109 protein-coding genes and 2 pseudogenes (2 of these 111 only partly in view) are annotated in these 107,484 nt (G+C 71.1%); 41 read left to right on the forward strand and 70 right to left on the reverse strand.

What is annotated here, in order from left to right; genetic code table 11:
- Positions 1–426: the 5' portion of a tRNA (guanosine(18)-2'-O)-methyltransferase TrmH gene (gene trmH, locus LMH63_RS14210; RefSeq protein ID WP_109680264.1), read on the reverse strand. Its footprint begins 225 nt before the window's first position; only the first 426 of its 651 coding nucleotides appear in the window; it begins with the start codon at positions 424–426; the stop codon falls past the left edge of the window.
- A gap of 102 nt (positions 427–528) precedes the next feature.
- On the opposite strand from trmH, the gene LMH63_RS14215 reads away from it, so the two are divergent.
- Positions 529–1,362, forward strand: a complete 834-nt coding sequence (locus LMH63_RS14215; RefSeq protein WP_109680265.1) for an SDR family oxidoreductase — start codon at positions 529–531, stop codon at positions 1,360–1,362.
- Positions 1,363–1,611: 249 nt separating this feature from the next.
- On the opposite strand, the gene LMH63_RS14220 is transcribed toward LMH63_RS14215, so the two are convergent.
- From LMH63_RS14220 to LMH63_RS14235, 4 genes are all read right to left on the reverse strand, one after another.
- Entirely contained in the window at positions 1,612–1,971 is a 360-nt protein-coding gene (locus LMH63_RS14220; RefSeq protein ID WP_109680266.1) for a sirohydrochlorin chelatase, read from the reverse strand.
- A gap of 9 nt (positions 1,972–1,980) precedes the next feature.
- Positions 1,981–2,322 (reverse strand): c-type cytochrome, encoded by a 342-nt coding sequence (locus LMH63_RS14225; RefSeq protein ID WP_109680267.1) that lies wholly within the window; start codon positions 2,320–2,322, stop codon positions 1,981–1,983.
- 14 nt (positions 2,323–2,336) lie between these two features.
- The gene (locus LMH63_RS14230; RefSeq protein ID WP_109680268.1) at positions 2,337–2,669 is read right to left on the reverse strand and encodes a c-type cytochrome; all 333 of its coding nucleotides are present in this window, start codon (positions 2,667–2,669) and stop codon (positions 2,337–2,339) included.
- 167 nt (positions 2,670–2,836) lie between these two features.
- Positions 2,837–3,127, reverse strand: a complete 291-nt coding sequence (locus LMH63_RS14235; protein ID WP_109680269.1) for an acylphosphatase — start codon at positions 3,125–3,127, stop codon at positions 2,837–2,839.
- A 175-nt stretch (positions 3,128–3,302) separates the two neighbouring features.
- Between LMH63_RS14235 and wrbA the strand changes: the two genes are divergently transcribed.
- Positions 3,303–3,914, forward strand: a complete 612-nt coding sequence (gene wrbA, locus LMH63_RS14240) for an NAD(P)H:quinone oxidoreductase (RefSeq protein WP_109680270.1) — start codon at positions 3,303–3,305, stop codon at positions 3,912–3,914.
- Positions 3,911–4,285, forward strand: coding sequence for a DUF2069 domain-containing protein (locus LMH63_RS14245; protein ID WP_109680271.1), 375 nt, complete (start codon positions 3,911–3,913; stop codon positions 4,283–4,285). The genes wrbA and LMH63_RS14245 overlap by 4 nt, the downstream gene beginning before the upstream one ends.
- Here the strand turns inward: LMH63_RS14245 and hda are convergent.
- Together hda and LMH63_RS14255 are read right to left on the reverse strand one after the other, a co-directional pair.
- The gene (gene hda / locus LMH63_RS14250) at positions 4,279–5,019 is read right to left on the reverse strand and encodes a DnaA regulatory inactivator Hda (RefSeq protein WP_109680272.1); all 741 of its coding nucleotides are present in this window, start codon (positions 5,017–5,019) and stop codon (positions 4,279–4,281) included. The genes LMH63_RS14245 and hda overlap by 7 nt on opposite strands.
- Entirely contained in the window at positions 5,016–6,116 is a 1,101-nt protein-coding gene (locus tag LMH63_RS14255) for a DUF2066 domain-containing protein (RefSeq protein ID WP_109680273.1), read from the reverse strand. Before LMH63_RS14255 ends, hda begins: the two co-directional genes overlap by 4 nt.
- 97 nt (positions 6,117–6,213) lie before the next feature.
- On the opposite strand from LMH63_RS14255, the gene purM reads away from it, so the two are divergent.
- From purM to LMH63_RS14270, 3 genes are read left to right on the forward strand one after another with little or no spacing between them, the layout of a single operon-like run.
- Complete coding sequence (gene purM / locus LMH63_RS14260) at positions 6,214–7,272, forward strand: phosphoribosylformylglycinamidine cyclo-ligase (protein ID WP_109680274.1); 1,059 nt, start codon at positions 6,214–6,216, stop codon at positions 7,270–7,272.
- Complete coding sequence (gene purN, locus LMH63_RS14265; protein WP_109680275.1) at positions 7,269–7,931, forward strand: phosphoribosylglycinamide formyltransferase; 663 nt, start codon at positions 7,269–7,271, stop codon at positions 7,929–7,931. The genes purM and purN overlap by 4 nt, the downstream gene beginning before the upstream one ends.
- Positions 7,932–7,953: 22 nt before the next feature.
- Complete coding sequence (locus LMH63_RS14270; RefSeq protein ID WP_229332603.1) at positions 7,954–8,760, forward strand: DUF3108 domain-containing protein; 807 nt, start codon at positions 7,954–7,956, stop codon at positions 8,758–8,760.
- A gap of 313 nt (positions 8,761–9,073) precedes the next feature.
- Here LMH63_RS14270 and dcd read toward each other — a convergent pair whose 3' ends face one another.
- Both dcd and apbC read right to left on the reverse strand, forming a co-directional pair.
- A complete protein-coding gene (gene dcd, locus LMH63_RS14275) occupies positions 9,074–9,637 on the reverse strand; it encodes a dCTP deaminase (protein ID WP_109680277.1) in 564 nt (187 codons plus the stop codon).
- Positions 9,638–9,881: 244 nt separating this feature from the next.
- Positions 9,882–10,976, reverse strand: a complete 1,095-nt coding sequence (gene apbC / locus LMH63_RS14280) for an iron-sulfur cluster carrier protein ApbC (protein WP_109680278.1) — start codon at positions 10,974–10,976, stop codon at positions 9,882–9,884.
- Between the two features lie 159 nt (positions 10,977–11,135).
- Between apbC and LMH63_RS14285 the strand changes: the two genes are divergently transcribed.
- Genes LMH63_RS14285 through LMH63_RS14295 form a run of 3 tightly spaced genes read left to right on the forward strand, consistent with a single transcriptional unit; the run spans position 11,136 to position 14,454 of the window.
- A complete protein-coding gene (locus LMH63_RS14285; RefSeq protein WP_109680279.1) occupies positions 11,136–11,789 on the forward strand; it encodes a glutathione S-transferase in 654 nt (217 codons plus the stop codon).
- Entirely contained in the window at positions 11,786–12,967 is a 1,182-nt protein-coding gene (locus tag LMH63_RS14290; RefSeq protein WP_109680280.1) for a GNAT family N-acetyltransferase/peptidase C39 family protein, read from the forward strand. Before LMH63_RS14285 ends, LMH63_RS14290 begins: the two co-directional genes overlap by 4 nt.
- Entirely contained in the window at positions 12,964–14,454 is a 1,491-nt protein-coding gene (locus tag LMH63_RS14295) for a RimK family ATP-grasp domain-containing protein (protein ID WP_109680281.1), read from the forward strand. The genes LMH63_RS14290 and LMH63_RS14295 overlap by 4 nt, the downstream gene beginning before the upstream one ends.
- A 100-nt stretch (positions 14,455–14,554) precedes the next feature.
- Here the strand turns inward: LMH63_RS14295 and aspS are convergent, their stop codons facing one another.
- Both aspS and LMH63_RS14305 read right to left on the reverse strand, forming a co-directional pair.
- A complete protein-coding gene (gene aspS / locus LMH63_RS14300; protein ID WP_109680282.1) occupies positions 14,555–16,333 on the reverse strand; it encodes an aspartate--tRNA ligase in 1,779 nt (592 codons plus the stop codon).
- Between the two features lie 287 nt (positions 16,334–16,620).
- Positions 16,621–16,950 (reverse strand): FmdB family zinc ribbon protein, encoded by a 330-nt coding sequence (locus tag LMH63_RS14305; protein ID WP_109680283.1) that lies wholly within the window; start codon positions 16,948–16,950, stop codon positions 16,621–16,623.
- A 229-nt stretch (positions 16,951–17,179) separates the two neighbouring features.
- Here LMH63_RS14305 and LMH63_RS14310 point away from each other — a divergent pair, with 229 nt between their 5' ends.
- The 3 genes from LMH63_RS14310 (at position 17,180) to LMH63_RS14320 (ending at position 20,503) form a co-directional block, all read left to right on the forward strand.
- Complete coding sequence (locus LMH63_RS14310; RefSeq protein ID WP_229332604.1) at positions 17,180–17,869, forward strand: DUF1614 domain-containing protein; 690 nt, start codon at positions 17,180–17,182, stop codon at positions 17,867–17,869.
- Positions 17,870–17,966: 97 nt separating this feature from the next.
- A complete protein-coding gene (locus LMH63_RS14315) occupies positions 17,967–19,160 on the forward strand; it encodes a M24 family metallopeptidase (RefSeq protein WP_109679779.1) in 1,194 nt (397 codons plus the stop codon).
- A 506-nt stretch (positions 19,161–19,666) separates the two neighbouring features.
- The gene (locus LMH63_RS14320; protein WP_109679780.1) at positions 19,667–20,503 is read left to right on the forward strand and encodes an SDR family NAD(P)-dependent oxidoreductase; all 837 of its coding nucleotides are present in this window, start codon (positions 19,667–19,669) and stop codon (positions 20,501–20,503) included.
- A gap of 512 nt (positions 20,504–21,015) precedes the next feature.
- Here the strand turns inward: LMH63_RS14320 and hemN are convergent.
- Positions 21,016–22,404, reverse strand: a complete 1,389-nt coding sequence (hemN, locus tag LMH63_RS14325) for an oxygen-independent coproporphyrinogen III oxidase (protein WP_109679781.1) — start codon at positions 22,402–22,404, stop codon at positions 21,016–21,018.
- A 370-nt stretch (positions 22,405–22,774) separates the two neighbouring features.
- On the opposite strand from hemN, the gene LMH63_RS14330 reads away from it, so the two are divergent.
- Positions 22,775–23,188 (forward strand): YbaN family protein, encoded by a 414-nt coding sequence (locus LMH63_RS14330; protein ID WP_109679782.1) that lies wholly within the window; start codon positions 22,775–22,777, stop codon positions 23,186–23,188.
- A 59-nt stretch (positions 23,189–23,247) separates the two neighbouring features.
- On the opposite strand, the gene LMH63_RS14335 is transcribed toward LMH63_RS14330, so the two are convergent.
- The 9 genes from LMH63_RS14335 to ppa form a co-directional block, all read right to left on the reverse strand.
- The gene (locus LMH63_RS14335) at positions 23,248–23,625 is read right to left on the reverse strand and encodes an MAPEG family protein (protein ID WP_109679783.1); all 378 of its coding nucleotides are present in this window, start codon (positions 23,623–23,625) and stop codon (positions 23,248–23,250) included.
- 189 nt (positions 23,626–23,814) lie between these two features.
- Positions 23,815–25,092: a phosphoribosylamine--glycine ligase gene (gene purD / locus LMH63_RS14340; RefSeq protein WP_109679784.1), complete on the reverse strand. Its 1,278-nt coding sequence runs from the start codon at positions 25,090–25,092 to the stop codon at positions 23,815–23,817.
- A gap of 55 nt (positions 25,093–25,147) precedes the next feature.
- On the reverse strand, positions 25,148–26,728 hold the full coding sequence (gene purH / locus LMH63_RS14345; RefSeq protein WP_109679785.1) for a bifunctional phosphoribosylaminoimidazolecarboxamide formyltransferase/IMP cyclohydrolase: 1,581 nt from the start codon (positions 26,726–26,728) through the stop codon (positions 25,148–25,150).
- 75 nt (positions 26,729–26,803) lie between these two features.
- Positions 26,804–27,106 (reverse strand): DNA-binding transcriptional regulator Fis, encoded by a 303-nt coding sequence (fis, locus tag LMH63_RS14350; protein WP_109679819.1) that lies wholly within the window; start codon positions 27,104–27,106, stop codon positions 26,804–26,806.
- 146 nt (positions 27,107–27,252) lie between these two features.
- A complete protein-coding gene (locus LMH63_RS14355) occupies positions 27,253–28,143 on the reverse strand; it encodes a zinc-ribbon and DUF3426 domain-containing protein (RefSeq protein ID WP_109679786.1) in 891 nt (296 codons plus the stop codon).
- Positions 28,140–29,027, reverse strand: a complete 888-nt coding sequence (gene prmA / locus LMH63_RS14360) for a 50S ribosomal protein L11 methyltransferase (protein WP_109679787.1) — start codon at positions 29,025–29,027, stop codon at positions 28,140–28,142. Before prmA ends, LMH63_RS14355 begins: the two co-directional genes overlap by 4 nt.
- Positions 29,028–29,097: 70 nt before the next feature.
- Complete coding sequence (locus tag LMH63_RS14365) at positions 29,098–29,421, reverse strand: hypothetical protein (protein ID WP_109679788.1); 324 nt, start codon at positions 29,419–29,421, stop codon at positions 29,098–29,100.
- 298 nt (positions 29,422–29,719) lie between these two features.
- On the reverse strand, positions 29,720–30,289 hold the full coding sequence (locus tag LMH63_RS14370; protein WP_109679789.1) for a cob(I)yrinic acid a,c-diamide adenosyltransferase: 570 nt from the start codon (positions 30,287–30,289) through the stop codon (positions 29,720–29,722).
- 123 nt (positions 30,290–30,412) lie between these two features.
- Complete coding sequence (ppa, locus tag LMH63_RS14375; protein ID WP_109679790.1) at positions 30,413–30,943, reverse strand: inorganic diphosphatase; 531 nt, start codon at positions 30,941–30,943, stop codon at positions 30,413–30,415.
- 191 nt (positions 30,944–31,134) lie between these two features.
- On the opposite strand from ppa, the gene LMH63_RS14380 reads away from it, so the two are divergent.
- The 6 genes and pseudogenes from LMH63_RS14380 (at position 31,135) to nth (ending at position 36,548) form a co-directional block, all read left to right on the forward strand.
- Positions 31,135–31,644 carry a GNAT family N-acetyltransferase gene (locus LMH63_RS14380; RefSeq protein ID WP_109679791.1) on the forward strand — a complete coding sequence of 170 codons (510 nt, stop codon included), beginning with the start codon at positions 31,135–31,137 and terminating at the stop codon, positions 31,642–31,644.
- A complete protein-coding gene (locus LMH63_RS14385) occupies positions 31,641–32,165 on the forward strand; it encodes a shikimate kinase (protein ID WP_109679792.1) in 525 nt (174 codons plus the stop codon). Before LMH63_RS14380 ends, LMH63_RS14385 begins: the two co-directional genes overlap by 4 nt.
- Before the next feature lie 187 nt (positions 32,166–32,352).
- On the forward strand, positions 32,353–33,135 hold the full coding sequence (locus LMH63_RS14390; protein ID WP_109679793.1) for a TIGR01458 family HAD-type hydrolase: 783 nt from the start codon (positions 32,353–32,355) through the stop codon (positions 33,133–33,135).
- A gap of 77 nt (positions 33,136–33,212) precedes the next feature.
- The gene (gene metG, locus LMH63_RS14395) at positions 33,213–35,243 is read left to right on the forward strand and encodes a methionine--tRNA ligase (protein WP_109679794.1); all 2,031 of its coding nucleotides are present in this window, start codon (positions 33,213–33,215) and stop codon (positions 35,241–35,243) included.
- Between the two features lie 28 nt (positions 35,244–35,271).
- A pseudogene (locus LMH63_RS19545) lies at positions 35,272–35,676 on the forward strand (RnfABCDGE type electron transport complex subunit B); the annotation flags it as partial.
- Between the two features lie 227 nt (positions 35,677–35,903).
- On the forward strand, positions 35,904–36,548 hold the full coding sequence (nth, locus tag LMH63_RS14405) for an endonuclease III (protein WP_109679796.1): 645 nt from the start codon (positions 35,904–35,906) through the stop codon (positions 36,546–36,548).
- Positions 36,549–36,591: 43 nt separating this feature from the next.
- Here the strand turns inward: nth and LMH63_RS14410 are convergent, their stop codons facing one another.
- The 9 genes from LMH63_RS14410 to LMH63_RS14450 form a co-directional block, all read right to left on the reverse strand.
- Positions 36,592–37,242 (reverse strand): periplasmic heavy metal sensor, encoded by a 651-nt coding sequence (locus tag LMH63_RS14410; protein WP_109679797.1) that lies wholly within the window; start codon positions 37,240–37,242, stop codon positions 36,592–36,594.
- A gap of 68 nt (positions 37,243–37,310) precedes the next feature.
- Entirely contained in the window at positions 37,311–38,447 is a 1,137-nt protein-coding gene (locus LMH63_RS14415) for a metal ABC transporter permease (RefSeq protein WP_109679798.1), read from the reverse strand.
- Positions 38,447–39,592: a metal ABC transporter permease gene (locus LMH63_RS14420; protein ID WP_109679799.1), complete on the reverse strand. Its 1,146-nt coding sequence runs from the start codon at positions 39,590–39,592 to the stop codon at positions 38,447–38,449. Before LMH63_RS14420 ends, LMH63_RS14415 begins: the two co-directional genes overlap by 1 nt.
- Positions 39,589–40,407, reverse strand: a complete 819-nt coding sequence (locus LMH63_RS14425) for a metal ABC transporter ATP-binding protein (RefSeq protein ID WP_109679800.1) — start codon at positions 40,405–40,407, stop codon at positions 39,589–39,591. The genes LMH63_RS14420 and LMH63_RS14425 overlap by 4 nt, the downstream gene beginning before the upstream one ends.
- A 28-nt stretch (positions 40,408–40,435) precedes the next feature.
- The gene (locus tag LMH63_RS14430) at positions 40,436–41,332 is read right to left on the reverse strand and encodes a metal ABC transporter solute-binding protein, Zn/Mn family (protein ID WP_229332605.1); all 897 of its coding nucleotides are present in this window, start codon (positions 41,330–41,332) and stop codon (positions 40,436–40,438) included.
- A 312-nt stretch (positions 41,333–41,644) separates the two neighbouring features.
- Positions 41,645–41,980: an aldehyde dehydrogenase gene (locus LMH63_RS14435; protein WP_146205267.1), complete on the reverse strand. Its 336-nt coding sequence runs from the start codon at positions 41,978–41,980 to the stop codon at positions 41,645–41,647.
- A complete protein-coding gene (locus tag LMH63_RS14440) occupies positions 41,977–43,293 on the reverse strand; it encodes a sulfite oxidase (RefSeq protein ID WP_109679803.1) in 1,317 nt (438 codons plus the stop codon). Before LMH63_RS14440 ends, LMH63_RS14435 begins: the two co-directional genes overlap by 4 nt.
- Before the next feature lie 110 nt (positions 43,294–43,403).
- Positions 43,404–44,141 (reverse strand): hypothetical protein, encoded by a 738-nt coding sequence (locus LMH63_RS14445; protein ID WP_109679804.1) that lies wholly within the window; start codon positions 44,139–44,141, stop codon positions 43,404–43,406.
- Entirely contained in the window at positions 44,138–44,647 is a 510-nt protein-coding gene (locus tag LMH63_RS14450; RefSeq protein ID WP_109679805.1) for an RNA polymerase sigma factor, read from the reverse strand. Before LMH63_RS14450 ends, LMH63_RS14445 begins: the two co-directional genes overlap by 4 nt.
- Positions 44,648–44,829: 182 nt before the next feature.
- On the opposite strand from LMH63_RS14450, the gene LMH63_RS14455 reads away from it, so the two are divergent.
- Positions 44,830–46,407: an alkaline phosphatase D family protein gene (locus LMH63_RS14455; protein ID WP_109679806.1), complete on the forward strand. Its 1,578-nt coding sequence runs from the start codon at positions 44,830–44,832 to the stop codon at positions 46,405–46,407.
- 89 nt (positions 46,408–46,496) lie between these two features.
- Positions 46,497–46,839 (forward strand): annotated as a pseudogene (locus tag LMH63_RS14460) (HTH domain-containing protein); the annotation flags it as partial.
- A gap of 6 nt (positions 46,840–46,845) precedes the next feature.
- Here the strand turns inward: LMH63_RS14460 and LMH63_RS14465 are convergent.
- Complete coding sequence (locus tag LMH63_RS14465; protein ID WP_109679807.1) at positions 46,846–47,733, reverse strand: LysR family transcriptional regulator; 888 nt, start codon at positions 47,731–47,733, stop codon at positions 46,846–46,848.
- Between the two features lie 94 nt (positions 47,734–47,827).
- On the opposite strand from LMH63_RS14465, the gene LMH63_RS14470 reads away from it, so the two are divergent.
- The gene (locus LMH63_RS14470) at positions 47,828–48,442 is read left to right on the forward strand and encodes a LysE family translocator (protein ID WP_109679808.1); all 615 of its coding nucleotides are present in this window, start codon (positions 47,828–47,830) and stop codon (positions 48,440–48,442) included.
- A gap of 208 nt (positions 48,443–48,650) precedes the next feature.
- Here the strand turns inward: LMH63_RS14470 and LMH63_RS14475 are convergent, their stop codons facing one another.
- Together LMH63_RS14475 and LMH63_RS14480 are read right to left on the reverse strand one after the other, a co-directional pair.
- On the reverse strand, positions 48,651–50,117 hold the full coding sequence (locus LMH63_RS14475; protein WP_109679809.1) for an AMP nucleosidase: 1,467 nt from the start codon (positions 50,115–50,117) through the stop codon (positions 48,651–48,653).
- 75 nt (positions 50,118–50,192) lie between these two features.
- On the reverse strand, positions 50,193–51,407 hold the full coding sequence (locus LMH63_RS14480) for an argininosuccinate synthase (RefSeq protein ID WP_109679810.1): 1,215 nt from the start codon (positions 51,405–51,407) through the stop codon (positions 50,193–50,195).
- 282 nt (positions 51,408–51,689) lie between these two features.
- On the opposite strand from LMH63_RS14480, the gene pyrC reads away from it, so the two are divergent.
- From pyrC to LMH63_RS14495, 3 genes are all read left to right on the forward strand, one after another.
- Complete coding sequence (gene pyrC / locus LMH63_RS14485; protein ID WP_109679811.1) at positions 51,690–52,739, forward strand: dihydroorotase; 1,050 nt, start codon at positions 51,690–51,692, stop codon at positions 52,737–52,739.
- Positions 52,740–52,773: 34 nt separating this feature from the next.
- Positions 52,774–53,424, forward strand: a complete 651-nt coding sequence (gene rnt / locus LMH63_RS14490; RefSeq protein ID WP_199225732.1) for a ribonuclease T — start codon at positions 52,774–52,776, stop codon at positions 53,422–53,424.
- 312 nt (positions 53,425–53,736) lie between these two features.
- Positions 53,737–53,982 carry an EF-hand domain-containing protein gene (locus LMH63_RS14495; protein ID WP_109679812.1) on the forward strand — a complete coding sequence of 82 codons (246 nt, stop codon included), beginning with the start codon at positions 53,737–53,739 and terminating at the stop codon, positions 53,980–53,982.
- 99 nt (positions 53,983–54,081) lie between these two features.
- Here LMH63_RS14495 and grxD read toward each other — a convergent pair whose 3' ends face one another.
- Positions 54,082–54,408, reverse strand: a complete 327-nt coding sequence (grxD, locus tag LMH63_RS14500) for a Grx4 family monothiol glutaredoxin (protein ID WP_109679813.1) — start codon at positions 54,406–54,408, stop codon at positions 54,082–54,084.
- 160 nt (positions 54,409–54,568) lie between these two features.
- Here grxD and LMH63_RS14505 point away from each other — a divergent pair, with 160 nt between their 5' ends.
- The 4 genes from LMH63_RS14505 to LMH63_RS14520 all read left to right on the forward strand — a co-directional run bounded on the left by LMH63_RS14505 (position 54,569) and on the right by LMH63_RS14520 (position 58,307).
- Positions 54,569–55,858: a DEAD/DEAH box helicase gene (locus LMH63_RS14505; protein WP_109679814.1), complete on the forward strand. Its 1,290-nt coding sequence runs from the start codon at positions 54,569–54,571 to the stop codon at positions 55,856–55,858.
- Between the two features lie 11 nt (positions 55,859–55,869).
- Positions 55,870–56,301 carry an acyl-CoA thioesterase gene (locus tag LMH63_RS14510; RefSeq protein WP_229332606.1) on the forward strand — a complete coding sequence of 144 codons (432 nt, stop codon included), beginning with the start codon at positions 55,870–55,872 and terminating at the stop codon, positions 56,299–56,301.
- Positions 56,298–56,942: an acyl carrier protein phosphodiesterase gene (locus LMH63_RS14515; RefSeq protein WP_109679815.1), complete on the forward strand. Its 645-nt coding sequence runs from the start codon at positions 56,298–56,300 to the stop codon at positions 56,940–56,942. The genes LMH63_RS14510 and LMH63_RS14515 overlap by 4 nt, the downstream gene beginning before the upstream one ends.
- 75 nt (positions 56,943–57,017) lie before the next feature.
- On the forward strand, positions 57,018–58,307 hold the full coding sequence (locus LMH63_RS14520) for a hypothetical protein (protein WP_109679816.1): 1,290 nt from the start codon (positions 57,018–57,020) through the stop codon (positions 58,305–58,307).
- A gap of 40 nt (positions 58,308–58,347) precedes the next feature.
- Here LMH63_RS14520 and LMH63_RS14525 read toward each other — a convergent pair whose 3' ends face one another.
- Positions 58,348–58,800, reverse strand: a complete 453-nt coding sequence (locus LMH63_RS14525) for a PaaI family thioesterase (protein ID WP_109679817.1) — start codon at positions 58,798–58,800, stop codon at positions 58,348–58,350.
- Positions 58,797–59,261 (reverse strand): PaaI family thioesterase, encoded by a 465-nt coding sequence (locus LMH63_RS14530; protein WP_109679818.1) that lies wholly within the window; start codon positions 59,259–59,261, stop codon positions 58,797–58,799. The genes LMH63_RS14525 and LMH63_RS14530 overlap by 4 nt, the downstream gene beginning before the upstream one ends.
- A 405-nt stretch (positions 59,262–59,666) precedes the next feature.
- On the opposite strand from LMH63_RS14530, the gene LMH63_RS14535 reads away from it, so the two are divergent.
- Entirely contained in the window at positions 59,667–60,602 is a 936-nt protein-coding gene (locus LMH63_RS14535) for a DMT family transporter (RefSeq protein ID WP_109679362.1), read from the forward strand.
- Positions 60,603–60,687: 85 nt separating this feature from the next.
- The gene (locus LMH63_RS14540) at positions 60,688–61,341 is read left to right on the forward strand and encodes a hypothetical protein (RefSeq protein ID WP_109679361.1); all 654 of its coding nucleotides are present in this window, start codon (positions 60,688–60,690) and stop codon (positions 61,339–61,341) included.
- Positions 61,342–61,489: 148 nt separating this feature from the next.
- Here LMH63_RS14540 and tamB read toward each other — a convergent pair whose 3' ends face one another.
- The 3 genes from tamB to LMH63_RS14555 all read right to left on the reverse strand — a co-directional run bounded on the left by tamB (position 61,490) and on the right by LMH63_RS14555 (position 67,465).
- Positions 61,490–65,263 carry an autotransporter assembly complex protein TamB gene (gene tamB, locus LMH63_RS14545; protein ID WP_146205234.1) on the reverse strand — a complete coding sequence of 1,258 codons (3,774 nt, stop codon included), beginning with the start codon at positions 65,261–65,263 and terminating at the stop codon, positions 61,490–61,492.
- Positions 65,260–66,993 carry an autotransporter assembly complex protein TamA gene (tamA, locus tag LMH63_RS14550; protein ID WP_109679359.1) on the reverse strand — a complete coding sequence of 578 codons (1,734 nt, stop codon included), beginning with the start codon at positions 66,991–66,993 and terminating at the stop codon, positions 65,260–65,262. The genes tamB and tamA overlap by 4 nt, the downstream gene beginning before the upstream one ends.
- A gap of 79 nt (positions 66,994–67,072) precedes the next feature.
- Positions 67,073–67,465 carry a TraR/DksA family transcriptional regulator gene (locus LMH63_RS14555; protein ID WP_109679358.1) on the reverse strand — a complete coding sequence of 131 codons (393 nt, stop codon included), beginning with the start codon at positions 67,463–67,465 and terminating at the stop codon, positions 67,073–67,075.
- A gap of 112 nt (positions 67,466–67,577) precedes the next feature.
- Between LMH63_RS14555 and LMH63_RS14560 the strand changes: the two genes are divergently transcribed.
- A complete protein-coding gene (locus LMH63_RS14560; protein WP_109679357.1) occupies positions 67,578–69,122 on the forward strand; it encodes a bifunctional GNAT family N-acetyltransferase/carbon-nitrogen hydrolase family protein in 1,545 nt (514 codons plus the stop codon).
- A gap of 122 nt (positions 69,123–69,244) precedes the next feature.
- On the opposite strand, the gene LMH63_RS14565 is transcribed toward LMH63_RS14560, so the two are convergent.
- Positions 69,245–70,447 carry a pyridoxal phosphate-dependent aminotransferase gene (locus tag LMH63_RS14565; RefSeq protein WP_109679356.1) on the reverse strand — a complete coding sequence of 401 codons (1,203 nt, stop codon included), beginning with the start codon at positions 70,445–70,447 and terminating at the stop codon, positions 69,245–69,247.
- Between the two features lie 196 nt (positions 70,448–70,643).
- On the opposite strand from LMH63_RS14565, the gene LMH63_RS14570 reads away from it, so the two are divergent.
- Together LMH63_RS14570 and LMH63_RS14575 are read left to right on the forward strand one after the other, a co-directional pair.
- Positions 70,644–71,624: a D-2-hydroxyacid dehydrogenase gene (locus LMH63_RS14570; RefSeq protein WP_109679355.1), complete on the forward strand. Its 981-nt coding sequence runs from the start codon at positions 70,644–70,646 to the stop codon at positions 71,622–71,624.
- A gap of 63 nt (positions 71,625–71,687) precedes the next feature.
- Positions 71,688–73,127: an NAD-dependent succinate-semialdehyde dehydrogenase gene (locus LMH63_RS14575; RefSeq protein ID WP_109679354.1), complete on the forward strand. Its 1,440-nt coding sequence runs from the start codon at positions 71,688–71,690 to the stop codon at positions 73,125–73,127.
- 552 nt (positions 73,128–73,679) lie between these two features.
- Here LMH63_RS14575 and LMH63_RS14580 read toward each other — a convergent pair.
- Complete coding sequence (locus tag LMH63_RS14580; protein WP_229332607.1) at positions 73,680–74,948, reverse strand: MFS transporter; 1,269 nt, start codon at positions 74,946–74,948, stop codon at positions 73,680–73,682.
- Positions 74,949–75,062: 114 nt separating this feature from the next.
- Between LMH63_RS14580 and LMH63_RS14585 the strand changes: the two genes are divergently transcribed.
- Both LMH63_RS14585 and sufT read left to right on the forward strand, forming a co-directional pair.
- Positions 75,063–75,974, forward strand: coding sequence for a histone deacetylase family protein (locus LMH63_RS14585; protein ID WP_109679353.1), 912 nt, complete (start codon positions 75,063–75,065; stop codon positions 75,972–75,974).
- A gap of 50 nt (positions 75,975–76,024) precedes the next feature.
- Positions 76,025–76,576 (forward strand): putative Fe-S cluster assembly protein SufT, encoded by a 552-nt coding sequence (gene sufT, locus LMH63_RS14590; RefSeq protein WP_109679352.1) that lies wholly within the window; start codon positions 76,025–76,027, stop codon positions 76,574–76,576.
- 15 nt (positions 76,577–76,591) lie between these two features.
- On the opposite strand, the gene fnr is transcribed toward sufT, so the two are convergent.
- The 11 genes from fnr to glyA all read right to left on the reverse strand — a co-directional run bounded on the left by fnr (position 76,592) and on the right by glyA (position 85,485).
- On the reverse strand, positions 76,592–77,368 hold the full coding sequence (gene fnr / locus LMH63_RS14595; RefSeq protein ID WP_109679351.1) for a fumarate/nitrate reduction transcriptional regulator Fnr: 777 nt from the start codon (positions 77,366–77,368) through the stop codon (positions 76,592–76,594).
- Between the two features lie 343 nt (positions 77,369–77,711).
- Positions 77,712–78,179 (reverse strand): phosphatidylglycerophosphatase A family protein, encoded by a 468-nt coding sequence (locus LMH63_RS14600; RefSeq protein ID WP_109679350.1) that lies wholly within the window; start codon positions 78,177–78,179, stop codon positions 77,712–77,714.
- The gene (thiL, locus tag LMH63_RS14605; RefSeq protein ID WP_109679349.1) at positions 78,176–79,141 is read right to left on the reverse strand and encodes a thiamine-phosphate kinase; all 966 of its coding nucleotides are present in this window, start codon (positions 79,139–79,141) and stop codon (positions 78,176–78,178) included. Before thiL ends, LMH63_RS14600 begins: the two co-directional genes overlap by 4 nt.
- 8 nt (positions 79,142–79,149) lie before the next feature.
- On the reverse strand, positions 79,150–79,614 hold the full coding sequence (gene nusB / locus LMH63_RS14610; protein ID WP_229332608.1) for a transcription antitermination factor NusB: 465 nt from the start codon (positions 79,612–79,614) through the stop codon (positions 79,150–79,152).
- A gap of 8 nt (positions 79,615–79,622) precedes the next feature.
- A complete protein-coding gene (gene ribH / locus LMH63_RS14615) occupies positions 79,623–80,084 on the reverse strand; it encodes a 6,7-dimethyl-8-ribityllumazine synthase (RefSeq protein WP_109679348.1) in 462 nt (153 codons plus the stop codon).
- Positions 80,085–80,186: 102 nt separating this feature from the next.
- A complete protein-coding gene (locus LMH63_RS19550) occupies positions 80,187–80,546 on the reverse strand; it encodes a four helix bundle protein (protein ID WP_109679347.1) in 360 nt (119 codons plus the stop codon).
- An 89-nt stretch (positions 80,547–80,635) separates the two neighbouring features.
- Entirely contained in the window at positions 80,636–81,778 is a 1,143-nt protein-coding gene (gene ribBA, locus LMH63_RS14620; RefSeq protein WP_109679346.1) for a bifunctional 3,4-dihydroxy-2-butanone-4-phosphate synthase/GTP cyclohydrolase II, read from the reverse strand.
- 124 nt (positions 81,779–81,902) lie between these two features.
- On the reverse strand, positions 81,903–82,580 hold the full coding sequence (locus LMH63_RS14625) for a riboflavin synthase (RefSeq protein ID WP_109679345.1): 678 nt from the start codon (positions 82,578–82,580) through the stop codon (positions 81,903–81,905).
- A complete protein-coding gene (gene ribD, locus LMH63_RS14630) occupies positions 82,581–83,663 on the reverse strand; it encodes a bifunctional diaminohydroxyphosphoribosylaminopyrimidine deaminase/5-amino-6-(5-phosphoribosylamino)uracil reductase RibD (RefSeq protein ID WP_109679367.1) in 1,083 nt (360 codons plus the stop codon).
- Positions 83,664–83,692: 29 nt separating this feature from the next.
- A complete protein-coding gene (gene nrdR, locus LMH63_RS14635; protein WP_109679344.1) occupies positions 83,693–84,208 on the reverse strand; it encodes a transcriptional regulator NrdR in 516 nt (171 codons plus the stop codon).
- A gap of 17 nt (positions 84,209–84,225) precedes the next feature.
- Positions 84,226–85,485: a serine hydroxymethyltransferase gene (glyA, locus tag LMH63_RS14640; protein ID WP_109679343.1), complete on the reverse strand. Its 1,260-nt coding sequence runs from the start codon at positions 85,483–85,485 to the stop codon at positions 84,226–84,228.
- Positions 85,486–85,680: 195 nt separating this feature from the next.
- On the opposite strand from glyA, the gene LMH63_RS14645 reads away from it, so the two are divergent.
- Together LMH63_RS14645 and rimK are read left to right on the forward strand one after the other, a co-directional pair.
- Positions 85,681–86,169 (forward strand): ATP-dependent zinc protease family protein, encoded by a 489-nt coding sequence (locus LMH63_RS14645; RefSeq protein WP_109679342.1) that lies wholly within the window; start codon positions 85,681–85,683, stop codon positions 86,167–86,169.
- Between the two features lie 24 nt (positions 86,170–86,193).
- Positions 86,194–87,111: a 30S ribosomal protein S6--L-glutamate ligase gene (gene rimK / locus LMH63_RS14650; RefSeq protein WP_373317862.1), complete on the forward strand. Its 918-nt coding sequence runs from the start codon at positions 86,194–86,196 to the stop codon at positions 87,109–87,111.
- A gap of 196 nt (positions 87,112–87,307) precedes the next feature.
- On the opposite strand, the gene LMH63_RS14655 is transcribed toward rimK, so the two are convergent.
- The 5 genes from LMH63_RS14655 to LMH63_RS14675 all read right to left on the reverse strand — a co-directional run bounded on the left by LMH63_RS14655 (position 87,308) and on the right by LMH63_RS14675 (position 92,801).
- Positions 87,308–89,248 carry a molybdopterin biosynthesis protein gene (locus LMH63_RS14655; RefSeq protein WP_109679341.1) on the reverse strand — a complete coding sequence of 647 codons (1,941 nt, stop codon included), beginning with the start codon at positions 89,246–89,248 and terminating at the stop codon, positions 87,308–87,310.
- The gene (locus LMH63_RS14660) at positions 89,241–90,362 is read right to left on the reverse strand and encodes a MoeA family protein (protein ID WP_109679340.1); all 1,122 of its coding nucleotides are present in this window, start codon (positions 90,360–90,362) and stop codon (positions 89,241–89,243) included. The genes LMH63_RS14655 and LMH63_RS14660 overlap by 8 nt, the downstream gene beginning before the upstream one ends.
- Before the next feature lie 165 nt (positions 90,363–90,527).
- A complete protein-coding gene (locus tag LMH63_RS14665; protein ID WP_229332609.1) occupies positions 90,528–91,346 on the reverse strand; it encodes an ABC transporter substrate-binding protein in 819 nt (272 codons plus the stop codon).
- Positions 91,328–92,113, reverse strand: coding sequence for an ATP-binding cassette domain-containing protein (locus LMH63_RS14670; RefSeq protein ID WP_109679339.1), 786 nt, complete (start codon positions 92,111–92,113; stop codon positions 91,328–91,330). Before LMH63_RS14670 ends, LMH63_RS14665 begins: the two co-directional genes overlap by 19 nt.
- Positions 92,106–92,801, reverse strand: a complete 696-nt coding sequence (locus tag LMH63_RS14675; RefSeq protein WP_229332610.1) for an ABC transporter permease — start codon at positions 92,799–92,801, stop codon at positions 92,106–92,108. Before LMH63_RS14675 ends, LMH63_RS14670 begins: the two co-directional genes overlap by 8 nt.
- Before the next feature lie 171 nt (positions 92,802–92,972).
- Between LMH63_RS14675 and LMH63_RS14680 the strand changes: the two genes are divergently transcribed.
- Positions 92,973–93,839, forward strand: coding sequence for a substrate-binding domain-containing protein (locus LMH63_RS14680; RefSeq protein WP_229332611.1), 867 nt, complete (start codon positions 92,973–92,975; stop codon positions 93,837–93,839).
- Between the two features lie 461 nt (positions 93,840–94,300).
- Positions 94,301–95,968, forward strand: coding sequence for an energy-dependent translational throttle protein EttA (ettA, locus tag LMH63_RS14685; RefSeq protein ID WP_109679337.1), 1,668 nt, complete (start codon positions 94,301–94,303; stop codon positions 95,966–95,968).
- A 380-nt stretch (positions 95,969–96,348) separates the two neighbouring features.
- Here the strand turns inward: ettA and LMH63_RS14690 are convergent, their stop codons facing one another.
- Together LMH63_RS14690 and LMH63_RS14695 are read right to left on the reverse strand one after the other, a co-directional pair.
- The gene (locus LMH63_RS14690; RefSeq protein ID WP_109679336.1) at positions 96,349–97,284 is read right to left on the reverse strand and encodes an ABC transporter substrate-binding protein; all 936 of its coding nucleotides are present in this window, start codon (positions 97,282–97,284) and stop codon (positions 96,349–96,351) included.
- A gap of 90 nt (positions 97,285–97,374) precedes the next feature.
- On the reverse strand, positions 97,375–98,580 hold the full coding sequence (locus LMH63_RS14695) for a TauD/TfdA family dioxygenase (protein ID WP_109679335.1): 1,206 nt from the start codon (positions 98,578–98,580) through the stop codon (positions 97,375–97,377).
- Positions 98,581–98,706: 126 nt separating this feature from the next.
- Between LMH63_RS14695 and LMH63_RS14700 the strand changes: the two genes are divergently transcribed.
- On the forward strand, positions 98,707–99,582 hold the full coding sequence (locus LMH63_RS14700; RefSeq protein WP_109679334.1) for a LysR substrate-binding domain-containing protein: 876 nt from the start codon (positions 98,707–98,709) through the stop codon (positions 99,580–99,582).
- A gap of 106 nt (positions 99,583–99,688) precedes the next feature.
- Here LMH63_RS14700 and LMH63_RS14705 read toward each other — a convergent pair whose 3' ends face one another.
- From LMH63_RS14705 to rplO, 11 genes are all read right to left on the reverse strand, one after another.
- Entirely contained in the window at positions 99,689–100,669 is a 981-nt protein-coding gene (locus tag LMH63_RS14705; RefSeq protein WP_109679333.1) for a malate dehydrogenase, read from the reverse strand.
- A gap of 314 nt (positions 100,670–100,983) precedes the next feature.
- Complete coding sequence (locus LMH63_RS14710; RefSeq protein ID WP_109679332.1) at positions 100,984–101,238, reverse strand: DUF6489 family protein; 255 nt, start codon at positions 101,236–101,238, stop codon at positions 100,984–100,986.
- Between the two features lie 361 nt (positions 101,239–101,599).
- On the reverse strand, positions 101,600–102,307 hold the full coding sequence (locus LMH63_RS14715; RefSeq protein ID WP_109679331.1) for an SAM hydrolase/SAM-dependent halogenase family protein: 708 nt from the start codon (positions 102,305–102,307) through the stop codon (positions 101,600–101,602).
- A 312-nt stretch (positions 102,308–102,619) separates the two neighbouring features.
- Positions 102,620–103,024: a 50S ribosomal protein L17 gene (gene rplQ / locus LMH63_RS14720; RefSeq protein ID WP_109679330.1), complete on the reverse strand. Its 405-nt coding sequence runs from the start codon at positions 103,022–103,024 to the stop codon at positions 102,620–102,622.
- 14 nt (positions 103,025–103,038) lie between these two features.
- Positions 103,039–104,037: a DNA-directed RNA polymerase subunit alpha gene (locus tag LMH63_RS14725; protein ID WP_109679329.1), complete on the reverse strand. Its 999-nt coding sequence runs from the start codon at positions 104,035–104,037 to the stop codon at positions 103,039–103,041.
- A gap of 90 nt (positions 104,038–104,127) precedes the next feature.
- Positions 104,128–104,748, reverse strand: a complete 621-nt coding sequence (rpsD, locus tag LMH63_RS14730) for a 30S ribosomal protein S4 (protein WP_109679328.1) — start codon at positions 104,746–104,748, stop codon at positions 104,128–104,130.
- A 16-nt stretch (positions 104,749–104,764) separates the two neighbouring features.
- Positions 104,765–105,154, reverse strand: a complete 390-nt coding sequence (gene rpsK / locus LMH63_RS14735) for a 30S ribosomal protein S11 (protein ID WP_109679327.1) — start codon at positions 105,152–105,154, stop codon at positions 104,765–104,767.
- A gap of 40 nt (positions 105,155–105,194) precedes the next feature.
- The gene (rpsM, locus tag LMH63_RS14740) at positions 105,195–105,551 is read right to left on the reverse strand and encodes a 30S ribosomal protein S13 (protein WP_109679326.1); all 357 of its coding nucleotides are present in this window, start codon (positions 105,549–105,551) and stop codon (positions 105,195–105,197) included.
- Positions 105,552–105,645: 94 nt separating this feature from the next.
- Positions 105,646–105,762, reverse strand: a complete 117-nt coding sequence (gene rpmJ, locus LMH63_RS14745) for a 50S ribosomal protein L36 (RefSeq protein ID WP_109679325.1) — start codon at positions 105,760–105,762, stop codon at positions 105,646–105,648.
- A gap of 181 nt (positions 105,763–105,943) precedes the next feature.
- Positions 105,944–107,287 carry a preprotein translocase subunit SecY gene (secY, locus tag LMH63_RS14750; RefSeq protein WP_373317863.1) on the reverse strand — a complete coding sequence of 448 codons (1,344 nt, stop codon included), beginning with the start codon at positions 107,285–107,287 and terminating at the stop codon, positions 105,944–105,946.
- Position 107,288: 1 nt separating this feature from the next.
- Positions 107,289–107,484 carry the 3' portion of a 50S ribosomal protein L15 gene (gene rplO / locus LMH63_RS14755; protein ID WP_109679324.1) on the reverse strand. It continues 239 nt past the right edge of the window, so 196 of the gene's 435 nt are visible here — the last part of the coding sequence; the start codon falls outside the window, past its right edge; it ends in the stop codon at positions 107,289–107,291.

Below are 107,484 nucleotides of genomic sequence, written 5' to 3' on the forward strand. Positions count from 1 at the left end.
GGCCATGGGAATGCTGATATGGGCATCCGCGGCGGCCGCACCTGCCTGGCTCACGCCCCAGAGCTCGGCCCCCATGAGCACGGCGCAGGGGCGGGTGTAGTCGACGCTGCGGAAGTCGACGGCCCGCTCCGAGAGATGGGCGGCATACACCTGCAGCCCCTCGCCCTGCAGCGAGCTCACCGCCGGGCCGACCGCCTCGTGGGTGCGCATCCGCACCCACTGGCCGGCCCCCGCCGAGGTCTGGCGATGCACCGCCAGCCGGTCGCCAGGCCAGACCGCGTGCGCCTGATAGACGCCGACGGCGTCACAGGTGCGCAGGATGGCGCTCACGTTGTGCGGCTTGTGGACGCCGTCCAGCAGCACCCGCAGGTCCGGCTGGCGGCGGTCCAGCGTCGCCCGGAAGCGGGCGAGGCGTTCGGCGGTCATGGATTCCCTCGGCAGTTCGCTGCCGGCCCTGGGTACGGCCCGGCGGGGCCGTTATTGTAGGGGGCGGACCCAACGCCACAACCCGACACGGAGTCCAGCACCATGGCGCGCATCCTCATTGCCGGCTGCGGCCGCATCGGCACCCGCCTCGGCCTCAGCCTCGCCGACCAGGGCCATGCGGTGACCGGCCTGCGACGGCGCCCCGAGCCGCTACCCGCCCCCCTCGAGACCCGGCGGGCCGATCTCGGTAACCCTGCCCGCCTGCGCGAGGCCCTGGCGGATCTCGCCGCGGAGCGCGTCTACTACATCGCGCCCCCTGACCAGTTCGCCGACGAGACCTACCGGCAGGCCTTCGTCGTCGGTCTGGAGAATCTGCTGGGCGCCCTCCCGGAGCCGCCCGGCCGGCTGGTATTCGTCTCCAGCACCGGGGTCTACGGCCAGAACGACGGCGAATGGGTGGACGAGACCAGCGCCACGGAACCCGCCAGCTTCTCCGGCCGGCGCCTGCTGGAGGCGGAGGCCCTGGTGCACGACGGCGCCCGGGAGCCGGTGGTGGTGCGCTTCGGCGGCATCTACGGCGCCGGCCGCGAACGGATGCTGGAGAAAGTTCGCCGCGGCGAGCCCTGCAACGACGACCCGCCCCGCTACACCAACCGTATCCACGAGGACGACTGCGTCGACGTCCTCGCCCACCTGGGCGCCCTGCCGGAGCCCGCGCCGGTGTACCTCGGCGTGGACAGCGCTCCATGCACCCAGTGCGAGCTCATGGACTGGCTCGCCGGGCGCCTCGGCCTGCCGCGCCCGCCCCGCGGTGGCGAGACGCCGGTCCGCGGAGGCAACAAGCGGTGCCGCAACGAACGCCTGCTGGCCAGCGGCTATCGCCTTCAGTTCCCGACCTACCGCGAGGGCTACAGCGCCATGCTGCGGGCGAATTGAGCGACGGCGCGCGGCGCGTAACGAAATCGCGGACAGTGGCAAGGCGTTCGGCCGTGCGGGTGGTGGTGGGAGCGGCCGGGACCGTAGGCGAGAGGGACCTCGCCTACGAGCTTACAGGGATGTATTCACAGCGTGTCCCGGCCGCTCCCACCGCCACCCGCACCCAGCACCGCCGGTGCTCACGCCGCGGCGCCGCGGGGCCTTTCCAGGCCACACGCAAACCGGCCCCAACACGATCCATCGAAAGCTTCAGGGAACGATCTCGAGCAGCGCGCGGGCGAGGGCGGGCTGGGCGCCCAGGTAGCGCTCGAGGCGCAGGGTGAGGCCGGGATGGCGGGCGCGGGCGGCCTCGATGGCGCGGGGAAGGTCCCGGACCACCACCGAGTCGGCCAGCAACACGTAGGGCAGGCAGATCAGCTCGGTGACGCCGGCAGCCACTTCGCGGTCGATGGCGGCTGCCGGGTCGGGCGCCTCGTACGCCAGGAAGGCACAGGCGATGCGGTCATAGCGCCCGTCCAGGCCCGGCGCCAGCGTGGCGCTAAGCTCGCGGAGCTCGTCGTTGACACGCGCCTCGGGGCTGCCCGGCGCGATCAGCAGCAGGCTGCGCACCGCCCGGGCTCAGTTCCGCTCCAGCGTGTGGACCGCCGCGTCCTGGCTCGCGTAGAAGGCGGCGAGGTCGCGCATGTCCTGGTCGGACAGGGCCTGCACCTGCCCCTGCATCACTGCGTTGTTGCGGTCACCGGACTTGTAGGCCCGAAGGGAATGGTACAGGTAGTCCGCGTACTGGCCTGCCAGCTTCGGGAACTGCGGATTGTCGGCGGCGCCGTTCGCGCCATGACAGGCCGCGCAGGCCTGTGACTTCTCCTGACCGGCCACCGGGTCGCCGATGCGCTGCGCGCCGGCGTTACCCCACGCCAGCAGCGCGCCAAGGATCACCATGGTGCTGAGACTGCGGATCATCGTCTGACTCCCGATTATTCGTCGTTCGGAACGGCCTGCTCGAAGTAGGCGGCGATGTCCTGCATGTCCTCTTCGCTCAGGGTCTGCGCAAGGCCCTGCATGGTCGGATGACTGCGATCGCCGGCCTTGTAGGCCTGCAGCGCCGAGACGATGTAATCGGCATGCTGACCGCCGAGCTTCGGCACGTTGTAGGAGGGGTAGGCGTTGCGGTAGCCACTCACGCCATGGCAGCCGAGGCAGGTATAGGCCTTCTCGCGCCCGGCCTGCACATCGCCCTGGGCAAAGGCCGCGCCCGGCAGTAGCAGCGCGAGCGTCACGCCGAGGGCCGTCAGCAGCTTGGGTGTCATCATGATCCTCTTGGCCGCGTGGAAGGTGGAAGGCGGGGCAAGGCACCGCCCCCCGCCCGGAACGGCGCCATATGGTTCCATGGATCGCACCGGGGGTAAAGCAAGGGCCGTGCGGGGTCCGGGCGCCAGCCCTGTCCAGGGGCCCGGGTGCCGCGTGCAGGGCTGACTCAGGCGATTCGGAAATCCTGCTCCCCGGGGTCGTCGGCCACGGCGCTGTCCACGGCTTCCACCCGGGCGCCGGGCGGCCCTTCCCGCAGCCAGGCCTCGAAGGCGTCGAGGGCCTGGGGCGTCCCGCAGGCGACCAGCGCCACCCGGCCGTCCGGCAGATTGCGCACGCTGCCGCGCAGCCCCAGCTGCAGCGCCCGCGAACGGGCACTGGCGCGGAACCCCACGCCCTGCACCCGGCCGTGGACATGATATTGCCGGCAGATCGGCGCGCGCTCGCCGCGTTCGTTCATGGCTGCTCCCGTCGCCGTGGTGAAACCCCTGCTATTCTCGCCGGTCTCATGGCGGATGGTCACCGGTCGCCATCCGCCGCGCGGCCCACAGGCCCTGCGGGCCCAATCCTATCGGAAGTCCGGTCAGGTCTCAGCGGGCCTGTGCACCATGGCAAACCCGCAAGGAGTGTGATCGATGGATGCCGAGGTGCTCATCCTCTACTACAGCCGCCACGGTGCCACCGCGGCCATGGCCGCCCAGGCCGCCCAGGGCGTGGAGACCGTGACGGGCGCCTCGGCGCGGGTACGTACCGTGCCACCGGTATCCGCCACCTGCGAGGCGGTGGCGCCGGCCGTCCCGGACAGTGGCCCCCCGTATGCCGAGCTGGCGGATCTGGAGGCGTGCGCCGGGCTGCTCCTGGGAAGCCCCACGCGGTTCGGCAACATGGCCGCACCGCTGAAGTACTTCCTCGACCAGACCTCGGGCCTGTGGCTGTCGGGTGCCCTCGCCGGCAAGCCCGCCGGCGTGTTCACGAGCACCGGCAGCCTGCACGGCGGCCAGGAGACGACGCTGCTGTCGATGATGCTGCCGCTGCTCCACCACGGCATGTATCTGGTGGGGCTGCCCTACACCGAGCCGGAGCTCGCCAGCACCACCAGTGGCGGCACCCCGTACGGCGCCAGCCACGTCGCCGGCAGCGCCGCCGATCGCGAGCTGGATCAGTGCGAGGCGCGCCTCTGCCGTGTCCTGGGCCGGCGGGTGGCGGAGGCCGCACGGCGGCTGCAGGCCGCCGGAGGCGGCGCATGACGGCCGGGATGCCGGGGCGCGGGCTCTACCTGACCGCCCTCGCCTGTTATCTGGGGCTGATCGGGCTGCTTCTGGTCTGGCTGCTGTGGCTGGCGCCGCCGCCCCCGGCACTGCGCACGCCAGCGCTGCTGGTGCTCGGCCTGCCGCTGCTGCTGGGCCTGCGCGGGGTGCTCCACCGCCGCCGCTACACCCTGCAGTGGACCGGCATGCTCAGCCTTGCCTACTTCGTGCATGGCGTGCTCGCCGGTACGGGCCCGGCGCCCGAACGCTGGCTGGGGGCGGCGGAGACGACCCTCGCGCTCGGCTACTTCGGCTGCGCCCTGCTCTATCTGCGGGTAAGCCGCCGCGCCGCTGCGGCGGGGCCTCACTGACCCGGCACGGACCCCGCCCCCAGCGCCTCGCGCACGAACGGCACCGTCAGCCGCCGGCCGGCGGCGAGGGAGGCGGCGTCCAGGCGGTCCAGCACGGCCAGCAGGTGGTGCAGGTCCCGCGACTGGCGCGTCAGCAGATAGCGGGCCGTCGCCGCGGGCAGCTCCAGCCCGAGGCGGGCGGCATGCCGCTGCAGCACGGCCGCGCGGGTGTCGTCATCCGGCGGCTGGAGCCGCAACCGCAGCATGGCTTGCAGGCGGGACGCCAGATCCGGCAGGGCAAGCCCCAGCTCCGCCGGGCCTGCCCGGGAGGCCACCAGCAGCTGCCCCCCCGCGTCACGCAGACGGTTGTGGCAGTGGAACACCGCCTCCTCCCAGGCAGGCCGGCCGGCAATGGCCTCGAGGCCGTCCAGGGCCACCACGCCGACTCGCTCCAACCCCTCGAGCTGCTCCGGCGGTCCTTCGGCCCGCTCGGCAAGGGGCACGTAGACGGCCGTGTAACCGCCGGCGCTGGCAATCCCGCAGGCCGCCTGCAGGAGATGGCTCTTGCCCGTGGCCACAGGCCCGGTGAGGTGGATCGGATCCCAGGCGGCCCGGGCGGCGGCGCGCAGCGCAACCACGGCGGCGGCATTGCGGCCGGGAACGTAGAGATCGAGATCGGCGCCGGCGTCCCAGCGGAAATCGAGCGCAAGCTGCCGCCCGTGGGCGGCCGGTGCCCCGGTGACGCGGCCGCTCATCGCCGCAGGCGGTACACCGGGCCGCCGGCGGTGCCCGCCTCGCCGCCGGACTCGCCCTGATCCATCGCCTGCAGCCGGGACTCCCGGCCGAGGGCCTCGCGCACGCGGCCAGGGGCGACGTTGATCGACAGCTGGAAGCGAACCGCCGTGCCCTCGACCTCCGCTGCGCGCACGCCGCTCACGCCGCCGAGGCCCTGCAGCAGGCGCTCCGCGGCGGCCAGGTCGGTAAGGCCCTCGACGCCCTCGACCTGCACCTCCAGGAGGGTGCTGCTGTCGAGGTCGGGCAGCAGGGTGTAGGGCCCGCGCAGCGCGGCGGCGAGGCGGCGGGCGGTCTCGGCGGCCAGCCCCGCGAGGTCTCCCGCCTGGTCGCGCCAGCGCTCGCGCTCGCCATCCGGCCCGTACAGGGTCCAGCGGACATTCGCGCCACCGTCCCCCGTCAGCCGGCCGGCCAGCACCACCGGGGTCTGGTAGCGGTCCGACGCCTCGAGGATGGGGCCATCGAAGCCGCCGGCGACATCCGCAAAGGTGACCCTGCGCTGGTCCTCGAGATCCAGCAGCGGGAACAGCAGCGGCACCCCGACCTCGGCCGCGGCCTCACGCAGCAGGCGCGGCTCGCTGTCGCCCTCGCCTGCAAGCGCCCGCCGGCCCCCGCGCTCCACCGCAAGCCACACCAGCACCGGCGGCCGGTCCCGCTGCCAGACGGGGACTTCGGCACGCACCAGTGCCTCGCGCAGGGCCTCGGTGTCGAAGCGGGTCAGCATGCGCAGATCGCCCTCCGGGCCCCGCTCGTAGCGGAACTGCTGGACGAAGCGCCCGGCACGCTCGACGATGCCCTGCACCGGCGTCGCCTCGGCCACCTCGGGACGGCCGGTCAGGCGCGCCAGCACGGGACCCACCGCCTCGGCAAAGGCGGACTCGCGGGCCTCATCGGTCTGGTCCGACACGGGCACCGTCACCTCACCGAGGTTGGCCAGCCCCTGGGCATACCCGGGGGGAGACGTCAGCGTGATCAGCAGCACCAGCCCCCAGAGCCCGGCGATCGCTCGCCGCCAGCAGGGGTACGGAAGGCGGGCTGAAACCAGGCGCAGGGCTCTCATGGGGCCATTCCGTAGGGCGCGGCCCGGGCCGCGATGAGGGCAGTTACGGTACCATGGCGCGCTGGCGGGCGACGAGGCACGGCGACGGGAGACGACAGTGGCGAACGGCAGCGACGACCAGGGACTCACCTACCGCGACGCCGGGGTCGACATCGACGCCGGCGCGGCGCTGGTGGACCGCATCAAGGGTGCGGTGGCGAGCACCCGACGGCCCGGCGTGCTCGGCGGGCTCGGCGGCTTCGGCGGCCTGTTCGAGCTGCCGCTGGACCGCTACCGCCAGCCGGTGCTGGTCTCGGGCACCGACGGCGTCGGCACCAAGCTACGCCTCGCACTGGAGACGGGGCAGCACGACGGCATCGGCATCGACCTGGTTGCCATGTGCGTCAACGACGTGGTCGTCGCCGGCGCCGAGCCGCTGTTTTTCCTGGATTATTACGCCACCGGCCACCTGGACGTGGACGTGGCCGAGCGGGTCATCCGCGGCATCGCCGCAGGCTGCCGCGAGGCCGGCGCCGGACTGATCGGCGGCGAGACGGCGGAGATGCCCGGGATGTACGGACCGGGGGACTATGACCTGGCCGGGTTCTGCGTCGGCATCGTCGAGCGCGACGCGATCCTCGACGGCTCGGCGGTGCGGCCCGGGGACCGCCTGATCGCGGCCGCCTCCTCGGGCATCCATGCGAACGGGTTCTCGCTGGTGCGGCGGGTGCTGGAGCGCGAGCCGGGCGCCCTCGAGCGTACGCTGGAGGGTCGCCCGCTCGCGGAGTGGCTGCTGGCGCCGACCCGGATCTACGTGCGCCCGGCCCTGCGGCTGATCGCCGAGTGCGAGGTGCATGCCCTCTGTCACATCACCGGCGGCGGCCTGCCGGAGAATCTCCCACGAGTGCTGCCGCCGGGTGTCGCCGCGCATATCGACGCCGGGTCCTGGGAGCGCCCGGCCGTGTTCCGCTGGCTACAGGAGGCCGGTGGTATCGCCGACGGCGAGATGTGGCGCACCTTCAACTGCGGCGTCGGCATGGTCTTCGTCGTGCCGGAGGCGGAGGAGCAACGGGCGCTTGCGAGCCTGCGCGATGCCGGGGAGCGCGCGTGGTCCCTCGGCCGCATCGAGCCACGACCGGAAGGCGCGCCTGCGGTGCGCTTCGCGGAGGGTGCATGACGGCAGATCGCCTGCCGGTGGTCGTGCTCATATCCGGCAACGGCAGCAACCTGCAGGCCCTGATCGACGCCGAGCGCGCCGGCGAGCTGCCGGTGGAGCTGCGGGCCGTGGTGAGCAGCCGCGGCGGCGCCTACGGTCTGGAGCGCGCCGCGGCCGCGGGCATCCCCACCGCAGTCCTGCGGCCGAAGGACTACCCCGACCGTGAGCGCTACGACGCCGCCCTGCGCGACTGCCTGGACCGACTGAACCCGGGCCTGGTGGTCCTCGCCGGCTTCATGCGCATCCTCGGCGACCGTTTCGTGGCCGCCTTTGAGGGTCGCCTCGTCAACATCCACCCCTCCCTGCTGCCGGCCTTCCGCGGGCTGCACACCCACGAGCGGGCACTGGCGGCGGGCGTGGCCGAGCACGGCTGCAGCGTGCACTACGTCATCCCCGAGCTGGATGCGGGCCCGGTCATCGCCCAGGCCGCGGTCGCCGTGGAACCGGACGACACCCCGCAGACTCTGCAGCAAAAGGTGCAGGCCGAGGAGCACCGGCTCTATCCGCTGGCGGTTCGCTGGATCGCCGAAGGCCGTGTGACCATGCGCGATGGCCGGGTCTGGATGGACGGACAACCGCTGGCGGTGCCGCCGCGCCTCGGGCCGGTCGCAAGCCACTGACCGCGCACCGCGGGAGGACCCTTTGCGCGCCCTGTTCACGCTGCTTGCCACCCTGACACTGTTCTCCGCCCATGCTGCGGCGGCGGACCACGACGGCGCTCCGCCACCGTTCGAGGCGCGCTACGAGCTGCGCAAGGGCCCGCTGACCCTCGGCGAGGCGCGGCTCACCTTCGAGCGCCCGGGGGAGGACCGCTACCGCTACCGGATGCACACGCGGCCGGTAGGGGTCACCCGGCTGCTGTACTCGGCCGAGGTCCGGGAGGTGAGCGAAGGGCGCATCATAGCGACGGGCTTCCGCCCCGAGCGCTACCACTATCACCGCACCGGCGACGACGACGCTCGGGAGGCGGAACTGCGGTTCGACTGGGACGACGGCGAGGTGGTGAACGATGTCGCCGACCGCCCGTGGCGCATGCAGATCCCCGCGGACACGCTGGACCGGGTGGTCAGCCCGCTGCAGCTCATGCACGACCTCGCCGCCGACGGCAGCGCCACGCCGCTGACCTACCGCATCGCCGACGGCGGCGAGCTCAAGACCTACCGTCTGGAGGTGGAGGGCCGCGAGACGGTGAACGTCCCCGCAGGCCGCTTCGAGGCCCTGCGCATCGTCCGCTACGACACCGACAGCGACCGCGAGACCCGCCTCTGGTGCGCCCCGGAGCTGGACTATCTCGCCATTCAGGTGGAGCAGTGGGAGGACGGCGACCGCAGCTTCCGCCTGGTGCTGGCGGATCTGGAGGGTATCGACTACAAGCGCCAGCCGCCCCGCCCCCGCTTCGGCGACCCGCTTCACTCGGGGCGCCCTGGCAGCGGTGCCACGGGGCGATAGCGGCACGGGGGCAACCGACGTGGGCGGATCGTGCCCATGCCCAATCCGCGACGCCGACGACATGTCACTGCGTGTTGCCTGAGGCGAAGCGTGGTGGGGCAGGAGCGACCGGGACCGTAGGCGAGAGGGACCTCGCCTACGAGCTTACAGGGACGTATTCACGGCGTGTCCCGGTCGCTCCTGCCCCGCCTCGCGTCAGGCACGGCCGGCCTGGCGCTCGCCACGCCGCGGCCGCGCCAGCTTTCGAGCCGCCGGGGCAGTTCCGCGACAGGGGCGTGCGGGAGACGTCGCACGCGGCGGCGCCGCGCACGACCTACGGGCGTGGCAGGGTGACTCCGCGCTGGCCCATGTACTTGCCGCTGCGATCCTTGTAGGAGAGCTCGCAGATCTCGTCGGACTCGAGGAAGAGCATCTGCGCCACACCCTCGTTGGCGTAGATCTTCGCGGGCAGCGGCGTGGTGTTGGAGAACTCCAGCGTCACGTGCCCCTCCCATTCCGGCTCCAGCGGCGTCACGTTGACGATGATGCCGCAGCGGGCGTAGGTGGACTTGCCGAGGCAGATGGTCAGCACGCTGCGCGGGATGCGGAAATACTCCACCGTGCTCGCCAGTGCGAATGAGTTGGGCGGAATAATGCAGACATCCGCATGCACATCCACGAAGCTCGACTCGTCGAAGCCCTTCGGGTCGACGATGGCGGAGTTGATGTTGGTGAAGATCTTGAAGCGGTCCGCACAGCGCACGTCGTAGCCGTAGCTCGAGGTGCCATAGGAGATCAGCCGCCCGCCGTCGCGCTCCCGCACCTGCCCGGGCTCGAACGGCTCGATCATGCCTTCCCCCGCCATCTGGCGGATCCAGCGGTCCGATTTGATCGCCATCGTCAGGGTCCTGCTCGTTGTACCGGCGGCAATTCTGCCGGGGCGGGGCTGGCTCGTACAGGTGTTCGGTTCCGTACCGTCGATTGAACGCCACTTATGAACACAACGACACCACGGACACAACGATTAACGACGATGGGAAAGCATCAGGACGCCGATTTATCGGCATTGCTTTACGTTGTGATCCGTCGTGTCCGTGGTGTCGTTGCGTTCATTTCAGCGTCTTCGAGAGCCCGCGCCCGAGTCAGGTGTCGTCGACCACGATTTTCGGGAAGCGGCTGGCGCCGGCGGAGGCCTGGCGGGAGAGCATCGCCGCCGTGCGCAGCGCCGCGTCGCGGTAGAGCTCGGCGACGCGGCCCTCCGGCTCGGCCACCACGGTGGGCCGGCCGGCATCCACCTGCTCGCGGATGTGGATATCCAGCGGCAGCGAGCCCAGCAGCTCCACCCCCTCCTGGTCGGCCAGGCGCTGGCCGCCGCCGGCGCCGAAGACGTGCTCCTCGTGGCCGCAATTGGAGCAGATGTGGAGGCTCATGTTCTCGAGCACGCCGAGCACGGGCACCTTCACCTTCTCGAACATCTTGATGCCCTTGCGCGCATCCAGGGTGGCGATGTCCTGGGGGGTGGTCACCACCACGGCGCCGGCGACGGGCACGCGCTGGGAGAGGGTGAGCTGGATGTCGCCGGTACCGGGCGGCAGATCGATAATCAGGTAATCGAGCTGCTCCCAGCGCGTCTCGTTCAGCAGCTGGGTCAGGGCCTGGGTGACCATCGGGCCGCGCCAGACCATGGGCGTCTCCTCCTCGATGAGGAAGCCGATGGACATGACCTGCACCCCGTAATTTTCCAGCGGGGTAATGGTCTTGCCGTCGGGGCTGTCCGGCTTGCGGCCGGCGACGCCCATCATCCGTGGCTGGCTCGGCCCGTAGATGTCGGCGTCGAGCAGGCCTACCCGGGCGCCCTCCCCGGCCAGCGCCAGCGCGAGATTGGCGGCACTGGTGGACTTGCCCACCCCGCCCTTGGCCGAGGCCACGGCGATGATGTTGCGGACGTTCTCCAGCGGCTTCAGGGTCGCCTGGACCTGGCGCGCGACCACCTGCCAGTCCACCGACACCGCCACCGCCCGCGCGCCGGTGGCAGCCCGGATATGCTGCTCGAGCTCGCGCTGCAAGGTCGGGCGGTAGCGGTCCACCGGGAAGCCGAGCTGCAGGTCGACGGCCACCTGATCGCCGTCGATGCGCACGTCCTTCACCGCCTCGGCGCTCATCAGGTCCATGCGCAGGTGCGGTTCGGTCCAGCCGCCGATGGCCGCCTCCACCGCGTCTCGCGTCAATTCGCTCATCTCGGCCCCTTGGCGGGTTGCCCTAGGATGGCCGGAGTCTACCGGCCCGGCGAGCAGCATAAAACACGCCAACCGCGGGGTTGCTCGCTGCCGCTCACGCATGGACGGCGAACGCGCCGCGCCCCAGAATCCACCAGGCAACGGCTGAGCGGAGGCCCCATGAGCACGCCTGTCCTCGTCATCGGCAACTTCAACTACTCGTCCTGGTCCCTGCGCGGCTGGCTTGCCCTGCGCAGGGCCGGCGTCACACCGGACCTCATCCGCCTGCCACTGGACACCCCGGAATTCCACGAGGCCATCCGCCGGCACTCGCCCACCGGCAGGGTGCCGGTGCTGCATCACGACGACGTCACCGTCTGGGACTCCCTCGCCATCGCGGAATACGCCAACGAGATCTTCGCCGAAGGCTCGCTCTGGCCGGCGGAGCGCGTGGCGCGGGCCGAGGCGCGGGCGGCGGTGGCGGAGATGCACAGCGGCTTCGCGGCCCTGCGCGCGGCGCTGCCGATGAACTGCCGCGCCCGCGGCCGGCGGGTGGAGACTACGCCCCCGGTGGCGGCGGACATCGAGCGCCTGCAGGCCCTCTGGGGCGATGCCCTGGCGCGCCATGGCGGCCCCGGGCTGTTCGGTCCGCCAGGCATTGCCGAAGCCTTCTTCGCCCCCGTGGCCCTGCGCTTCCGCACCTACGGCATCGCCGTGCAGGGCGCCGCCGGGGAGTGGCTGGCGCGCCTGCTCGCCGACGAGGACGTGCAGTGGTGGTGCGCCCAGGCGGAGGCCGAGCGCGAGGTGGTCGCCGCCGAGGAGGTCGGCGCTTGAGCCTCGCCGAGCCAGCCGGTGCCACCGCCATCCGCCCCGCTGCCACCTCCGATCTGGATGCGCTGGTCGCCCTGGAGAAGGAGGCGTTCAGTGGCGACCGGCTCTCCCGGCGCAGCTTCCGCCACCTGCTGCGCCGCGGCCATGCGCGGATTCTGGTGGCCGAGACCGCGCTGCGGGCAGGGCCCGACGGCGAGGCGCCCGCGCTCGGCGGCTACGTGCTGCTGCTCTACCGCCGCGGCACCTCGCTGGCGCGCCTTTATTCCATCGCCGTCGCCCGCAGTGCCCGTGGCCAGGGCGTGGCGGCGAAGCTCGTGGCCGCCGCCGAGGACGCCGCGGCGGGCGAGGACTGCGCCGCCGTGCGCCTCGAGATCCGGCGGGACAACACGGCCTCCCAGGCGCTCTTCCGCCGCCTCGGCTACCGCGTCTTCGGCACCTACGAGGCCTACTACGAGGACGCCGAGGACGCCCTGCGCTTCGAGAAGCGTCTGGCCCCGGAGCCGCCGCCGAGCCTCGCCCGGGTGCCCTACTACCGGCAGACCCTGGATTTCACCTGCGGGCCTGCCGCGCTGATCATGGCCATGCGCGCCCTGGATCCCGCGCTCACGCCGGACCGGCGGCTGGAGCTGCGGCTCTGGCGCGAGTCCACCACGATATTCATGACCGCCGGCCACGGCGGCTGCGGGCCGGAGGGGCTGGCGCTCGCCGCCCACCGCCGGGGCTTCGCGGTGAGCGTGCACGTCAACGGCCCCGGGGCGTTCTTCACCGACTCGGTGCGCAGCCCGGAGAAGAAGCAGGTCATGACCCTGGTGCACGAGGATTTTCTGGCCGAGCTCGCCGAGGCGGCCGTGCCCGTACGCCACGAGACCCTCAATGCCGCCGCCCTGGAGCGCGCCCTGGCGGCGGGGGCCGTGCCCCTGGTGCTGATCAGCCTCTACCGCATCACCCGCGAGCGCACGCCGCACTGGGTGGTGGTGACGGGCCTCGACCGGCGCCATGTCTACGTCAACGACCCCTGGGTGGACGAGGGCGGCGGCCGCAGCGCCACGGACACCGTCAACCTGCCTATCCCGCGCCGGGATTTCGACCGCATGGCGCGCTACGGCCGCAGCGGCCAGCGCGCGGTGCTGCTGCTCTACCCGCCTGGCGGGCCCAACCCGACCACACAGGAGCCAGAATGACCCGCACGCTGATCGTCGTCGACGACCTGCGCCACTGGAAGCCCTACAGCGCGAGCGAGGGGGTGATCAGCGCCGACGACTACCTCTTCGGCGAGCCGGGACGGGCCGGCGCGGAGACGCGGGTCATCAATCTCTGCCAGAGCTACCGCTATCTCTCCACCGGTTACTACGTCTCTTTGCTGGCCGAGGCGCGCAAGCAGCGGGTGCTGCCCACCGTGCGCACCATCAACGACCTTTCGCGCAAGGCCATCTACGGGCTCGAGACCGAGGACCTGGACGAGCTGCTGCAGCGCCCGCTGGCCCGCTCCGGCACGGCGCCGGGGGACCGGCTGACCCTGGACATCTTCTTCGGCACCACGCCGGACCCGCGCTTCGGCGAGCTCGCCCGGCAGATCTTCGATGCCTTCAGCGCCCCGCTGCTGCAGGTGGAGCTCCGCCACCAGGGGCGCTGGCGCATCGCGAGCCTCCGTACCCTGGCGCTGCCGCGCCTCACGGTCCACCAGCAGGGCGCCTTCGCCGAGGCCCTGGATCGCTTCAGCGGCGACGTCTGGCGGCGGCCCCGGGCGCGCCGGCGCTACCGCTACGACCTCGCCATCCTGCACAACCCGCAGGAGCAGCTGCCGCCGTCAAACGCCAGGGCACTGCGCAACTTCCAGCGCGTCGGCCGGCAGCTCGGGATCGCGGTGGATCTCCTCACGCCGAAGGAGTTCGGCCGCCTCGCGGAGTACGACGCGCTCTTCATCCGCGAGACCACCGCCATCTCCGACCATACCTACCGCTTCGCGAAGAAGGCGGAGGCCGAGGGCATGGTGGTGATGGACGACCCGGACTCCATCCTGCGCTGCACGAACAAGGTCTACCTCGCCGATCTGCTCGCCACCCACCGAGTGCCCACGCCCGCGACGCGCATCCTGCACAAGGGCCGGCCGGCGGACCTCGCCGCGGCGGGCGAGACCCTCGGCTTCCCCATGGTGCTGAAGATACCCGACGGCTCCTTCTCCCGCGGTGTGGTCAAGGTGCCGGAGCCGGCGGAACTGCCGGAGGCGGCGGCGCGGCTGTTCGAGCGCTCGGATCTGATCCTCGCCCAGGAATTCCTGGTGAGCGACTACGACTGGCGCATCGGCGTGCTCAACGGCCGCCCCTTCTACGCCTGCCAGTATTTCTTCCCCAAGGGCCACTGGCAGATCGTTCAGCACGGCGCGGACGGCCGAGTCCGCGAGGGCGGTTCCCGCACCATCGCCGCCTCCGACGCCCCGCGCGCCGTGCTCAAGGTCGCCACCCGCGCCGCCGGGCTGATCGGCAACGGCCTCTACGGCGTGGATGTGAAGCAGAGCGGCGAGCGGGCGGTGGTGATCGAGGTCAACGACAACCCCAACCTGGACGCCGGGGTCGAGGACGGCTACCTCGGCGACGACCTCTACCGCATGATCCTGGAAGAGTTCATCCGCCGCCTGGAGCGCAAGCGCAGCCTCCTGCCCCAGGCCTGAGCCCCCGAGTCGACGGCGTGGCGGTCAGCCCTGGCCGCCGCCCTAGCCCGCATATCTCGCCGATTCACGGCTGCGGCCGCGAATCGGTGAGATATGCGGGCTAGTCCTTGGCCGTGCGTCGCACGCGGATGTGCAGCTCGCGCAGAGCGGCCTCGTCCACCTCGGCCGGGGCCTCGGTGAGCAGGCAGGTGCCGGTCTGGGTCTTGGGGAAGGCCATCACGTCCCGGATGGAGCTGGCGCCGGTCATCAGCATCACCAGGCGGTCGAGGCCGAAGGCGATGCCGCCGTGGGGCGGGGCGCCGTACTCGAGGGCGTCCAGCAGAAACCCGAACTTCTCCCGCGCCGCCGTCTCGTCGATGCCGAGCAGACCGAATACGGCGCTCTGCATCTCCGGGCGGTGGATACGGATCGAGCCGCCGCCGAGCTCGGTGCCGTTCAGCACCATGTCGTAGGCACGCGAGAGCAGCGCCTCGGGGTCCGCCGCCTGCACCGCCTCCACGGAGTCCGCCTGGGGCGCGGTGAAGGGGTGATGCAGGGCGTACAGACGCCCGTCGGCATCGTCGTACTCGAACATGGGGAAGTCCACCACCCACAGCGGCCGCCAGGCGTCCTCCACCAGCCCGAGGTCATGCCCCAGGCGCACCCGCAGGGCGGCGAGGGAGTCGTTGACCACCCGCGCCCGATCGGCGCCGAAGAAGACCAGATCCCCCGCCTCGGCGCCGGTGCGCTCGAGGATGCCGCTGATGGCGGCATCCGGCAGGAACTTGAGAATCGGCGACTGCAGCCCCTCGCGCCCCAGGGCGGGATCGTTGACCTTGACGTAGGCCAGGCCCTTGGCGCCGTAGCGGCCGACGAAGTGGGTGTAGTCGTCGATCGCCTTGCGGGTCAGGCTGCCGCCGCCGGGGACGCGCAGCGCGGCCACACGGCCCTTGGGATCAGCCGCCGGGCCGGCGAAGACCTTGAACTCGACCCCGGTGAGCAGATCGCTCACCTCCGTGAGCTCGAGTGGAATGCGCAGGTCCGGGCGGTCGATACCGAAGCGATGCACCGCCTCGGCGTAGGTCATGCGCGGGAAGGGATCAGGCAGCTCTACGCCGGCAACCTCGCGGAAGAGGTCGCGGATCATCGCCTCCATCAGCCCCATGATGTCCGCCTCGTCGAGGAACGCGGTCTCCACGTCGAGCTGGGTGAACTCGGGCTGGCGGTCGGCGCGCAGGTCCTCGTCGCGGAAGCAGCGCACGATCTGGTAGTAGCGGTCGAGCCCGGACATCATCAGCAGCTGCTTGAACAGCTGCGGCGACTGGGGCAGGGCGTAGAAGCTCCCGGCGTGGAGGCGGCTCGGCACGAGGAAGTCCCGCGCGCCCTCGGGGGTGGCCCGGGTGAGCATGGGGGTTTCGACGTCCACGAAGCCCCGGCTGTCGAGGAAGCGGCGCATGGCGCCGGTCACCCGCGCCCGGGTGCGCAGGCGCTGCTGCATTTCCGGGCGGCGCAGGTCGACGTAGCGGTAGCGCAGGCGCACGTCCTCGCCGACGTCCGTCTCGTCGAGCTGGAACGGCGGCGTCTTCGCGCGGTTGAGCACCTCGATCTCCCGGCCGAGCACCTCCACCTGGCCGGTGGCGATGTTCGGGTTCTCGGTACCTTCGGGGCGCCGGCGCACGCGGCCGACGATCCGCAGGACATACTCGCTGCGCACCCGGTCCGCGGTCGCGAAGGCCGCCTCGGTGTCGGGGTCGAACACCACCTGCAGCAGACCCTCGCGGTCCCGCAGGTCGATGAAGATGACACCGCCGTGGTCGCGGCGCCGATGCACCCAGCCGCAGACCTCGACGGTCTCGTCGAGGAGGGACTCGGTGACCTCGCCACAGTAGTGCGTGCGCATGGGTAAGCAACCGCCGTATGCCGCAGACAGGGGAATGGCTGGCAGGGGCGCTCGCCCCGGACAGGGCGCAGATGGTAAGTGGGGGCGCCCCGGGGCGCAAGGCGACCCGGGGCGCGCATCACCGTCGCCCCCTCCCCGGGTGGCACTGCGCCCAGGCGTCGTTCGGCGGGCGGAGCCGCCCCCACGAGGACCAGACCACCCCAGGGGGGCGACCGCAGCGGCCGGTCTATCCGGCCAGCACGGGCCTCAGAGCGAGAAGGAACTCGCGAATCGGTGAGACAGGCGGACTAAGACGCCGCCGCCTTCTTCTCGCCGCCGCTCTTGCCGCTGTCCCCCGACTTGGACTTGCTCTCCGGCTTGGCCTCGGCCTTCGCCTCGCCCTTGCTCTCCTTGCCGGCGGCCTTCTCGCCCTCGCCGGCAATATTGCGGCGGTTGCCGGACTTGAAGTCCGTCTCGTACCAGCCACCGCCCTTGAGGCGGAAGGCCGCCGCGGAGATGCGCCGGCGCAGGCTCGCGGTCTGGCACTCGGGGCAGTCGGTGAGCTCAGGGTCGTTCATACCCTGCAGGGCCTCGAGCTCGTGACCGCAGTCGTCGCAGACATACTCGTAAATCGGCATGACGGTTGTTCCCTCGCATAACCGTGTGGCGCGGCGCGATCTGGCGCCGTACGGGCGTATCCGGCCGGCTCCGGCCTCAAGTGGTAAGACCAGCGCCGCCTGTGCCCGGCGTGAAGCGTTATAGGGGCGGCAGGGGCTCGGCGCAAGGCCCGCCTTGCCACAGGCCTCGCACCGGCGGCGGCATGCCGGCACCATGACGGCAGTCTGCCCTGCCCGGGCGGGTCCGTCCATGTCGTCCACCACCGCGGAGGCCGCGCCGGTCATGCTGCCGCTCCAGCTCCTGGTCGCCATCTTCCTGTTCGCCCTGCTGTTCGCCATGATCCAGGTGGGCGTGGTGACCATTGCCTTCGACAAGCTGGGGCTCTCCCAGGGCTCGGCGATGCTCCTGCTGCTGAGCTCGCTGCTTGGCAGCGGCATCAACCTGCCGCTGTTCACCCTCGACGCCGAGGCGCCGCCCGACCCGCGCTGGCGCCAGCGCCCACGCTGGCTCGATCCCCTCGCCGCCCAGCTCGACCCGAACAAGGTGCTGATTGCGGTGAACGTGGGCGGCGGCGTCATTCCGGTGGCGTTCTCGCTCTACCTGCTGAGCAACCACCCCCTGCCGCTGGGTACGGTGGCGATCGCCATCGCCCTGCAGGCGGCGGTGTGCTACGCGACCAGCCGGCCGATAGCGGGCATGGGCATTGGCATGCCGCTGCTGCTCGCCCCGCTCTCGGCGGCGCTCATCGCCCTGCTCCTGCTGCCGGAGATGAGCGCCCCGCTTGCCTACGTCTGCGGCACCCTGGGAGTCCTCCTTGGCGCCGACCTCATGCGCCTCAGCGACGTCCGCCGCCTCGGCTCCCCCCTCGCGTCCATCGGCGGCGCCGGCACCTTTGACGGCGTCTTCATCACCGGCATCGTCGCCGTACTGCTGGCGTAGGTCGTGCACGGCTGCGCCGTGCACGACCTACGCCAGCATTCGGCGCGGACGTGCCGGGCGTCTGCTACGCTCGGCCAGCCGGCAACGGGAGCCCCGCATGGACCACAAGGCCTACCGCCAGCTGCTGCGCGAGCGCGTCGGGCTGCGCGACCTGCCCTTCGACGAGAGCGAGTACCGGGGCCGGCACGAGGCGCTGGCGGCCCGGCTCGCCGAGTCCGGGCTGGATGCCCTGCTCATCACCGACGCTGCCGACATCTGCTACCTCACCGGCTACAACACCTTCGAGGTCTCCGTGCACACCGCCCTGCTCGCCGCCGCGGACCGGCTGGTGCTGCAGGTCCCCTCCATCGAGACCGGCCCCGCCGTGACCGGCAGCCGGGTGGACGAGGTGATGGGCTACCGCTGGGAGGGCGCCGCCGGCGCCGTGGCCCAGCTCGCCGGCGCCATTGGCGATCTGGGGGCCGGCGATGGTGCCATCGGTGTCGATGACTGGTCCGCCGGGCTGCGCCCGGCCCTGCGCCAGGGGCTGCAGGAGGCGCTGCCGCGGGCCCGGCTGGTGGACGCCTCCGGGCTGGTGGATGGGCTGCGCATCATCAAGAGCCCCGCGGAGCTGGCGTATCTCGGCGAGAGCGCGCGCCTGACCCGCGCCGGCATCGACGCGGCGGCCGCCACGGTACGCCCCGGCGTCAGCGATCAGACCATCGCAGCGGCCGCGGCGGAGGCCATGCTCGCCGGCGGCAGCGAGTTCATGAGCATGCAGCCCATCGTCACCGCGGGCTGGCGGAGCAGCGTCATCCATACCAACCACCGCCGCCACGAGGTCGCGGCCGGCGATCCGGTGTTCCTCGAGCTCGGCGCCTGCTGGCAGCGCTATACGGCGCCGCTGATGCACACGGTTATCGCCGGCACACCCACCGCGGACATGGTGGCGATCCACCGACGCTGCCGGGCAGTGTACGAGGCGGTGACCGCCGCCATGCGCCCGGGCGAAAGCTTCGACCAGGCGGCCGCCGCAGCCGAGGCGGCGCTGGAGCCGGACGCTCACCGGGTGTTCTTCTCGGGCGTCTTCGGCTACACCGTGGGCGTGCAGTTCCCGCCCTCCTGGGTGGAAGGCTCCGGTTTCATTGCCCGCGGCGAGACGCGCACCTTCGAGGAGAACATGGTCTTCCACCTGCCCCTATGCCTGCGCTTGCCGGGGGCCTGGGGCATCGGCGTGAGCGAGACGGTGCGCGTTACCCCGAACGGCGCTGAGCCGATCACGAACAACGACTGGACGTTAAGGAAGCGCTGATCAATTCCCGTGGGCCTCTGCGCTCTGGAGCGCCCTTCGGGGCCGCAGGTCGCGCGCGCAGCCGGCGTTGCTCTGCTTGACTGTACCCCCGGTACAGCGCGGTACAGCGCGCCTTGTCTGCACACGCGACCTGCGGCCAGAGGCCCGCGGGAATTGATCAGCGCTTCCTTAAGCGGCGTCTGAGCGGGGTTTCGTTTCGGGTTGAAGCTTTCAGATTGGCTTGACCCACGACGCCGCAGGCGCATCACGCTCGGTTGCCAGGCGGAGCGGGGTCCTGTCTCCCGGGACACGCTGTGAATACATCCGTGTACGCTCCACGGCGGCATCCCTGCCGCCGAGGGTCCCGGGAGACAGGACCCCACTCCGCCTCATCGGGCGCGGTGCACCCGTCCGCGGCGGGGGCACGAACTTGAAACCTTAAACCCGAAACGTCAGGCGCGTCTTCGCGCTGACCCCGTCACCCATAGCGTAACGTGACGGCCTGGAGGACTGGAGGATAAGCACCAATGACCGAGCCCCGCAGCGTCCTCATCACCGGCTGTTCCAGCGGCATCGGCCGGCACTGCGCCTTCGGGCTTCAGGCCCGCGGCTGGCGGGTGTTTGCGAGTGCCCGGCGGCAGGCGGACGTAGACGAGCTGCGGGCCGAGGGCCTCTCGGAAACGCTGCTGCTGGACGTGCGCGACGACGCCAGCATCCAGGCCGCGTTCGATACCCTGCTCGAGCGCACCGGCGGACGGCTGGACGCCGTGTTCAACAATGCCGGCTACGGCCAGCCCGGCGCCGTGGAGGATCTGCCGCGGGAGGCGCTGCGCGAGCAGTTCGAGACCAACCTGTTCGGCGCCCAGGCGGTCCTGCGTGCCGCGCTGCCGGTGATGCGCCGCCAGGGCCACGGCCGCATTGCCCAGCACAGCTCGGTGCTCGGCTTCATCGCACTGCCCTGGCGCGGCGCCTACAACGCCAGCAAGTACGCGCTGGAGGGGCTCACCGACACGCTCCGCCACGAGCTGCGGGGCAGCGGGGTGACCGTCAGCCTGATCCAGACCGGCCCGGTACGGAGCCGCTTCCGGGCCAACGGCGAGCTGGCCTTCCGCCGCTGGATCGACGCCGGGGCCAGCGTCCACCGGGAGGCCTACGAGGCAGTCGCCGCCCGCCTTGCCGGCAGCGGCGAGGCGCCCTTCACCCTCGGGCCGGAGGCGGTGCTTGCGAAGCTGGTGCATGCACTGGAGCACCCGCGCCCGAAGGCGCGCTACCACGTCACCGTGCCCACACACCTGTTCAAGGCGCTCAAGCGGCTTCTCCCCACCCACACCCTGGATCGCCTCGTGCGAGCCGCGGGGGGATGAACGGGTGCGGCGTCCCGGGAGTCGTAGGTCGGGAACCGCCACCGGCGGTACCCGACACGCCGGCAGGCGAACGCAGTAAGTGCCGCGCCGGGCCGCGGCCGTCGGCGTCGGGGGAGAAGCGCGCCCCGTGCCGAATCCCGGTAGGTCGTGCACGGCGCAGCCGTGTGCGACGTCTCCCCAATCCGCGAGGCCTGGCCTGTCCGAAGCCGTGGGTGGCGGGCGGAGCGCGGTGCTGTCTCCCGGGACACGCTGTGAATACATCCCTGTACGCTCCAAGGCGGCATCCCTGCCGCCTAGGGTCCCGGGAGACAGCACCGCACTCCGCCTCATCCGGCGCCCTGCACGCCGCCGCGGTGGCTTCGCCAAACTGAAACCTGCAACCCGAAACGAATCAGGGAATTCGGGGACGTCGCACGCGGCTGCGCCGCGCACGACCTACGCCCTGAGGTGGTTCCCGGCCGGCTACCGCTTCGCGGCGGCTGGCAACGGGCGTGCGCCGGTCCGGCGCGAAGTCAGATCACCCGCGAGAAGCGCCCGCTCTGCGCAGGCGCCAGGTAGGCGTCGAAGGGCATGGCGACGTTGCGCAGGAAGAAGCGGCCGCGCTCGGTGACCGTGAGGCCCTCGCGCTGCACGGCCACCAGACCGTCCGCCTCCAGCGGCGCGAGCTGACGCAGGGCATCGCGGAAATACTGCCGGAACACCACACCGTGGCGCTCCTCGATGGCGGCGAAGTTCACCGCACCGCGGCACATCACCTCCTGGATCACGTCCCGACGCAGGCGGTCATCGGCGGTGAGCTCGACGCCGCGCCACACCGGCAGCTCGCCGGCCACCAGGGCCGCCGCATGGCCGGCCGGGTCGCGCCGATTCTGACTGTAGGCGTCGCCGATCTGGCCGATGGCGGAAGCGCCGAGACCGATCAGGTCCAGATCCGGGCGGGTGGCGTACCCCTGGAAATTGCGGTGCAGGGTGCCGTCCTCCGCCGCCTGCGCGAGCTCGTCGCCGGGGAGCGCAAAGTGATCCATGCCAATGTAGCGATAGCCGGCGCCGGAAAGTCGCTGCATGGCGTCGATGAGCAGCGTCAGCTTGGTCTCCGCCGAGGGCAGGCTCTGCTCGTCGATCTGACGCTGGATCCGGAACATCGAGGGCAGATGCGCATAGTTGTAGAGCGCAATGCGGTCCGGGCGAATGGCGAGCACGGCATCCAGGGTGCGCCCGAGACGCGCCGGGGTCTGCTGCGGCAGGCCGTACATCAGGTCCAGATTGATCGAGCGGAACCCGTGCGCCCGCGCGACACTGACGATCTCGGCGGTGGCCTCGACACTCTGCAGGCGGTTCACCGCCCGCTGCACCTCCGGGTCGAAATCCTGCACGCCGAGGCTCAGCCGGTTGAAGCCGAGCCCTGCGAGCCGGGCGATGCGGTCCCCATCCACCGTGCGCGGGTCCACCTCGATGGAGAATTCCCGCTCCTCGGGCCCGGCCAGGGGGAAGCGCTCGCCGATGGCCGCGATCAGGCGGGCGAGGTCCTCGTCTCGCAGGTAGGTGGGCGTGCCGCCGCCGAGGTGGAGCTGCTCCACCGGGCGATCGTCATCGAACAGCGCAGCCTGCAGGGCGAGCTCGTGCTCGAGATGCTCGAGATAGCGCTCGGCGCGCCGATAGTTGGCCGTGATCACCTTGTTGCAGGCGCAGTAGAAACAAACCGTGCGGCAGAAAGGCACGTGCACGTAGAGCGACAGCGGCCGCGGCAGGGGATCCTCATTGCTCTGGGCCACCCGCTCGCGGTAGCGGCGGGCATCGAAGGCCTCACTGAACTGCGCCGCCGTGGGATACGACGTGTAGCGCGGCCCGGTGATGTCATAGCGGCGGAGCAGCTCACGCTCCAGCGACAGACCCTCGGCCATGGCAACCAACCTCCCGTGACGTGACGGGAGCAAGGTAGCGCCACCGGTTCGGCTCGTGGTTGACCTGGATCAGGCCCGGTCTGCGGACCCGCCCGAACGCCTGAGAGCGCGACGATCGGCGGCACGATGAGTATCTTGTCCGCAGGGACCACAGGGAGACCGCATGCCGCGGCGATCCGGAAACACCGGCGGACAGAATAGCCCGCATATCTCACCGATTTGCGAAGCGAGGGCGTGGAGATGGCGGGCAGGACAAGGCGCGGGAGAGTTCGGGCGCGCAGGCGTACTGGACAGTACGTCGAGCACCCGAGCCGAGCGCAACGCAGGACTGTCCGCCAGATCCGCGGCCGCAGTCGCGAATCGGTGAGATATGCGGGCTAGGAAAAACCCGAGCCTGCGTGCCGCGCTTGTGCGCCGTCTCTGGCTCGCGCTGGCGCTGGTGTTCGTGGGTCTCGGCAGCGCCGGCGCGGTGCTGCCGCTGCTGCCGACCACGCCCTTTCTGCTGCTCGCCGCCTACTGCGCCTCGCGCAGCTCGCCGCACCTCCACGCCTGGCTCTACAGCCACCCGCGCTTCGGACCGCTGCTGCGCGACTGGCGCGATCACCGGGCCATTCGGCCTCGCGCGAAGATCACGGCCCTGCTGCTGCTCGCAGCGAGCTGGGTGGTGATGTGGCTGACCGTGCCCCACGAAACGGCACGCCTCGCCGCCACCGGGGTGATGGCCATCGTCGCCGTCTTCCTCGCCACCCGCCCGACCGGCCCGGCACCCAGCGACGGGGACTGAGCCAGCGGCCCGGCGCTGCCCGTACCTCGGCGGGAACCACCATAGTGTGACTCCCCTGATCAGCCGACAGCGGCGGCGACGAAGAGCCCCGCCACGCAGGCGAAGGCGGCCGTCCAGAGGCTGCTGCGCAACGTCGGCCGGTCGGTGATGTAGGCGGCGCCATAGGCGAGGCGCAACAGCACGAAGAGCAGCGCTAGGCCGTTGACCCAGGCCTGGTCGGCATCGGTGAGCTCGGCGGTGAGCACCGCCGCCGCGAAGGGCGGGAAGGCCTCGTAGCTGTTGAGCTGCGCCCAGTGGGCCCGCTGCCGCCAGCCCTCCACCTGCGCCAGCCACGTCCGCGGCCGGGCGTTGTCGAAATCCCCCCGGGACTTGGCGAGCCCGGCGAAGATGTATGGGATGATCGCGGCGATGAGCAGGGTCCAGAGGGCGAGGGTCATGCGTTCGGGTTCCAGGTTTGCAGTTCAAGGTTCAAAGGGAAGGCGTCCCACCGCCGTGACAATCACCACGGTCGCGGGTTCGGACAGCCCACTGGACCTCGGATCCCGAAGCGACCGCGGCGCCTGGCGGGTGGGGAAAACGGCCCTGACTACACCGGCATGCGCCGTCGGCCCACGCGGAGGGACGCCCTAACGCTGCAGCGCCCGCCAGCCGATGTCGGTGCGGTAGAAGCAGCCCTCCCAGTGGATGCCGTCGGCGAGGGCGTAGGCGCGGCGCTGGGCGTCGGCGATGTCGTCGCCGAGGGCGCAGGCGCAGAGGACGCGGCCGCCGGCGGTGATGACGTTGCCGGCTTCGTCCAGGTCCGTGCCCGCGTGGAAAACCTTGCGGTCCGGCGCCTCGGCCTGCGGCAGGCCGCTGATGACGTGCCCCCGGTCGTAGCGGCCGGGGTAGCCGCCGGCGGCGAGCACCACGCCGAGCGCCGGGCGCGGATCCCAGTCCACCGGCTGTCCTGCCAGGTGCCCTTCCAGCGCCGCCTCCAGCAGATCCACCAGATCGCTGCGCAGGCGCATCAGGATCGGCTGCGCCTCCGGATCGCCCATGCGGACATTGAACTCGAGCACTCGGGGCGTGCCGTCGGCGGCGATCATGAGCCCGGCATAGAGGAAGCCGGTGTAACGCCGGCCCTCGGCGGCGAGGCCGGCCACCGTCGGCTGCACGATCTCCTCGAGGATGCGCCGGTGCACCGCCTCGGTAACCACCGGCGCCGGCGAGTAGGCCCCCATGCCGCCGGTATTGGGGCCGCGGTCACCGGCATCCCGGGCCTTGTGGTCCTGGCTGCTCGCGAGCGGCAGCACCGCCTCGCCGTCCACCAGGGCGATGAAGCTCGCCTCCTCGCCTTCGAGGAAGTCCTCCACCACGATGCGGGCGCTGGCGTCACCGAAGGCACCGCCCAGCATCTCCTCGGCCGCCCGCAGCGCCTCGTCCAGGGTGCGGGCGACGGTGACGCCCTTGCCCGCGGCGAGGCCGTCGGCCTTGACCACCAGGGGTCCGCCGCGCTCGCGGATGTAGGCGCTGGCGGCCTCGAGGTCGTCGAACGTCCGGTAGTCCGCGGTGGGAATGCCGTGGCGCGCGAGGAACCCCTTGCTGAAGGCCTTGGACGCCTCCAGCGCCGCGGCCTCGCGGGTCGGGCCGAAGCAGCGCAACCCGGCCTGCCGGAAGGCGTCCACTACCCCGGCGGCGAGGGGGGCCTCGGGGCCGACCACGGTGAGGTCGATGGCGAGCTGCCGCGCGCAGTCCACCAGACCGGGGACATCCTCCGCCCCCACCGAAACGTTGTGCACGCCCGGCTCGAGCCGGGTGCCGGCGTTGCCGGGCGCGACGTGGACGTCCGTCACCCGCGGTGAGCGGGCCACGGACCAGGCCAGCGCATGCTCGCGGCCGCCGCCGCCAACGATAAGAACCTTCATGCTGCCGCTCCCGGGCACGGCGGCACCGCACCCTCTGCCGCGGAAGGCGCCCCGCTCAGTGGCGGAAGTGGCGCATTCCGGTGAAGACCATGGCCATGCCGTGCTCGTCGGCGGCGGCGATCACCTCCTCGTCCCGGATCGAGCCGCCGGGCTGGATGACCGCCGCCACCCCCGCCTCGGCCGCCTGATCGATGCCGTCGCGGAACGGGAAGAAGGCGTCCGAGGCGAGCACGGCGCCAGCGAGCGAGAGCCCGGCATCCGCCGCCTTGCGGGCACCGATGCGGGCGCTGTCCACGCGGCTCATCTGACCGGCGCCGATGCCGAGCGTCCGGCCGCCGCCACCGTAGACTATGGCATTGGACTTGACGTACTTGGCCACCCGCCAGACGAACTCGAGATCGGCCCGTTCCGCGTCGCTCGGTTGCCGCCGCGTCACGGTGCGCAGGCCGTCGGGGTCAAGCAGGGCGCTGTCGGCGTCCTGCATCAGCAGGCCACCGTCGATGCGCTGGAGCTGGCGGCCGGTTGCCGCCGGCACCGGGCCGTCCGGGATCTCCAGCACCCGCACGTTGCGCCGGCCGGCGATGACCTCCAGCGCCGCCTCGCTCACCGCCGGCGCCAGGATCACCTCCACGAACTGGCGCTCGATGATGCGCCGCGCCGCCAGCTCGTCCAGCGGGCGGTTGAAGGCGATGATGCCGCCAAAGGCCGAGGTCGGGTCGGTGGCGAAGGCGCCGTCGTAGGCGCTGGCGAGGTCCGCGGCCACGGCCACTCCGCAGGGGTTGGCGTGCTTGACGATCACGCAGGCCGGCGCCTCGAAGGCGCCGACACAGGCCCAGGCGGCGTCGGCATCGGCCAGGTTGTTGTAGGAGAGCGCCTTGCCCTGGCGCTGGCGGAAGGTGGCGAAGCTGCCCGGCGCCGGCTCCGGCTCGCGGTAGAACGCCGCGCCCTGGTGCGGGTTTTCGCCGTAGCGCAGATCCGCCACCTTGCGGAAGGTGAGGTTCGCCTGCCCGGGGAAGGCGCTGCGGTGGCCGTCCGGCTGCAGCGCCGAGAGGTAGTCGCTGATGGCGGCATCGTAGCGGGCCACGTGATCGAAGGCCGCAATGGCAAGCCGCAGCCGCGTGGCGGCGCTGACGCCGCCGGTGTCCGCCAGCTCCCGGGAGACGCCGTCGTAGTCCGCGCTGTCGGTGAGCACCGCGACCCCGGCGTAATTCTTTGCCGCCGCCCGCAGCATGGCCGGCCCGCCGATGTCGATGTGCTCGATGGCGGTCTCCAGCGTGCAGTCAGGATCCGCCACGGTCCGCTCGAAGGGATAGAGATTGACCACCAGCAGATCGATGGCCGGGATGCCCTGCTCGGCCATCACCGCGTCGTCCGTGCCCCGGCGCCCCAGCAGCCCGCCGTGCACCCGCGGATGCAGGGTCTTGACGCGGCCGTCCATGATCTCGGGGAAGCCGGTGTACTCCGCTACCTCCGTCACCGGCAGTCCGGCCTCGGCGAGCAGGCGGGCGGTGCCGCCGGTGGAGAGTAGCGCGACGCCCTGGTCGTGGAGCGCGCGTGCGAGATCGACGATACCGGTCTTGTCCGAGACGCTGATCAGCGCCCGGCGCACCGGCACGGATTCGGCCGTTGCTGCCATGGACTGGCTGCCCTCGTGTGTGTGGCGTCGTGGCGGCGCCGGCCGCCGCGGTGCCAGGCGGGCGTGGTGCGGGTGTCAGGCCTCGAGGCCGTAGAACTGGAGCTTCTTGCGCAGGGTGCCGCGATTGATGCCGAGGACCTCGGCGGCGCGGGTCTGGTTGCCCCCGCACTCGCGCATCACCACCTCCAGCAGCGGCACTTCGACCTCGGTGAGCACCATCTTGTAGAGCCCCGCGCAGTCATAGCCGTTGAGCTGCTGGAAGTACGCCTCCAGGGAATCCCGTACACAGGCCCGGATGGGACCTACCCCGCGGGCCGCCCCCGCCCGCACCTGGTCTTCGTCATAGTCGTCCGGCGTTGTTGTCGCTTTGTTATCCATGCCCCAACCGACGGTCGTCCCGAATGCCATGGCAGACCGCTCGCCGCGATGCATCGCCATCGCTGCAGCCGTCTGCCGCCTCCCGAAAGGCTCCCGATGATAAACCCAACCCCCGTGGGGTTAAAGCTCGATGACAGCGTCGCAGACTAGCGGAAGCGGATCTCGAAGCTCGCCGCCCCCGGGCCCGGATCCGGCAGCTCGATGGCGAGCTGCACGGGTTCGCCCGGGGGCATCCCCCCGCCCGCGGGCGCTTCTGCAAGATACCCGGACGCCGGGACCCGATGCTCGGCCACGGTCCGCCCGGCGGGGTCGAGCAGGTGGATGACCAGCTCCGGCCAGGCGATGGCCTCCGACGCGCGGTTGCTCACGGTGGCGGTGAAGCGCAGCGTGCCGCCGCCGTCCGGCAGCGCGGCCAGCTCGCGCTCGAGCACCGCAACCACCTGCGGGCGCTCCAGCAGCGGCAGCTCGCAGCCGGCCAGCGCGCAGATCTCGGCGAGCCACGGGCGCCACTGCGGGTCCTGCAGCAGCTGCTCGCGTTCCGGCCAGAGCCAGAGGCCGCTGGCGCCGGCCGCGAGCAGCAGCGAGAGCAGCGACCAGAGCAGCCAGCGCCCGCGGCGGCGCGCCGGCACCGGCGCGGGCGTCTCCACCTCCAGCCGCGTGGCCTCGCCCCAGTCCGGCGCCAACCCTGTCGGCGCCTCGCGAACATCCTCCGGCGCCCGCGCACTGGCGGCCGCCGCGGTGCCGGTGGCCTCGCTGGTGCCGGAAACGCCGGCAGTATCGGTCGCAGCCGGCGTCTGCGCTGGTGGCTCCGTATCGGCCGGGGCCGTCTCCCGCGGCGCCGGCCCGGCGGGGGCCGATGCCCCATCCGCAGCGTCGCCCACCACCGGCAGGTCCCCCGGCAGCCGGTCGCAGAGGCTGGCCAGGGCGTTGAACGACTCGCTGCAGAGTCCGCAGCGCACCACCCCGCCCGCCTGGCGCAGATGCCGAACGTCGACGCGGAACAGTGTCAGGCAGCTCGGGCACTGGGTGTAGCTCATGCGCCCTCGCCCCTGCGCACGCCATCCAGCCGCACCCAGCCCGAGCGCGTCACCGGCGCGGCCATCCCGCAGGCAGGCGCGTAGGCCCGGGCCACACTGGCGGCCTGCTCGGCCAGGATGCCGGACAGCATCAGCCGTCCGCCCGGGCGCAGGGCACCGGCGAGGCGACCCGCAAGCGCCTCGAGCACGCCGGCGAGGATGTTGGCGAGGAGGCAGTCCGTGGCAGGCAGAGCGGCGTCGGCCTCCAGCACGGTGAGACGGTGGGCGACGCCATTGCGCTCGGCGTTCTCCCGGGTGGCCAGCAGTGCCTGGGGATCGTTGTCCACCGCCACCGCCGTGCGCGCCCCCAGCAGCAGCGCTGCAATGGCGAGCACACCGGAACCGCAGCCATAATCGATGACGTGGGCACCCGCCGGCGGACGCGCCGCAAGCCCCTGCAGGCAGAGCGCGGTGGTGGGATGGGTGCCGGTGCCGAAGGCGAGCCCGGGGTCCAGCCGCAGATTGACCGCGTGCGGCTCCGGCGGGGACATGTCCGTCGGCACCACCCAGAGGCCGCCGCCGAAGCTCATGGGCCGGTAGTCGTCCATCCACGCCCGCTCCCAGGCGCGATCCGCCAGCGCCTCCACCCGCCAGCCCTCGGGGCGGGCACCCAGGCCCTCGGCCAGGCGTGCGGCGATATCCTCGGCGTCGGCCGCCGCCGGGAACAGGGCCTGCACGCGCAGTTCCGACCACAGCTCGGTCGCCCCGGGCGCCGGCTCCAGGACCGGCTCGCCGCTGATGGGCTCCAGGTAGGTGACGGACAGCGCGCCAGCCGCCTCGAGCACAGCCTCGGCGAGACCGGCACGACTGGCGGGCAGCTCGAAGACGATCTGCTTCCAGCTCATCGGACGCAGGATAGTCGATGCGGGCGCCGGTGCTTGCCCGGCGACGGAACGGCGCGGGCGGGCGGCGCCCTCAGCGCGGCCACACCGCGCGGGCGGCCTGCTCGCGGGTGTAGAAGCAGCCGCCGTACTCGAAGCCCGCGATGACGTCAGGGTGGACGGCCGTCACGCCGCCGCACTCGTCGCGGCCGAGGATCAGCGCCTCCGGCAGGCCGTCGAGGCGGTGGCAGGAGGCGGGCGTACCGTCGGGGTTGCGGGCGAGGTGCACGATGCCGGTGCGGGTGTCGAGAAACGCCGGGGCGAAGCCGAGCGGCCGCACACGCTGGCTCACGCCGCCGCTGGCGGCATGATGGCGGTTCTCCTCGAGCAGCCGCTCCACGGTCATGGCTCGGGCCATCGGCTCCCCCGATCGGCAACGGGCGCCCGGACGGGCACGGTGGCGCGATTGTACGGAGCCCCCGGTCGCGTTCCAAGACCCACGTCACAGTGGTGGTGCCGTCCGACCGATTGGCCACGAGCACACGAAGCGCACGAGGTTGCGCAAGGGGAGCAAGTGCACTGTTGACCGGCGTACGCGTGGTCGCCCGCGGGTCCGCGACGCCGCGGTTGGCCCGGGCCTGGTGCCCGGTGCGGGGCGCATTTCCTTCGCGCCCTTTGCGCCTTCGCGGTTGATCTCCAACAACCCGCGACCAGCCTCAGGCGTCCCGGCTGGCCCCCGGCTTCCAGAGCACGTCACCTCCGGCGTCGCGGTTGGCGTCGCGGGCGAGCACGAACAGGTAGTCCGAGAGGCGGTTCAGGTAGCGCAGGACCTCGGCGTTGATCGCCTCGGTGGCGGCGAGCGCGGCAGTCTCACGCTCCGCCCGCCTGGCAACGGTGCGGGCATGGTGGAGGTGGGCGGCGGCTGCGCTGCCAGCCGGGAGGATGAACGAGCGCAGCGTCTCCAGATTGGCGTTGACGCGGTCGATCTCCGCCTCGAGCCAGGCCACCTGGGAGGCGACCACCCGCAGCGGCTCGAAGGGTGGATCCTCCATCTCCGGCGTGCAGAGGTCGGCGCCGAGGTCGAAGAGGTCGTTCTGTACCCGGGCGAGTGCGGAATCCAGATCGGGGCCCGCCTGCAGGCGGCACAGCCCGAGCAGGGCGTTCAGCTCGTCGACCGTGCCGTAGGCGGCGACCCGTGGATCGGTCTTCGCCACCCGGCTGCCGTCGCCGAGCCCCGTCTCGCCGGCATCGCCGGTGCGGGTGTAGATGCGCGTGAGCTTGACCATGAAAGGCTCCAGCCGGGGCGGATAGCCGGGCCGGCGGGCGGCCCGGATGCGATGGCGGGAAGGGCCGTGCTGACGGACGACCCGGGGCCTGCCCTGCCCCGTGCGCGGGGCCGGACGAGGCGCTCAGCCCTTGGCCGCGCGCTCCACGGCGTCGCGGATCTCGGCGTGGGCCGCCTCGACGCCCTTCCAGCCGTTGACCTTCACCCATTTGCCCTTCTCGAGATCCTTGTAATGCTCGAAGAAGTGGCTGATCTGCTCCAGCAGCATCGGCGGCAGGTCGTCCGGCCCCTGCACGTTGTCGTACATCGGGGTGAGCTTGGACACCGGCACGGCCAGCAGCTTGGCGTCCTCGCCGGCCTCGTCGGTCATCTCCAGCACGCCGATGGGGCGGCAGCGCACCACGGAGCCCGTGATCAGCGGAAACGGGGTGATCACCAGCACGTCCGCCGGGTCGCCGTCGCCGCACAGGGTCTCGGGGATGTAGCCGTAGTTGCAGGGGTAGTGCATGGCCGTGAACATGAACCGGTCCACGAGCATCGCGCCCGAGTCCTTGTCCACCTCGTACTTGACCGGATCGGCGTTGGCCGGGATCTCGATGATGACGTTGACGTCCTCGGGGACGTTCCTGCCCGGCGTGATGCCCTCGTAGGCCATGACGTACACCTCCTGGCGATGTCGGGGGGATTGGGCCTGCCGGCACGGCCGCCGGCGCGGGCGGCGATTATACTCACCCGGTCGCAAGTAAGGCCACGTCTCAGCGCTCTCGCCGGCCGGCCATCCCGCCCGGCTTGCCCGGGGCTGTGGGCTGCGGCAAATTCACGGCCTGGCCCGTGTGGGAGAAGACCATGGCCGAGGCGGCGGAGCGCGCGCTACGCATCCGGCGGGCAGAGGCCGCGGACTGCGGCCTGATCCTCGCCCTCATCCGGGAGCTCGCCGAGTACGAGCGCCTCGCCCACGAGGTGGTGGCGGACGAGGCGCTGCTGCGCAAGCACCTGTTCGGCCCGCAGCCGGCGGCGGAAGTGCTGCTCGCCGAGGCCGGTGACGAGCCCGTCGGCTTCGCGCTCTTCTTCACCAGCTTCAGCACCTTCCTCGGCCGCCCCGGGCTCTACCTGGAGGATCTGTTCGTGCGCCCGGCCCATCGCGGGCAGGGCTACGGCCAGGCGCTGATCGGCGCCCTCGCCCGGCTCGCGCTGGAGCGCGGTTGCGGGCGGCTGGAGTGGTCGGTGCTCGACTGGAACACGCCCGCCATCGGGTTCTACCGGGCGCTCGGCGCCGAGCCGATGGACGAGTGGACCACCTACCGCGTCACCGGCGCTGCCCTGGAGCGTCTCGGCAACGGCGGCGGCCACGCATGAGCCGCTCCAACGTCGTGCTCATCGGCATGCCCGGCGCCGGCAAGAGCACCGTCGGCGTGCTCCTCGCCAAGCGCCTCGCTCTCGGCTTCGTCGATACCGATCTGCTGATCCAGAGCCACGCCGGGCGCAGCCTGCAGACCATCGTCGACCAGCAGGGGCATGAGGCTCTGCGGGCGGTGGAGGAGGAGGTGCTGCAGACGCTCACGGTGCGCGACCACGTGATCGCCACCGGCGGCAGCGCGGTGTACAGCGAGGCCGCCATGGCCGCCCTGCGCCGGGACGGCGTGATCGTGCATCTGCACGTGGACTGGCCGGTGCTCGAGCGCCGGGTCACCAACCTCGACACCCGCGGCATCGCCAAGGCCGGCGACCAGACGCTGCGGGACGTCTACGACGAGCGTGAGCCCCTGTATCAGCGCCACGCCGAGATCACGGTGGACGCCTCGCAGCTTGACCAGGAGGCGACGATGGAGGCCATCGTGGAGGCGCTGCAAGGGCGTGGTCAGGCGCATCACACCTGACGTCAACCCATCGCGGAGGCCGGCATCAGCTTGCGCAGGGCGGGACGTGGCGGGAGCGCCCCGGGCACTGCATATGACCCCTGAACGCCGCCGCGGACAGGACTGACTCCGGCGTTGCATCCATCCCCGCCTGCGGGCAGCCTGATGGTGGCGGTGCGGTGTGCTTCGGCATCATCGGGAGACAGCCATGGCCCTGGATGATCCACCGCGCGGCCTGCTCATCGACATCGACGGCGTGCTCTACGTGGGCGACGCCGCCCTGCCCGGCGCCGGTGAGGCGCTGCAACGGCTGCGTGCGGCCGGGCTGCCGCTGCGCTTCGTCACCAACACCACGCGCCGCTCCGCGGACGATCTGCTCGGGAAGCTGCGGGGGCTCGGCTTCGAGGTGGCGCCGGAGGAGCTGCTCACCGCCCCTCGGGCCGCTGCGCACTGGCTGCGGGCACGGGGCAGCCCGCGCATCCTGCCGCTGATCCCGGAGGTGCTGGAGGACGAATTCAGCGAATTCCCCGTGGATGAGGTGACGCCCGAGGTGGTGCTGCTGGGCGACCTCGGGGACGCCTGGCGCTACCAGCATCTCAACCAGGCGTTCCGGGCGCTGATGGATGGCGCCGAGCTGCTGGCGCTGCACCGCAGCCGCTACTGGCGCACGGAGACGGGCCTGCAGCTCGACCTCGGCGGCTTCGTCGCCGCGCTGGAATACGCCAGCGGCTGCGAGGCGGTGATCGCGGGCAAGCCGGCGGCGGCCTTTTTCGCCGCGGCGCTGGACGGCCTGGGCGTGGCGGCCAGCGAAGCGCTGATGGTCGGAGACGATCTGGAGGCGGATGTCGGCGGCGCCCAGGCGGCGGGGATTCCCGGCGCGCTGGTGCGCACCGGCAAGTTCCGGGAAACGCAGCTGGCCCGGTCCGAGGTCCGGCCGGCGGCGGTGATCGATTCCATCGCCGAGCTGCCGGCGCTGCTGGGGATGCGCTGATCGGGCTGGGAGGGGCGAGCCGCCGCCGCAGCTCTGGCATAATGCGGCGTTCCCCCTCGCCGAGCCGCGGAGAGTCGATGAGTCGCAAGATCCTCGTCACCAGCGCCCTGCCCTATGCCAACGGGCCGATCCACCTGGGCCATCTGGTGGAGTACATCCAGACCGACATCTGGGTGCGCTTTCAGAAGCTGCAGGGTCATGAGTGCTGGTACGTCTGCGCCGACGATGCCCACGGCACGCCGATCATGCTCAAGGCCCGGGAGCAGGGCATCACGCCCGAGGCACTGATCGAGCGCGTCGGCCGCGAGCACCGCGAGGACTTCGCCGGCTTCGGTGTGGCCTTTGACAACTACCACACCACCCACTCCGAGGAGAACCGCCACTACTCGGAGCTGATCTACGCCCGCCTGCGGGACGGCGGCTGGATCGACCGCCAGACCATCACCCAGGCCTACGACGAACGCGAGGGGATGTTCCTCCCCGACCGCTACATCAAGGGCACCTGCCCCCGCTGCGGTGCCGCCGACCAGTACGGCGACAACTGCGAGGTCTGTGGCGCAAGCTATTCGCCGGACGAGCTCAGGGACCCGGTCTCGGTGGTCTCCGGCGAGCGCCCGGTGCCGCGGGAGTCAGAGCATTTCTTCTTCCGCCTGCAGGACTTCGAGGGGATGCTGCGGGAATGGGCCGGGGGCGACCGGCTGCAGGAGGAGATGGCGAACAAGCTGCGCGAGTGGTTCGACGAGGGCCTGCGCGCCTGGGACATCTCCCGCGACGCGCCCTATTTCGGCTTCGAGATTCCCGATGCGCCGGGCAAATACTTCTACGTCTGGCTGGACGCGCCCATCGGCTACATGGCGAGCTTCCGCAACCTCTGCGAGCGCGAGGGGCTGGACTTCGACGAGTACTGGGCGGCGGACTCCGAGGCGGAGCTGTATCACTTCATCGGCAAGGATATCGTCTACTTCCATGCCCTGTTCTGGCCGGCGATGCTGCATGGCGCCGGCTTCCGCAAGCCGACCCGGGTCAACGCCCACGGCTTCCTGACCATCAACGGCCAGAAGATGTCGAAGTCCCGCGGCACCTTCATCATGGCCTCGACGTATCTGCGCCACCTCAACCCCGAGTACCTGCGCTACTACTTCGCCGCCAAGCTGAGTGACGGCGTCCACGACCTCGATCTCAACCTCGAGGACTTCAGCCAGCGGGTGAACTCGGACCTGGTGGGCAAGCTCGTGAACATCGCGAGCCGCTGCGCCGGCTTCATCAACAAGCGCTTCGACAACCGCCTCGGGCGCCGGCTGGAGTCGCCGGAGCTGTTCCGCCGCTTCACCGCCCGCGGCGAGGTCATCGCCGAGCTCTACGAGCGGCGCGACTTCGCCCGGGCCATGCGCGAGACCATGGCCCTCGCCGACGAGGCCAACCAGTACATCGACGAGCAGAAGCCCTGGGTGATGGCGAAGGATCCGGACCAGGCGGAGCAGGTCCAGGCCGTGTGCACCACGGGCCTCAACCTCTTCCGCGTGCTCATGCTCTACCTCAAGCCGGTGCTGCCGCGCACGGCCGAGGCCGCGGAGGCCTTCCTCAACGTCCCGCCGCTACGCTGGGCGGACGTCGGCCAGCCCCTGCTCGACCACCCGGTGGCGCGCTTCCGCCCGCTGATGACCCGGGTGGACCCGGAGCGCATCGAGGCGATGATCGCCGAGTCCAGGGACACCATGGGGCGCAAGACGACGGCACCCGCGGAGGAGGCAGTCGATGCTTCCCCTGCGGAGCCCATCGCCGAGGAGATCGGTTACGAGGACTTCGCGCGGGTGGACCTGCGCGTGGCGCGCATCGAGCGCGCGGAGCACGTGGAGGGCGCGGACAAGCTGCTGCGCCTGGTGCTCGACCTCGGCGGCGAGGAGCGCCAGGTCTTTGCCGGCATCAAGTCCGCCTACGCCCCTGACGAGCTGCAGGGGCGGCTCACGGTGATGGTGGCCAATCTCAAGCCGCGCAAGATGCGTTTCGGCGTCTCCGAGGGCATGGTGCTGGCCGCCGGCCCCGGCGGCGACGAGCTCTGGCTGCTGGCGCCCGACGCCGGCGCCCGGCCCGGCATGCGGGTGAAGTGACGCCGTGACCGCCCGCGAGCCCGAGGCACCGCTCACCGAGCGCATCGATGCCCTGCTGCCCCAGACCCAGTGCCGGCAGTGCGGCTTTGCCGGCTGCCGGCCCTATGCCGAGGCCATCGCCCGCGGCGAGGCAGACATCGACCAGTGCCCGCCCGGCGGCGACGCCGGCGCCGCCGCGCTGGCGCGGCTGCTCGGGCGCACTCCGAAGCCGGTGGACCGCCGCTACGGTACCCCCGGACCGGTACAGCTTGCCTGGATCGACGAGGCCCCCTGCATCGGCTGCACCAAGTGCATCCAGGCCTGCCCGGTGGACGCCATCCTCGGCGCCCGCGGACAGATGCACACCGTCATCACCGAGGAGTGCACCGGCTGCGAGCTCTGCGTCGACCCCTGCCCGGTGGACTGCATCCACCTGGTGCCGGCCGGGCGCGAGCATGAGGATGCCGCCACCCGCCAGGCCCGGGCGGACCGGGCGCGCGAGCGCCATCGCGAGCGCGAGCGACGACTCGCCGAGCGGCGCGCGGAGAAGACGGCCCAGCGCGAACGGCGGCGGGCCGCCGCGGCCCGCAGCGGCGTGCCGGACCGGGACACGCGCCGCGCGGCGGTCCAGGCCGCGCTGGAGCGGGTGCGCGCCCGGCGCCGCAGCGGGGGGCGTACGCCATGAACCGCGAGAAGCGCGCCGAGATCTTCCGCCGCCTCCGCGACGCCAATCCGGCGCCCACCACCGAGCTCACCTACAGCACACCGTTCGAGCTGCTGGTGGCGGTCATGCTCTCGGCCCAGGCCACCGACCGCAGCGTCAACGCGGCGACCGCGCGCCTGTTCCCGGTGGCGAACACCCCCGAGGCGATCCTCGCCCTGGGCGAGGAAGGCGTGAAGCAGCACATCCGGACCATCGGGCTCTACAACAGCAAGGCGAAAAACCTCATCGCCACCTGCCGGCAGCTCGTCGAGCAGCATGGCGGCGAGGTCCCGCGTACGCGCCAGGCGCTGGAGGCGCTGCCCGGCGTCGGCCGCAAGACCGCCAACGTCATCCTCAACACCGCGTTCGGGGAGCCGACCCTGGCCGTGGACACGCACATCTTCCGCGTCGCCAACCGCACCGGTCTCGCCCCGGGGCGCAACGTGCGCGAGGTGGAGGACCGGCTGCTGCGGCACGTGCCGCGGGAGTTCCTGAAGGACGCCCATCACTGGCTGATCCTGCACGGGCGCTACGTCTGCACCGCCCGCAAGCCCCGGTGCGGCGCCTGCGTGATATTCGACCTCTGCGAGTTCCGGGAAAAGGACAAGTACGCGGAGGCCTGACCCGGAGCGGCGCGGCTCTGCCGCGCTGCCCGGGGCGCGCCGATCAGTTGCCGCGATGCATCATGCCGCCCTGGCCCATGCCGTGGCCGCCAGCCCCCTGGCCCGGCATCATGCCGCCGCTCCCCTGCTGCATGCGTTCGCGCAGCTGCGCCTGGAAATCCTCCGGCAGGGCGTCGCGGACGGCGGACCGGAAACGCAGACCGGAAAGCATCATGTCTCGACGGGCGGCGGACAGGCGGTCATAGGCCTCGGCGACGGCGTCCTCGTCCAGGGTATCCGCGCTCAGCGCGGCCTGCAGATCACGCCGGGCTTCCGCCATGGCGAGCATCTGGTCGAAGCGCTCCGCGGCATGCTCCGCATGCAGCTCCCGCAGCCGGTCGCGCTCCGCCTGCGGCAGCCCGGCGAGCCCGGCCGCAAAGGCGCCCATCATGCCCTGGCCCATCATGCCCTGGCCCATCATTCCCGGGCCCATCATCCCCGGGCCCATCATCCCGTGGCCCATCATGCCGGGCTGCATCATGCCCTCGCCCATCATGCCGGGACCCATCGCCCCGGAGCCCATCATGCCGTAATGACCGGGCCACGGTCCGTGATGACCGGCATCCTCCCCATATCCGCTGCCTGAGCCGCCATGGGCTAGGGCAGCGCCGGCGACCGCCACGCCGAGAGCGAGAACCAGTAGCGTGCTGCGCATCGCGTTTCCTCCCAAGCTCGAGATGTGGCTCGAGAATACACCCGGGGGCATATGGCGAGCCATGCCAATCAGCGCCCGCCCTGCCACGGCTCGAGAATCTCCCGGGCGAGCCGGCGGCCGCGGTCGGTCAGAGCGAGATGGCCATCCTGCCGGGCCACGAGGCCGCGCTGGGTCGCCTCCGAGAGCGTAGCCTCGACCCGGCCGGGCGACCACATCAGGTGATCGTTCAGGGCCGCGGTACGGCTCTCCTCCGCCGCCTGCGGGCCGGCCTCGTGCTGGTAGAGGTGCACGGCCAGGGTGCGCAGGGCGTTCTCCAGCGCCTGGCGCCGCTGCCGCCGCCAGCGCACCAGCATGCCGTGGCGCGGTCCAGCCACCAGCGCCAGCAGCAGGCATACCCCGGTCATCAGCGCCATCATGCCGCCGATGGAGACATTCAGCGCAATGGCGGCGGCGTAGCCGAGCGGGCTCGAGAGCATGCCGATGGCCATGGCGTAGAGAAGCATGCGATCCAGCCGGTCGGTGAGGAGGTAGGCCGCTGACGGCGGCACGATGACGAAGGCGATGAACAGCACCACCCCCACCGCATCGAAGGCGGCCACCGCCGTGGTGCTGGTGAGCAGCAGTAGGGCATAGAACAGCAGCGCGGGCGCGAAACCGAGCGCCTGCGCGAGCTGCGGGTCGAAGGTGGCGATCTTGAGCTCCTTGTAGAACAGGCCGACGAAAAGGGCGTTGACGAGGGTCACCGCGGCCATGGCGAGCAGCGCCGTGGGCACCTCGACCCCACCCAGCGGCGTCGTCTCCAGCCACACGAAACCGATCTCCCCGAGCAGCACCGTATGCTCGTCGACGTGGACGTCGCGGGCGTAGAGGTTCAGCAGCAGCACGCCGACTGCGAACAGCACGGGAAACACCAGGCCGATGGCGGCGTCCTGGCGCACGCGGCGCGTCTGCGTCAGCGCCTCGATAAGCATGACGGTGAAGACCCCCGTCAACGCCGCGCCGACGACCTGGACCGGGCCGCTGATCTGCCCGGTTAGCAGCCAGACGATGACGATGCCGAAGATCACCGTATGGCTGATGGCGTCGGACAGCATGCTGTTGCCGCGCAGCACGAGGAAGCAGCCCACCAGCGCGGCGGCAACCCCCACAAGGGCACCGGTGAGCATGATCACAAACGGCGGCTGCGAGAGCAGTTCCGCGAACATCAGCCGCCATCCCGGGCGAGGTCGCCACCGGCCTGTAGGTACTTCGCGCGCGAGCGGCCACGCCTGGTGAGGACCCAGTGCGCCCCCTCCTCGCGCATGTGCTGGCAGGAGCGCACCAGCCCACGGCGCGCCAGCGCCTGCAGCGAGCGCCGCGTGCCTACGCCGTGATAGGCATCCACCGCGCCCTGCTCCGTCGGGTAGTGGGGATCCTCATGCGCGCTCGCGAGGCGGTAGAGCGTGAGCAGCACGGCCTCCTGGCTCAGCCGGCGGCGGAAGGCAAGGCGCCGGTGCAGCCCCCAGAGCAGCCCCCGTCCCGGGGCGATCAGCAACGAGACCAGGGTGATGGCGGAGGCGCTCAGGACCACCAGCGGACCCGTGGCGAGACCGCGTCCGAGCGCGCTGACCACGGCGCCGAAGACGCCCGCGGCAACCCCCATCAGCGCCGCCACGATGACCATGATGCCAAGCGAGCGCGCCCACTGCCGCGCGGCCACCGCGGGCGCGATAACCATCGCCGCCATCAGCACGACGCCCACCATCTGCAGACCCACCACGATGGCAAGCGCCACCATCACTGTCAGCAGCGCATCCAGCAGTCGCACGGGCAGACCGATCACCCCGGCGAATTCCGGGTCGAACGTGACCAGCTTGAGCTCCTTCCACAGCAGCGCCACCATCGTGAGCGCGAATGCGGTGATCCCGCCCATCACCCAGAGATCCCGGCGCAGGATGGCCGCCGCCTGACCGAACAGAAAGGCGTCCAGGCCACCCTGGCTGGCGTTGCCGGTGCCCTGGATGTAGGTGAGCAGCACCACGCCTGCGGCGAACGAGAGGCTAAGCGCGATGCCGAGCGCGGCGTCGGTCTTCAGGCGGGTCATGCGCACCAGGGCGAGCATGGCCAGCGCGGCCAGCACGCCGGTGAGCAGCGCGCCGGCGAGGATACTGCCGAGCTCACGCCCGCCAGCGACCAGGAAGCCGAGGCAGACGCCGGGCAGCGCTGCATGGGAGAGCGTATCCCCCAGCAGGCTCTGCTCGCGCAGCACCGCGAAGCAGCCCAGGGCGCCGCTGACGATCCCGAGCAGCGCGGCGCCGAGGGCGACGTTCTGGATGGTGTAGTCGCCGATCAGCTCCAGCAGTGCCGTCATGGCACGGCCCGCTCGCGCGCCGCCGCGCCGGCGTCCGGCGACTCCTCGTCCTCGCCGGACGCGCCGGTCTGCAGCAGCGCGACCTGGCCACCATAGGCGCGCCGCAGGTTTGCGGCGGTATAGGTTTCGGCCATCGCGCCCTGGGCGACGACCCGGACGTTGAGCAGGACCAGCCAGTCGAAGTAGCTACGCACGGTATTCAGGTCATGATGGACGACGATGGCAGTCTTGCCGCGATCACGGAGGCCGCGCAGCAGCTCGATGATGGCCCGCTCGGTGGTCGCGTCAACGCCCGCCATGGGCTCGTCCAGGAAGTAGATATCCGCGTCCTGCACGAGGGCGCGCGCCAGGAAGACGCGCTGCTGCTGCCCGCCCGAGAGCTCGCTGATCTGTCGGTCCGCGAGCGGTGCCATGCCAACCTCATCAAGCGCCGCGCGGGCACGGGCGCGTTCCGCACGCCCGGGGCGGCGGAACCAGCCGAGTTGCCCATATAGCCCCATGGTCACCACGTCCAGGGCGCTCGTGGGGAACTCCCAGTCGACGCTGGAGCGCTGCGGCACGTACCCGACGCGGCGGCGTTGCGCCGCGTACGGCCGCCCGAACAGCCGCACGTGCCCGGCCGCGGGCGGGATCAGCCCGAGCACGGTCTTGAGCAGGGTGCTTTTGCCCGCGCCGTTGGGGCCGACGATACCGCAGAGCACACCGGGCGGCACGTCGAGATCGATGTCCCAGAGTGCGGGTCGGTCGCCGTAGCTGACCGTCAGGTCCTCCACGTGGAGCGCCAGCTCGGGCTCGTGCAGATGGCTTGCGGGCATTCACGGTCTCCTTGCAGGTACCCGGTAATCACGCATCCGGGCGGGCCGGGGCGCCCCAGCGCTCGGCCCAGGTAGCCAGCGGCGCGGGCAGCGCCGGCACCGATCCGCCCAGGGCGCGCACGATGGTTTCGGTATTCGAGACGATCATCCCGATATAGGTACCCTCGGCCGTGCCCGGTTCGCCCATGGCATCCGAGTAGAGCTCGCCGCCGAGCTCGACGGGCTGCCCGCGCTCCCTGGCAGCGGCGATCACCGCCTCGATGGTGCGCGGATTGATCGTGCTCTCGATGAAAACGGCGGGCACCCCACGTTCCGCCACTGTCTGCGCCATGCGCCGGATGTCGGCGACACCCGCCTCGGACTCCGTGCTGATGCCCTGGATGCCGGCAACCTCGATATCGTACGCACGACCATAGTAGGCGAACGCATCGTGCGCCGTGACCAGGATGCGCTGCGATTCCGGGATGCTCGCCACAGCCTCCCGGACCCAGGCATCGAGGGCCTCGAGCTGCTCCACGTACGTCCCGGCCCGACGTTCGATGGCAGCGGCGCACTCCGGACGCAGGTCCACCACCGCCTGACTGATGGTCGGCACAATCTGCCGCCAGAGGCTGACGTCCATCCACAAGTGGGGGTCGATGCCGTAGATGTCCTGGACCGTAATCAGCTGCCCCGTGTCGATGGAAGCGGGGGCTACCGCGATGGTCGGTTTGCGCTGCCCGAAGCGCTCCAGCACGTTCCCGAGCTGGCCTTCCAGCGAGTACCCGGAGTAGAGGATCAGGTCGGCCTCCTGGAAAAGGGCGACATCACCGGCGCTCGCCTGATACAGGTGCGGATCCACGCCCGGTCCCATGATGGGCGTCACCTCCGCGCAGTCGCCGAGCACCGTCTGTGCCACATCCGCGATCATCCCGATCGTCGTCACGACCCGGACCGGACCCTCCTGCGCGGCCGCCGAGGCGCCGATTCCGAAGGCCGCGACAATGCCGGCCAACCACACCCGTATCATGGGATTATCTCGCTTTTGCAGAAGATGCTGTGAAATGTAGCAAGGTCTTAATTCCGGGACAAGCCTCCACGCAGCGCGAGCGGGCACGCGCCGCTGGATCCGGGGCAATCGTCATCCCCCTCCGGCGTAGCGGACGGGTGGCCAATCCGGGCGCTAGCGCCGGGCCGATGACCGGGCGCCCGCGACGCCCGAACCCGCGCGCGTTCCGCGCCGGCCCGGGCACGGGCGTCAGTTGTTCCAGGGGCTCATGGCACCCCCGCCGGTGCTGCCCGCAGCATCCTCGCCGAAGTGCTCGGCCAGATAGTCGAGGATCACCTCCCGGTTCTCCGGGCCGGGCTCCATCATGCCCTGCTCCTCGACCATCCAGTCGAGGGTGCTGTCCCAGCGCTCCCGGCTCTTGCCCTGCTGGGTCACGAGACGAATGGAGTGGCAGGCCGAGCAGAGCGCCCGCACCAGGGTACGGCCCTCGCCCGGTGGCAGCGGACCGGCATCCTGAGCCGACGCGGGCAGGGCCAGCAGCAGCGCTGCCAGCCCCGCCAGCACCCGTCGAGGCGCTCCCCTCATACCGGCACCCGCACCGCGATCCGGTGCATGGAGTTGTTGAGATAGCCTTTGGGATTCCAGGCCACCGCGAACGGCTGGCTCTCTCCGGCGTCGTCCGTGGCGCGGGCCCACACCTCGTAGTAGCCCTTCTGCGGAAACTCTAGCCGAGCCCGCCAGCGCTGCCAGGAGTAGGGGTTGGGCGGCGGCGAGAGCTCCGCCTGGTGCCAGGTGCTGCCGAAGTCGTAGGAGACGTGCACCGCGCGCACGGCACGGTCCCCGGCCCAGGCATGACCCCGCACCTCGAGCCTGCGGTGATCCCGGGGCAGCTCATGCCCGGACATGGGCGAGGTAATGAGCGACTTCACGGGCATCGACTCGATGATCCTGAAGTCCTCCTCCGGCACTTCCTGACCCGGCTCCACCGGATAGCGCGGCACCCGATAGGACATCCCGCCCATTTTCTGGCCGTCGTGCACCCGGTCCCGCACCCAGATGCGGCTCAGCCACTTCTGCGATACCGAGCCCGGCCAGCCCGGCGCCACGATACGCAGCGGCGCCCCGTTCATGGGATGCAGCGCGTCTCCGTTCATGCGGAAGGCGACCAGCGTGTGCGGGTCCATGGCCTTCCAGATGGGCATGCCGCGGGAGATCGCGTCCCGCTCCGGATCGCCGGAGAGATGGCTGTCGCGCCCGTAATGGCCGGTATAGCGGGCGGTGTCCCGCATGCCCGCGGCCCTCAGCACGTCGCGCAGGCGCACGCCGGTCCACTCGGCGTTGCCGATGGCACCCAGGGTCCACTGATTGCCGCTCGCCGGGGGGTTGAAGGCGGCACGCCCATTGCCCCCGCACTCGAGCTGCAGGCGCAGGGTCACCACCTCGAAGCGCGACTGCAGATCCTCGATGCCGAGGTCCAGCGGGTTGTCCACCTCGCCGTCCACGGTCATGCGCCAGCCGTCCGGGGTGTAGTCGCCGGGCGGCAGGCCATTGTTGCGGATGAAGTGCCGCGCCGTGGGCGTGACGTCGTCATCGAGCAGATGCGGCGGGGTCTCGGCGTTCACCGGGCGGTCGTTCAGCACGCGCAGCCCGTCCTTGCCCTCGATCTCGAACGCCCCGGTCTCCTCGGCCAGGGCGGCGGGAATCAGGCCACCGGGCATATTGCGGTGGAACGGGATGCTGCCCCCCACCACCGCAGCCATCGTGGCCAGCCCCGCCCCCTTGAGGAATCCCCGGCGGTCACTGCACCAGCGGCGGCCGAACAGCAGGGCGTCCGCGCGCTCGGGGTCGGTCTCGTACAGCTCGCAGATCCCGCGTTCCTGTTTGCGTTGCTCGCTCATCGCTCTCTCCTCTGCCGGTCATGACGGCTTCTGCCCCCGCTTGTCACGCGGGGTCACGGAGAGACGAACGGGGCCAGCGGTTTATTCCCTCGCTGCGGGAATCCCGGCGCTCAGCCGACGCACGGTGCGCTGCGCGCACGGCTGCGGGCAAGGGCGAGGCGGGTCGCGGGATCGGGCTGGGCATGCGCTCGCGAGGCCTCGCGCAGCGTCTCGAGGAGCATGCGATGACGATCGGAGGCCATTCCGCTCACCGCCAGGACATAGCGCAGGGGCCCGGCCTGCCAGTGCCTCAGATCGACCCGGCCGTTAGGCGAGGCCAGCGCCGCTGCCGCTCCGCGCGCAGGCGCCGCGAACAGGCTCACGCGGCAGCCGCGGCTGCCCAGATAGCCGAGCTGGATCGCGGACCGGCCATCGGGGAGCGCCAGGCGCCTGACCGCGGCCAGCTCCAGTCCGGCCGCGGTCAAATCCGGCACGAAAACGCCCGCGGGCAGGTCGGAGACCGCCCGCAGGGCGGCGTCATCCGGCGACCAGGCCGCGTGGGCCTGCACCAGCTGCGCACCCAGGCGCTCGCCCTGGGGCGTCGGCGCCAGCAGCGCGATGACCACGGCCAGCGCCGCCACCACCGCCGCCGCCAGCAGCGGCCGCGGTGCGCGCCGCCGCCCGGCGCTCTCCTGCGCACCCGGAAGCCGCGCGAGGCGCCGCTTGAGCCGCCGCAGGGCGTCCACCTCCGCGGCGAGCCCGGCGTCGGCGGCCACCGCCGCCGCCACCGCCGCCGCCTCGCGAGCCGGCAGCTCGCCATCGACGTAGGCGTTCAGGGTCTCCCAGTCCGGCCGCCGTTCACCGCTCATTCACGGTCTCCTCCCTGGCTCAGAACCCCCGGCTCGAGCGCGCCCAGCAGGGCGCGCCGCGCCCGGGCCAGGCGGCTCATGACGGTGCCCACCGGCAGTGCCAGCGTCGCCGCCGCCTCGCGATAGCCGTAGCCCTGCAGATCCACCAGCAGGATCACCTCGTACTGGGCGGGCGGCAGGCGCCGCAGCGCCTGGCGCAGCGCAATTTCCTCCTCCGGCGCAGCGCCTTGGCCAAGCGCCCAGCCAGCGGCGGCGCGGGCCACGCTCGGCTCGGCCTCGCGCCGGCGCCGCTCGGCCCGCACGCCGTCGACATGGCAATGACGCAGCGTGCGGAACAGCCAGCGCCCGCGGGCGCGCTCGGCGGCTGGCAGCCGCTCGGCGGCCAGCGCCCGCGCCGCACACTCCTGCACCAGATCCTGCGCCCGCTCGCGATCCCGCGTGAGCGTCATCGCGTAGGCGAACAGCGGCCGCATCCAGCATACGAGCCACTCGCGAGCGGTAGCCATGACCGGCCTACCCCACACTCTCCTCGGACCCTGCCCACCGAATCTAGCGCGCCCGGCGCCCGGCGCAAGCCCGCCCGGCGCCGGCGGTCACAACACTGATACACGTCGGTCGTCAATGCGACATACACCCCTGCAAGCCTCTTTGGTGCCCCTTCAAGGACGCAGCCGACGGAGGTATAGCCATGTCCCGCCGCAACGATTGCATCGATCGTTCCCGCCGCCGTCTGCTCGGAGCCGGCGCGGCGCTGGGCGCCGGCGCGGTGGTGCTGCCGTGGGCCGGCCGGGCGCCGGCGGTGGTCACCTCGGAAAGGAGCCGCCCGCAGATCCCCCATGGCGTGGCAAGCGGCGACGTCACACCACACTCGGCCATGATCTGGAGCCGCAGCGACCGCCCCGCCCGAATGCTGGTGGAGACGGCACCGACGGAGTCCTTCCGCCTAGCGCGCCCGCTGCGGGGGCCCGAGGCGCTGGCGGCGGACGACTACACCGCCCGCCTTTACCTGCGCGATCTGCCCGCGGGCGAGGACGTCTTCTACCGGGTGCGCTTCCAGAGCCTGGAGGATCCGCGCGCGGTGAGCGAGCCCGTGGTCGGACGCCTGCGCACCCCGGGCGGCGGGCGCGGGGACGTGCGCTTCGTCTGGGGTGGCGACACTGCGGGCCAGGGCTGGGGCATCGACGAGAGCCTTGGCGGCATGCGCATCTACGAGGCCATGCGCAGCCTCGCCCCGGACTTCTTCATCCACAGCGGCGACACCGTCTACGCCGACGGCCCGCTGGAGCGCGAGGTCGCTCTGCCCGACGGCGGCACCTGGCGCAACCTCGTCACCGAGGAGAAGAGCAAGGTGGCGGAGACCCTGGACGAGTTCCGCGGCCAGTACCGCTACAACCTGCTGGACCGCAACGTCCGCGCCTTCAACGCCGAGGTGCCGCAGCTCTGGCAGTGGGACGACCACGAGACCGTGAACAACTGGTACCCCGGCGAGGTGCTGGAGGACGAGCGCTACCGCGTGAGCAGCGTCGATCTGCTCGCCGCCCGCGCCCGCCGCGCCTTCCTCGAGTACGCCCCGCTGCGCCCGGTGGCGGGCGACCCCCAGCGCATCTACCGGCATCAGGCCATGGGCCCGCACCTGGAGCTGTTCTTCCTCGACAAGCGCAGCTACCGCGGCCCCAACACCCGCAACCGGCAGGCCGCACCCGGCCCCGATACTGCCCTCCTCGGCGGCGAGCAGATCGCCTGGTTGAAGCGCGCCCTGCTCGCCTCCCGCAGCACCTGGAAGGTGATCGCCTCGGACATGCCGGTGGGGCTCATCGTGAGCGACGGCGAGGCCTTCGAGAACGGCGCCAACGGCGACGGCCCGCCCCTCGGCCGCGAGCACGACATCGCCGAGCTGCTGCGCTTCATCCACCACAACGACATCCGCAACGTCGTCTGGCTGACCGCCGACGTCCACTACGCCGCCGCCCACTACTACGACCCGGCGAAGGCCCGCTTCGCCGACTTCCGCCCCTTCTGGGAGTTCGTCACTGGGCCGCTGCACGCCGGGACCTTCGGCCCCAACGCCCTCGATCCGACCTTCGGCCCGCAGGTGATGTACCAGAAGGCGCCGCCGGAGGGTCAGCGCAACCTGCCGCCCTCCGCCGGCCTGCAGTTCTTCGGCGACGTCCGCATCGACGGCGCCAGCGGCGTGATGAAGGTCGCCCTGCGGGATATCGACGGGCAGTCGCTGTTCAGCGTCGACCTGGAGCCCGAAACCGCCTGACCCTTGCCGGGGCGGCCACGCCGCCCCGGACGCTTCCCGTCGCGCGCGTCCTGCGGTTCCCTGCCACCGGGGATCATCGGGAGCCCAGGATGAACCGGGCCGAGAGGACCTGCCGGCTCCACGGGCTGCTGCAGGGACGCCAATCGGTGTCCCTCGCCCGGATCTACGGACGAGCTGGAAATCTCGCGCGCTACGGCCAAGCGCGACATCCAGTACCTGCGCGACTTCTTCCAGGCACCGCTGCTCTACCACCGCGAGCGCAACGGCTACCCCTACGCCCCCGACACCGCCGCATTCGAGCTGCCCGGCCTATGGTTGAACGAGAGCGAGATGTTCGCCCTGCTCGCCGCCGAGGAGCTGCTGGAGAGCGTGCAGCCGGGGCTGCTGCGCCGCCATCTCGGCCCGCTCAAGCGACGTCGCCGCCAGCTGCTCCACGGCTTAATCGGACTCGATTGGTTCGCGGAGATAGTCCACCAGGCGCCGCGTCACGCTGCGCGGCGGTGTGTTCGGTGGCCAGACGGCGTAGACGGGCATCGCCGTCACGGACCACTGTGGCAGCAAGGGGACGAGGTCACCGGTCACCAGGTCTTCCGCCACCAGGTAGTCCGGCGGGGAGGATATGCCCAGTCCTGCCCGGGTGAGCTGGTACATGGCGTCGACGCTGTCGACCTGGATGCGTGAGGTGAACTGGATACGAGCGCGCTCGCCGTGCGGGCCGATCAGATCCCGTGCCGGCGGCAGCATGGCCAGCCGGATCCAGGGCCACGCCGCGAGCTCCGAGGGCTCGGCCGGTCGCCCGTAGCGATGCAGGAGAGCCGGGGCACAGACCAGGGTGCGTTCGACCTGCCCCACGCTGACCGCCTTCAGCGCGCTGTCCGGCATGGTGCCGACCCGAAGGGCCATGTCGACGCCCTGGCCGACGATGTCGGTGCGGCGATCCGTGGCGATGAGGGTGATGGAGACGTCCGGGTGATCGTGGGCGAATGCAGTGATCCGCCGCATGAGGGGCCCGCGCAGGAGGGCGGCGGGAAAGGATACGGAGATCTCGCCGGCCACCTCCTTGGCATCCTCGGCGAATAGACGGGCGATGCTTTCCGCCGACCGCGCGAGGGCGCTCGCCTCGCCGAATACCCGGCGGCCGCTGGCGGTCAGCGCCAGCTTGCGTGGCGAGCGGTAGAGAAGCGCGGTGCCGCGCCGCTGCTCGAGCTGGGCGATGTGGTGGCTGACCACCGATGGCGAGAGGCCGAACGCCTCCGCCGCCTTCCGGAATGAACCGGTCTCCACCGTTTTAGCGAAGAGCACCAGCGCCCGCAGATCCTCCAGCATAGCTGCAGATTATCGAACACTGAAATCCAGGAAAATGGGATTGTGGCGATAACGCGGGTCGCTTAGCTTCCTCCCCGTCCAGTGGAGGATCGCCATGAGCCTGCTTCTCGCCATGGGCGGCTTTGCCGCTGCAATGTCGGCCTCGCCCGGACCGGTGAACATCATCACGCTGACCTCCGGCGTGACCAACGGAGTCAGGAGGACCCTACCCTTCGTCACCGGAGCCACCATCGGCTTCACCTGCCTGCTCGCTGCCATCGGCCTGGGGCTGTCCGGGCTCATCGACGCCTATCCGGCAGCGCTGCAGGTACTGAAGTACGCCGGCACGCTGTTCATCCTCTTTATGGCATGGCAGCTGTTCCGCGCGGGCGGTGCGCTGGAGCTAGGGCGGCGCGCCTGCCCCCGGTTCCTGGAAGGGTTTGCGCTTCAGTGGCTGAACCCGAAGGCATGGCTGGCCTGTGTGTCCGGAGTCAGCGCGTTCACCACGGCAGGGGACTACGCCGCACTGGCCGTCTTCTGCGCCCTATACTTCGTAATCTGCTTCCTCGGCATCGGTGGCTGGGCCGTTCTGGGCAACGCTGCCGTGGGGCTCGTGCGTAGCGAGCGGCGGATGCGGTGGTTCAACGCCGCCATGGGGACCTTGCTGGTTGGGGTCGCCGCCTACCTGTTGCTGAGCGAGGTGCCACCGCCATCGGCGACCGCCTTGTAAACCGCATCCTGACTACGTACCCGCCTCAGTCATGCCGCTGGGACCTCGCGGGCGGGATAACGGCCGTGCTGGCTGCGACCCGGGACGGCCAGGACGACGCGCGGGAGAGTCACCGGGCGCAGGCCAGCTCATCGGTCCTGAGCACACACGTCACGCGCAACGCGGCGCTGCCCGTCGGACCCGCGCCCGCAGCCGTGAGGCAACCGCCCTACCGGAACGCCGGCTCGTCGAAGCTGCGCAGCTTGCGGGAGTGGAGGGCGTCGATGCCCGCCTCCTCGAGCACGCGCAGGGTCTCCAGGCCGATGGTGAGGTGCTGGTTGATGCGGGTGTGATAGAAGGCGTTGGCCATGCTGCGGAGCTTCAGCTCGCCGTGCATGGGCTTGTCCGAGACGCAGAGCAGCGTGCCGTAGGGCACGCGCAGGCGGAAGCCGTTGGCGGCGATGGTGGCGCTCTCCATGTCCACGGCGATGGCGCGGGACTGGCTGAAGCGCTCGTAGAGCTCCTCGTAGCGGAACTCCCAGTTGCGGTTGTCGGTGCTCGCCACGGTGCCGGTGCGCAGGCGCGTCTTGATATCGCTGCCGGTGAGGCCGGTGACCGCGACCACCGCCTGCTGCAGGGCCACCTGGATTTCGGCGATGGGCGGCACCGGCACCCACAGGGGCAGATCCTGATCCAGCACGTGGTCCTCGCGGATATAGGCGTGGGCGAGGACGTAGTCGCCGAGCTGCTGGGAACGGCGCAGTCCCCCGCAGTGGCCGACCATGATCCAGCAGTGCGGGCGCAGCACCGCCAGGTGGTCGGTGATGGTCTTGGCATTGGAAGGTCCGGTGCCGATGTTGATCAGCGTCACCCCGAGGCCGTCCGCCCGCTTCAAGTGATAGGCCGGCATAGGCGGCTGCTGCGCCGGCGGCACGCCGCCGGCGGGCGTCTCCGGATCACCGTCCTCCACCACATCCCCGGGCTCGACGAAGGCCGTGTAGACCGCGCTGTCCACCACCTGCTCGTGGCCGTAGGCGATGAAGTCGTCCACGTAGCGCTGGTAGTTGGTGAACAGGACGAAGCCCTGGAAGTGGCGCGGATCCGTGCCGGTGTAGTGGTGCAGGCGCTGCAGGGCGAGATCCACCCGCAGCGCCGGAAACAGGGACAGCGGCAGCGGGTGACCGGGCGGCGTGCGATGCGTGCCGTTGGCGATGGCATCGCCGATGCGCCCGAGGTTCGGCAGGTGGAAGATGCGCTCCATCTGCCGGACCTGCTCGGCGGTGAGGTCGGCGGTGGCTTCCTCCACCACAAACGGCAGCGGCATCGGCTCGTCGCTCACGCCCACCAGAACCGGCACGCCGTGGTGCTCGATCAGCAGGCCGAGCTGCTCGCGATAGTAGTCGGCGAAGATGTCCGGTCGGGTGACCGTGGTGCCGTGCACGCCGGCGTTGCGCAGGGCGCCGTAGGTGGTGCGCGGGGCGACGTTCAGCTCGGAATGCCCCACTTCGATGCCGACGTAGGGGTAGCAGGCGTCGAGCACGCCGTCCGGCTCATGGTCACCGGCGACGAAGCGCCGGTGGCGCTCGCGGATGCGCTCGGCCGCCCCTTCGTAGAGCTCACGTATGCGCGCCACCGCCTCCTCTGCGGTGCGGCATATCTTCAGATCCCGCGCATTGCCGTGTCCGGTCTGCTCCATGCCGCCTCCCGAGGCCGCCACCGTATGCCGCCACTCTACGCCCGGCACGCGGCCGGGCGTAGACAGCGCCGCCGCTCAGCCGCGCCGCCTCGCCGCGACGCGCAAGCGCAGCGCGTTCAGCTTGATGAAGCCCTCGGCGTCCTTCTGGTCGTAGGCGCCGGCGTCGTCCTCGAAGGTGGCGATGCTGGCGTCGAACAGGCTGTCGGTCTCCGAGCGGCGGCCGACGACGATGACGTTGCCCTTGTAGAGCTTCAGGCGCACCGTGCCGTTGACGGTCCCCTGGGTGTCGTCGATGAGCGCCTGCAGGGCGCGGCGCTCGGGGCTCCACCAGTAGCCGTTGTAGATCAGCTCGGCGTACTTGGGCATGGCCTCGTCCTTTAGGTGGGCGGACTCGCGGTCGAGGGTGATGGACTCGATGGCACGACGGGCGCGCAGCAGGATGGTGCCGCCAGGGGTCTCGTAGCAGCCCCGGGACTTCATGCCGACGTAGCGGTTCTCGACGATGTCGATGCGGCCGATGCCGTTGTCGCCGCCAAGGCGGTTCAGCCGCGCGAGCAGCTCATGGGGGGCGAGGCGCTCGCCGTTGATGGCCACCGGGTCGCCGCGCTCGAAGTCGAGGTCGATCTGCGTCGGCTGGTCCGGGGCGGCCTCGGGGGCGACGCTCCAGCGCCACATGGCCTCCTCGGCGGGAGTCCAGGTGTCCTCCAGCACCCCACCCTCGTAGGAGATGTGCAGCAGGTTGGCGTCCATCGAGTACGGCGAGCCGCCGCCCTCTTTCCGGCCCTCGATGGGGATGCCGCGCTGCTCGGCGTAGGCGAGCAGCTTCTCGCGGGAGTTGAGGTCCCACTCCCGCCAGGGGGCGATGACGCGGATGCCGGGCTCGAGGCCGTAGTAGCCGAGCTCGAAGCGGACCTGGTCATTGCCCTTGCCGGTGGCGCCGTGGCAGACGGCGTCCGCCCCCACCTCGCGGGCGATCTCGATCTGGCGCTTGGCGATCAGCGGCCGGGCGATGGAGGTCCCGAGCAGGTACTCGCCCTCGTAGATGGCGTTGGCCCGGAACATCGGGAAGACGAAATCCCGCACGAACTCCTCGCGCAGGTCGTCGATGTAGATCTCCTGCACGCCGAGCTGCTCGGCCTTCTTCCGCGCGGGCTCCAGCTCCTCGCCCTGGCCGAGATCGGCGGTGAAGGTCACCACCTCGCAGTCGTAGGTATCCCGCAGCCACTGCAGGATCACGGACGTGTCCAGGCCGCCGGAGTAGGCGAGCACGACTTTTTTCACTTCACTCATCGAAGGGGTTCCCTTTCCGGGGCGGCCCGGTATGGCCACCCTCTGCGGCCCCGCAGGGCCTCTGAGTTTCGGGTTTCGAGCTTAAAGTTTAAAGTTCGGCGCAGCGCGCCACACGGCAGACTCGGGCGCCGCGCCGTGACCACCGCCCGGTGACGCCGCAGGCCGGAACCTGCCGTCGCGGTACAGCGGAGCCAAACCTTAAACCTTAAACTTTAAACCCGAAACTGCTGCGCAGCCGACCCGCGCAACTCCACCCGGCGCCCCACTCCAAAGGTCCGACCCATGGACAGCCTCACCATCACGCAGCCCGACGACTGGCATCTGCACCTGCGCGACGGCGACGTGCTCGCCGACGTCGTGCACTGGAGCGCCGCGCGTTTCGGGCGGGCCATCATCATGCCCAATCTGGTGCCGCCGGTGACCACCACCGAGGCCGCCGTGGCCTACCGGGAGCGCACCCTCGCGGCGCGGCCCGCAGGCTCCGGCTTCGAGCCGCTGATGACGCTCTACCTCACCGACAACACACCGGCGGCGGAGATCGAACGGGCCGCGGCGAGCGGGGTGGTACAGGCAGTGAAGCTCTATCCCGCCGGCGCCACCACCAACTCCGACTCCGGCGTCACCGACCTCGGCCGCTGCCACGACGCCCTCGAGGCCATCGCCGAGCACGACCTCACTCTCTGCATCCATGGCGAGGTCACCGCCCCCGGCGTGGACATCTTCGACCGGGAGGCGGCGTTTCTCGACGAGCGCCTGGGGCCTCTGCTGGACGCCCATCCACGCCTGCGCGTGGTGCTGGAGCATCTCACCACCCGCCGTGCGGTGGAGTTCGTGCGGGCCGGCCCGGAGCGTCTCGGCGCCACCATTACCCCGCAGCACCTGCTGATGAACCGCAACGACCTGCTTGCCGGCGGCATCCGCCCGCACCACTACTGCCTGCCGGTGCTCAAGCGCGAGCGCGACCGGGAGGCGCTGCTGGAGGCCGCCACCTCCGGGCATCCGCGCTTCTTCCTCGGCACCGACAGCGCGCCCCACGAGCGCGGACAGAAGGAAACCGCCTGCGGCTGCGCGGGAATCTTCACCGCGCCGCTGGCGCTCGAGCTCTATGCCGAGGCCTTCGACGCCGTCGGCGCCCTGGCGCGGCTGGAGGGCTTCGCGAGCCACCACGGCGCCGATTTCTACGGCCTCCCCCGCAACCGGGATACGCTCACCCTGCGGCGGGCGCCGCGCCGCCTGCCGGACGCCCTGCCCTACGGCCGGGGCTGGATCGTGCCGCTGCGCGCGGGTGCCGAAGTGGCCTGGCAGCTTGCCGGGGACCCGGCGAGCCCCTAACATCGGCACGCCTCGACGCCACCCGGTCCGCACCGTGAGCTCCGACACCTCCCCCGCCGCCGCGCGTATCGCCGGCCGCTTCCGCGGTTTTCTGCCCGTCGTGGTGGATATCGAGACCGGCGGCCTCAACGCCGCCACCGACGCCGTGCTGCAGATCGCCGCGGTGATCCTGCGCATGGACGACGACGGCCGCCTCGGTCCGGTGGCAACGCACACCACCCACGTCGAGGCCTTCGAGGGCGCCAACCTCGACCCGAAGTCGCTGGAATTCAACGGTATCGACCCGGACCACCCCCTGCGCATGGCGGTGCCGGAGGAGGAGGCGCTGCGCCAGATCTTCCAGCCCGTGCGCGAGGAGATCCGCGCCACCGGCTGCAAACGCGCCGTGCTTGTCGGCCACAACGCCTGGTTCGACCTCGGCTTCCTCAACGCCGCGGTGAACCGCTGCGGCCTCAAGCGCAACCCCTTCCACCCCTTCTCCAGCTTCGACACGGCGACTCTGGGCGGCCTCGCCTACGGCCAGACCGTGCTCGCCCGCGCCGTCAAGGCGGCGGGCCTGGAATGGGATCCCCGCGAGGCCCACTCGGCGATCTACGACGCCGAGAAGACCGCCGAGCTCTTCTGCACCATCGTCAATACCTGGGACGAGCTGAACGGCTTCCCGGACTACTCGGCACGTCGCTAACCCAGGTTGGCGCAGGGCCGAAATGTGCGGCCAAGCGCGACGTGGATTCGATAAACACAACGACACCACGGACACAACGGATCACAACGCTTGCGATTTCGTTGTGCATCGTTGTGCACGTGCTGTCGTTGTGTTTAACCCAGGCACGGGGCCAGCGGCAGAACGCGTACGCAGAACTGCGTAAGTTGCCGACCTTACGAGGAATATCCAATACCGTTGAAAGGCGTGTACCGCCACCCTGTCACCAACGTCGGACAGCGCAGAGCGCACCCGGCGTCGGACCACAAACAGACGCATTCGGAGGTATACGCCATGATCCGCAAGACCCTTCTGACCCTCGCCCTGGCCGCCACCGTCACGCCGGCCCTGGCAGCCGTGAAGTCCGGCATCGAGCTCGCCGAGGAGCGTGCGCCGGTGGCGAAGAGCGAAGTCCAGGACCGCTTCCTGAAGCGGCACTTCAATCGCTACGACAACGACCGGGACGGTCAGCTCGACGCCCAGGAACTGAGCGTGTACATCCAGACGAACCTGGGTGCGCGTTCCGCCGGCCAGCGGTGAGCCGCAACACCGTGGCGCCGGCAACGGGCCACGGAAACGAAGCGGGGCGCCCTCGGGCGCCCCGCGCTGTTTCAGAGTCCCGCTCCCGGGCTGTGCCGGTCAGGCCTGCTCGCCGCTGGCCTCCTGGACCACCTTCTGCAGCTCCCCGCTCTCGTACATCTCGAGGATGATGTCGCAGCCGCCGAGCAGCTCGCCGTTGACGTACAGCTGCGGAATGGTCGGCCAGTTGCCGTAGTCCTTGATGCCCTGGCGGATGGCCTCGTCCTCCAGCACGTTGACGTAGGCGAACTCCACGCCACAGCCGGCGAGCGCCTGGGCGGCGCGCATGGAGAAGCCGCACTGGGGGAACTGCGGCGAGCCCTTCATGTAAAGAATAACGGGGTTGCCTTCCACCTGCTGGCGGATGGTGTCCTGCACGTCGCTCATGGGTCGTTCCTCGTGTCGGTGTCGGCCGTGCGGCGCACGGTGGCAGGTTCAACAGCGCTGATTGTACGTCCGTCACGGTGTGTCCCGAAACCATCCGGTCATCGCCCAGGGGGCCGGAACCGGGCGAAAAATCTTTGCGCTTCCGGTATCCTGCGCGCCCATGGAAAAAGATCATCTCTCCGACGTCCGCTTCGACTCCCTCGGGCTGCACGAGTCCCTGCTCATCGGCCTGCAGGAGGCCGGTTTCGAGCGCTGCACGCCGATCCAGGCCGAGACCCTGCCCATCCTGCTGCGCAAGCAGGATGTCGCCGGGCAGGCGCAGACCGGCACCGGCAAGTCCGCCGCCTTCCTGCTCGCCTGCATGCACCACCTGATGACCACGCCCGTGGAAGAGGGCAAGACCGGGCCCTGGGCCGTGGTGCTCGCGCCCACCCGGGAGCTCGCCCTGCAGATCCACAAGGATGCCGAGCGCCTCGGCCACTTCACCGGCATGCGCTTCGCCTGCATCTACGGCGGCACGGGCTACGAGAGCCAGCGGCGCACCCTGGAGCAGGGGGTGGACATCATGATCGGCACCCCCGGCCGCATCATCGACTTCTACAAGCAGCGGGTCTTCAGCCTGGACAACGTCGAGGTGTGCATCCTCGACGAGGCGGACCGGATGTTCGACATGGGCTTCATCGCCGACATCCGCTACCTGCTGCGCCGCATGCCGCCGCCGGAGAAGCGCATCAACATGCTGTTCTCGGCGACGCTCTCCGAGCGCGTGCGCGAGCTCGCCTACGAGCACATGAACGACCCGAAGTCGGTGGAGATCGCCTCGGAGAGCATCACCGCCGACAACGTCCGCCAGCAGCTCTACCACGTCGAGAACGACGACAAGATCGGGCTGCTGCTGGGCGTGCTGCGCACCCACGACACCACGCGCACGCTGATCTTCGTCAACACCAAGCGGGATGCCGACAAGGTCACCGGCTACCTGCTCGGCAACGACATCAAGGCGGCGGTGATCTCCGGGGACATCCCGCAGAACAAGCGCGAGCAGCTGCTGCGGGACTTCCAGCAGGGCGAGCTGCCGGTGCTGGTGGCCACGGATGTCGCCGCGCGCGGCCTGCACATCCCGGACGTGAGCCACGTCATCAACTACGACCTGCCCCAGGACGCCGAGGACTATGTCCACCGCGTCGGCCGTACCGCCCGCGCCGGGGCGGCCGGCGATGCCATCAGCTTCGCCTGCGAGAGCTACGTCTACTCGCTGCCGGACATCGAGAAGTACATCGAGCAGAAGATCCCCTCGGAGATGGCCCCACCGGACCTGATCGCCGAGGACATCAAGCCGCCCAAGCGCCTGCCCCGGCGGGGCCCCGCCAAGGGCGGCGGCTCCCGCGGCCGCCCCGGTGGCCGCGGCAACGGCGGCTCCGGCCGGCGCAGCCGGCCCCAGGCCTCCTGAGCGAGACCGCCGTGGCCACGGCGGAGGGCGCCGAGCCGGTACACCAGCTCACGCTCCAGGTGCGCTGGGGCGACATGGACGCCCTCGGCCACGTCAATAACGCCACCTACTTCACCTATTTCGAGCAGGCCCGCGTGGCCTGGCTCGAGCGGCTCGCGGGCAGCGGCGGGCACCTCAGCCCCGACGCCGGCAGCGGGCCGGTGGTGGTGACGGCGAGCTGCGAGTTCCGGCTGCCGATCACCTACCCGGCGACCCTCACCGTGGCCGTGCTGGCAGCACCCCCCGGCCGCAGCAGCATCGACACCTGCTATCGCCTCGTCGATGCCGGGGACCAGCGCCTCTACGCCCTCGGCGCGGCGCGCATGGTCTGGGTGGACCGCCGCTCCGGGCGCTCGACGCCCCTCCCCGCCGGCCTGCGAGAGGCCCTGCCCGGCGCCGGATGAACTTCCTCGCCCACCTCCACGTCGCCGCGGGCAGCGAGCACCTCCTCGCCGGCGCCGTGCTGGCGGATTTCGTCAAGGGCCGCCTGCCCGGCGGCCTGCCGCCGGCGCTGGCCGCCGGCGTCGAGCTGCACCGGCGCGTGGACAGCTTCACCGACCGCCATCCGCTGGCCCGGCGGAGTCGGCGCCGGCTGCCCGCGGCCAACCGCAGGGCCGCCGGCATCGCCATCGACATCGTCTATGACCACTTCCTCGCCCGGCACTGGCGGCGCTTCGCCGACGAGCCGCTGCCGGCCTTCGCCGCCCGCTGTTACGCCTGCCTCGAGGCCCACGCTCCGGCGGTTCCGGACGCCCTGCCCCTGATCCGCGCGATGCGCGCGGGGGACTGGCTCTGCGGCTATCGCGAGCTCGCCGCCGCCCAGCGGGCGCTGGCGCGCACCGCCCGCCGGCTGCGCCGGCCGGATCTGCTGGCCGGCGCCCCCGAGGCGCTGGCCCGCGAGCAGGCGGGCCTGGAGACGGATTTCCTGGCGTTCTACCCGGAGCTGCAGCGCTTCGTCCACGGCGAGCGCCAGCGCCTCGGGGTCCCTGTTGACCAGTCCGCCTGTCTGACCGATTCGCGCCGCCCTGATCCGGCCGGACGTTAACTGGTTCTCGGCCGCGGCCAGGGCGAGGGTGTAACGCTCCCGGGGGCAGAGGGGGCGTACCACGGCGGAGGGCACATGCTGCGGTTCCTGGGTCGATTTCTGATCGCGCTGCTGCTGGTGGCGGCGGTGACGTTCGCCGGCGTGCGCGGCTGGCTGTGGTACGAGGCGCAGCGGGGCATGGAGCAGCTGGCCGCGCTCGCCGAGCCCTGGGCGGCCCTGGAGTGGGAAGGGGTCGATACCAGCGTGGACGGGCGTGTCGAGGTGAGCGGACTGACCGTCACGCCCCGTGGCGTGAACGATGGGCTCTACGTCGAGCAGCTGACCCTGCGTGCCGATGGGGTGCGCGACCTGCATACCCTGAGCCGGCGGCTGTCCACCGGCGATCTGCCGGCGGCGCTGACGCTGAGCGCCCGCGGCGCGAGCCTGAACGTTGGCGATGCGCTCTACCGCCGGCTCAACGCCCGCGCCGGCGGGCGCCTCTGGGGCACACCAGTGGACGGCCTTGCCTGCGCCGGGGTCGAGGACATCCGCACCACGGTGTTCCGGACCCTTGACGAGCGCTACCTGGAGGGGGACGTGGAGCTGCGTCTGCGGCTGCACCGCCCGAGCGCCCGGCTGGCGATGCTGCTGGACGTCAGCCTGCCGGAGTACGGGGCCAGCACCGTGGATGCCGGCCTGCAGCTATCGCCGCAGCCGCTGGCCGAAGGTGGCGAGCTCGCCCTGGGCGACCTCACGCCCGTGCTCTCGGGCCTGCGCGTGCGTTACACCGATCTCGGCTTCAACGAGGCGCGCAACTACACCTGCGCCGCCCGCCGCGACAGCGACGTGGACGCCTTCCTCGACGCCCACGTGGCGGCAGTCGCAGCACGCCTCGGCCTGGAGGGTGGGGAGGCCCAGGCCCGCTATCGGGAGTTCGCTCACCACGGTGGTGACCTGCAGCTGGACCTGACCCCGCAGGCAGCGGTGCCCGTCGCCGACCTGCCGGCGCTGCCACCACCGGAGTTGACCGCCCTGTTCCGCGGCCGGGCGAGCCTCAACGGCCGGGACGTGGACCTGCCCGTGACCGCCTGGCTCGCCCCGCCGCCGGGCGACGACGGCGGCGCAACCGCGGCTGCCGACGGGGAGACCGCGCGAACGCCGGCACCGCTGCGCTTCCAGTCCGTTCCGGCGGAGACCCTCGCCGAACACGTCGGGCGCCGGGCGCGGCTCAGCACCTACCGTGGCACGCGCCACGAGGGCGTGATCAGCGCGGCTGACGACGATGACGTCACCCTCGAGAACCCGCTACGGGGCGGCGTGATGCGCTTCACCGTGGAGCTTGGCGAGGTCAGGGCCGCCGAGGTCCTGCGGCGCCGGGAGCCCTAGCCCGCATATCTCACCGATTCACGGCTGCGGTCGCCGACCGTCAGCCCGGCTCGGCGAGCAGAAAGTGGGCGCGCGCGGTGGCGATCACCCGCTCGCCGCCATCGGGCGAGATCTGCCAGGCCTCGATGCCGACGTTGGCCACCCGTCTGCCCTGGCGGCGGACGTCGCAGCGGGCGTAGGTCGCCTGCGGCTGGCCGGGGCGCAGATAGTCGATGGCGATATCCACCACCCGCGGCAGCCGCTCGCCGCCCTGTACCCAGAGCAGATGGAAGATCGCGGCGTGCTCCATGAACGCGCCGATCACCCCGCCGTGGAGCGCCGGTGGCTGCGGATTGCCGATGTTGCTGTCACGGTGGTCGAGCCGGAACACCGGCGGCAGCGCGGCACTCTCGAAGGCGACGCCGAGCAGACCCGCATAGGGCACCGCCGCCACCAGGCGCTGCGGATCACCATCGGCCCGGGCCTCGGCGATCAGGGCCGGCAGCTCGCTCATTCGCTCCCCTCCACCACGCTCGGCCCGCCACCGGCGAGACGCATGAAGGTGCTCATGCTCGCCGCCACCGGCGCCGCGGCGTCGCCGTCATGGATACTGCAGCGCACGAAGGCGATGTGCCGGGTCATGCGGTAGCAGGTCGCCTCGGCGATCACGTCCTGCCGCGGCCGGGCGGCCCGCAGGTGGTCGATGCGCAGGTCCAGCGTCGCGATCGCCTCGGGGCCGCCGAGCGCCGCCAGCACTGCCGCGCCGCTGGTCTGGTCCACCAGCGTGGTGATCACCCCGCCGTGGATGACCTCCGTCTCCGGGTTGCCCACCAGCTCCGGCCGCCAGCGCAGGCGCACGAGCACGGCGCCCGCCGTCACCCGCAACGGCTCGAGGCCGAGCACGGCACTGTGCGGCAGCATCGCAAAGAAGCGCCGGGCCAGCCCCAGCGCCTCGTCGGGGGCGCGCTCAGTCATCGACGGATTTCCTCGCAACGGGCGCGAAAGTTTAGCATTTCCGCACTGCAGCACGGGCAGGCGCTTGCCAGCCGGCATCCTGACGGGTAGAGAGGCGTCCTGCACCGCCGCTGCGTTCTACTAATCGCTTCGGAAGTGTTGTCAGGTCTCAGAGCCCCGGAGCGGGCCGGCGGCAAGGCGCGGGAGCGCCGGCGTGGTGATTCCACGTCAAGCGAGCGCAACGCCGCCGCCGGCCCGCTCCGGGGCTCCCGCAGGGCGGGCCTGTGCGCCGCGGCGGACTGCGTTGCTCGCCGCTTATGTAGCTCGGCTACACTGCGCGGCTCGCGCCTTGCCGCCGCGGCGCACAGGCCCGCTGAGACCTGACAACACTTCCGAAACGATTAGTATCTGCCGCTGGGGGATTCCATGCCGCCATCCGGGCTCGGCAAGCGCTCGCTCTGGCTCGCCTACGCCGGCCTCGCCGCCACCGCCCTGTTCTGGGCGGCGAACGCGGTTGTGGCCCGGGGCACGAGCGCGGAGATCCCGCCGCTGGCGCTGTCCTTCTGGCGCTGGGTGCTGGCGCTGCTGATCATCGCCCCGGTGGGCGTGCCCCAGGTGCTGGCCCACTGGCAGACGGTACGCCGTTACTGGCGCTCGCTGACGGTGCTCGCCGCCCTCAGCGTGGGGCTGTTCAATACCCTGCTCTACCTCGCCGCGCAGACCACCAGCGCGCTGAACATCGCCCTCATCAACAGCGCCATGCCGGTGCTGGTGACGCTGCTCGCCTGGCTGCTGCTGCGCGACCCGGTGGGCCGCTGGCGGGCCGTCGGCATCGCCTTCGCATTCGTCGGCGTGGTGCTGATCATCGGCCGTGGCGACCCCGGCAATCTGCTGCGGCTGGCCTTCCAGCCCGGCGACGCGCTCATGGTCGGCGCGATCACCTCCTGGGGCCTGTTCTCGGTGCTGCTGCGCCGCCAGGCCGTGCCCCTGCCACCGCTGCCGTTCCTCACCGTCCAGATCGCCCTGGGCCTGCCGGTGATACTGCCCTTCTACCTCTGGGAGACCGCCGTGCACGGCCCGTTCGTGCCGGCACCGGAGCTGCTCTGGGTGTTCCCGTTCGTCGCCATCTTCCCCGGCATCCTCGCCTACCGTTTCTGGAACCACGGCGTGGGCCGGATCGGGCCATCGCGGGCCGCGATGTTCCTCTACCTGGTGCCGGTGTTCGCCGCCGTCCTCGGCGGCGTGTTCCTGGGCGAGCGGCTGGCGCCGTTCCATGCCGCCGGCGGTGCCTGCATCCTGCTGGGCCTGTTCCTCGCCACCCGCCCCCAGGCGGACGCGGCTCAGCTGCGGGCGCAGCGGTAGCGGTGACGGAACCGGAAGCGGCGCACGCCCGCCCCCCTTCGGACACGCTACAGTGGCGCCCGGGGATGCCACCGGAGGCTGAGTGATGGCCCTGCTCTCGGTGCTCGCCGCGGTGCTCGCGGTGGCCGGCCTGTTGCTCCTGCTGCGCGGGCTCGCGCGGTTGCGGCGGCTGCGGCTGGTGAGCGGCTGCGCCTGCGGCGCCGGGGGCTGCGCGCTGGTGGCACTGGGCCTCGCCCTCGCCGCCGCCGGGCTGAATCTCGCGACCTACCAGCGCCTCACGGCCGAGACGCCGGCGGCCACGCTGGAAGTCACCCGCAGCGGGCCCGAGCGCTATCACGTGCTGCTGGAGCGCCCCGGCGGCGCCATCGCCCGGCAGTACCCCCTGACCGGCGACGAATGGCAGCTCGATGCCCGCATCCTGCGCTGGCGCGGCCCTGCCGCCCTGCTCGGCCTTGACACCCGCTTCCGCCTCGAGCGCCTCTCGGGCCGCTACCAGGACGCGGACACCGCCAGCCGCCAGCCCCCCAGCGTCCACGACCTCGCAGGCGAACGCGGCCTGGACGTCTGGCGCGCCGCCACCGGCCTGAGCCGCTGGCTCCCCCTGGTGGACGCCCGCTACGGCAGCGCCGCCTACCTCCCCCTCGCCGACGGCGCCAGCTACACCATCACGGTGGGGCGGGACGGGCTTATCGCGCGGCCGGCCAACGAGGCGGCGGAGCGGGCGATTGAGGCCTGGTAGCAGCGGGTACCGGCGGCGAGCGCCGTCGGCCGCGCGAGTTCAAAGTTCAAAGTTCAAGGTTCAAAGACCGCCTCCGCTCGCAGGGTGCCATTACGAGCCGTGCGGAGGGTGTCTTTGAACCTTGAACTTTGAACCTTGAACTTCCCCCTCAGAAATCAAACGAATAAAACAAATCCAGCGCACTCTCCGCCCCGCTCACGGCCTCGAGGAACAGGCGCTCGGTGAGGTAGTAGCGCAGGGTCAGGGTGTTCTCCGGCTGGAAGACGCCGACGCCGTAGCGGACCAGGAGGTTCGGGGTGAGGTAGCCGCTGACGCCGACGCTGGTCTCCTCGCCTGAGCCGGTGGTTTCTAGCGCGAAGTCCTCGACGCCGAGCTCCTCGGCCAGGGCGCCGCCGATATTGCGGCCGCCGAGGAGGCCAAGGGAGAGGGCGGCCTGGGCCACCAGGGCGTCCTCCGAGGGCGTGCCGCCGCCGGGCGGGCGGCCCGTGATGAGGTAGGCGAGGATGTCCGCCTGGGGCATGGTCGGCTCCGAGAACAGCGTGACCTGCGGGTCGCTGGCGCTGCCGCCGACGCGTATCCCCGCCACCACGGACTCCACCCGGCGGATCGCTTCGATGTCCAGACGCGGGTCGCCGATGGGGCCGGCGAACAGGAAGCGGCCGCGGCGGATCTCCAGGCGCTGGCCGTAGGCGCTGAAGCGCCCGTCCTCGAAGCGGATCTCGCCCTCGGCCTCGGTCTCGTCCGCCCCCACCTGGCGCAGGCGCAGCGCGCCGGCGAGCCGCCCCTCGGCGCCGAAACCCTCGAAGCGCACGTCATCACCGAGGCGCACGTTGATGTCGGTGCTCACCGACCAGCCTCCCCCACCGGGGTCGGGGAGATCCTCCCCCGGCGCCTCGGCGGGATCCTCTCCGGCGCTGTCCCCGGTCGGGTCGTCGTCCTCCCCGACGATCACCACATCCCCCGACACCGGGACCGCGCCCGCGGGCAGCTCGCGGACCCGGATGCGCCCCCAGGGCACCGCCACGTCACCGCTCACCGCCACCTCCCGGGGCGCGAGCTCGATGCGCAGGTCCGGGCTGAGGCGCACCCGCGCCAGCGACTCCAGGCGCAGCTCGAGGGCCTCGCCCTGGACCTGGACCGCGCCGGCGAGGCCGTCCCCCCAGCTAAGCTCGCCAGTGAGCCGCCCCTCGCCCTCGCCCGCGCCGAAACGCCCGTCCAGCCGGGTCTGCGAGCCGGACACCGCGGCGGTAAGCGTAATGTCCTCGATGGGCGAGGCGAGCCCCCGCAGCACCACCCGCCCCTCGCGGAGGCGCAGCTCGCCGTCGAAGCCCGGCGAGGCGAGCGTGCCGCCAAGGCGCCCATTGGCCTCCAGCCTGCCCTGCAGGTCACGCAGCTGGGGCAGGAAGGCAGTGAGCGGGGCAAGCTCCACGCCCCCCAGGCGCACCTCGCCGCTGAGGCGCCGGGGCGTGGCACCGGGGTTCACCCGGGCGCTGACCTCGCCGCTGCCGAAGGCCTCGGAGTCGAAGGCGAGCTCCAGGGTGGCGTCATCCGCCGCCAGCCGCACGTCGGCATCGAGCCGCCGCCAGCCGAAGCGGACGGGCTCATCGCTCTCGAGGCCCTCCAGCAGCACGGCGCCGTCCGCAGCCCCCAGACTGGCGGTGACGCGGGGCGTCGCGCCGGCCTCCCAGTCCAGGTCCGCTGCGATGTTCAGGCTGCCGTCGAGCCCGAGCCCGTCCGGCAGCCAGGGGTCCGCCGCTGCCAGGGGATAGCCTTCGAGGCGCAGCCGCGCCGCCGCCGCGCCGGGGGTCACCCGCACCGCCTCGGTGGCGCACAGCCGCGCGCCATCGCGGCGCCAGCAGTGGGCCGCGAGGCGCACTCGCTGATCGCTCGCCCGCCAGTCCAGGGCCGTGGCCTCGGCGAGACGCCACTCGCCCTCGGGCGAGGTGAGGCGGGCACTGGCGAGACGGCCCTGCCAGGCGTCCAGGGCCGCGGACAGCCCGCCTTCGAGACTGAGCGTCAGGGGTAGCGGGCCGTCGCTGGCCGCCAGGTCAAGCCGGTGGCGCTCGCGCTGCCCCGCGATCGCGGCCTCGAGGCGACCCAGCGGCTCGCCGGCGCGGCTCACCCCCTCGGCCACCAGCCGCAGCCGGCTGTCCGTCTCGAAGCGCTCGCGCACGACGCCCTCCAGGCGGACCGAGGCCACCGTCAGCTCCTGAAAGGCGATGTTCCGCCCCGTAACGTCGGCGCGGAGGTCGGGGCGCTCCAGCGCACCCGCAAGGCGCACCTCGCCGGCCAGGGCGCCGCCAAGGCCGGGCCAGAGCCGCTCCAGGGCCGGCATGTCCAGCGCGAGGCGGGCGTCCCATTGCTCGCCGGCACGGCCTTCCAGCCGCGCCTGGTTGCCGCCGCTCACCAGGCGGACGCCGTCGAACCGCCAGGCGCCGGCACTGTCCCCCGCCACCGTGCCGCTCAGCGAGAACGGGTAGTCGCGCAGGCGGCCCGCGATGCCAGGCAACTCGGCCGTCAGCGACCAGTCGCCGGCGGCGGCCTCGCCGCGCAGCCGGAGCTGTCCGCCGAGCCGGCCCTCGAGCCCCTCGCGCCACTGGCCGGGGTCGATGCCGCCCAGCGCCAGGGCGAGATCCCACCGAACGCCGTCACTCCAGGCCACCTCGCCGTTGATCCCGATGCGACCATCCAGCAGACGCCCGTCCAGCCCGAGGATCTCGGCCCCGGCGGCATCACCACGGAGCTGCGTGCGGTAGCGTCCGGCGGGGATCCCGGCGCCGCTCACCGCGACGCCGGCGTCAATGCGATACGCCGTGCCCGTACCGCTCCCCGTGACCTCGACGTCCTCGGCGACCACCGTGGGCTCGCCAGTCAGTGGCCAGGCCAGACGCCCGGCGTTGAGCGTCGCGCGCCAGGAGGGCTCCGCGGCGAGCGGCCTGACCTCGCCCTGCAGGCGCGCGGACACCGGGGCGCTTAAGTCCACGTCCAGCCCGAGCTCGGCCACCGAGCGGCGCAGCCGGGCCTGGAGCGCCAACGCCTGCCCTTCCAGCACCCCCTCGGCGCGGGCCTCGAGGTCCACGTCCAGCGGCCAGGCTCCGCGCATCGTGATGCGGCCGCTGAGCGCCGCCTCGCCCTGGGGGCTCGACGCTGCCAGCCGCTCCAGGCTCAGCATGCCGCCGGCAAAGCCGCCGGCAAGCTCCAGCCGGTCCAGGGGCCAGCGCTGGTCACCCCGGCGCACGCCCGCCTCGGCCAGGGTCAGGTCGCTGACGGTGACCGCCAGCGGCAGGCGCACCTCGGGCAGGGTGATGCCCTCCGCCGGCGCCGGGTCCGCTCCCGGCGCCGGCTCTCCGGGCTCGTCGCCGGCGTCGTCCGGCACCGGCAGGGTCACCTCGAGGCCTTGCAGGCGGGTGTCACCCACCCGCAGCTGATCGCCGGCCAGGGTGGCCGAGCTGCCCAGCCGCGCCAGACGGATCTCGGCGCCGGGGACGCTGACCTGGCTGTCGCGCAGCGCCACGGCGCGCAGCAGCACCGTCACCGGCAGGGAGAGACGTGCCGGGGCGCCCCCGGCGTCGGGCCCGTCGTCCGTGGGCGTCGAGTCCTCGGCGGACTCCACCGTCACCTGCAGGCCCTCGCTGGTGAGCCGGTCGATGCAGACGCGGGCGTCCAGCAGGCAGAGCGGGCGCCAGGCGAACCCCAGCGCATCGGCGCGCAGGCGCACGCCGCCGCCGGCCCAGGCCACCTCGCTCAGGGCGAGCCCCTCCCAGAGGCTGCCCGCGGCGACTGTGAGCTCCAGACCCGGCAGCTCGGCCTCAGCCCGGGTGGCGAGCCAGCGCGCACCGTCGGTGGTGCCCAGCAGCCAGGCGGCCGCCACCAGCGCCGCGAGCAGGAGCGCGACGAGCAACCCGGCGACGGCGCGGATCAAAACGGCGGCCCCACGGAGATGTGCACGCGGAAGGGGACGTTCTCCTCGCTGACCCCCCAGGCGAGGTCCAGCCGCACCGGCCCCACCGGCGAGAGCCAGCGCACGCCAAAGCCGCTGCCCACCTTCGCCTCCACGTTGCCGGGCTCGTCGAAGGCGTTGCCGGCATCGGTGAACGCCGCCAGACGCCAGTCCGGCAGCAGGCGGAAGCTGTATTCGATGCTGCCCGTGGCCAGGTAGCGACCACCGAGCAGCTCGCCTTCGTCATCCTCCGGCGCCAGGCTCTGGTAGGCATAGCCACGCACGCTGCGGTCACCACCGGCGAAGAAGCGCAGGGACGAGGGCACCTGGGAGAAGTCATTGGTCCCTATGCCGCCGAGCTCGGCGCGCAGCTGCAGGCGATGGCGCTCGCCGAAGCTGCGCAGCCAGTGGTTGCTGGCAGTGATTCGAAAGATGTCCACGTCCGAGAGCAGGGCCTCGGAGGCGAGCTCCACGCCGTAGTCCTGGCGGTCGCCCCAGTAGGGGTCGAGACCGCCGCGGGAGCGGGTGCGGGAGAAGGACAGCCCGGGCAGCAGCAGCGTGGTCCGGCCCTCGTCCTCACCCTGCTCGAAGCGCTCGTCCAGCCAGCGCAGGGACTGCGTCCGGGTCCAGCCGGAACGGAACTGCTGGCGGCGGCTCAGGCCCGCGGTGTAGCGCTCGCTCTCGGTGTCCTCGATATCCTCCCGCTGCCAGCCGACGCGCAGCTCCAGGCGGTCGTTCAGCGGGTCCCGCAGCGGGATCTGATAGCGGCTGGAGACATTCTGGCGCACCTGCGAGACGCGCAGGTCGTTGACCAGCGAGTGTCCCCGGTCGTTGATGTAATGCCGGGTGCCGGTAAGACGCAGGCGCGGGCCCTCGTCGGTGGAGAAGCCGATGCCGGTGCTCACCGTGGTGTCCGGACGGGCGGTGAGCTCGGCGTCGATGGGGATGCGCAGGTCCTCGGCCTCGCCGCGCCGGGTGTTGACCACGACATTGTCGAAGTAGCCGCTGTCCAGCAGGCGGCGGTTGAGCTCGGCGATGGCGCCGGCCTCGTACGGGTCGCCTTCGTCGAAGGGGACGAAGCGGCGCAGCAGCGAGGCACGGAACGGGCTGTCGGAAAAGCGCACCTCGCCGAGGCGGTAACGCGGCCCGCTGTCGAAGGCGAGACGAATCTCCGCCCAGCCGGCACCGGGATTGACGGCGATACGGGAGTCCGTGAAGCGATGCTCGAAATAGCCCCGGCTGAGCGCGAGGTTGCGCAGGGCACTCTTGCTGCGCTCGTAGGCGCCGTGGTTGAGCGGCTCGCCCTCGCGCACCGGCAGGCGTTCGCGGAGGTCCGAGAAGGCCGGGTCATCCACCGCGTCGCCGGTGATGGACACCTGCACGGCGCGCACGTTGACCCGCTCGCCCGGCTCCACCGCCACCCGCAGCGTCCACGCCTCCTCGCCACGTTCGATGTCGACTTCGATGCTGGCCTGGTAGTAGCCAAGGGCCTCCAGGGCCTGGCGCACCTGCTCGCGGCTGCGGTTGCGGTAGGTGCGGGCGGCGAGCGCCGTCTCCAGATCCACCTCGGTGTCCACGTAGGCGCGCACGTTCTCCGCCGCCTCGCCCTCGACGCCGCTCAGCACGAGCTCTACCGGCGCCGCCGCGGCCGGGGCCGGCAGCAGGGCAAGGGCGAGCAGCAGGACGACAGTCGGACGCGTTGATCTTCTCATTCAGCCCCGGCGGGCCGGGCCGGTGGGCGGTGTCCGCGCGTGCAACCGGCAAGCGGCGCCTTCCGGCGGGCGCGCTTCCCTACAGCCGCGGCGGCGCGCCCTCCCGGCTCTCACGGGCGCTCTGGCAGTCCAGGCAGCGCGCCGCCGAGGGATAGGCCCGCAGCCGCTCCAGGGCAATGGGCTCGCCGCAGTCGGCACAGCGTCCGTAGGTGCCCTCGCTCAGCCGGCGCAGGGCGGCCTCGTTGGCCTGCAGCGCGCGGATGTGACGGTCGATCTCGGCGTACTCGAGGTCCGCGAGCAGGTCGGTCACCGCGGCATCTCCAGGATCCCGCACCCGGTCCGCCATGTCCTGGTAGCGATGGGCATCGGCGGCCAGCAGCTCCTCGCGAATCTCCTCACGCAGCGCCTGCGCCTCCCTCTCGAGGGCGGCCTTGAGCTCATGCCGCTGCTCGGCAGTGAGGGTCTGGTTCATGGTCTGCCTCCTCCACTCGCGAGCCACTGGCCCACACTGACCACGTTGGGCCCCATGATATCCTCAAGCCAGCGTTCTGCACCTCCGCACACCCAACCCCGACGGGAGCACGATGACCCAGCCCGACCTCACCGGCGAGGAGCACCACTTGAATCTGCGCAATCTGCGCCTCGCCGACTATGACGACGTCAGGTCCATTATGGACCGTGTCTACCGCGGCCTCGGTGGCGCCTGGACCCGCAAGCAGTTCGCGGCGCAGATCAACCGCTTCCCCGAGGGCCAGATCTGCATCGAGGACAACGGCCGGGTGGTGGCCGCCGCCATCTCCATGATCGTCGACTACGACCGCTTCGGCGACCGCCACAAGTACGACGAGATCGTCGGCAACGGCTACCTCACCAATCACGACCCGAACGGCGACGTGCTCTATGGCGTGGACGTGTTCGTGGATCCGGACTACCGCGGCATGCGCCTCGGCCGCCGCCTCTACGACGCCCGCAAGGAGCTCTGCCGCAGCCTGAACCTGCGCGCCATCGTCGCCGGCGGGCGCATGCCCGGCTACGAGGAATACGCCGCGGAGAAGAAGCCCGAGGAGTACATCGAGCTGGTCAAGCGCCGGGAGGTCTACGACCCGATCCTCTCCTTCCAGCTCGCCAACGACTTCCACGTGCGCCGCGTGATCACCGGCTATCTGCCGGAGGACCGGGAGTCCAAGGCCTACGCCACGCTCCTGCAGTGGGACAACATCTTCTACGAGAACGAGCGCACGCCGCTCATCGGCGGGCGCAAGTCCACCGTGCGCGTGGGCACCGTGCAGTGGCAGATGCGCCGGGTGACGAACTTCGAGGACCTGATGAACAACATCGAGTTCTTCGTCGACGCCATGGCCGGCTACAACTGCGATTTCATCCTGTTCCCGGAGTTCTTCAACGCGCCGCTGCTCGCCCAGTTCAACCAGGAGGACCCGGCTGAGGCCATGCGCGGGCTCGCCCAGTACACCGGCGAGATCGTGGACGCGATGACCCGCCTGGCGGTGACCTACAACATCAACATCATCGCCGGCTCCATGCCGCTGTACGAGGAGCAGACACTGTACAACGTGGCCTATCTCTGCCGCCGCGACGGCACCACGGACTACCACTACAAGCTGCACGCCACCCCGGACGAGCGCTTCTACTGGGGCGTGCAGGGCGGCGACCAGCTCAAGGCCTTCGACACCGACGTCGGGCGCATCGGCATCCTGGTCTGCTACGACGTGGAATTCCCCGAGGCGAGCCGGATCCTGGCCGACCAGGGCATGCAGATCCTGTTCGTGCCGTTCTGGACCGACACCAAGAACGCCTACCTGCGCGTGCGCCGCTGCGCCCAGGCCCGGGCCATCGAGAACGAGTGCTACGTCGCCATCACCGGCAGCGTCGGCAACCTGCCGAAGGTGGAGAACATCGAGATCCAGTACGCCCAGGCGGCGGTGTTCTCACCCTCGGACTTCGCCTTCCCCCACGACGGCATCGTCGCCGAGTCCACCCCCAACACGGAGATGACCCTGATCGTCGACCTGGACATGGACAAGATCAAGCAGCTCCGCGAGGAGGGGTCGGTCAGGAACGCGAAGGATCGGCGGCTCGATCTGTACCGCGTTCAGTGGCTGGATCACTGAACGCGGTAGTTCAAAGTTGCAAGTTCAAAGTCCAAAGACCGGGTGGCACGTGCAGTGCTCTGAACTTGCGGTCTTTGAACTTTGAAATTCGAACTGACAACTGCTTGCCAAGCAGAAATTGCTCAGAATTTCTGCTTGGCAAGCCAAGGGATGATCCGCTCAAACGCCTCCTCGATGTTGTCCATCGAATTGGAGAAGCTGATTCGGATGGCGTTGCTGCAGGTGTCGCCGAAGGCGTCGCCGGGGATGACGCAGACGCCGGTTTCCTCGAGCATGCGCAGCGCGAGCGAGGTGCCGTCGGTGCGCGGGGGCAGCGACGGGAAGATGTAGAACGCGCCCTGGGGCCAGTAGCCGGTGAGGTGCGGCGTCTCGCTCACCAGCTGCACCACCCGGTCGCGCCGGCGGCGGTACTCGGCCACCATGTCGTCGACACAGCTGCGATCCCCCCGCAGCGCCGCCACGCCCGCCCACTGCGCCGGGGTGTTCGCCACCGTGGTGGTGAACATGTGATAGCGGCGCAGCTTCTTGATCGCACCCTGGCTGGAGATGATCCAGCCGATGCGCAGCCCCGCCATGCTGAAGGTCTTCGAGAAGCTCGAGATGGACATGACGTGATCCAGATCCGAGGTGCAGCGGATCACGCTGGGGAAGTCCATGTCGTCCAGGATCAGGTGGTCGTAGACCTCGTCGGCGAAGACGTAGACTCCGCGGTAGGCGGCCTCCTGGACGATCGCCTCCACCGTCTCCTGCGGGTAGACGGCGCCGCTCGGGTTGCTCGGCGAGTTGAGCACGATGGCGAAGGTGCGCATGCCGATGGCATCGATCACCTCCTGCGGGTCGATCTGGTGACCGTGCTCGGCGCGCGTCGGGATGATCTTCACCTCGCCGCCGTTCATGCGGATCAGCGGCGCATAGAGGACGAAGGTCGGATCGGTGACGATGAACTGCCGCCCGGGCGCGGCGGTGGCCGTCAGGGCCAGGTACATCGCCTCGGTCGCCCCGGTGGTGACGAGGAAGTTGTCTTCGGTGAGCGGGCGGTCGTAGCGCTCGCTGTAGTAGTCGCGCAGCGCCTCGAGCAGCTCCGGCAGGCCGGCGTCCATGGTGTAGCCGGTCTTGCCCTCCCGCAGGGCATCGATGTGGGCCTCGACGATGTGATCCGGCGTGGCGAAGTCCGGCTGGCCGATGGACAGATGGATGACGTCGTCCATGCCCGCCGCCGTGTTGATCATGCGGCGGATGCCGGGCATGGGGATCGCCTGCAGGGAGGGGCTGAACAGCGAGCCCGCCGCCTGATCGGACTGATCCATCTCCACCGGGTTCACCATGACCGTTACACCTCCAGCCGAACCGCAACATTCACCACCATTCCGGCGACGCTAGCGCCGGGGGCAGACCCGGTCAAGCACCGTGGAAACCCCGATCACGCGCGTGTTGACGGGCTCCAGAGGGGGTGGGTAACGTCCGCCGATATCCCGCCGCCGCCGGCGGCCTTCCGACCCACAGCACATAGGGGCCATAGCCATGCCCGAGGCACTACCCGTGGTGGCCGTGCTCACCGCCCCCGGTGAGGACCTGCCCCCTGGCATGGACGCCCTCGAGGGCGAGGCCGAGCTGCGCCATGCCACCGACGGCGCGAGCCTGCGCGCGGTGCTCCCCGGGACCCGGGTGCTGTGCGTGACCGACTTCCGCACCGACGCCCTGGGCGAGGCCTGGGACGCGGCGGACAGCCTCGAGTGGATCCACGCCACCAGCGCCGGGGTGGATGCCATCCTCACCCCCACCGTCCGCGCCAGCAATCTGCCGGTCACCAACGCCCGCGGCGTCTTCGACCGGCCCATCGCGGAGTTCGTGCTCGGCCACATCATCGCCTTCTGCAAGGACTTCCGCGGCAACCTCGAGCTGCAGCAGCGCCATGAATGGCGGCACCGGGATACCGAGCGGGTCGAGGGGCGGCGCGTGCTGGTGGTCGGCGCCGGCGCCATCGGCCGCCAGATCGCCCGCCTGTGCCGTGCCGTCGGACTCGAGGTGGACGGCATGGGCCGCAGCGCCCGCCCGGGGGACGAAGACTTCGGCGCCATCCACGCCCAGTCCGAGCTGCACCAGCGCCTGCCCGGCTACGATTTCGTGGTGGTGGCGGCGCCGCTGACGCCGGCCACCGAGGGACTGTTCGATGCCGCCGCCTTCGCCGCCATGGCCCCGGAGGCGCGCTTCATCAACATCGGCCGCGGCCCCATCGTGCGCACCGACGACCTGGTCGCCGCCCTGCGCGAGGGCCGCATCGCCGGGGCGGCGCTGGACGTGTTCGAGGAGGAGCCGCTGCCGTCCGACCATCCGCTCTGGGATCTGCCGAATACGCATCTCTCCGCGCACATGGCGGGCGATGTCATCGGCTGGCGGCGCAGCCTCTCGGAGCAGTTCATCGACAACTTCCGCCGCTGGCGGCGGGGCGATCCGCTGCGCAATCTGGTGGACAAGGAACAGGGCTTCGTGCCCTCGTCCTGAGGATCCGGCGCGGCCACTTCCCCGCCGCCTGCCGGGCGGCCACAGCCAAGCGAGAGAACGGTCATGATCGAATCCCCCCTGCTTCCGAGCCTCAGCGGCTACATCGACGGCGCCTGGTGCGAAGCCGACAGCGGCCAGCGCTTCGCCGTCAGCAACCCCGTGGACGGCGCGCATCTCGCGGACGTCGCGGCCATGGGGCCGGCCGAGACCCGGCGCGCCATCGCCGCCGCCGAGCAGGCCCTGACCCACCCGGCGAGCATCGCCCAGCGCCGCGAGTGGCTGCTGGCCGTCGACGCCGCCCTGCGCGCCCACCGCGAGGAGATCGGCCGCATCCTCTGCATGGAGCACGGCAAGCCCTGGAAGGAGGCCCAGGGCGAGGTGGACTATGCCGCCGGCTTCTTCCGCTACGCCGGCGAGCACGTCGAGGAGCTGGCCCCGCGCACCCTGGCCGAGCGCCCGAAGGACTGCACCTGGACGGTGCACTACCGTCCGGCCGGCGTCGCGGGGCTGATCACGCCCTGGAACTTCCCCATCGGCATGATCGCGAAGAAGCTCTCGGCGGCGCTGGCGGCCGACTGCGCCAGCGTGATCAAGCCCTCCTCCAAGACCCCGCTCACCATGATCGCGCTGTTCCACCTGCTGGAGCGCGAGGTGGGGCTGCCGGCGGGCAAGGTGAATCTGGTCACCGGCTCTGCCGGCCCCATCACCGATACCCTGTTCGAGGCCCCCTCCGTGCGGGTGATCAGCTTCACCGGCTCCACCGAGGTGGGCCGGGAGCTCATCAGCAAGGCCGCGCCCGGCATCAAGCGCCTGACCCTGGAGCTCGGCGGCAACGCCCCCTACATCGTGTTCGAGGACGCCGACCTCGAGCGGGCCGCCGATCAGCTCATCGGCAACAAGTTCCGCGGTGGCGGCCAGACCTGCGTCTGCGCCAACCGCATCTTCGTCCACGAGCGGGTCGCCCCTGCCTTCGCCGACAAGGTGGCGGAGCGGGTGCAGCGCATGCGGGTGGGCGACGGCCTCGAGCCGGACACGGACCTCGGCCCGCTAATCGACGAGAACGCCGTCGGCAAGGTCCGCCGCCATGTCGAAGACGCCCTGGAAAAGGGCGCGAAGCAGGTGGTCCAGGGGGATGTCTCCGGGCTCGCCGGCACCTTCTACCCGCCCACGGTGCTGCTCGACGTGCCGAGCGACGCCGCCTGCTACCGGGAGGAGACCTTCGGCCCGCTGGTGCCCATCATCACCTTCAGCAGCGATGACGAGGTGGTCGAGGCCGCGAACGATACCGACTTCGGACTCGCCTGCTACGTCTTCACCGCCGACCGCGAGCGCGGCCAGTCGGTGATCGCCCGGCTGCACTTCGGCCACGCGGCACTGAACAGCGGCACCGGTCCCACCCCGGAGGCCCCCTTCGGCGGCATGAAGCAGTCCGGCTACGGCCGTGAAGGCGGGCTCGAGGGCCTGTTCGAGTTCACCGAGGCGCAGACGGTGCCGGAGGGGTGAACGCCGCCGTGGGCGGCTAGTGACAAGGTGTGAGCTGCAAGTTGCGAGTTGCAGGTAAATCGTTGCCCGCGGCAGGCGCTCGTCGACGTTCCCGTTCTCCCCTCGCGGATCAGCCCCGGCGGCTTGAGGGCGGAGCGCAGTGGCCTCTCCCGGGACCGTAGGCGAGAGGGACCTCGCCTAGCCCGCCTATCTCACCGATTCGCGAAGCGAGGGCGTGGAGATGGCGGGCAGGACAAGGCGCGGGAGAGTCCGGGCGCGCAGGCGTACTCGACAGTACGTCGAGCACCCGGACCGAGCGCAACGCCGGACTGCCCGTCAGATCCGCGCCCGCAGCCGCGAATCGGTGAGATAGGCGGGCTAGGAGCCTACAGGGACGTGTTCACGGCGTGTCCCCGGGCGTTCCTGCCCCGCCTCGCGCCCGGCACGGCCGTTACAACGGCTCCGGAGCCGTGGGTTCCTGGCGCCGGGATTTCTGAAGCCCGTGGCTAATCAGGTGGCGCGTAGGCGGCGCGCCCTCGCGCCGAGTCTCCCGCCGGCACGGGCGCCGGGCGGTCAGCCCGTCGAGCTCTGGATCGGTGCCGCCCTGCTCCGCCCCGCGCGCAGTGAGCCCAGCGAGGCCGCCACGACGAACCCGGCCATGGCGAGCGCCAGGCCTGGCACGCTGAGGCCCACGTCAAGCAGCAGCCCGGCCAGCGCCGGCGCCACCGCCGTGCTCAGCACCATGCAGCCGTGGGCGAGGCCGCGGATGGCCCCGAGATGGGTCACGCCGTAGAGCTCCGGCCAGAGCGCCCCCATCAGCGTGCCCGCGGCGCCGACGCTGAGACCGGCGAGACCCAGATACAGCGGCGCGGCGAGCTGCCCGCCTCCCAGCGCCAGCACCAGCAGGGCCAGCGCCAGCGGCAGGAGATACACCGGCAGCAGGCGCACCGCACCCAGCCGGTCCACAAGCGGACCACTCAGCAGCAGCGCCAGCACATGGCTCACGGCAAACGCCGGGAATACCGCCGCCAGCCAGCCGAGCGTCCAGCCCTTGGCCTCGGCCACCGCCACCTGGTGGATGAACAGCGCGGTGATGACGAAGGGCGGCGCCAGCAGCGCCGGCAGCGCGGCGTAGAAGCGTGCATCCCGCAGAACCGCCCGTCGCCCCCAGTCGCCGGCGTTGCCCGTACCGGTGCCCTCGGCACGCGACCGGGGCACCGCCTCGCCGCGCAGCAGGGCCAGGGCGAGCGGCAGGCCAAGCAGCAGCAGCGCCGCGGCTATCGCCAGCCAGGCGCCACGCCAGCCGAGCCCCGCGATGAGCAGGACTGCCACGCTGGGCAGCACGGCCTCGGCCAGCGGCAGCCCGAGGGTCACCACGCTCACCGCCGTCCCCCGGCGCCGATCGAAGCGCCGCGCCACCGTGGTCTGCGCCACGTGCACCATCAGGCCCTGGCCGCACACCCGCAGCAGCAGCAGCGCGGGCAGCAGCACCCAGGCCGCCGGCGCACTGGCCAGCAGCACCGCCCCACCGGCGGCGCCCGCCAGAACCAGTGTCGTGAACAACGGCAGCGCGAGGCGATCCACGCCCCGGCCGAGAAAGATGAGCAACAGCCCGCTGATCAGCGTCGCCAGGGCGTAGACGCCGCCGAAGCCCGCGTTGGAGAGCCCGAACGCCGCCCGGATCTCGCCGCCGAACAGCGAGATGAAGAAGCTCTGGCCACTGCCCGAGAGCCCCACCAGCAGCACGCCGAAGGCGAGCAGCCGGACATGCGGCTGAAGATCAAGGACGAGGTTGCGAAAGCGACCGGGCATGGGCAGCTCACTGATCCTGAAGAAAATCATCTCCGCGTCTCAGAGCCGCAGGACGGGCCTGCGCGGGAGCGGTCTCCGCAGTCCCGGGCGCACGGGAACGCCGGCCGGAGCGGACGGTCCACGGGTAGTGTCCAGGGGGAGCCCATGCTGCACTGCGTCCATCATCCTGGCTACACCATTCCGCTGCCTCCGGGGCATCCCTTTCCGATGGAGAAGTTCCGGGTACTGCGAGAGCAGCTGTCCGGGCTGCCTGCGCACTGGCACGAGCCCGGCCCCGCGCGCGAGGAGGACCTTGCCCGGGTACACGCGCCGGCCTACCTGGAGGCCTTCCGGGAGGGCACCATCGACGAGCGTGCCCAGCGCCGCACGGGCTTTCGCTGGTCGCCGGCGCTCTACCGGCGCACCCTGCTGGAGACCGGGGGCACCGTGCTCACGGCGGCGCTGGCGCTGGAGCACGGGCTCGCCTGTAACACCGCCGGCGGCACCCACCACGCCTTCGCCGGTCACGGCAGCGGCTACTGCCTTATCAACGACCTCGCCGTGGCGGCCTGCTGGGCGCTCGCCGAGGGCGGCGCCCGGCGGGTGCTGATCGTGGACCTGGACGTCCACCAGGGAGACGGCACGGCGGTGCTGCTCGCCGACGAGCCGCGGGCGTTCACCTTCTCCATGCACTGCGCGGAGAATTTCCCTGCCCGCAAGCAGCGCAGCGACCGCGACCGCGCGCTGCGGCGGGGCACCGGCGACGAAGCCTATCTGGACGCCCTCGAGGCGGAGCTGCCGGCCCTGCTCGCCGACCCCGCACCGGACCTGGTGCTCTACGACGCCGGCGCCGACGTCCACGCCGACGACCGCCTCGGGCACCTGCGCCTGAGCGACGACGGCCTATCGCGGCGGGACGCCTGCGTGCTCGGCGCCTGCCGGCAGCGGGGCATCCCCGTGGCAGCGGTGATCGGCGGCGGCTACGACCGCGACATCCCCACCCTCGCGCGCCGCCACGCGCGTCTGCATCATGCCGCCGCGCAGGTGACGGGATGCGCGGTGGCGATGGTAAACTGACGGGGAAATATCGACTTGCGGACGGCGCCTGCAGGCGCCCGGAGTAGGCCATGCCCATGCAGAGCAACGAGCCCGTCACCTTTCTGCGCGACTGCGAGGCGGCGCTGATCCCCGCCGGGGATACGGGCACCATCCCCAAGGGCGCCGAGGGCATGATCACCCAGGCCCTCGGCGGCAGCTACACCGTCTACATCCAGGGCAACCTGTTCCGCATCGACGGCAAGGATGCCGACGCGATCGGCAAGGAGCCGGAGCCCACGCCGGAGCTGCCGGACGACGCCTCGGAGGAGGATGTCGAGCAGCTGGTCTGGGATCAGATGCGCCGCTGCTACGACCCAGAGATCCCGATCAACATCGTCGAGCTCGGGCTCGTCTACCGCTGCGACATCGGCAAGCGCGACGACGGCAGCCGCAAGGTATCCATCGACATGACCCTCACCGCCCCCGGTTGCGGCATGGGCGACATCCTCGCCTACGACGTGCGCGAGAAGGTGAAGCAGGTGCCGACGGTGGAGGAGGTCGAGGTGGAGATCGTCTTCGACCCGCCCTGGAGCTTCGAGATGATGTCCGACGCCGCCAAGCTGCAGACGGGAATGATGTAGCGGGTCCGTCTCGCGTCAGTAGCCGGTGTCCCGCTGGCCGACCGCCGCGGCGTCCTCCGGCGGCCGGCCGGCCAGCTCGTGCAGCGCCTCCACGTCGGTAAGCCGCACCTCGCGCCCCTCGGCGCTCAGCCAGCCTTGATCACGAAACCGCCGGAACAGCCGGCTCATGGTCTCCGGCGCCAGGCCCAGGTAGTTGCCGAGCTCGCTGCGGGCCATGGGCAGGCGGAAGCGCGTGGCGGACAGCCCGCGCCGGGCGAAGCGGTCGGAGAGGCTCAGCAGCAGGATGGCGAGGCGCTCCTCCGCCGTGCGCCGCGCCATGGCGAACAGCATCTCCTGATCGGAGAAGATCTCCCGGCTCATCAGCCGCAGCAGCTGGCGCTGCAGCCCGGGGATCTCGCTCGCCAGATCCTCCAGCCGCTCGAAGGGCAGCTCGCAGACGCTGGTGGTCTCCAGGGCCTCGGCGCTGCAGGGATGGCGCCAGGTGTTGATGGCATCCAGCCCCACCAGCTCCCCAGGCAGATGGAACCCGGTGACCTGCTCCTCGCCGCCCGACGAGACGGTGTAGGTCTTCAGCGCCCCGGAGCGCACCGCATAGATGGCGTGGAAGTCGTCGCCCTCGCGGTAGAGGTGGTCGTTGCGCTGCAGGGGGCGGCGCCGCTGGACGATATCATCCAGCAGGGCCACGTCGCTCTGGCTGAGGCTCACCGGGAGGCACAGCTGCACGAGGCTGCAGTTGGTACATGCGCTGCGCAGGCTGGAGACGCGGAAATCGCTCACATCGGCGCTGGTCATGGATCATCCCTGCCCTTGTATGCCGCTGCGCCGGCGCCGCGCGGTGGTACCCGGGAGGCGCCGGCAATCCCCCCATGATAGTGCCCACGTCGCTCCGGGGCCATGACAAGTCTCGGCGGCGCTGCCGCCGGCCCGGTCCGAAACGCGAGCCCGCATATCTCACCGATTCGCGCAGCGAGGGCGTGGAGATGGCGGGCAGGAGATGGGCAGCGCGGAGCCCTTCCCGAGGGAGAGTCCGGGCGCGCAGGCGTACTCGACAGTACGTCGAGCACCCGGGCCGAGCGCAACGCAGGACTGGCCGCCAGATCCGCGCCCGCAGCCGTGAATCGGTGAGATGTGCGGGCTAGCCGGCAAGCCACGCGAAGGACTGCACCACCATCCACGCCCCGGCGCCGGCGAGCACGTCATCGAGCATGATGCCGATACCGCCGCCGAGGCGCCGGTCAACCCAGCTGATGGGCCACGGCTTGGCCATGTCGAGAATCCGGAAGGCCACGAACGCCACCGGCAGCGGCCACCAGCCGGGCGGCAGGGCGATGCAGGCGAGCCAGATGCCGGTGAACTCGTCCCAGACGATGGCCGGGTGGTCGTGCACGCCGGCGGCCCGCGCCGCGGCGCCGCAGAGCCAGCAACCGAACGCGAAGGCTGCGACCACCACGAGCACCTGCACCGGCACCGGCAGCCAGAGCAGCAGCGGAACCGCCGGCAGCGCCGCCAGCGTGCCCGTGGTGCCCGGCAGACGCGGCGAGAGGCCGCTGCCGAAGCCGGTGGCGAGCAGCTGCACCGGTTCACGCAGGCGAAAGACACTCATGCCCCGCCCCCGAAATGCTGGTAGCCGCCGCCGGCGAGCTCCCGGCCCCGGGCGTCGCGCACCCGCAGGCCAGCGCCTTCGGTCACCCGCCCGATGGGCGTCAGCGGCAGGGACTGCGCTGCGGCGAGGCTGCCCAGCGCCGAATCCGCCGCCGCCGGGGCCGTGAAGCAGAGCTCGTAGTCATCGCCACCGTTGAGTGCAAGATCCACGGCGGCACGGTCTCCCGCCCAGGCGCGCAGCCGGCGGGACAGCGGCAGCCAGTCGGCGCGCAGCTCGATGCCGACGCCGCTCGCAGCGGCGATGTGCCCGGCATCCGCTGCCACGCCGTCGGAGACATCGATGGCGGCGGAGGCCACGCCGGCCAGCGCCTGGCCCAGCGCCACCCGCGGTGTCGGCCGGTGCAGGCGGCGCAGCAGCCGCGCCCAGCGCCTGTCCTCGCCGGCCCCGGACTGCCAGGCGGCGAGCCCCGCCGCCGCCTCACCTGGCCGGCCGGAGAGCCAGACCCGGTCGCCGGGCCGGGCCCCGTCCCGGCGCAGGGCCGGGCCGGCCAGACATCCGATCACCTGCACGCTGACCGTGAGCGGCCCGCGGGTAACATCGCCGCCCACCAGGGCCACGCCGTGGGCCGTGGCCAGCGCCCCGAAGCCGGCGGCGAAGCCCTCGAGCCAGGGCTCGTCGACCTTCGGCAGCGTGAGCGCCAGCAGCGCCCACTGCGGCGTCGCGCCCATGGCGGCGAGGTCGCTGAGGTTTACCGCCAGCGCCTTGTGCCCGACGTCCGCCGCCGCCGCGTCCGCCGGAAAGTGAACGTCTGCGACCAGCGTGTCGAGGGCGAGTGCCTGGGGACGCCCCGGCGCCGGCCGCACCAGCGCGGCGTCGTCACCGACCCCCAGCAGCACGTCCTCGCGGGCTGCCCCGACGTGGACGAGGTAGCGGGCGATGAGGGCAAACTCGGAGAGCGCCACGCGGCGCCTCAGCGACGACGGCGACCGAGCTCGGCGGCGCGCAGAGGCTGGTCGCGCCCGACGCGGTCCAGCACGCCGTTGATGTAGCGGTGGCTCTGCTCGGCACCAAAGGACTTGGCGAGCTCCACCGCCTCGTCGATCACCACCCGGTAGGGCACCTCCATGCGCGCCATGAGCTCATAGGTGCCAAGGCGCAGGATCGCCTTCTCCACCGGATCCAGGGTCGCCGCCGGACGGTCCAGGTAGCGGTCGTAGGCGGCATCCAGCTCCTCCACCCGGGCGATGACCTCGTGCAGCAGCTCCGTGAAGTAGTCCAGCTCCATGCGCCCGAGCCGGTACTCCTCGAGGAACTGGCGCTCGATGGCGCCGGCCTCGTGGCCGGTGAGCTCCCACTGATAGAGGGCCTGCAGCGCACGCCGGCGGGCGCGGGTGCGGCGGCGGTGGGCATGGGGCCCGGACGGGATATCGGCCACAGGCAGGCTCACAGCTGACGCAGCAGGCTGATCATCTCGAGCGCCGTCAGCGCCGCCTCCGCGCCCTTGTTGCCGGCCTTGGTCCCGGCGCGCTCGATGGCCTGCTCGATGCTGTCGGTGGTCAGCACGCCGAAGGCCACCGGCACTCCGCTCTGCATCGACAACTGCCCGATGCCCTTGGCGCACTCGCCGGCAACGTAGTCGAAGTGCGGGGTCCCGCCCCGGATCACGCAGCCGAGCGCCACCACCGCGTCGTACTCCCCGGAGGCCGCCAGCCGCTGCACCACCAGCGGCAGCTCCCAGGCCCCCGGTACCCGCACCAGCGTCAGCGCGTCATCCGCCACCCCATGCCGCACCAGCACATCCCGCGCCCCGGCCACCAGCTGCTCGACGATGAAGCTGTTGAAGCGCGTGGCGGCAAGCGCGACTTTGGCGTCCTGAGTGGTGAAAGTGCCTTCGATGATCTGCATTGTCCGTTAACTTCTGATGAGGAGTGGCAAGTTGCAAGTTTCAAGTTGCAAGCGAGAATACGGGGCCGGCAGCAGCGCCCGCTCGGCCGGCACGTCAGCGAGTTACCTGCGAAGACTCGCTGCGAGGCCTGCGATTATACGGCTCACTTCCGTGCTTCGCAGGATTAGCGGTTCCACCGAAGGCCCCGGGAGATACCCAAGATCCTGCATAAGCCGCAGCTGTGCGCGTAATTCGCCTGCTGAACCCCTCGCCACCCCGAGGAAGTAGCCAAACTCCGCTGGCGAAAAACGCTCAAAACCCTCCGCTACATTGCTGACCACGGACACCGCACTCCGTCGCGCCTGACGACAGAGATCGAAATCCTGACGCAAACACGGCTTCGTGGTCCGGTAGACGTCTACGGCCAACCTATGACCTTTCTGCCAGGCCACTAGCTCCTCAAAACCACGAATCCCTGCCATCGCACCCCCTCCTTGGGGTTACTCAAGTTGTCCGCTTGCGACCGACTCCTTCCCACTTGCAACTTGCCGCTTGCAACTTGCACCTACGTTCAGTCGGCAGCAGCCGACTGAACGTAGTCGACCACCTCCATCCCAAACCCCGACAGCGCGTGCATGCGCTTCGGGGCGGAGAGCACGCGCATGCGGCGGATGCCGAGGTCGGTGAGGATCTGGGCGCCGACGCCGTAGGTGCGGAGGTCCTGGCTGTCCTGGCTGGGGGTGCGTGGCTCGGGGGTCAGCTCGCCGTGGCGGGCCAGGGCCTGGAACTCGCGCATGCGGGCGAGGACCTCGCTGCGGTCGTCCACGCGGCGGAGCATGACCACGGCGGCGGGGGTCTCGCCGCAGCCGGCGATCTCCGCCAGGGCCTCGCGCAGGGACCAGCCCTGGTCCGGAGCCTGGGCGGCGAAGAGGTCGGAGAGGGTGTTCTCGACCTGCACCCGCACCAGCGTGGGCGAGTCCGGCTGCGGCCGGCCCTTGATCAGGGCGAAGTGCAGCGCGCCGTCGACGGTGTCCTGATAGGCGTAGAGATGGAAGCGGCCGTACTCGGTGGGCAGCTCGCAGTCCGCCACCCGCTCCACGGTGCGCTCGTTGCGGACCCGGTAGGCGATAAGGTCCGCCACTGTGCCGATCTTCAGGCCGTGCTCGCGGGCGAAGGTCATGAGATCGTCCCGCCGCGCCATGGTGCCGTCCTCGTTGAGCACCTCGACGATCACCGCCGCGGGCTCGAAGCCGGCGAGGCGGGCTAGGTCGCAGCCGGCCTCGGTGTGCCCGGCACGGGTAAGCACGCCGCCGGGCTGCGCCATGAGCGGGAAGACGTGGCCGGGCTGGACCAGGTCCTCGGGCCGCGCGTGGGGGGCGACCGCGGCCTGCACGGTACGCGCCCGGTCGGCGGCGGAGATGCCGGTGGTCACCCCCCGGGCGGCCTCGATGGAGAGCGTGAACTTGGTGCCGTGGGCGTCCTCGGAGTCGTTGACCATCAGCGGCAGGCGCAGCTGCTCGCAGCGCTCGCGGGTGAGCGTCAGGCAGATCAGCCCGCGCCCGTAGCGCGCCATGAAGTTGATATCCTCAGGCCGCACCATGGACGCGGCCATGACCAGGTCGCCCTCGTTCTCCCGGTCCTCGTCATCCAGGATCACCGCCATGCGCCCCTGGCGCAGGTCCTCGATGATCTCCTCGATACTGTTGAAGGCCATGCCTTGGTCTCCGGTCAGTCGCGTTTCGCAGCTGTGCGTTCAACACAACGACACAACGGGCACAACGATTCACAACGGGTAAAGGTCTGCATCAAAACGTTGTGCTCCATTGTGTCGTTGTGTTTCAGTCCCCCGCCGTATCGGAGCCCTCGAAACCGGCGCGGCGGAGGAGGTCGCGGGTGACGCCGGTGGCGTCCGGGTCGGCGGCGCGGTCGCCGAGCATCAGGCGCTCCAGATAGCGTGCGATGAGGTCCACCTCCAGGTTCACCGGCTGCCCCGGGCCGTAGTCGCCGAGGGTCGTCACCGTCGCGGTGTGGGGCACGATGTTGACGTCGAACTCCGCGCCGTTCACGCCGTTCACGGTGAGGCTGACGCCGTCCACGCAGATCGACCCCTTCTCGGCGATGTAGCGGGCGAGCCGCGCCGGCGCGCGGAATCGCCAGCGCTCGGAACGCCCGTCCGGCTCCCGGGCCCGCACCTCGCCGACGCCGTCCACATGCCCGCTCACCAGGTGCCCGCCGAGGGGGGTGGCGAGCGTCAGCGCCGTCTCCAGATTGACCCGGTCGCCCTGGCCGAGGCGGCCCAGAGTGGTGCGCTCCAGGGTTTCCACCGAGACGTCGGCGGCGAAGTGCGGCGGGGCGACGGTGACCGCGGTAAGGCAGACACCGTTCACGGCGATGCTGTCCCCGATGCGCACGGCACCGAGGTCAAGCCCCTCCGCGGCGATGGTGAGGCGGCAGTCGCCGCCGGTACGCTCGCTCGCGGCCAGGCGACCCGCTGCCTGGACGATACCGGTGAACACTCAGCCCTCCTCCGCCGGGCGCAGCCGAGCGATCAGGCGCAGATCCTCCCCCACCCGGCGCTGGTCGGTAACGGTCAGCGCCAGGCGCTGACTCATCTGCTCGAGACCCGCCAGCGCCAGCAGCGGCCGCCCCTCGTGGCCCATGAGATGGGGCGCGAGATAGATGATGAGCTCGTCGACCAGGCCCGCCTGCAGGAGTGCACCGGAGAGCGTCGGTCCCGCCTCCACCAGCACCTCGTTCACCTCGTCGGCGGCCAGGGCCCGCAGCGCCGCCGTCAGCTCGACGCGGCCGTCGTCACCCGCGGCCACCTGCTGCAGATGCGCGCCGGCACGGACCAGGGCCTGCTCCCGAGGCGGCATTTCGCCCACATGCAGCAGCGTGACGCCGCCATCGTCCCGCAACAGGCGAGCCTCCGTGGGCGTACGCAGATGCGAGTCCAGCACCACCCGCCGGGGCGCCAGGAACGGGCCGTCCACATCGCGGGCGGTAAGCCGGGGATCGTCGGCGATCACGGTGTCGACGCCGGTGACGATGGCGCCGCTCGCCGCCCGCCAGCGGTGGACGTCACGCCGCGCCGCGGCACTAGTGATCCAGCGGCTCTCGCCCGAGGCCATGGCGGTGCGGCCGTCGAGGCTCGCGGCCACCTTGCACCTTACCCAGGGCAGGCCGCCGCGCATGCGGCGCATGAAGCCGGCGTTCAGGGCCTCGGCGGCCTCGGCCATGAGCCCGCCGGCGACGGCGACCCCGGCCTCCCGCAGGCGCTCGACGCCCCGGCCGCCCACCCGCGGATTCGGGTCTCCGGCGCCGATCACCACGCGGGCTACCCCGGCCTCGATCAGCGCATCGGCGCAGGGCGGCGTACGCCCGTAATGGCTGCAGGGCTCGAGGGTGACGTAGGCGGTGGCACCGCGGGCGGCGGCCCCCGCCGCCTCCAGCGCCAGCACCTCGGCGTGGGGGCCGCCGGCACGCTCATGCCAGCCCTCGCCGACGGCCTCGCCGTCGCGCACCAGCACGCAGCCTACCCGCGGGTTGGGGTCGCAGGTCCAGCGGCCACGCTCGGCCAGCCGCAGCGCCCGGGCCATCCAGGCGTGATCCTGCGCGCTGAAGCCGCTCACGGGGTGTCGTCGCCGTCGTCCGGCAGCAGGCCGATCTGGCGGCGGCGGGCCTCCGCGTCCGGCATGCGCTCCAGGCCGTCGATCACCTCGCGGAAGGCGCTCACGTCCTCGAAGCTGCGGTAGACCGAGGCGAAACGCACATAGGCCACCTGGTCCAGGTCCCGCAGCTCCTCCATCACCCACTCGCCGATATCGCTCGCCGCCACCTCGCGCTCGCCGGCGGCGCGGATCCGCTGGCGGATGCGGCTGATGGCCGCCTCCACCGCCTCCGTGGCCACCGGTCGCTTCTCCAGCGCCCGCAGCAGGCCGGTCCGCAGCTTGCCGTCGTCGAACAGCACGCGGGTGCCGTCGCGCTTGATGACCCGCGGCATCACCAGCTCCGCGGACTCGTAGGTGGTGAAGCGCACCCCGCAGCCTGCGCACTCCCGCCGCCGGCGCACCTGTTCGCCCTCGCCGGCGAGGCGGGAGTCGATGACCCGGGTGTCCTGGGCCTGGCAGAAGGGGCAACGCATGCCGGCTCCGCGGGGCCTCAGGCCGCCTCGTAGACCGGGAAGCGGTGGCAGATGGCCAGCACCTTGTCCCGCACCGCGCTGATCACGGCCTCGTTCTCCGGCTCGTCGAGCACATCGCAGATCCAGTTGGCGAGCTCGCGGCTCTCCGCCTCGCCGAAGCCGCGGGTGGTGATCGCCGGCGTGCCGATGCGCAGCCCCGACGTCACGAAGGGGGACTGCGGGTCGTTCGGCACGGTGTTCTTGTTCACCGTGATGTTGGCCGAGCCGAGGGCGGCGTCGGCGGCCTTGCCGGTGAGCCCCTTGTCCACCAGATCCATAAGGAACAGGTGGTTGTCGGTGCCGCCGGAGACCACCTTGTAGCCGCGGTCCTGCATGGTCCCGGCCATGGCCCGGGCGTTGGCGATAACCTGCTCCTGGTACTCGCGGAACTCCGGCTCCAGGGCCTCCTTGAAGGCCACCGCCTTGGCGGCGATGACGTGCATCAGCGGCCCGCCCTGGGTGCCCGGGAAGACCAGCGACTGCAGCTTCTTGGTCACCTCCGGGTTCTCGCGGGCGAGGATCAGCCCGCCGCGGGGGCCGCGCAGGGTCTTGTGGGTGGTGGTGGTCACCACGTCCGCATGGGCCACCGGGCTCGGGTAGACACCGGCGGCCACCAGGCCGGCGACATGCGCCATGTCCGCGACGAGGTAGGCGTTCACCTCGTCGGCGATGGCGCGGAAGCGCGCCCAGTCGACCACCCGCGAGTAGGCGGAGAATCCGGCGACGATGAGCCTCGGCCGGTGCTCGCGCGCCAGGCGCGCGACCTCGTCGTAGTCGATCTCGCCGGTGTCGGTGTTCAGGCCGTACTGCACGGCGTTGAAGATCTTGCCGGAGAAGTTCGGCTTGGCGCCGTGGGTCAGGTGCCCGCCGTGGTCGAGGCTCATGCCGAGCAGGGTGTCGCCGGGCTTCGCCAGCGCCAGGAACACGGCCAGATTGGCCGAGGAGCCGGAGTGCGGCTGCACGTTGGCATAGGCCGCGCCGAAGAGCGCCTTCGCCCGCTCGATGGCGAGCCGCTCGCCGACGTCGACGAACTCGCAGCCGCCGTAGTAGCGCTTGCCCGGATAGCCCTCGGCGTACTTGTTGGTCAGCACGCTGCCCTGCAGCTCCAGTACCCGGGGGCTGGCGTAGTTCTCCGAGGCGATCAGCTCGATGTGCTCTTCCTGCCGACGGCGCTCGCGGTCGATTGACTCGGCGAGCTCCGGGTCGAAACCGGCAACGGTCATGGTGCTGGAGAACATGGCGGTCCCTCTCGAAAAGGTGCTGGAAATTCGGTGCCTTTCCGGGCAGTTTTAACGCCTCTGCCGCCGGCCGTTCACGCGGCCCGGCGACAGGCCGTGGCGGTCGCGGCATGGCCGCGGAAAAGGTCACAATGATAAAGGATCAGGGGCTCTGGTGCATGTGCCGCCGGGCATCGGGCGCAGCGGGAAAACAGCATGTCGGTAGCGAAAACGCGACGCCGCCCGCGCAGCTGGGTAGGCTGGCGCGAGTGGGTCGGCCTTCCGGCCCTCGGCATCGAAGCCATCAAGGCGAAAGTGGACACCGGGGCCGCCACGTCCTGCCTGCACGCCATCCACGTGCGGCGCTACCGCGGCCCGGAGGGCGAGCGGGTGCGCTTTCAGGTCCATCCGCTGCAGCGGCGCACGGACATCACCGTCCACTGCGACGCCGCCCTGCTCGGCGACCGGGTGGTCACCAGCTCCACCGGTCACCGCGAGCGCCGGCTGGTGGTGCGCACGCCGCTGGCCATCGCCGGCCGACGCTTCGCCATTGAGCTGACCCTGACCAACCGCGATAGCATGGGCTTTCGCATGCTGATCGGCCGCCGGGCCATGAAGGGCCGGCTGCTGGTCGACCCCGGCGCCTCCTATCTGGCCGGCGCCGCGGACAGTGAGGCGCCGCGGCGCCAGCTCCGCTCACCCTGAATCCACCACCGGGAGCCGCCTCGGATGCCCAATCCGCTGAACATCTACGTCCTCTCGCGCAACGCCCGGCTCTACTCCACCCGGCGCATCGTCGAGGCCGGCCGCGAGCGTGGGCACACGGTGCGGGTCATCGATCCGCTGCGCTGCTACGTGAAGATCAGCGCCCACCGCCCCGAGGTGCACCTCAAGGGCGAGATCCTGCCGGCGCCGGACGCGGTCATCCCCCGCATCGGCGCCTCGGTGACCTTCTACGGCACCGCCGTCCTGCGCCAGTTCGAGATGATGGGGGTGTTCCCGCTGAACGAGTCGGTGGCCATCAGCCGCTCGCGGGACAAGCTCCGCTCCCTGCAGCTCCTCGCCCGCCGCGGCATCGGCCTGCCGGTGAGCAGCTTCGCGTACTCCCCGGACGACAACGCCGACCTGATCAGCATCGTCGGCGGCGCGCCCCTGGTGCTGAAGCTGCTGGAGGGCACCCAGGGCAAGGGCGTGGTGCTGGCCGAGACCAACAAGGCCGCGGAGAGCGTGATCGACGCCTTCCACGGCCTCAACGCCTATTTCCTGGCCCAGGAGTTCATCAAGGAGGCCAACGGCGCCGACATCCGCTGTTTCGTGGTGGGCGAGAAGGTCATCGCCTCCATGATGCGCCAGGCGAAGGAGGGCGAGTTCCGCTCCAACGTCCACCGCGGCGGCAGCGCCAAGCCCATCCGCATCACCCCCGAGGAGCGCTCGGTGGCGACCCGCGCGGCCAGGATCATGGGCCTCAACGTCGCCGGCGTGGACATCATGCGCTCGGCCCACGGCCCGGTGGTGCTGGAGGTCAACTCCTCCCCCGGCCTCGAGGGCATCGAGGGCGCCACCGGCAAGGACATCGCCGGCAGCATGATCCAGTTCATCGAGAAGTTCGGCAAAGCCGGACGCACCAAGACCCGCGGCAAGGGATAGTTGCCCTGCGCCACGGCATTGAGGAAGACAACCGCAAAGGCGCGAAGATCGCGAAGGATTCGCGAAGAACACCAGAATGGGATGCCCCTGTAAGCTTTAAGGGCAGCCGTGCGTGCCCCGCTTGCGTGGTCGTCCGGTCCGAACCTTTGGCGGGGCGCAACCGCTAACCGTCTTCGCGTCCTTTGCGCCTTTGCGGTTATTCCCCGCTTTCCCCATCGACCCGCATGCCGACATTGGCAAGCTCCTCGCGCATGGCCTCGTCCTCCAGCAGGGCCCGGAAGCGGGCCACTGCGGGGCGGTCCCAGCGGGACTCGGGGACGAGGAAGTCGTAGTGCTCGTCGCGCAGGGGGTCGAAGGCGAGACCGTAGGCCGCGGCCACCGGCGCGATGGTCACGCCCCAGTCCGCCCGGCCCTGGGCGACGGCGGCGGCCACCGCGTTGTGGGAGGCGGGCTGCACGCCCCAGCCGGGGGGCTGCCAATCACCGAGCAGCCGGTCCACCAGCACCCGGGTGCCGCTGCCGGCGTTGCGGTTTACCATCACCAGCGCCTCGTCCGCGCGCAGACGGGTCTGGAGCGCCGTCCCCGCGAGCCCGGCGAGACGCTCGTCATCGGCGCGGTAACAGATGCCCTGCCGGCGCCGGTAGCCGGGCAGCAGGCGCACCCCGTCCGGCAGCCAGGGCCGGTTGTAGGTGTCGGTCTCCGGGTCCAGCAGGTGCACGCCGGCAACGTCGCAGTCCCCCCGGCGCGCCGCCTCGACGCCGCCCAGGCTGCCCACGTGCAGCGAACGCACTGCGTAGCCCTCCCGTCGCAGCCGGGCCAGCATGCGATCCAGCCCCACGCAGTGGCTGCCCACGGCCACGACATCAGGCAGCTCCTGGGCCTCATCCAGGCAGTACACGGTGACCTCGCTGCCGGCGGCGAGCCCGCGGCTGCGCTCGCCGGCGACGATGAAGCCATCGGCCCGGCTGAAGGTGCTCACCGCCCCCGAGCCCTTGGGGATCGGGTAGGCCGCGAGGCCGCCCGACGCGTCCGGCAGCAGGCCCACCATGTGGTATTCGGCCCGCCCGAGCTCCGAAGGCAGCGCGAGCGGCAGCGTCGCCCGCCGGCGTGAGCGCATCGCCTCGCGCCGCCCGGCCATCGCGCGCAGCACCGGTGCCACGAACTCCTGGAAGGTAAAGATCGCCGAGGTGGGGAAGCCCGGCAGCAGCACCACCGGCCGCCCGCGGGTGACCGCGAGGCAGAGCGGCTTGCCCGGCTTCACGGCGACGCCGTGGACCACGATCCCCGGGTCGTCCCAGTGGCCCGCCACGCGGTGGGCGATGTCCCCCTCCCCCTTCGAGGTGCCGCCGGAGAGCAGCACCATGTCCGCCGCCAGTGCCTGCTCGATGGCGGCCTGCAGGGCGGCCTCGTCATCGCGCACGATACCGAGCGCCCAGGGCTCGCCGCCGTGCTCGCGCACCGCGGCCGCCAGAATATGGCCGTTGGAGTCGTAGACGCCGCCGTCCCGCGGCGGCTCGCCTGGGGCGAGCAGCTCATCGCCGGTGGAGAGAATGGCCACCCGCGGCCGCCGCCAGACCGGTACCTCGCCGGTGCCGGTGGCCGCCAGCAGGCCGATCTCGCGGGAGCCGAGGGGCTGGCCCGCGAACAGCACCGACTCGCCGCGGGCGATGTCGGCGCCGGCGTGGGTGACGAAGGCGCCGGGCGCCGCCGGCCGCGTCACGGCCACCCCGGCGCCGGCCCGGTCGCTGTGCTCGAGCATGACCACCGCGTCCGCCCCGCGCGGCAGCATGCCGCCGGTGGCAATGGGCGTGGCGGTGCCCGGGGCGACCTCAACCCCGGGCACGATGCCGGGCGTGAGCAGCTCGGCGTTCAGCGCAAGCTGCACCGGCGCGTCCTCCGCGGCGTCCTCGGTGTCCGCTGCACGCACGGCAAAGCCGTCGACATTGGCGCGATCGAAGCCAGGCACGTCCACCGCAGCCGCCACGTCGTCGGCGAGCACGCGCCCGAGTGCGGTCTCCAGGGCCACCGTCTCGACGCCGAGCGGCGCCGGCACGAAGGCCGCACGCAGGCGCGCCAGGGCCTCCTCACGACTTACCGCCCGCAGGAACTGGCGCTGCTCCGGCGCCCCGTCAGACATTCCGGCTCTCCTCCAGCCACGCCACGGTCACCATCTCACCGGCCGCGTGGCCCTCGCTCTCCTCCGCCACCACCATCACGCCGGCCAGGCGCGCCGGCGGCAGCACCGCGTCCCGCGGCAGCGGCACCACGCCGTCCCCCGCCCGCGCCAGGGGCACCAGCTCGGTCACGCCCAGCGGCGAGCTCAGCTTGCGGCCCAGGCGTGCGACGCCCGACGCCGGCGGCGTCAGTCCGAGCCGCGCCCCGAGCAGCAGCCACAGGGCGCAGAACGCCGGCCACGGCTGCCCGGGCACGCCGAGCACCCGCAGCGCTCCCAGCTGCCCGAGGCGTGTGCCCAGGCCCGGCTGCATGGCCACGCCCCGGGCCACGAGCCCGTCGTGGCGCGCCAGCAGCCCGGCCAGGGGGTCGTCCGGTACCTCGCCGCTGCCGCCGAGGGCGACGATCAGCCCGGGCGGGGCGTCCGCGGCCAGCGAGGCCTCGAGGCCGCCGTCCACGATGCGTACCTCGATACCGGGTTGCTGCAGCAGCCGCGCCACCAGCGTCCCCGTCAGCGACGCCGTGGCTGCCCCGTCGATGACGGTCAGCGTCACCGGCAACGGCGCCTGGCAGGCCAGCTCCCGGATTCCGAGCGCGCCCAGGCGGGCCGCCGCCAGGGGACTCAGCCGCTCGCCAGCGGCCAGCAGCCGGTCGCCCGGGGCGATGTCGGCACCGGCTCGCCTGACGCCCTCCCCCGCCGCCACCGGTGTGCTCAGGGTCACGCCCTGCTCGTCGACGGCGGCGATGCCGGCAGGCACCACCGCGTCACTGCCGCGTGGCAGGGCCTCCCCGGCGGCGATCCGGCGGGCACGCCCCTGTGACCAGCCCAGCCGCACCGGGCTGTAGACCCCCGCGCCCTGGGTATCCGCCGCCGCCACGGCAACGCCGTGCTCACGGGCGCTCGGCTGCGAGGGCCAGGGGGCGTCGGCCGTGACGTCCGCGGCGGCGACGCACCCGATCGCCTCCGACAGCGGCACGCTCCGGGCCGCCGCCGGCGGCCAGTGCGCCGCGAGCCAGGCCCGCGCCTCTTCCACGCCCAGAAGCTCGTCGCCGCTCATGTCCCTCGGTCCGTCCGCCATGGGTTACGCACCAGCCCGGGGCATGCCCGAGCGGCGCGGCCCGATAGCTTACAAGCTTCAAGGCCGACCGCGCCCTACAGGATGGGCCGTCAGCCGGCCCTCGCCAGTAGGCCATCTCCGCGCAGGCCGCGGCGGCGGGTACGGCGAACGCCTGGCGCCGGGGCCTCACTCGGCGTTGGGAGTGAAGAGCTGCTGCCCACGCAGGCGATAGGCACCGATGGCCTCCTGGCCCTCCTCGGAGACGAGCCAGTCGTGCCACTCCTGGGCGAGCTCGTGGTTGATGTCGTGACGCTCCGGGTTCACCAGGATGCTGCCGTACTGATTGAAGAGGATCTCGTCACCCTCATAGACGATCTCCAGGTTCTGGCGGTTGTCGAAGCTGATCCAGGTGCCCCGGTCCGCCAGCGTGTAGGCATCCATGCCGGCGGCGGTATTGAGCGTCGCGCCCATCCCCGAGCCGAGCTCGCGGTACCAGCGCCCGGCGGGTTCGATGCCGGCCTCGGCCCAGATCGAGAGCTCCTTCTTGTTGGTGCCGCTGTCGTCGCCGCGGGAGGCGAAGGGGGCCTCGGCCTCGGCGATGCGCCGGAAGGCCTCGACCGCGGAACCCGCCCCGCCGGCATCCGCCGGATCCTCCGCCGGGCCGACCACGATGAAGTCGTTGTACATCACCTCGCGGCGGTCGACGCCGCAGCCCTCGTCGACGAACTCGCGCTCGGCATCCGGCGCGTGCACCAGCACGGCGTCGGCATCGCCACGGCAGCCGATCTCCAGGGCCTGGCCGGTGCCCACCGCCACCACGCGGACCTCGATGCCGGTGGCCTCCTCGAACTGCGGGATGATGGACTCGAACAGCCCCGAGGACTCCGTGGAGGTGGTGGAGGCCACGGTGATGGCCCCCCGGTCCTGGGCGGCCGTGCCGGCAGCGAGGCCGAGGGCCAGGGCCCCCGCGGTCAGTGCGGATACGGTCATGGACGGGCGGGACATGGATTCTCCTCCCATTGCCGTTGGCTGCGATTGCCGCCGGGGCCAAGCTCCCCGGCGAGGAAGTGACGGCCCGAGGCGGTCTCGGGCCGGCTGAGAAAACGCTCGGCGGGGCCGCGCTCGACGATGCGCCCGCCGTCGAGGAAGACCACCTCGTCCGCCAGGCGACGCGCCTGGCCGATGTTGTGCGTGGTCATCACGATCTTGGTGCCGGCCTCGTGGAAGCGCTGCACGGCCACCTCCACCGCCTGCGTCGCATGCGGGTCCAGCGCCGACGTCGGCTCGTCGAGGAACAGGATGTCCGGGCGCAGCACCCAGGCCCGCGCCAGCGCCAGGCGCTGCTGCTCGCCGCCGGAGAGCACGCGGGCGGTGCGGCCCGCGAGGGACTCCAGCCCCACCAGGGCCAGCGCCTCCTCCGCCCGGCGGCGGCGCTCGCGCCGGCGTATGCCGCGCAGGGCGAGCGCATAGGTGATGTTGGCGAGCACCGAGCGGCGCAGCATCACCGGGCGCTGGAAGACCATGGCCTGACGCCGGCGCACGGCCTTGGCCGTCGGAGCGCCGGCGTCGCCGCAGCGCACCTCGCCGTCGCTCGGCACCAGCAGGCCGTGGCAGAGCCGCAGCAGCAGGCTCTTGCCGGCGCCGTTCGGGCCCATGATCACGGTGCGGGGTCCGGCCCCCAGGGTGAGATCCACGGGCCCGAGCAAGGCGCGCCCCTGCCGGCGGAAGCTGGCGCCGCTGAGCCGCAGCGGCAGCGTCGCGACGTCAGCCATGGCGGCGCCTCGCGATCTCGCCCACGCCGTAGGCCAGCGCATTGATCAGAATCGTCAGCGTCATCAGCACGATGCCGAGCCCCAGCGCCAGCGGCAGATTGCCCCGGTTGGTCTCAAGGGCGATGGCGGTGGTCATCACGCGGGTGAAGCCATCGATATTGCCGCCGACGATAAGCACTGCCCCCACCTCCGCCGAGGCCCGGCCGAAGCCCGCCAGCAGCGCGGTCACCAGGCTGAAGCGGCCGTCCCAGAGCAGGGTCGGGATCGCACGCAACCGCCCGGCGCCCAGGGAGACGAGCTGCTCCCGGTACTCCTCCCAGAGATCGCTGACGAACTGGCGAGTGAGGGCCGCGACGATGGGGAAGATGAGCACCGTCTGCACGATGACCATCGCCGTCGGGGTGAACAGCAGCCCCAGCGGGCCTAGCGGCCCGACCCGCGAGAGCATCAGATAGATCAGCAGCCCGGCCACCACGGGCGGCAGCCCCATGAGGGCATTCAGCAGCACGATCACGGCGGTGCGGCCGGGAAACCGGAACAGCGCCACCGCCGCACCCACGGGCAGGGCCAGGACACTCGCAATGAGCACGGCGGTGAGGCTGACGCGGAGCGATAGCCCCACGATCTCCACCAGCTCCGGGTCGGCCTGCAGCATCAACCGGAAGGCCGTGGCAAACGCCTCGTCCAAGTCCTCTCTCCCTCCTGCGAAGCGGATGCGCTGGATTGCCCGCCAGATCCACGCCCGCAGCCGTGAATCGGTGAGGTATGCGGGCCAACTGCAGTCTATGCGTATTGCCTACACGCGATAGGCTGTCTGGAAATTCATGCCGGATTCTGCAACGCTGCCGGTATGGAGCTCATGACGACCCGGGAGGTGGCCGATTACCTGCGGCTCAAGGAGCGCAAGGTCTATGACCTGGTCCGCCAGGGGGCGATGCCGTCGGTGCGCTTCTCCGGCAAGCTGCTGTTCCCCCGCTCGGCCATCGATCTCTGGGTGCTGAGCCACCTCGAGGGGGACCAGGCGCGGGCCGCTCCGCCCCCGCCGGTGTACGCGGGCAGCTCGGACCCGCTGCTGCAGTGGGCGCTGCGCGAGGCCGGCACCGAGCTCGCCCAGCTCTGCCACGGCAGCGGCGATGGGGTGGCACGGTTGCTGAACGGCCACGCGCAGTTGATCGGCCTGCATGTGGTCAACCCCGCCAGCGGCGGCTTCAACGAGCCGGCCCACTGCGGGCTCGGCGGCCTGCGGGACCTGGTGATGCTGCGTTGGGCCACCCGCCGCCAGGGCCTGGTGCTGCCGGCGGGCAACCCGCGCCGGATCACCGGCATCGGCGACCTCGCGGCACCGGAGCTCCGCGTGGTCCACCGCCAGCGAGGCGCCGGCGCCGAGGGTCTGCTGCACCATCTGTTGACCCAGGCCGGTATCGACCCCGGGTCCCTGGACGACCGGGGCCCCACGGCCCTGGACGAGGACGACCTCGCCGCCGAGGTGGGCAGCGGCCGCGCCGACTGCGGCCTCGCCGTCGAGGCCTCGGCCCGCCGCCACGGCCTCGACTTCATCCCCCTCGCCGAGGAGCGCTTCGACCTGGCCCTGCGCCGCCGCAGCTACTTCGAGCCCCCGATGCAGAGACTGATGGCGTTCGTGCGCACGGACGCGTTCCGTGAAAAGGCGGCAGAGATGGGCGGTTACGATGTCAATGAGTGCGGGGCGGTGAGGTACAACGCCTGACGACGCAGTAGCGCCATAGTTCAAAGTCCTCAGTTCAAAGTTCAACCTGATTACGTACCTGCTTCAGCGCTTCCTCCGCGACCTCGCGGGTGCGAAATCGGCCGTGCCCGGGGCGGAGCGGGGCGGGAGCCCCCGGGACACGCCGTAAATCCATCCCTGGAGGCTCCACTGCGGCATCCCTGCCGCAGAGGGTCCCGGGCGCTCCCGCCCCGCTCCGCCCTGCCGGCGCTGTGACCCGCCGCCGCGTAACGATGGCTGGCGCAGCTACGTAATCAGGAAGTTCAAAGCCGGACTGGGCCGAGTGCCGTCGATCGCGCCGCGGCGCGCACGCGCAGCACAGCGGCCGACCGCACTTTGAACGTTGAACTTTGAACCTTAAACTGCGCCATTACGGCACGGCGAAGCCGAAAGCCACCTCCCTCCATCAGCCGACTCGCCAACCGCAAGGCACGAACATAAGCATGGCGCAATACATCTACACCATGAACCGGGTGGGCAAGGTCGTCCCCCCGAAGAAGCACATCCTCAAGGACATCTCGCTGTCCTTCTTCCCCGGGGCGAAGATCGGCGTGCTCGGCCTCAACGGCTCCGGCAAGTCGACCCTGCTGCGGATCATGGCCGGGCTGGATACCGAGATCGAGGGCGAGGCGCGGCCGCAGCCGGGAATCAACATCGGCTACCTGCCCCAGGAGCCGGAGCTGGATCCGGCGAAGGACGTGCGCGGCAACGTCGAGGAGGGCGTCGCCGAGGTCAAGGCGCTGCTGGATCGCTTCAACGAGGTCTCCGCGCAGTTCGCGGACCCGGACGCCGACTTCGAGGCGCTCATGGCCGAGCAGTCCAAGCTGCAGGACCGCATCGAGGCCGCCGGCGCCTGGGACCTGGACCGCCAGCTGGACCAGGCCGCCGACGCCCTGCGCCTGCCGCCGTGGGAGGCCGACGTCAGCAAGCTCTCCGGCGGCGAGAAGCGCCGGGTGGCGCTCTGTCGGCTGCTGCTATCCAACCCGGACATGCTGCTGCTGGACGAGCCCACCAACCATCTGGACGCCGAGTCCGTGGCCTGGCTCGAGCGCTTCCTCGCCGAGTTCCCCGGCACCGTGGTCGCGGTCACCCATGACCGCTACTTCCTCGACAATGTCGCCGGCTGGATCCTCGAGCTCGACCGCGGCCAGGGCATCCCGTGGCAGGGCAACTACAGCTCCTGGCTGGAGCAGAAGGAAAAGCGCCTGGCCCAGGAGGCGCGCGAGCAGGCGGCCCACCGCAAGGCCATGCAGGCGGAGCTCGAGTGGGTGCGCTCCAACCCCAAGGGCCGGCAGTCCAAGAGCAAGGCGCGGCTGAAGCAGTTCGACGAGCTGCAGTCGAAGGAATTCCAGAGCCGCAACGAGACCAACGAGATCTACATCCCGCCCGGCCCGCGGCTGGGCAACAAGGTGGTGGAGGCGGATCAGGTTCGCAAGGCCTTCGGCGACGCGCTGCTGGTGGACGACCTCTCCTTCAGCGTGCCGCCGGGCGGCATCGTCGGCATCATCGGTCCGAACGGCGCCGGCAAGACCACCCTCTTCCGCATGATCGTCGGCACCGAGCAGCCCGACAGCGGCAGCATCACCCTCGGCGAGACGGTGGACCTGGCCTACGTGGACCAGAGCCGCGATCATCTCGACGACAGCAAGACGGTCTGGGAGGAGATCTCCGGCGGCCACGACATCCTGCAGGTGGGCAAGTACGAGGTGCAGTCACGGGCGTACGTCGGCCGCTTCAACTTCAAGGGCGCCGACCAGCAGAAGCGCATCGGCGACCTCTCCGGCGGCGAGCGCAACCGCGTGCACCTCGCGAAGCTCCTGCAGCGCGGCGGCAACCTGCTGCTGCTCGACGAGCCCACCAATGACCTGGACGTGGAGACCCTGCGGGCGCTGGAGGAGGCGCTGCTGGTCTTCCCCGGCTGCGCCATGGTCATCTCCCATGACCGCTGGTTCCTGGACCGCATCGCCACCCACATCCTCGCCTTCGAGGGTGACAGCCACGTGGAGTGGTTCGAGGGCAACTACCAGGAATACGAGGCCGACCGCCGCCGCCGTCTCGGCGACGAGGCCCTCAACCCGCACCGGATCAAGTACCGGCGGCTGGCGGGGTAGGCGCCCGGCTCCGCCGCTTCAACCGTAGGTCGGCAAGCGCGCAGCGCTCGCCGAAAGCCGCGCGAAGCGCGGCCGGGTGACTCGCCTGCCAACGTGTCGGGGCCGGCCTGGTGTCCGGGGCGGCCCGGAACGCGCCGTGGCTGATCCGCGGTAAACAGGAATCCGGGATGTCGCACGCGGCTTCGCCGCGCACGACCTACCGCTTTCTGCGGCATCCCTGCCGCAGAGGGTCCCGTCGGGAGGCACACGGCTACTGCCTCGCGGCCGCTGGTGGCCGCCGCCGCGGGCTGCGGGACCGCCGTAGGTCGTGCGCGGCGAAGCCGCGTGCGACGCTCTTCCCGCGGTAGGCGAGCGCCCGGCGCTCGCCGGCAACGGACGCTTCAGAAGCTCGCCCGCACGGCCTCGATGGCTGGCTTGCCGTCTGCCGTCTCGACGCCCTCGAGCCAGCCCTCGACCACGTCCAGGTTGTTGCCGATCCACTCGGCGGCCACCGTCTCCGGGTCGCGCTCCTCGTAGTCGTACTCGTGGATCCACACGCTCTGGGCCTCCGTGGGCACCAGGAACTGCTCGAGGAAGCGTGCCGCGTTGGGATGGCTCGCCGGCCAGCCGGTGCGGACCATCGTATAGACGGTGGTCTCCAGGTCGGCAATCTCGCTGCCCTCGTCGTCGCTGAGGAAGCGAATGTCGTGGCGCACGTTCATCCAGTGGGGGCGCCAGCCGTGGAAGACCACCGGCTCGCCGCGGTCCACCGCACGCTGCACCTGGGCCATCATGCCGGCCACGCTGCTCGGCACCACCTGCCAGTCGCCCAGACCCTTGTAGTCGTTCTCCACGGCGGCACGGAAGGCACGGGTCATGCCGGCACCGGGCTCGATGGCGTAAATGGTGCGGTCGAAGCGCTCACCGTTGGCCACCAGGGCCTCGACGCTGGTCACGCCGCTGTCGTAGACATCGGCGGTGACCGCCAGACCCTGGACGGCACCCTCGAGGTTGACGGCGAACTGCTCGGCGGCATTGTCCTCCAGCAGCGGCTGCACCATGCCCTCGTGGGCGGGCATCCAGGCACCGAGGGAGACGTCCACGTCACCCTGACGCAGGCCCTGGTAGATCACGGAAGTGGAGAGCTCGCGGGTTTCGGCGGGATAGCCCATGGCCTCCAGCAGCTGGGTAGCGACCTGGGTTTTCACGGTCACGCCGGGCCAGGACTGAACGCCGAAGCGCACGGGCTCCTCGCCCTGGGCATGGACGCTGCCGGCGGCAACGCCGAAGGCGAGCGCGAGGACGGTGAGGAAACGATAGCGGATTCGGAGGTTCATGCATTGCTCCTCGGTAGCCGAACATAGGGCAGGCCGGCTCCTGGCCGGCCACCCCGGGGAGGCGCCGCCAGAGCGGCGCCGGTGACGCGGTCAGGCGCCGTTGCGCTCAAGCACGCGCAGGCGCGACTGCACGAGATCGCGGTCCAGATAGGTGCCGCGAAGGTGCCGCGGCCCGCTGTTGGGGTCGAAGGCCTCGCGGCCATGCAGAACGCGGAGGTTATCGAATGCCATCAGCTGCCCCGGCTGCAGGGAGAAACGCAGCACGAATCGCGGATCCCGCAGACGCTCCCAGAAGCGCCGGTAGGCACGGTAGAACGGCGCCACGGCGTCGGTGGGCAGCCGCAGGGTGTCGCGGATCCAGTTGTTGAAGCGGATCCGCGTCACCGCGCCCTGGGCGTCGGTCTCGATCACCGGGCCGCGGTGGGCGATGTCCGACTCCTCGTCCTGGAACCGGAAATCGATGGGCGTGGCGGCGAGGACCTCGAACGCCTCCGGGTCGTCCGCGCGCAGGGCTTCGGCCACGGCGAAACCGTCCACCAGGGTTGAGGCCCCGCCCTCGGCACCGTTGCGGATGCAGTAGAGCAGCTGGAAATCCGGTGGCCGCTGCCAGTTCGGCAGATCGATGTGCGGCTCGAGACCGATGGCCGTGTAGGCCGCATTGTTCGGATTCGGCTTGGAGATCACGTCGAAGTAGCGACCGAAGTTGGTCTCCCGCGGCCAGCCAATGCGCCGGACCACATCATCGATGCCCTCGGGGGCCTCCGGGCCGCCGCCGAGCAGCACGAAGCCGTCACGCTGCAGGGCGGTGAGCCACTGGCGCAGGCCATCGTCGGTATTCACCACCGCACCGAAATCCAGCACGGGCCGGCGGGCGGCGTCGGCCGCCTCCCAGGGCTCGGCCGCCGGGATCCGCACCGCCGGGGTCGTGGCATCGGCGCGCTGCCGCAGCCAGCCGGGATCGAAGCGGCTCTCGTGGGCCGGGTGCTCGCCGGTGGCCGGCCAGCTCACGAGCAGTGCGCCGTCGCCGGTGACCTCGACGTCCGGCGCCGGCAGCGGCTCCGGGAGGTCCAGCAGGCGCACGATGCGCTCGCGGGTCTGCGGATGCCGGCACTGCGGGCAGGCGCAGTGGTCGCGCAGCCACAGGGCATGGAAGTCCCCGCGCAGGCCGTCCTCCCAGGTGAGCCGAATCCGGTCACCCTCGCCACGGGCCGCCGCCAGCTCGTGGCCGCCCGCGTACGGCGCCAGCTCGTTCATCTCCACGCGCGGTTCGGCGACTTCGCTTGCCAGCGTTGCCATGGTCGGGTGCCTCCCTCGTTGGCTCTCGTGTGCGCTGTCGTGAGGCCATGGTCGGCACTGGCCGCGGCGGCCACAAACGAATAATCTGGGGCGAATGGCCCAATTTTATTTATAGGAGAGTTATTGATGGGCCGCCCGCTGCCCTCGCCGCTCGCCCTGCATGCCTTCGACGCCGCCGCCCGCCACATGAGCTTCACGGAGGCCGCCCGCGAGCTGGGAGTGACCCAGGCGGCCGTCAGCCAGCGCATCCAGGTGCTGGAGCACCAGCTCGGGCAGCGGCTGTTCGTCCGCCACCCGCGCGCGCTGGCGCTCACCGAGGCCGGCCGCGCGCTGATGCCCTCGGTGCGCGAGGCCTTCGAGCGGCTCGCCGGGGGCGTGGACGAGGTGTTCGGGCCGGCCCGGGAGGCGCCGCTCACCGTGCGGGCGACGCCGGGGTTCATCGAGCTCTGGCTCGCCCCCCGGCTGCACCGCTTTCGGGCCGAGCACCCCCAGGTACCGCTGCGTCTGGCCTCGGCGATCTGGCCGGAGGATTTCACCGGCGACGGCGTTGACCTCGAGATCCGTTACGGCGTCGGCGACTGGACCGACGTGGAGAGCCTCGCCCTCGCCGCCGAGGGGCTGACCCCGGTCTGCTCGCCGCGCCTGGCGGGGAAACTGGACGGCCCGGGCGATCTTGCCGGCCACACCCTGCTGCATGCGGCCGGGTTCGAGTCCGGCTGGCGCCACTGGCTGAACGCCGCCGGCGCCGGCGACCTCGCCGACCACGCCGAGGCGCTGGTCTGCGACACCCTCGCCGCCACCCATGCCCTCGCCCGCCATCACGTCGGGGTCGCTCTCGGCCGGCGTAGCCTGCTGCCGGAGGCCCTCGCCGACGGCCGCCTGGTGGCGCCCTTCCCCCAGGTCCTGGACAGCCCCGAGGGCTTCTACCTGACCCGCCCCGCCCGCAAGCCACTGCGCCCGGAGGCCACCGCCTTCTGGGACTGGGCGGCGGAACAGAGCTAGCCGTCGGCTGGGGAGCGGTCTCCGACCGCTCCCACGGGAGTGTCGGATACGAAAAGGCCGCCCGCGGCGGTGCCGGGGGCGGCCCTGGATGCGGCGATGACTGCCGTTACGGCAGCAGGTGCTTCACCGCGTCGCGCTCCTCGTTGAGCTCCTGCTCGGTCGCCCGCATGCGCTCCCGGGAGAAGTCGTCGATGGTGAGGCCCTGGACGATCTCGTAGTGACCGTTGCGGCAGCGCACGGGGAAGGAATAGATCAGCCCCTCGCTGATGCCGTAGCTGCCGTCCGAGGTGATGGCCATGCTCACCCAGTCGTCATCCGGCGTGCCCAGGGTCCAGTCGCGCATGTGGTCGATGGCGGCACTCGCGGCCGAGGCGGCGCTGGACTGGCCACGGGCCTTGATGATGGCGGCGCCCCGCTGCTGCACGGTGGGGATGAAGGTCTCCTCCAGCCAGGCCCGGTCCACCAGCTCGCTCGCGGCCTGGCCCTTCACCGTGGCATGGCTGATGTCCGGATACTGGGTGGCGGAGTGGTTGCCCCAGACCGTCATCTGACGGATGTCGGTGACATGGCTGCCCGTACGGTTGGCGAGCTGTGCAAGAGCCCGGTTGTGATCCAGGCGGGTCATCGCCGTGAACTGGCCGGGGTCGATATCCGGGGCGTTGTGCTGGGCGATGAGGGCGTTGGTGTTGGCCGGGTTGCCCACCGCGAGCACGCGCACGCTGCGGCTCGCGACGTCATTGATGGCCTTGCCCTGGGCGGAAAAGATGGCGGCGTTGGCCTCGAGCAGGTCCTTGCGCTCCATGCCCGGGCCGCGCGGCTTCGCGCCGACCAGGAGGATGTAGTCCGCGTCCTTGAACCCTTCCTCGGCCTTGTCGGTGGCGTGCAGGCCGTGGAGCAGCGGGAAAGCGCAGTCCTCGAGCTCCATCACCACGCCCTGCACGGCGTCCATGGCCGGCGGGATCTCCACCAGCTGGAGAATGACGGGCTGATCCGGGCCGAGCATGTCGCCCGCCGCGATCCGGAACAGCAGGCTGTAGCCGATCTGGCCTGCGGCGCCGGTGACCGCTACGCGAACAGGTGCCTTCATGGGGAAACCTCCCGATTGCCTGTTTTTGACGCGCGACGCGTGGTGCACCGCCGCGAACGCGCGGCATTGTAGCAGACGGCTTAGGCCGGGGGTCTGCCAGCCGGATGGGCTGTCGCGGTCCGTAACGACCGCCGGCTCAAACACAACGACACCACGGACACAACGGTTCACAACGGGCCGCAGGGTCCGGAGCTGCCCGGACGTTCCGAATTTCCCTTCCCGCGTTGTGTCCCGTTGTGCCCGTGGTGTCGCCGTGTTGAGAAAACACGCCGGGACACGGGCGCGTGCCGGACAAGGACGCGGCGGTTCGCGAGCTACCGTTCCTTGTCGTCCTTGCCCTGGCTCTGGCTGAAGGCGTCCCAGAAGGCCTTCTGCAGGCTCTCGAAGCCGGGGGCGCTGGGGCCCATTACCTGGCGGAACAGCGCCGCGGGATCGTACTGGTCGAGGCCCTCCAGCATGCGCTCGCGCATGCGCTTCATGACCTCCTCCTGCAGTGGCTGGACGTCGGGCAGGCCGAAGAAGCGGCGCAGCTCCTCGGGCGTGGTGTCGAGATCGACCTTGATGCGCATACGGGCCTCGGTGTCGGCGTGAATGTCGCCCCATTGTAGGTCGTGCGCGGCGCAGCCGCGTGCGACGTCCCAATGCCAGGCCGGCCGGAGAACGTCGGACAGCGCCTGCGGCGCTGCACGACCTACGCCGGTGGGAGGCTCCGCTGCGGCATCCCTGCCGCAGAGGGTCCCGGGAGAGGGGGCCACTCCCCGCCCACCACCCACCGGGGCAGCGTCAGCGTGGGCGACCGATCCGCCCGTGCCACGAACCGTGCCGCAGCAGCCTTCGTCGCGGATGAACCCCGGCGCGTTCAGGGCGGGGCAATCCCGTGCCAGCACCGCAGACCCGGGATGTCGGCGTCCGCCTGCGGCGGATGCCGACCTACGCGAGCGGGATGGGGTCGCCGACGGCGAGGCGGAAGTGCTCGGCGGCGCTGCCCTGATTGACGGCGATCTCCACCAGGCCCGAGGAGTTCGGATACCAGAAGGGGGTGCCCGGAGGCTGGTCGCAGAAGGTGCGGGCCCCGGGCAGGGCGGTGCCGGCGGGCGCTGGCGCGCGGCCGCTCAGATCCTGCTCGCGCAGGCCGGTCATGACGTTGCCGAAGGCATCGATGTAGATGACGCGCTGGCGGTCCGCCTTCGGGCGGACCCAGTCGGTGACGCCGGTGGCGCCCGTTGGCATGTGGCCAATGGCGAGCTCGGCCGCCGCCGGGGCGAAGACGTCGCGGCCGTGGAACGTGGGGGCCGCCCCGTCGGGCACGGCGAGGGACCAGACGTGGAGGTCGTCCGCCTCCAGCAGGGGCGCGAGCAGGCCGTTATCCGGACCGACGAACCAGCGGCCGCGGCTACGCGCCATCAGCGCCCGCCGCTCCCCGCCGACGCCGGGGTCCACCACCGCCACGGTCACCGAGCGCCGCGGCAGCCGCGGCGTCAGCGCCGCCAGCAGCAGCCCCGCCTCCACCGGCCGGAAGGCCGGCGTGTCGTGCATCAGGTCCACCACCGGCACGGTGGTCGTCCGCGCCGCGATGGCGGCCTTCATCTGCCCGACGTAGGGCCCCTGCCAGCCAAAATCGGTGAACAGCAGAATCATCAGCGCACCCCCTTGCCAGGAACCAGGGCGCCGTTACGGCCCCAGGCCGTCCCTGTTGAAGAGGAGATTCAACACAACGACACCACGGGCACAACGGTTCACGACGGGGAAGACGATGACACTGGATCGGGCAGCAGCGCTTTGGCGGCAGTCTCCGCCAGAAATTGATTCTCCGTAGTGTAGCGTTGTGTCCGTGGTGTCGTTGTGTTGAACCCTGTCCGCCTGGAAGTGACGAATCCCACTTCCACGGAGTGGGCGGACAAAAAAGCCGGGCACTCGGCCCGGCTCCTCGTGTCGCGGTGCGGCCGGGGCTCAGGAGGCCTCGGCCTGCTTTGGCTCTGCTTCCGGCTCCTCGGCCTCGGGGCGATCCACCAGCTCCACGAAGGCCATGGGGGCGTTGTCGCCGGGGCGAAAACCGGCCTTCAGCACGCGCAGGTAACCGCCCGGGCGCTCTCGGTAGCGCGGGCCGAGCTCCTCGAAGAGCTTGGTCACGACGCCGCGGTCGCGCAGGCGCGAGAAGGCGAGCCGGCGGTTGGCCACCGAGTCCTCCTTGGCGAGGGTGATCAGCGGCTCGGCGACCCGGCGCAGCTCCTTCGCCTTCGGCAGGGTGGTTCGGATGGCCTCATGCTCGAACAGCGACGCGGACATGTTGCGGAACATGGCCTGGCGATGGCTGCTCGTGCGGCTCAGCTTGCGTCCGGATTTGCGATGGCGCATGACTCGTCTTTCCTTTAGCCCGTCGCCCGGTCCCGGTCCTCAAGACCGGCCGGCGGCCAGTTCTCCAGGCGCATGCCCAGCTGCAGTCCGTGCTGGGCGAGCACCTCCTTGATTTCGTTCAGAGACTTCTTGCCGAGGTTGGGCGTCTTCAGCAGCTCCACCTCGGTCTTCTGCACCAGATCACCCACGTAGTGGATGCTCTCGGCCTTCAGGCAGTTGGCTGAGCGCACCGTGAGCTCGAGGTCGTCGATGGGACGCAGCAGGATCGGGTCCACCTCCGGCTCCTTGCGGCTCGGCTCGTCGGCGCTCTCGCCGCCCTCGAGGTCGACGAACACCGAGAGCTGGTCCCGCAGCAGGCCGGCGGCGAAGCGGATCGCCTCCTCCGGCTCGATGACGCCGCTGGTCTCGATGTCCATCACCAGCTTGTCGAGGTCGGTGCGCTGCTCCACGCGGGCGCTCTCGACGTTGTAGGCCACGCGGCGCACGGGGCTGTAGGTCGCGTCCAGGGCCAGATGGCCGATGGCGCGCTCCTCGTCCCGCTCACGGGCGGTGGCCGGCTCGTAGCCGCGCCCCTTGGAGACCGTGAGCGTCATGGTGAGCTCGCCGGCCTTGGTGAGGTTGGCGATCACGAGCTCGGGGTTCTTCACCTCGACGTCGTGGTCGGCCTCGATATCGCCGGCGGTCACCGCGCCCGGCCCCTTCTTGGAGAGCCGAAGCGTGGCCTCTTCCTTCGAGTGCAGCCGCACCGCGAGATTCTTCAGGTTGAGCAGGATGTCGACCACGTCCTCCTGCACACCCTCGATGGCGGTGTACTCGTGCAGCACACCCTCGATCTCCACCTCCGTGACCGCGAAGCCGGGCATGGAGGAGAGCAGCACACGCCGCAGCGCGTTGCCCAGGGTATGGCCGAAGCCGCGCTCGAGCGGCTCCAGCGTGACGCGCGCGCGCTTGTCACTGACCGCGTCCACGTCGACGACGCGGGGCTTAAGGAAATCCTTGAACTGACCCTGCATGGATCGGAAACCTCTCTGTGCGCAGCAGCCGCACTCCAGACGTAGGGAATCGGGCGCCACCGACCGGCGGCATCACGCCGCCCGCGGCGCTTACTTCGAGTACAGCTCGACGATCAGGTGCTCGTTAATCTCGGCGGAGAGATCGGCCCGGTCCGGGAGCTGCTTCAGCGTGCCCTGGAACGCCTTCTCATCCACCTCGACCCACTGCGGCAAACCGTTCTGCTGGGCCATCTCCTGGGCCGCCTGGACGCGCAGCTGCTTCTGCGCCTTTTCCTTGATGCCGACGGTGTCGCCGGGGCTGACCTGGGCCGACGGGATGTTGGTCACCCGGCCGTTGACGGTCACCGCACGGTGGGCCACCAGCTGCCGCGCCTCGGCGCGGGTGGAGGCGAAGCCCATGCGGTAGACGATGTTGTCCAGCCGGCACTCGAGCAGCCGCAGCAGGTTCTCGCCGGTGTTGCCGCGGCGCCGGTCCGCCTCCGCGTAGTAGTTGCGGAACTGGCGCTCCAGCACGCCGTAGATGCGGCGAACCTTCTGCTTCTCGCGCAGCTGCAGCCCGTAGTCCGAGATGCGGGTACGGCGCTGGCCGTGCTGACCGGGCGGGGTATCCAGCTTGCACTTGCTGTCCAGCGGGCGCACGCCGCTCTTCAGGAAGAGATCCGTGCCCTCGCGCCGGGCGAGCTTGCAGGTCGGTCCGATATATCTGGCCATTCCGGGTTCCCTCTGCTCAGACGCGACGCTTCTTGGGCGGACGGCAGCCGTTGTGCGGGATCGGCGTCACGTCCTCGATATTGGTGATGCGATAGCCGGCGTTGTTGAGCGCGCGCACCGCGGACTCGCGGCCCGGGCCGGGGCCCTTCACCCGCACCTCGAGGTTCTTCAGGCCGTAGTCCTTGGCCGCCTCGCTGGCGCGCTCCGAGGCCACCTGCGCGGCGAAGGGCGTGCTCTTGCGCGAGCCGCGAAAGCCGCTGCCGCCGGAGCTCGCCCAGGCCAGCGCGTTGCCCTGGCGATCGGTGATGGTGATGATGGTGTTGTTGAAGGTCGCGTTGATGTGCGCGATCCCGTCAACGACCGTGCGCCGGGCGCGCTTGCGGGTACGGGTGGTTGGCTTCGCCATGCTGTTCTGTCCTGTTCTCGTCCGGGCCGACGCTGAATGCCTAGCGGGTCACTGCGCGGCGCGGGCCCTTGCGGGTGCGCGCGTTGGTACGGGTCTTCTGGCCGCGGACCGTCATGCCGCGGCGATGACGGATGCCGCGATAGCAGCCGAGATCCATCAGCCGCTTGATGTCCATGGCCACCTGCCGCCGCAGATCGCCCTCGACCGGGTACTTGCCGATCTCGGCGCGCACGCGCTCGAGCTCCTCGTCGGTGAGCTCGCGCACCTTGCGCTCCGGCGCGATGCCGGCGTCGCTGCAGATCTTCGCGGCGCGCGTGCGCCCGACGCCGTAGATCGAGGTGAGCGCGATCACCGTGTGCTTGTTGGCGGGAATATTGACGCCAGCAATACGGGCCATGAGCCGAGTCTCCCGAATGAATCGATTTCCCGCGGAAACCCGCTAGTTTAGCGGGAATTCCACTTCATGTTCAAGGCAGAAGGGCCGGCTCCGGCTAGCCCTGCCGCTGCTTGTGCCGCGCGTCCGTCGTGCAGATGACGCGCACGGTGCCGCGGCGCTTGATCACCTTGCAGTTGCGGCAGATCTTCTTGACCGAAGCACGTACCTTCATCGTTCTGTCTCCGACAAAAATCGTTGCGGCGCCCGCAAAAGGGCGCGAAGCATACCAGAGCGCCGTCGGCGTTGCACGCCTTGGCGAGGTGACGATGGTTCCAGTGATGAGGTAATGGGGTGATGAAGTGATGAGGTCATGAAGCCCAATTACCTCATCACTCCATCACTCCATCACCTCATCACCGCAGCATCCCCCCGCCCGGGCGCTTGTGCGCCGTCAGGTTGGCCTTCTTCATCAGCGGCTCGTACTGGTGGGACACCAGGTGCGCCTGCAGCTGGGACATGAAGTCCATCACCACCACCACGATGATCAGCAGCGACGTGCCGCCGAAGTAGAACGGCACGTTCCAGTACAGGATCAGGAACTCCGGCAGCAGGCAGACCGCGGTGATGTAGGCCGCGCCCACCAGGGTCAGCCGCGTCATCACCTTGTCGATGTAGCGGGCCGTCTGCTCGCCGGGGCGGATCCCGGGGATGAACGCGCCGGACTTCTTCAGGTTGTCCGCCGTGTCCCGCGCGTTGAACACCAGCGCCGTGTAGAAGAAGCAGAAAAAGATGATCGCCACCGCGTAGAACGCGATGTAGAGCGGCTGCCCGGGGCTCAGGCTCTGCCCGAGGCGCTGCATCCACGCCAGACTGTCCACCGACCCGAACCACTGGCCGAGGGTAGCCGGGAACAGGATGATGCTGGAGGCGAAGATCGCCGGGATGACACCGGCCATGTTGATCTTTAGCGGCAGATGGCTGGACTGCGCCGCGTACATCTTCCGCCCCTGCTGGCGCCGGGCGTAGTTCACCGTGATCCGGCGCTGACCGCGCTCCATGAAGACGATGAACCAGATCACCCCCAGCGCCATCACGGCCAGCAGCAGCACCGTCGGAATGCCGAGCTCCCCGGTGCGGGTGAGCTCGAGGGTCCCGCCGAGCGCCGCCGGCAGGCCGGCGACGATGCCGGCGAAGATGATCAGCGAGATGCCGTTGCCGATGCCGCGCTCGGTGATCTGCTCGCCGAGCCACATCAGGAACATAGTGCCGGTGACCAGCGTCGCCGTGCCGATGAACACGAAGCTCGGCCCCGGGTTGAGCACCACGCCCTGGTTCTGCAGCGCCACGGTGATGCCGATGCCCTGGAACAGCGCCAGGGCGAGCGTCCCGTAGCGGGTGTACTTGGTGATCTGCCGCCGGCCCTGCTCGCCCTCCTTGCGCAGCTGCTGCAGGGAGGGGACCACCGCGCTCATCAGCTGCATGATGATGGACGCGGAGATATAGGGCATCACCCCGAGCGCGAACAACGACAGCCGCCCCAGGGCACCGCCCGAGAACATGTTGAACATGTCCAGGATAGTGCCGGCCTGGGCTTCGAACATCTGCGCGAGCGCGGCCTGGTCGATCCCGGGGATGGTGATGTGCGCACCCAGGCGGTACACCACCAGCGCGATGAGCACGAAGGTCAGCCGCTGGCGGACCTCGGTCAGCCGGCCGATGCCCCCGAGGGCGCCCATGCTGGCGGCGCTGCGAGCCACGCTAGCCCTCGACCTTGCCGCCGGCCTGCTCGATGGCGGCGCGGGCGCCGGCGCTCACCTTCACGCCGCGTACCGTGAGCGGGCGCGTCAGCTCGCCGGAGACAATGACCTTCGCCGTGCGCGCCTGCTGCGGCACGATGCCGGCCTGCTTCAGGCTCAGCAGATCGGCGGTATCGCCCTGGACGTGGTTGAGCTCC

It is taken from the genome of Spiribacter halobius (assembly GCF_020883455.1).
Lineage (GTDB): Bacteria > Pseudomonadota > Gammaproteobacteria > Nitrococcales > Nitrococcaceae > Sediminicurvatus > Sediminicurvatus halobius.

Coding starts and splice junctions, on each gene's coding strand:
- LMH63_RS14215 (WP_109680265.1), top strand. CDS start 529: ATGGCGCGCATCCTCATTGCCGGCTGCGGCCGCATCGGCACCCGCCTC.
- LMH63_RS14225 (WP_109680267.1), bottom strand. CDS start 2,322: ATGATCCGCAGTCTCAGCACCATGGTGATCCTTGGCGCGCTGCTGGCG.
- LMH63_RS14230 (WP_109680268.1), bottom strand. CDS start 2,669: ATGACACCCAAGCTGCTGACGGCCCTCGGCGTGACGCTCGCGCTGCTA.
- LMH63_RS14235 (WP_109680269.1), bottom strand. CDS start 3,127: ATGAACGAACGCGGCGAGCGCGCGCCGATCTGCCGGCAATATCATGTC.
- wrbA (WP_109680270.1), top strand. CDS start 3,303: ATGGATGCCGAGGTGCTCATCCTCTACTACAGCCGCCACGGTGCCACC.
- LMH63_RS14245 (WP_109680271.1), top strand. CDS start 3,911: ATGACGGCCGGGATGCCGGGGCGCGGGCTCTACCTGACCGCCCTCGCC.
- hda (WP_109680272.1), bottom strand. CDS start 5,019: ATGAGCGGCCGCGTCACCGGGGCACCGGCCGCCCACGGGCGGCAGCTT.
- LMH63_RS14255 (WP_109680273.1), bottom strand. CDS start 6,116: ATGAGAGCCCTGCGCCTGGTTTCAGCCCGCCTTCCGTACCCCTGCTGG.
- purN (WP_109680275.1), top strand. CDS start 7,269: ATGACGGCAGATCGCCTGCCGGTGGTCGTGCTCATATCCGGCAACGGC.
- dcd (WP_109680277.1), bottom strand. CDS start 9,637: ATGGCGATCAAATCGGACCGCTGGATCCGCCAGATGGCGGGGGAAGGC.
- apbC (WP_109680278.1), bottom strand. CDS start 10,976: ATGAGCGAATTGACGCGAGACGCGGTGGAGGCGGCCATCGGCGGCTGG.
- LMH63_RS14285 (WP_109680279.1), top strand. CDS start 11,136: ATGAGCACGCCTGTCCTCGTCATCGGCAACTTCAACTACTCGTCCTGG.
- LMH63_RS14295 (WP_109680281.1), top strand. CDS start 12,964: ATGACCCGCACGCTGATCGTCGTCGACGACCTGCGCCACTGGAAGCCC.
- aspS (WP_109680282.1), bottom strand. CDS start 16,333: ATGCGCACGCACTACTGTGGCGAGGTCACCGAGTCCCTCCTCGACGAG.
- LMH63_RS14305 (WP_109680283.1), bottom strand. CDS start 16,950: ATGCCGATTTACGAGTATGTCTGCGACGACTGCGGTCACGAGCTCGAG.
- LMH63_RS14310 (WP_229332604.1), top strand. CDS start 17,180: ATGTCGTCCACCACCGCGGAGGCCGCGCCGGTCATGCTGCCGCTCCAG.
- LMH63_RS14315 (WP_109679779.1), top strand. CDS start 17,967: ATGGACCACAAGGCCTACCGCCAGCTGCTGCGCGAGCGCGTCGGGCTG.
- LMH63_RS14320 (WP_109679780.1), top strand. CDS start 19,667: ATGACCGAGCCCCGCAGCGTCCTCATCACCGGCTGTTCCAGCGGCATC.
- hemN (WP_109679781.1), bottom strand. CDS start 22,404: ATGGCCGAGGGTCTGTCGCTGGAGCGTGAGCTGCTCCGCCGCTATGAC.
- LMH63_RS14330 (WP_109679782.1), top strand. CDS start 22,775: ATGCGGGCTAGGAAAAACCCGAGCCTGCGTGCCGCGCTTGTGCGCCGT.
- LMH63_RS14335 (WP_109679783.1), bottom strand. CDS start 23,625: ATGACCCTCGCCCTCTGGACCCTGCTCATCGCCGCGATCATCCCATAC.
- purD (WP_109679784.1), bottom strand. CDS start 25,092: ATGAAGGTTCTTATCGTTGGCGGCGGCGGCCGCGAGCATGCGCTGGCC.
- purH (WP_109679785.1), bottom strand. CDS start 26,728: ATGGCAGCAACGGCCGAATCCGTGCCGGTGCGCCGGGCGCTGATCAGC.
- fis (WP_109679819.1), bottom strand. CDS start 27,106: ATGGATAACAAAGCGACAACAACGCCGGACGACTATGACGAAGACCAG.
- LMH63_RS14355 (WP_109679786.1), bottom strand. CDS start 28,143: ATGAGCTACACCCAGTGCCCGAGCTGCCTGACACTGTTCCGCGTCGAC.
- prmA (WP_109679787.1), bottom strand. CDS start 29,027: ATGAGCTGGAAGCAGATCGTCTTCGAGCTGCCCGCCAGTCGTGCCGGT.
- LMH63_RS14365 (WP_109679788.1), bottom strand. CDS start 29,421: ATGGCCCGAGCCATGACCGTGGAGCGGCTGCTCGAGGAGAACCGCCAT.
- LMH63_RS14370 (WP_109679789.1), bottom strand. CDS start 30,289: ATGGTCAAGCTCACGCGCATCTACACCCGCACCGGCGATGCCGGCGAG.
- ppa (WP_109679790.1), bottom strand. CDS start 30,943: ATGGCCTACGAGGGCATCACGCCGGGCAGGAACGTCCCCGAGGACGTC.
- LMH63_RS14380 (WP_109679791.1), top strand. CDS start 31,135: ATGGCCGAGGCGGCGGAGCGCGCGCTACGCATCCGGCGGGCAGAGGCC.
- LMH63_RS14385 (WP_109679792.1), top strand. CDS start 31,641: ATGAGCCGCTCCAACGTCGTGCTCATCGGCATGCCCGGCGCCGGCAAG.
- LMH63_RS14390 (WP_109679793.1), top strand. CDS start 32,353: ATGGCCCTGGATGATCCACCGCGCGGCCTGCTCATCGACATCGACGGC.
- metG (WP_109679794.1), top strand. CDS start 33,213: ATGAGTCGCAAGATCCTCGTCACCAGCGCCCTGCCCTATGCCAACGGG.
- nth (WP_109679796.1), top strand. CDS start 35,904: ATGAACCGCGAGAAGCGCGCCGAGATCTTCCGCCGCCTCCGCGACGCC.
- LMH63_RS14410 (WP_109679797.1), bottom strand. CDS start 37,242: ATGCGCAGCACGCTACTGGTTCTCGCTCTCGGCGTGGCGGTCGCCGGC.
- LMH63_RS14415 (WP_109679798.1), bottom strand. CDS start 38,447: ATGTTCGCGGAACTGCTCTCGCAGCCGCCGTTTGTGATCATGCTCACC.
- LMH63_RS14420 (WP_109679799.1), bottom strand. CDS start 39,592: ATGACGGCACTGCTGGAGCTGATCGGCGACTACACCATCCAGAACGTC.
- LMH63_RS14425 (WP_109679800.1), bottom strand. CDS start 40,407: ATGCCCGCAAGCCATCTGCACGAGCCCGAGCTGGCGCTCCACGTGGAG.
- LMH63_RS14435 (WP_146205267.1), bottom strand. CDS start 41,980: ATGAGGGGAGCGCCTCGACGGGTGCTGGCGGGGCTGGCAGCGCTGCTG.
- LMH63_RS14440 (WP_109679803.1), bottom strand. CDS start 43,293: ATGAGCGAGCAACGCAAACAGGAACGCGGGATCTGCGAGCTGTACGAG.
- LMH63_RS14445 (WP_109679804.1), bottom strand. CDS start 44,141: ATGAGCGGTGAACGGCGGCCGGACTGGGAGACCCTGAACGCCTACGTC.
- LMH63_RS14450 (WP_109679805.1), bottom strand. CDS start 44,647: ATGGCTACCGCTCGCGAGTGGCTCGTATGCTGGATGCGGCCGCTGTTC.
- LMH63_RS14455 (WP_109679806.1), top strand. CDS start 44,830: ATGTCCCGCCGCAACGATTGCATCGATCGTTCCCGCCGCCGTCTGCTC.
- LMH63_RS14465 (WP_109679807.1), bottom strand. CDS start 47,733: ATGCTGGAGGATCTGCGGGCGCTGGTGCTCTTCGCTAAAACGGTGGAG.
- LMH63_RS14470 (WP_109679808.1), top strand. CDS start 47,828: ATGAGCCTGCTTCTCGCCATGGGCGGCTTTGCCGCTGCAATGTCGGCC.
- LMH63_RS14475 (WP_109679809.1), bottom strand. CDS start 50,117: ATGGAGCAGACCGGACACGGCAATGCGCGGGATCTGAAGATATGCCGC.
- LMH63_RS14480 (WP_109679810.1), bottom strand. CDS start 51,407: ATGAGTGAAGTGAAAAAAGTCGTGCTCGCCTACTCCGGCGGCCTGGAC.
- pyrC (WP_109679811.1), top strand. CDS start 51,690: ATGGACAGCCTCACCATCACGCAGCCCGACGACTGGCATCTGCACCTG.
- LMH63_RS14495 (WP_109679812.1), top strand. CDS start 53,737: ATGATCCGCAAGACCCTTCTGACCCTCGCCCTGGCCGCCACCGTCACG.
- grxD (WP_109679813.1), bottom strand. CDS start 54,408: ATGAGCGACGTGCAGGACACCATCCGCCAGCAGGTGGAAGGCAACCCC.
- LMH63_RS14505 (WP_109679814.1), top strand. CDS start 54,569: ATGGAAAAAGATCATCTCTCCGACGTCCGCTTCGACTCCCTCGGGCTG.
- LMH63_RS14515 (WP_109679815.1), top strand. CDS start 56,298: ATGAACTTCCTCGCCCACCTCCACGTCGCCGCGGGCAGCGAGCACCTC.
- LMH63_RS14520 (WP_109679816.1), top strand. CDS start 57,018: ATGCTGCGGTTCCTGGGTCGATTTCTGATCGCGCTGCTGCTGGTGGCG.
- LMH63_RS14525 (WP_109679817.1), bottom strand. CDS start 58,800: ATGAGCGAGCTGCCGGCCCTGATCGCCGAGGCCCGGGCCGATGGTGAT.
- LMH63_RS14530 (WP_109679818.1), bottom strand. CDS start 59,261: ATGACTGAGCGCGCCCCCGACGAGGCGCTGGGGCTGGCCCGGCGCTTC.
- LMH63_RS14535 (WP_109679362.1), top strand. CDS start 59,667: ATGCCGCCATCCGGGCTCGGCAAGCGCTCGCTCTGGCTCGCCTACGCC.
- LMH63_RS14540 (WP_109679361.1), top strand. CDS start 60,688: ATGGCCCTGCTCTCGGTGCTCGCCGCGGTGCTCGCGGTGGCCGGCCTG.
- tamA (WP_109679359.1), bottom strand. CDS start 66,993: ATGAGAAGATCAACGCGTCCGACTGTCGTCCTGCTGCTCGCCCTTGCC.
- LMH63_RS14555 (WP_109679358.1), bottom strand. CDS start 67,465: ATGAACCAGACCCTCACTGCCGAGCAGCGGCATGAGCTCAAGGCCGCC.
- LMH63_RS14560 (WP_109679357.1), top strand. CDS start 67,578: ATGACCCAGCCCGACCTCACCGGCGAGGAGCACCACTTGAATCTGCGC.
- LMH63_RS14565 (WP_109679356.1), bottom strand. CDS start 70,447: ATGGTGAACCCGGTGGAGATGGATCAGTCCGATCAGGCGGCGGGCTCG.
- LMH63_RS14570 (WP_109679355.1), top strand. CDS start 70,644: ATGCCCGAGGCACTACCCGTGGTGGCCGTGCTCACCGCCCCCGGTGAG.
- LMH63_RS14575 (WP_109679354.1), top strand. CDS start 71,688: ATGATCGAATCCCCCCTGCTTCCGAGCCTCAGCGGCTACATCGACGGC.
- LMH63_RS14580 (WP_229332607.1), bottom strand. CDS start 74,948: ATGATTTTCTTCAGGATCAGTGAGCTGCCCATGCCCGGTCGCTTTCGC.
- LMH63_RS14585 (WP_109679353.1), top strand. CDS start 75,063: ATGCTGCACTGCGTCCATCATCCTGGCTACACCATTCCGCTGCCTCCG.
- sufT (WP_109679352.1), top strand. CDS start 76,025: ATGCCCATGCAGAGCAACGAGCCCGTCACCTTTCTGCGCGACTGCGAG.
- fnr (WP_109679351.1), bottom strand. CDS start 77,368: ATGACCAGCGCCGATGTGAGCGATTTCCGCGTCTCCAGCCTGCGCAGC.
- LMH63_RS14600 (WP_109679350.1), bottom strand. CDS start 78,179: ATGAGTGTCTTTCGCCTGCGTGAACCGGTGCAGCTGCTCGCCACCGGC.
- ribH (WP_109679348.1), bottom strand. CDS start 80,084: ATGCAGATCATCGAAGGCACTTTCACCACTCAGGACGCCAAAGTCGCG.
- LMH63_RS19550 (WP_109679347.1), bottom strand. CDS start 80,546: ATGGCAGGGATTCGTGGTTTTGAGGAGCTAGTGGCCTGGCAGAAAGGT.
- ribBA (WP_109679346.1), bottom strand. CDS start 81,778: ATGGCCTTCAACAGTATCGAGGAGATCATCGAGGACCTGCGCCAGGGG.
- ribD (WP_109679367.1), bottom strand. CDS start 83,663: ATGGCCCGGGCGCTGCGGCTGGCCGAGCGTGGCCGCTGGACCTGCGAC.
- nrdR (WP_109679344.1), bottom strand. CDS start 84,208: ATGCGTTGCCCCTTCTGCCAGGCCCAGGACACCCGGGTCATCGACTCC.
- glyA (WP_109679343.1), bottom strand. CDS start 85,485: ATGTTCTCCAGCACCATGACCGTTGCCGGTTTCGACCCGGAGCTCGCC.
- LMH63_RS14645 (WP_109679342.1), top strand. CDS start 85,681: ATGTCGGTAGCGAAAACGCGACGCCGCCCGCGCAGCTGGGTAGGCTGG.
- rimK (WP_373317862.1), top strand. CDS start 86,194: ATGCCCAATCCGCTGAACATCTACGTCCTCTCGCGCAACGCCCGGCTC.
- LMH63_RS14655 (WP_109679341.1), bottom strand. CDS start 89,248: ATGTCTGACGGGGCGCCGGAGCAGCGCCAGTTCCTGCGGGCGGTAAGT.
- LMH63_RS14660 (WP_109679340.1), bottom strand. CDS start 90,362: ATGGCGGACGGACCGAGGGACATGAGCGGCGACGAGCTTCTGGGCGTG.
- LMH63_RS14665 (WP_229332609.1), bottom strand. CDS start 91,346: ATGTCCCGCCCGTCCATGACCGTATCCGCACTGACCGCGGGGGCCCTG.
- LMH63_RS14670 (WP_109679339.1), bottom strand. CDS start 92,113: ATGGCTGACGTCGCGACGCTGCCGCTGCGGCTCAGCGGCGCCAGCTTC.
- LMH63_RS14680 (WP_229332611.1), top strand. CDS start 92,973: ATGACGACCCGGGAGGTGGCCGATTACCTGCGGCTCAAGGAGCGCAAG.
- ettA (WP_109679337.1), top strand. CDS start 94,301: ATGGCGCAATACATCTACACCATGAACCGGGTGGGCAAGGTCGTCCCC.
- LMH63_RS14690 (WP_109679336.1), bottom strand. CDS start 97,284: ATGAACCTCCGAATCCGCTATCGTTTCCTCACCGTCCTCGCGCTCGCC.
- LMH63_RS14695 (WP_109679335.1), bottom strand. CDS start 98,580: ATGGCAACGCTGGCAAGCGAAGTCGCCGAACCGCGCGTGGAGATGAAC.
- LMH63_RS14700 (WP_109679334.1), top strand. CDS start 98,707: ATGGGCCGCCCGCTGCCCTCGCCGCTCGCCCTGCATGCCTTCGACGCC.
- LMH63_RS14705 (WP_109679333.1), bottom strand. CDS start 100,669: ATGAAGGCACCTGTTCGCGTAGCGGTCACCGGCGCCGCAGGCCAGATC.
- LMH63_RS14710 (WP_109679332.1), bottom strand. CDS start 101,238: ATGCGCATCAAGGTCGATCTCGACACCACGCCCGAGGAGCTGCGCCGC.
- LMH63_RS14715 (WP_109679331.1), bottom strand. CDS start 102,307: ATGATTCTGCTGTTCACCGATTTTGGCTGGCAGGGGCCCTACGTCGGG.
- rplQ (WP_109679330.1), bottom strand. CDS start 103,024: ATGCGCCATCGCAAATCCGGACGCAAGCTGAGCCGCACGAGCAGCCAT.
- LMH63_RS14725 (WP_109679329.1), bottom strand. CDS start 104,037: ATGCAGGGTCAGTTCAAGGATTTCCTTAAGCCCCGCGTCGTCGACGTG.
- rpsD (WP_109679328.1), bottom strand. CDS start 104,748: ATGGCCAGATATATCGGACCGACCTGCAAGCTCGCCCGGCGCGAGGGC.
- rpsK (WP_109679327.1), bottom strand. CDS start 105,154: ATGGCGAAGCCAACCACCCGTACCCGCAAGCGCGCCCGGCGCACGGTC.
- rpsM (WP_109679326.1), bottom strand. CDS start 105,551: ATGGCCCGTATTGCTGGCGTCAATATTCCCGCCAACAAGCACACGGTG.
- rpmJ (WP_109679325.1), bottom strand. CDS start 105,762: ATGAAGGTACGTGCTTCGGTCAAGAAGATCTGCCGCAACTGCAAGGTG.